Here is an 88,191-nt window from a genome sequence, read left to right as displayed (position 1 = left end):
GAGGTCACGATGTACTGCCGCAGCTCCGGCCCGATCGTCTCCAACAGGTACCGGGCGTGCCCGATCACCGGGAAGTTCCGGAGCAGCGCATGCCTTTTCTGGACAAGGTCGCGGGCAGCCAGAAGCGCCACTGCTGTCGCGGCGGCCGCGCCGATCCTCCGAGCGTGCATGACCGTTCCTCCTCGATGCACGACTCCATCGCCGTTCGGTGAAGTCGTTGTGTGATGTTAAGAGGGCGCGTGGCCAGGCATGCGGTCAGGGGGTTGGTTCACGCTCGGGTCCACGTACTCCCGGTCGGTCACTGCCCGGAGGCGGTCCCTGGGTGGGTGCACCATCGTCCCAGGTAGGCCGTCACCTCCTCGGGGCTTCGGGTCTGAAGGCCGATGTGCAGGTCGGGACGGACAAGTACCAGTGAATTGTCGGGCAGTTGGCGTGAGGGGTGCGTCGGGGACACCGCGCGGACGGTGACCGGCATGGGGCAGGAGGCCAGTGCCGGGGCGGGTGCGGGGCGTTCGCCGACCGAGAGCAGGGTCCAGTGCCGGTAGGAGAGCAGGGCGTGCAGGCTGTGTTCGCCGCCGTCCGCCCAGACCTGCTGGTCGGGCATCCGGTCGCCGCCTCCGGGTGCCGAGAGCGGGCTTCCCCGGTGGTCCAGGTCCAGGTCGGCGAGTCGCCCGCGGATCCGGTCGGTCGCCCATCGGGTGCCCAGTACGTGACGGCCGACCATGCGCATCGCCAGCAAGACCCGCCATGTGCCCGGCGATTCCAGCACGTCACGCCTGGTGCGGCGCATCACCCGCAGGGCGGTGCGCCGTTGCTCGGCGGAGTAGGTGTCCAGCAGCTCGGGCGGGGCCCAGCCGCGTACCACACTGGCCAGTTTCCAGGCCAGGTTGTGCGCACCGCGCAGGCCGGTGTTCAGGCCGCGTCCGCCGATCGGCGCCCACAGGTGCGCGCTGTCCCCGGCCAGCAGGGCCCGTCCGGAGCGCAGCGTGCGGGCGAACCTGTCCTGGAACCGGGCCCGGTTGGTCCACTCCGGCAGTGTCGGTGTGAGCCATACGTCGGAGTCGTGAGCGGCCCGCATCAAGAGCTGCCGCATCTCCTCGACGGTCACCGGGGTGAGTGGTGTCGCGTCCGGTTCGCGGGTGAAGGCGAAGCAGCGGTAGCCGCCTCCGGGGCGGGGCGCGCAGCCGAGCGACAGGTCCTTGTCCAACAGGAGGTAGGTGCGGTCCCCGTGGTACGGCAGCCGCCAGTCCACCTTCGCGTTGATCTGCGCGACCTGGAGGTGGCGCCGCGGGCCGCCGTCGAACGGCACGCCGACGGCCTTGCGCACCAGGCTGTGCGAGCCCTCGCAGCCGACCACCCAGGCACAGCGCAGCGTCCGCGGCCGGCCGTCCGCACAGCGGACCTCGACCTCGGCCGCGTCCTCGGCCACCCGGACCGCCGTCGCCTCGGTCGACCACTCGATCGAGCCGCCCACCTCTCCGAGCCGCTCCGCCAGCAGCCTCTCCACCGCGTCCTGCTCGATCGAGAGCGGGTTGGGCCAGCGGGTGCCGCTCGCGGTCAGGTCGAGGACTCCGACCGTCCGCCCCTGGACGATCAGCTCCGTCGAGTTGAGCGGCACTCCTTCCTCGACGAACCGCTCGGCGCAGCCGAGGTCGGCCAGCACTTCCATGGCCCGGTGCCAGACGATGCCGGCGCGGGCCTCGCGTTTGCCGCTGTCCTGCTTCTCCAGGACCCGTACCCGCAGCCCGTACAGACGCAGTCCGACCGCGAGGGCCAGGCCGGTCGGTCCGGCGCCGACGATCACGACGTCGCAGTCGTTCCGTTCCATCTCACGCTCCCCCGCTCGCGACCTTCTCCAGGTCGCTCACCGCCGCCTGGATCGGTGGGAGGCCGAGCATCCGCCGCTGGGCGTGCCGGGAGCGTGCGGCGACCTCGGGGTCGTTCAGCACCTGCCGGCACACCGCGGCCACCTCGTCCGGCGAGGCGACACGGCGGCCCAGACCCAGTTCCTGCACCCGGTCGGCGTTGGCGGGCTGGTCACCGAAGCCGGGCAGCACGGCCATCGGCACCCCCGCCCCGACCGCCTCCCTGACGCTGTTGTACCCGCCGTGGGTGACGAGGAGTTGGGCGCAGCGCAGCAGCATCGGCTGCGGTACGCGGTCCACGAGGTGCACGTGGCCCGCCGTCTGCGGGCGCTCCACAGGAATGCCGCCGGTCGCCACCACCGCCTGGCAGTCGAGTTCGGCCAGACCGTCGACGACGGCGTCGAGCAGGGCCGGCACGTCCAGCACGTGGGGCGGGACGCTGGGCAGTACGGTCCCGATGGAAGCGAGCACCAGTGGCCGGTCGGCGGGGAGTTCGGCCACCCATGGCGGCAGTACGGCGCCAGGATCGATCTCGGCGGGTTGTCGGTAGCGGTACGACCTGCCGGTCGGGTGGCGGGCGAAGGAGAACTCCGGGGGCATGCAGTCCAGCCGGCCGTGCCGGTGGATGGCGTCGGGGTCGTCCTCGGCCGGTAGTCCGAGTGCGGCTCGCCGCTGGTTGAGCTGCGGTTGCAGGGCCTCGGGGTTCAGGTGGTTGGCTGCTCCCGAGGGTGCGGCCAGGTGCGGCAGCCCGAGTGTCTCCGCCACCAGGTATCCGGTGAACTCGCCGCCGTCCCGCACGACCAGGTCGGGTGCGAACGCGCGGGCCACGGGCAGCAGCGCACGGTAACTGTCGATGAGGTGGGGTCCGGCGAACAGGTCGAACGCGCGGCGTTCGGGCGGTCCTTCGGCCTGCGGCGAGAAGGTGGTGTGCGGATCGGTCAGCAGTGGTTCCCGCCGCACCGGCAGGCTGTCGAACGGCCCGAGCAGATGGGCCGGGGCCGCGACGAGCACCTGGTGGCGCGCTGCCGCGAGCGCCGCGACCAGGGGCAGCACGGCATTCACGTGGGAGGACGATCCGGTGACGGTGACGAGGGCACGCATGGCGACAACTCCTGCCGGTGATCGGTCGGTTCGGTGCGTGGCGGACCGGACTGGCGGACCGGACCGGGGGCACGCGGATGGGAGCGGGGGAACGGCGGCCGGGCCCGCTCACGGATGCGCCCCTTCAGCGGATGGCGGTGGCGGTGGCACGGCGCGGCAGCCCGTGGAGAACGTGCGGTTACGTTCCGGGTATTCGGGCGGGCAGCGCGGCTGCGGCACGGCTGCCGAGGGCGCCTGTGCCGCCGGGCCGACTCGGGCCGGCGATGCGGGCCGGGCCGAACGTCATCGCCGCTCCCCGCGCACGGTGTCCACCAGGGCACCGGGGGCGGCCGGCAACTCGGCGCCGTGCCAGGCGACATGGCCGTCGGGCCGGACCAGGGCGTACGGGCTGGCGTAGAGCGGGGCCCGGGTCAGCGCGAACGGGACCCGGCGAGCGCCGAAGGCGCGTGCCAGTGTGTCGAGTGCGGGCAGGTCGGGGCGGGGGTCGGAGGCGACCAGGTGGAAGCCGTGACCGAACAGGTCCAGGCTGGAGGCCCCGTACCCCAGCCGGACGTGCGGGGCCCGGCCGCCGGCCACGAGGTCTGCGCACCAGTCGTACGCGGTGCGGCCGTCCGGGACGATCACCGGGGAGGCGTAGCGGTAGCCGAAGTGCATGTCCGGCGCCTCGAACTCGCGCCGTACACCGCTGCGTTCGATGGCCCGGGCGAGGCGTGTCCGCGCCGTGGCGCCCTGGGCGGTGTCGAGCAGGATCTCCGTGGGCAGGCGGCGGTCGAGGGTGCGGCGTAGGTTGCCGTCGGCCTCGGTCAGGCTGAGTTCGGCCACGGGGCGGCGCTCCTGCTCGTAGGAGTCGAGCAGCGCGGGACCCGCCCAGCCGGTGAGTTCGGCGGCCAGCTTCCAGCCGAGGTCGGCCGCGTCCGCGATACCGGTGTTCATCCCGAAGCCGCCGGAGGGCGACAGTGTGTGGGCGGCGTCCCCGGCCAGCAGCACCCGGCCGTGGCGATAGCGTTCGGCGACCCGGTGGGTCAGGTGCCAGACGTTGTCCGAGAGCACCTCGACGGGCGTCTTCAGGGCGATCGCCGACCGGATGGCCCGGATGGGGTCGGCCGAGGTGTGGTGGCCGACGGTCAGCCGGTACAGGTCCCTGCCGTTCATCGCCCGCAGCGGGTAGCGCAGGTCCGGGGGCTGGGTCAGGAAGTACACCAGGGCGCCGTCGGGGCCGAGTTGCTCGCGGAGCCGAGGAGCCCGGAAGAGTATGTTGCGGAAGACCCGTGTCGGGCGCCGGGGCGGTGCCGCGATCCGCAGGGCGGTGCGCACACGGGAGGCGGCGCCGTCACAGCCGACGAGGTATCGGGCCCCGACGTCGAGGCGGCTGCCGTCGGCCAGGTCGGTGACGGTGGCCAGGACCTGGTCGTCGTCCTGGACGAAGGACTCCAGTCGGCACTCGCGCCGCAGTACCTCGGGTCCCACCGCCTCGGCGAGGAGCGGGAGCAGCCAGTGCTGCGGGCAGACCTGCTCGGGCTCCGGGGTGTAGGGCAGGGCCGGACGGGTGTCGGTGGTGCCGAAGCCGAGACGATGGATCTCGTGCCCGCCGACCGCTGTCACCCAGGCGATGTCGAGCGAGTGGTCACCGGGCCAGCCGGTCTTGCGAATCCGCTCCGCCAGGCCCCAGCGGCGCATCAGCTCCATGGACCGGGGGCCGACGGTGCCGACTCTGGGATGGCGTACCCGGCCGTCGGTGGTTTCGAGGACCAGGCAGGACACCCCCCGGGAGCGCAGGTCCAGGGCGAGCGCCAGCCCGACCGGCCCGCCACCGATGATCAGTACTTCGGTCTCGTTCACAGTGCCTCCGCGTCCCCGGGGAACCAGTCAGCATGAAGGGCCGTGGACTCCGCTGTGTTCAGGGGCAGTTGCTCACAGTTCGTGGTGCGCGCAAGAGCGGTCACCACATCGCGTCGATCGCGGCGTTCATCGGTCGGGGGGCGGCACAGCCGGCTGGCCGGACTCTCGCAAAAGTACTGCACCACAGGCTGATCCAAGGGCGGACCGGCCTGCCGAACAGTTGCAGGAAGGTGCGACCGGCGCAGTCACCTGATCGTTCACGCCGTCCGCGGCGGCCGAGCGCGCGGGCGCACCGTACCGGGACGCCTGGCTGCCCCGGCGGCGGCGAACCGGCCGGAATCGGCGCGGCCGAGCCGGGGACCGGCTGGGCCGCCTTCGGCCGGACCCGCCCGCCGCCCGGGGCTTCTGCGGGCCCACCGACTCCGGCGAGCGCTCCTCCCGGCACACCGGCAGCCCGCCCGGGGCACCGTCGGCGGTACCGGCGTGGACGTCGCCACGCACTCCCGGCGCGTGCACCGGGCTCAGCCGCGCAGAACCCTCAGCGCCGAGCCGATGACGGCGATGCCCTCGTCGAGCTCGTGCGCGGGGCCCGCCGCGTAGCCGAGGACGAGGCCCGGCGGACCAGGGGTGATCCGGTGCCAGGACAGTGGGTGCGCCTTCACCCCTTGGGCGAGAGCCGCCGCCGCGAGGTCCGTGTCCCGGAGGCCGTCACGGGCACCGCCCGGTGGGTCGCCGAAGGTGACCGTCAGGTGCAGGCCGGCGGCCGCACCGTGGACATGGGCGCCGGGCAGGTGCCTCTCGATCGCGCGCAGCATCGCGTCCCGGCGTCGGCGGTGGCGTTGCCGGACATGGCGCAGGTGCCGTTCCAGCTCACCCGAGTCCATCAGGCGGGCCAGGACGAGCTGGGTCAGGATGCCGTTGCCGAGGTCGGCGTAGCGTTTGGCCGTCACGAGCGCGTCCAGCCGGTTCTGCGGTACGAGCAGCCAGCCCACGCGGAGCGCCGGGGCGAGCAGTTTGGACACACTGCCCGCGTAACACACGCCTTCGGGCACCAGCGAGCGCAGCGCCGGCACCGGCGGCCGGTCGTAGCGGTGTTCGGCGTCGTAGTCGTCCTCGATGACCGTACCGCCGTCGGCCGCCCAGCTCAGCAGCTCGCGACGGCGTTCGCCGTCGAGGACGGCACCGGTCGGGAACTGGTGGGCCGGGGTCAGCAGCACCGCCCGCGCGCCGCCGGCACGCAGCGCCGCGACGTCGAGGCCGGCCGCGTCCACGGGAACGGGCACGATCTCGTGGCCGACGTACTCCAGCTGCTGGCGCGCGCCGAGCGAACCGGGATCCTCGACGGCGATGCGCCGGATTCCGTCCGCCGCGAGGATCTGCCCGAGCAGACCGAGGGCCTGCGCCACGCCCGCGACCACCACGACCTCGTCGGGGTCGGCGCGGATGCCCCGGTTGCGCGCCAGCCAGCCGACGACGGCCGTGCGGAGCGCGGGGGCGCCCCGGGGGTCGCCGTAGCCGAAGTCGGCCGGGGTGGCGCCCGCGAGGACGGCGCGTTCGGCGCGCAGCCAGCTCGTGCGGGGGAATGCGGCGAGGTCGGGGACGCCCGGGGAGAGGTCGATACGGCTCGGCAGGGCGCGCAGTGCGTCGACGACGCCCTCGCGGGCACCCGAGCCGAAGAGCGCGGCCCCCGGCCCCGGCGGAACCGCGCCGCGGGCGCGGTCCTGGTCGCGGGGCATGGCCGTGGCGCGGACGCGGGGTGCGGCGGGCGCCGCCACGACCACCGTGCCCAGCCGGCCGCGGCCCGCGATCTGTCCCGACTCGGCGAGCCGCCGGTACGCCTCGGTGACCACGCCGCGGGTGACACGCAGTTCCTCGGCGAGCACCCGGCTGGCCGGCAGCCGTGCGCCGACCGGCAGCCTGCCGTCGGCGATGGCCGACCGCAGCCGGTCGGCCAGCCAGGCCGTACGCCCGCCGGGCGGCGCCTGGCCGATGTCCAGCTGGAGGAAGTCCGAGCCGACACCCGCCCCGGCGGCCGACGCGGCGTCCGCCGACGCCTCCGCCCCTGCGTTCGTGGCCGGGTGAGAGGTTTTGGACCCCTGTGCCGATGGCACTGTGGACCTGCTCATGACGTCCATTGTGGAGGCAGCCTGGACGCCATGAAGACACCTTCCGCTTCCTTCGCCCAGCTCTTGCCGGGCATGGTGGGGATGGCTCTGGTCGGCAGCAGCGTGACCGTCTCGCACACGCTCGTCGACGCCCCGCTGTTCACCACCCAGGCCGTCCGGTACGCCGCCGCGACCGTGATCCTCCTGGTCATGGCCCGGCTCACCGGTGCGCGCCTGCTCCGGCCGCGCGGCCGCGAGTGGCTGTGGCTGGCCGGGATCGCCGTCACCGGACTGGTCCTGTTCAACGTGGCCGTGGTCCGGGGCGTCGCCCATGCGGAACCCGCGGTGATCGCCGTCGCGGTCGCCTGTGTGCCGGTGGTCCTCGGTGTGGCGGGCCCGTTCCTGGAACGGCGCAGGCCGAGCCGGCAGGTCCTGTGGGCGGCGCCCGTCGTCATGGCGGGCGCGGTGCTGGTCGAGGGCACCGGCCGCACCGATGCCGTCGGAGTGGCCTGGGCGGTCCTGGCCCTGGGCTGCGAGGCCGCGTTCACGCTGTGCGCCGTGCCTGTGCTCCGTCGGCACTCGCCGTGGGGTGTGTCCGTGCACGCGGTATGGCTGGCGGCCGTGATGCTGGCCGCCCTCGGCGCGATGCGGGAAGGGCCGTCGGCCGTGGGCGAGTTGACCGGGTCCCAGTGGGCGGCGGTCGGATATCTGGCGTTGCTGGTGACGGCGGTCGCCTTCGTCCTGTGGTACTCGACGGTCCGCGCCGCGGGTTCCGGGCGAGCCGGGCTGCTCACCGGCATCGCACCGCTCGCCGCGGCCGCCGTCGGCGCCGTCACGGGCAGCGGCACGCCGAGTCCGTCGGTATGGCTGGGCATCGCCGTCCTGATCCTCGGCCTGATCGGCGGCCTGCGCCCACGCGACGTCCCCGCCGAAGAGGCCACTGACCCGAGCCGTTCGGCCACGGCCGGTCCCCCTCCCCCGTCGGCTCGCCGCCGACGGTCAACTTCCGCACGCCGGTGACGACTTCCCGCGGACACGCCGCCGACGGCCGGGGCGCCCACGCGTCGCGTCACGTCGCCGGCCGCGGCGGACAGCCTCAAGCAGGTGACGAACGGTGACGAACGAGGACGCGTGCCGCCGACGACACCCACCGACAGGTCGTACCGATCGGCGACACCGTTACGCCGCCCTGTCCAGCCCTGGACCACGACGGCGCACGACGGTACAGGCCGGGTTCGTCCGCCGACTCGGGACCCGGTGCAGGGCTGACGGCGGACCGGAGGGAGTGGTGGAAGGAGGCGGAGGAGGTCGTCGTGAGCGGTCGGCCGGGTCACTCCCCGGGCGCCCCCAGCAACTCATCCGGGGCCGGGCCCTCAGGGCATGCTCAGGAGCGCGGCAGGCAGAGGCCGGTCATGCCGCCCAGCCGCGCAGCGCGCTGAAGTCGACGGCCCGGTCCGCCTCCCGGTGAATCTGTACGCTCACGCGGTTGACCTCGGTGGGGACGTCACCCAACTCCTCGACGAGGCGGGCGTAGATGGGGGTCTCGCTCAGCATCCAGTTGGCGCCGTCGTGATGGTTCACTGCTGCAACACTCTCCCCGTTGGCTGACAAGGGCAGTCAGTGTACGGGGTGCTCCGAGGCACGTTCCGCGGTGGTGTGTGTCGAGGAGTCGACTCCCCCGGCTCCTGCGGCAGGTCAGTCACCCGGCCGGAATCGGAGCGCCGACCAGGTGTCGTCGATGGCGATCTGTCGCACGGGGCGCACGCCTTGCTCGGACAGGGCGGCCGCCAGGGTGTCGCGGTTCAGATCCGTTCCGAGCCTGCCGCCCTTCGGGTAGGCCACCCAGGCGAGGGCATCGCGCCGGGCGGCGCCGAGCGCGGCCTGCGCCCCCGCCCCGGGAAGGTCGCCGGCGGTGGTGACGAAGGCGAGCACGGCATCGGCGGAGGCCGCGTCACCCGTGGACTCGAACTCCAGCTGGACGTCGTCGGGCTTGCCCAGCACGACGACGCTCTGACCAGGCTTGATTTGCAGCTTGCTCATGACGGACACCCTCCGATCCTGCCATCCGGGGTACGGCGTCGCGCGGCAGGGGTTGGCGTGACACCGGATTCTGGCAGCTGCGCGCGGAGGGCTCCCCGGCATCGGCCGCTCGCGAGCAGGCACGGCTCCGGTCCCCCGGCTCCACACACGGCTGCGGCCGGGGCGTACTCCGACTTCGCCCCCCGAGTCGACCCGTCCACCGCTGAGCCTCGCGGCGCTGTCACGGTGACCACTCGGAAGCGAAGGCGGAAGGGGAACTCCGGACGCGCTGCTGACGTACCGGCTGAAGCCCCTGTGGACGCGGGAAGGAGCGGCACGACCGTGCGGGGGCGGCCGGTGTCAGACCGGTTCGGGTTGCGGTTCCGGTGTGCGCACCGGGGCGGTCTCCGGCTCCCACTGTCTGGTGGTCCGCAGGTAACCGACGATCACAGAACTCATCGCCGCGATGAGCAGCGGTCCGAACAGCCACGGGTGCTCGGCCATCTTCGTGGGCAGATAGCGGTACGACGCCAGGAGCGCGGCGAAGACGGTCGCCCCGTAGGCGACGAGCCTGCTGCCCGTCCGGTCCCAGCCGCGTGCGAACGCGCGCAGGGCCGCCTCGACCGTGAGCGCGAACACCGCGCCGGCGACGAGATCCACGCCGTAGTGGTAGCCGAATCCCAGCGTCGCGCCGAGCGTGGCGACGAGCCAGAAGGTGCCCGCGTATCGCAGAATTCGCGGGCCCTTGCGGGAATGCACGAAAATCGTGGTGGCCCATGCCGTGTGCAGGCTGGGCATGCAGTTGCGCGGGGTGATCTCGTCGAACGGTATGGGGTGCGGGGCGTTGATCGGCGGCGGTGTGTCGGGCCACAGGTTGGCCACCGCCCAGTTCCCGCCCTCGGCGCCGTACGCGAAGACCGGCCCGACCACCGGGAAGAGCATGTAGACGGCCGGCCCGAGGAGACCGATGACCAGAAAGGTCCGCACGAGATGATGGCGCGGGAATCGGCGCTCGGCGGCCACATTCCGCAGCTGGTACATCGCGACGACGACCGCGGCCACCGCGAGCTGGATGTAGACGTAGTCGAGAACGTGGGCACCGATCGGACCGGTGGCCCTGACGATCCGGCCCGCCACCCACGACGGGTTGCCCAGCGCGTGATCGGCGGTCGCCGCGTACTGGTCGAACACCGCCGGGCGGGTCTTCGAGGTGACGAGGAGCCAGGCGTCACCGGTCTTGCGGCCGGCCACCAGCAGCAGTCCCAGGCCGACGCCCTTCAGCAGCAGGACGCGTTCGCGCCCGGTACGGCGTGTGACGGCGATGACCGCATGGCCCAGAATCACCCACAACGCCCCGTTTCCGAAGGGATGTCCGTCGGTGATCCTGACATCGGCCGCCCAGCGCACCACCAGGAGCACGACGTCGATACCGACCGCGACACCGAGCGCGACGAACCGCTGCCGCCAGGTGAGCACCACCATCGTCAACGCCAGACTGGCGTAGAGCAGAAACCCTGATTTCGGCGGGAATATCACCTCTTCCGCCTGGTTGGTGATCGGTCCCGGCAGGCCGTAATGACGCGCGGCGATCTCCAGCGAGACGAGGAACCCGAGTGCCACCGCACCCGCCACGGCCCACAGCATCCCCCGTGGTCGGCGCCGATCAACGAACCTTGTTCTGCTGACTATTCGCGAAAGCACTCGCGATGTTCTGGATATCAATTATCTGGCCGATGTGTGAGTTGTCGATCAATAGGGCACTCGTCGTGCGGGGCGGCATGGCTTTCCGACGAGCGGCCGGCGAAGAGGTCACCTTCGCCGTGAGTTCGATCATGTTATCCGAGCGGTGCGGGTGGATTCCGTGAGCACCGGTTCGCACCACGTTTCCAGCGCTTCGTGCCGGCCGTCGCCCGTGGTGCCCGGCCAGGCGACGTAGCAGTCGGGGCGGAGCAGCAGGGCCGTTTCGAGGCGCGGGGAGGGTCGCGGTGCCGACGTGCGGCGCTCAGCGGCCCGCGTCGAGGGTGCCGGTGGGGTCCAGGAGGACCACGGCGAGGCCGTTCGCGCGGTGCTCGCCGGACGGTTCGGTGCGGCGTTCCAGGACCGGGGGGCGTGCGCCGGCCAGGGACAGCTCGCAGGCGAGCATCAGACCGGTCGGCCCGGCGCCCGCGGCAACGACGCCGATCATGGACAAGTTCCTTGACGGGCAGGGGACATCGGCCCGAGCACCTGCCGGGCTCTCCATCCGCAGTGGCTTGTCAGGGGGTGGGCAGGCCCGCCGTGAGCTGTGCGAGGGCGTCCGCGAGCAACGGCCCGACGGGGACCGGCGGATCGGTGCGGAGATGATGGGCCATGGCGGTGTTCGTCGCGGCCATGACCACGGACGCGACGAGGTGCGGGTACAGGTCCCGCTTCGGGTCGGTGCCGCTGCGGTCGGCGACCGCCGCGGCGATCCCGGCTTCGGCGACGGCCCCGGCGCGCAGCATCTCGCCTCGCAGTGCCGGCTCCGCGAGCATCATGCGCACGCCCGCCGTCCACTGCACGGCGCCGGCGACGGGGTGCTCGGCGGCAGCCGTGTCGGGCGCGAACTGCGCCAGCACCGCGCGGGTGAGGGCGTCCCACAGCGGTTGTCGAACGTGCGAGGCGAGACCCCGGCGGCCTCGGCGATGTCCTCGACCTCGACGTTGTCGAGCCCACGCTCGACGGTCAGCCGCAGCGCAGCCCGACTGAGCGCGGCGCGCGTCTCGGCCTTCTTCCGCTCTCGCAACCCCATGGAACGACGGCAGCGAAAGATGCGCACTACGCAAAGATGCGGGAAGCGCAGGAGTTGGGCGCGGGAGAACGTCCGCATCGTGCGACGGACCGGCGCGTCAACGCCCGCGCGCATCGTTGCCGCGAACGGGCGACGTAGCCCTGCCGTCGGACGGGAAGTCATTTCGCGCGACTGTTCCACGGCCGGACATCAGCAGCGGACCTCCGGTCGCGGGCGGTGTCTCAGGCGGCGGGTCGCGGTCCGACGTACGGGTGTCCGACCAGGCACCCCAGCAGAGAGAGTGGGGAGTGGCACATGCCCGAAGTCACCATTGCCTACCCGACCGGCGCCCCGTGCTGGGTCGATCTGATGGCGAAGGACCAGTTGGCCGCGCTGGACTTCTACTGCGACCTGTTCGGCTGGCAGGGACAGGCGGGGCTGGCCGAGTCCGGCGGATACGCGGTCTGCGAGCTGGGCGGCAAGGCCGTGGCCGGCATCGCCCCGGCCCCTCCCCCGGCCTCGGCCACTGAGGGGGCCTCGGCTCAACGCGCCATGTGGATCAGCTACTTGGCCACCGCCGACGCGGAGGCCACCCAGGACGCGATCACCGCCGCCGGCGGCACCCTGCTCATCCCGGTGATGGACGGCGGCGCGCTCGGCCGGATGCTGCTCGCCCGTGACCCGCAGGGCGCGGTGTTCGGGGTCTGGCAGCCCGGCGAGTTCTCGGGCGCACAGGTGGTCGACGAGTCCGGCGCGCTCGTCTGGAACGAACTGCACACCGACGACGTCCACGCTGCCACGCGCTTCTACCAAGAGGTGTTCGGCACCGGCGTCGAACGGACGCCGGGGACCGACTCGCGCTGGGCCCTCCAGGCCGGCGGGCGGACCGTCGGCGGCGTCACCCTGCTCGCCGACGCCCCGCCGGACACCCCGGCACACTGGCTGACCTACTTCGCCGTCGACGACGTCGACTCCACCGTGGATGCCCTGGTCAAGCGCGACGGCACCGTCCGCACCGCGCCCTTCGACACGGCCGCCGGCCGGATGAGCGTGGTCCGCGACCCGCAGGGCGCCCTGCTGGCCCTGCTCAAGCCGCCCACGCCGTAGCCGACCCGGCGCCGCCTTTATGTCATGTACTGCCCATCGGCTCCGCGGCGACCGGCACCGTCTCGTCGCACACGGCCGGTACGACCGTTGGATTAGGCTGCCTGGCATCGGACGGCACCTGTCGTCACGGAGTGTCCGGGCATCCGGTAGCGCCGGCAGTCGCGTCGAGCGGAGGGCCCAGGGAGATGGCTGTACGCGAGCTTCGTCCGCACCAGCGTGAGGCGGTGGACGCGGTGCTGCGCGCGCTGGAGGTGCCGGCCGGGGCCACGGTGCCGGAGCGCGGGCTCAGGACGCAGGTGGTCATGGCGACCGGGTCCGGCAAGACGCTGGTCGCGGTGCGCGGTGCGGAGGAACTGCGGGCGGGCCGGGTGCTGGTCCTCGTCCCCTCGCTGGACCTGCTGGCGCAGACCGAGGCCGCGTGGCGCGAGGGCGGGCGCAGGGGCCCGGTGATCGGGGTGTCCTCTCTGCGCGGGGACCAGGCGTCCTTCCCCAACACGACGGACGTGGGCGAACTGGTCGCCTGGGTGCGGCCCTTCGAGCATGTGACGGTGTTCGCGACGTACGCCTCGCTGGGGCTGGGCACTCTGGAGCGCGCGCACGCCGCCGGTCTGCCCGGGTGGGACCTCATCGTGGTGGACGAGGCGCACCGTACGTCGGGGCGGCTCGGCAAGCCGTGGGCGGTGGTGCACGACAACACACGCATTCCGGCGTCGCGACGGCTGTACATGACGGCCACGCCCCGGCTGTGGCAGCCCGACGACGAGGGCGAGGCCGTGGGGCAGGGTGTGCCGGGCGAACTGGTGGCCTCGATGGACGACGATCCCGACGGCCCGTTCGGCAGCCGGTGCTTCACCCTGACCCTGTCGACCGCCATCGACCGGGGCATCTGCGCCCCCTACCAGGTGGTGTGCGTCGACGTCACCGACACCCAGCTGCAAGCCGCCCAACTCCTCGGGATGGAGGGCCGTTCCGACGCCGTGCGCGGAGCCCGCCTCGCGGCACTGCAGACCGCGCTGGTGAAGGCCTGCGCCGAGGAGGATTTCCACCGCACCCTCGTCTTCCACCACCTGGTCAAGGAGGCCGAGGCGTTCGCCGCCGGCCTTCCGGACGTCGCCCGCAGACTGCACGCGTCGGAACCGGCGCGGTATCCGGAGCGGGTGTGGGCCGAGTGGCTGTGCGGCGACCACACGCCGCAGCACCGCCGCCGTGTCCTGAGCCGGTTCGCCCACGGCGGGCGTGACGACTGCACGCCCGTCGACAAGAGCTTTCTGGGGTCGGTGAAGGTGCTGGGCGAGGGCGTCGACACCCGCACCTGCGACAGCGTCTACTTCGCCGACGTCCGCGGTTCCCTGCCCGACCTCGTCCAGGCCGTCGGCCGTGCCCTGCGCATGCAGCCGGGGCAGGGCAAGCTCGCCTCCCTCGTCGTCCCCGTCCTCCTCGGCCCCGGGGAGACACCGGACTCCATGCTCACCTCCCGTGCGTACGACGGGCTGGCCAAACTGCTCACCGCGCTGCGGGCCCACGACACCCGCATCGTGGAGCGACTCGCCGAACCACAGGCGCAGAGCCAGGCCCAGGGCGTCCAGAGCCGCACCGCCGCGCAGGACGGCGAGGCCGGCGAGGACGACGGCCCGCTGTCGGCGCCGGCGCGAGCGCTGCTGAGGTTCAGCACGCCTCGCGATCCCGCGCAGCTGTCCGCGTTCATCGACCTGCGGGTCCTCAACCCCGAACACACCCACTGGCGGCGCGGCGTGGAGGCCTCCGTCGTCTACACCCGGCTCCACGGCGATCTGCGCGTGCCGTTCACCTATCGCGTCCCCGACAGCGACGGCCGGGAGGCCGAAGCGGAGTCGGAGCGGTGGCCGGCCCCGCTCGCGCGCTTTCCGCTGGGACAGTGGATCGCCGACGCCCGGCGCTCGCACGCGCGGGGCAACCTGGCCGCCGAACGCGTCCGGCAGCTGGACAAGCTGGGCATGGTCTGGTCGCACTTCGACACCGCGTGGGAGGAAGGCCTGGCAGCGGCCCGGGGGTGGGCCGCCGACAACGGGCACCTCCTGGCTCCGCGGGACGCCACCCACCAGGGCTACAAGGTCGGCATCTGGCTGAAGAACCAGCGGGCCGCCGCACGCAGGGCACGGCAGGACGAGCAACTCGGCGCCGGCGGAGCCCTATTGACATCGACGGCCGGCGCGCTGTCGACGGCACGTCGCGAGCAGCTCGATGACATCGACCCCTCCTGGTGCCCCGCCTGGCCGGTGGAATGGCAACGCTGCTTCCATCTCACCCGCCGGCATCTCGAAGCCGGCGGGGAACTGCCGACCGCTCCCGGCCTGGTCCTGGTGCAGGGCGAAGACCTCGGGCGATGGGTGCGCGCGCAGCGGCTCGGCTTCGACAGGCTGAGCACCGTACAGCAGTGGATGTGCGCACACGTCCTCGGCATCGAGCCCGCCGCCGAGGACGAGAAGCCCGCGCCGCGCCGCACCCACGCCGACCGATGGACCGTCAACTACACCGCCGCCCAGCAGTATTACCGGCGTGAGGGCCACCTCCGCGTACCCAGAAAGCACGAAGAACGCATCGTCCTCGGCTCCGGCCACGCGAGCGAGGACCGGCAGGAGCGTCTCGTCAAACTCGGGGCGTGTATCAGCAACCAACGCAGCAGGGCCGGAACTCTCTCCCCCGAGCAGGTCGATCGGCTGTCCGCCATCGGCATGCGCTGGACGTAGCCGAGGCGTCCGCACGCCCCCCCAGCCCCCGTCGGCCGCGCCGGACCGGAAGACGGGCCGTTGGGCCCCACCCGGCGGCCGGGGCCGGGTCGTTCGGCCCTATCGGGGCCGGGGGGCGGTGTGGCGATCATGTGGCGGCAGCCGGGAAGGGCTCGTCCATGTCCCCCGTCGAAGGCACTTCCCGGCTCGCCGCCGACATGAGCACAGGGGAAGGACGCCGTCCGGTGGACGAGGCACAGATACAGCAGGTGGGAACCGGGAGCCCGAAGGCCGGGGTACCCGTGGCCGGGAAGGCGGCCGGACGGACGGCACGAGCGGCGGGCAGACCGGCGTGGGCGCAGTGGCTGACGACCACCGACCACAAGAGGATCGGGACGATGTACCTGGTCACGGCCTTCGCGTTCTTCATCGTCGGCGGCGTGATGGCCCTGCTGATGCGCGCCGAACTGGCCCGGCCGGGTCTGCAGATCATGTCGAACGAGCAGTTCGACCAGGCGTTCACCATGCACGGCTCGATCATGCTGCTGATGTTCGCGATGCCGCTGTTCACCGGCTTCGCCAACTGGATCATGCCGCTGCAGATCGGCGCCCCGGACGTGGCCTTCCCGCGCCTGAACATGCTCGCCTACTGGCTGTTCCTGTTCGGCTCGTCGATCGCCGCCTTCGGCTTCCTGACGCCCGGCGGGGCCGCGGACTTCGGGTGGTTCCTGTACGCCCCGCTGTCGGACGCCATCCACTCGCCGGGCCTCGGCGCCGACCTGTGGATCATGGGCGTGGCCCTGTCCGGCTTCGGCTCGATCCTCGGTGCGGTCAACTTCATCACCACGATCGTCTGCATGCGGGCGCCGGGCCTCACGATGTTCCGGATGCCGATCTTCACCTGGAACGTGCTGCTGACCGCCGTGCTGGTCCTGATCGTCTTCCCCGTCCTGGCGGCCGCCCTGTTCGCGCTGGAGATGGACCGCAAGTTCGGCGCCCATGTCTTTGACGCCGCCAACGGTGGAGCCCTGCTGTGGCAGCACCTGTTCTGGTTCTTCGGGCATCCCGAGGTGTACATCCTGGCCCTGCCGTTCTTCGGCATCGTCTCCGAGGTGATCCCGGTCTTCGCCCGCAAGCCGATGTTCGGCTACATGGGCCTCATCGGCGCGACCATCGCCATCGCCGGCCTGAGCGTGACCGTATGGGCGCATCACATGTACGTCACCGGCGGCGTTCTCCTCCCGTTCTTCTCCTTCATGACGTTCCTGATCGCCGTGCCGACGGGTGTGAAGTTCTTCAACTGGATCGGCACGATGTGGAAGGGCTCGCTGTCGTTCGAGACACCGATGCTGTGGACCACCGGCTTCCTGATCACGTTCCTCTTCGGCGGCCTGACCGGCGTGATCCTCGCGTCCCCGCCGATGGACTTCCACCTGTCCGACTCGTACTTCGTCGTCGCCCACTTCCACTACACGGTCTTCGGTACGGTCGTGTACGCGATGTTCGCCGGATTCCACTTCTGGTGGCCGAAGATGACCGGCAAGATGCTCGACGAGCGCCTCGGCAGGATCACCTTCTGGACGCTCACGGTCGGCTTCCACACCACCTTCCTGGTCCAGCACTGGCTGGGCGCCGAGGGCATGCCCCGCCGTTACGCCGACTACCTGGCCGCCGACGGCTTCACCGCCCTCAACACCGTCTCCACCATCGGGTCGTTCCTGCTCGGTCTGTCGATCCTGCCGTTCTTCTACAACGTCTGGAAGACAGCGAAGTACGGCAAGCCGGTGGACGTCGACGACCCCTGGGGCTACGGGCGTTCCCTGGAGTGGGCCACCTCCTGCCCTCCCCCGCGGCACAACTTCGTCTCCCTCCCCCGTATCCGCTCCGAGTCCCCGGCCTTCGACCTGCACCACCCGGAGATCGCCGCACTCGAACTCGACGGGTCGGCGAGGTAGACCATGCCGCAGACCGTTCTCGCCCTGGGCGCCACGACCGTGACCGCCTCCGGCTGCGTCTGGTACCTGCCGGCCCTCGCCGACCTGCGTGCGGGGCCCGACCGGCCCGTGTCCCGGCGCAGGGCGGCTGCGGCCTGCGTCAGCGGCTGGAGCACCGGCGGCGTGATCGCCGTCCTGCTGCTCCTGGCCGAGGCGTGGTGGATCCCCTGCGCCGCGGCCGCCGCGGGCATGCTGCTCACGGCCGGCCTGCGGATCGGTGCGGCGGTGGCACGGCGGACCGAGTCGCGCGAATCCGCCCGGCACTGGGGCGAGTTGGGCCCCGTCCGCCCCTCGCCCCCGCCCGACCGCTCCCGGTACGTCGTGGCCGTCCTCTTCGGCACCGGCCTGGTGGCCGCCACCGTGGCCGCGGTCCTCAGGGTGCCGGGTGGTTGACCCGGTCCCGGCCGTGGCCTTTCATGGCGGACATGGCTGAGGGATCACGCAAAGCGGCGGATCCGGTCCTCTTCTTCGCCACACAGGAGGAGTGGGAGCGGTGGCTGGAGGAGCACCACGCGGATGTGCCGGGCATCTGGTTCAAGATTCCCAGGAGCGGCTCCGGGGCCGACGGCGTCGACTACGCGACGGCGCTGGAGTCGGCGCTCTGCTTCGGCTGGATCGACGGGCAGAAGAGGAAGCTGGACGAGCGGCACTGGCTCCAGCGCTTCACTCCGCGGCGCCAGGGCAGTAGGTGGTCGCAGATCAACCGTGCCAAGGCGACCGCTCTGATCGAGCGGGGCCGGATGCGGCCCGCCGGTCTGCGCGAGGTGGAGCGGGCCAGGGCGGACGGCCGCTGGGAGGCCGCGTACGCGGCGCAGAGCAGTGCGACGGTGCCCGACGACCTCCGGGCCGCCCTGGACGCGGTGCCGGCGGCCCGCGCCTTCTTCGCCACTCTGGACAGCCACAACCGGTACGCGATCCTGCACCGGGTCGAGGCCGCCAGGAAGCCGGAGACCAGGGCCGCGCGCATCGCGAAGTTCGTCGCCATGCTGGCCGAGGAGAAGAAGCTCCACCCCTGAGCCTGCCGAGGGCACCGCGCTCGCCGGACGTGTCCTCACCCGGCGACGGGGTCGTCCCAGCGGATCCGGTGGTCGTACTGCCAGGCGGTCCTCTCGGGAGTGGCGAGGCGGGCGAACAGGGGCAGGAGCGCGTCCCGCAACACCCGTCCCACGGGTCCCGCCGCCTTGCCGCTGTTGGTGCGGGCGGCCTGGGCGATGACCCGTTCGACCCGGGCACGGCGGCAGCGCTCGTAGGCGGCGAAGGCCTCGGGGTGGGGCAGGTCCCGCAGCGCACGGGCGAGTTCGACGGCGCTCTCCGCGGCGAGGGAGACGCCCTGGCCGGAGCTGGGCGAGGTGGCGTGGGCGGAGTCGCCCACGAGCACCATGCGGCCGCGGTGCCACTGCGGGACGTGCGGGAGATCCTCCATGGGGCCGGAGGTGATCAGGTCCTCGGGCCGGGTGCGCCGCAGCAGGTCCAGCGCGGGGACGGTGTCGTGGGCGAAGGCCTCGCCCAGCCGGCGCAGCCACTCCTCGTTCGAGGTCTGTCCGGTCTCCTGCCACGTCAGGTAGGGGTGGGGCAGGTTGGCGAACCAGACACCGGTGCCGTCGGCGAAGGTCTGGTAACCGAAGAAAGCCCGTCGGCCGAAGGCCATGTACATGCGGTCGCCGGTGGGTGGCAGCCCGGCGCCGTCGACGCGGGCGCCGAAGCCGAGGAGTCCCGAGTAGCGTGGCCGGGGAGCCGCCGGGTCGATCAGCCGCCGCACGGTGGAGCGCAGGCCGTCCGCACCGATCAGGATGTCGGCCTCCTCACTGGTGGTGCCGTCGGCGAAGACGGCCCGGATGCCGGTGCCGCTCTCGCGGACGTCGACCAGTCGGTGTCCGTGGTGGATCTGGACATCGTGTTCCCGGGCGAGGTCGTAGAGCCGCCGGTACAGGTCGGCGCGCCAGCTGAACTGCATGGGCTGACGGATCTCGGTGATCACCCGGCCCTTGTGGTTCTGGAGCACGATGGCGTTCATCGGGGCGCCTATCCGGTCGAGTCCGACCAGCCCGAGGGCGGCCCGGCCGTTGGGGGCGACGCCCAGGGCGCCGCCGACGCCGTCGGCGGTGCCGGTGTGGGACTCGTGCACGGTGGCCTCGATCCCGGCCCGGCGCAGCGCGAGGGCTGCGACCGGGCCGGCGATGCCGCCGCCCACGACGATCGCGGTGCGGGTGCGGGACATGTCAGCGGGTCCTCTCGCGGGTCGGGTCGTCGACGGTGGGCAGGCCGCCGTCGCGGTGGGCGCGGCGCAGGTCGTTCAGGTAGGTCCGGGAGCACATGGCGGTGAGCTGGGCGGTGCCGCCGCGGCGGATGCGGATCTCGCCGTCGCCGACCGCTCCGGTCAGCAGCAGCCGGGCCGGACCGGTGCCGGCTTCCGCGTCCTTGACCCGGCCGCGGCCCGAGAAGGCGAGGTCCCAGCTGTCCACGGCGACGGCGTCGGGCAGCAGCAGGGTGAGGGCGGCGGAGCTGAGGTCGAGCCGCACGGTGACCGGCTCGTCCCAGCCGATCCGCGGGGAGCGGAGGTCCAGGACGACGGTGGCGCGGCGGGCGCGTACGTCGAACTCGGTGGCCTCGGTCCAGTGTCCGAGGTGCTTCACGGTGGCGTGGTCCGCGTGGATGCGCTCGGCGGACGCGAGCGGGGTCGCTGTCGTCATGCATTGATAGTTGCAGTGAAACTAGTATCACGTCAACTAGTTCATCTGAGATTGGCTCGGGTAGGCTCCGGGCATGCGCAGCTCCCCTCTCGGTCTCACCGTCCTCTCGCTCCTGCACATGCGACCGCTGCACCCGTACGGCATCCAGCGGCTGATCAAGCAGTGGGGGAAGGACCAGGTCGTCAACGTCAGCCAGCGGGCGAGCCTGTACCGGACCATCGACCGGCTGCTCGACGCGGGGCTGATCGCCGTGCGCGAGACCAGCCGGGACCAGCAGTACCCGGAGCGCACGGTCTACGAGGTGACCGACGCGGGCCGCACCGCGACGCGGGAGTGGCTGCGGGAGATGCTGGTCGCATCGCGGGCGGAGTACCCGGAGTTCCCCGCGGCGCTCTCCTTCACCATGATGCTGCTGCCCCAGGAGGTCGAGGCCGACCTGTCCGCGCGCGCCGCCCAAGTACGGGCACATCTGGCCGAGTTGGAATCCGCGGCCGAGGGCGCGCGCGGACTGTCGCTGCCGCGGGTCACGATGCTGGAGGACGAGTACCGCCGGGCCGTCCTGACCGCGGAGCTCGACTGGCTCGACGCGGTCACGGCCGACCTCCGCTCGGGCGCGCTGACCTGGGACTTCGAAACGCTGGCGGCACTGGCCCAGGCCTCGTCCTGAACCGTTCGGCCCGGCCGGCGCCGACGCGTCGCCACACCGGGACCGCACGGGCGTCACGGCGGTCCAGCGTCCGGCGCGAGCCCAACTGCCCGGCACCAGTTGACCCGTGCCGCGCCCCTTACCCCGGGAAACCTCAGATCTACCGCAAACCTTGATCGACACGGTTGCCCGGCCCGCAGCTGTTTGCCAGGGTTTCGCGCACCCCCCACCTCCCCGTCATCGACCCCCTCGCAGGAGGGGCGAATCCGGAGGACCCGTGACGACCCGTCGTACCCTGGTGACCGCCGCGTCAGCGGCTCTGTTCACCCTCCCCCTGCTCCCCCGCACCGCCGCCGCCTCGTCCTCCACCGCGCGGCGGGAGCCGTCGCCCGGTCTTCGGTCACCCGCGAAGCAGGCCGTCGCCGTCGGCAGCGGAGGTGCCGTCTCCAGCGTCAACGCGTATGCCACGCAGGTCGGTATCGACGTGCTGCGGCGTGGCGGCAACGCCGTCGACGCGGCCGTCGCCACCGCCGCCGCGCTCGGTGTCGTCGAGCCCTACTCGGCAGGTGTCGGAGGCGGCGGCTACTTCGTCTACCACGACGCCCGCACCGGTGCGGTCCACACCATCGACGGCCGGGAGACCGGCCCGGCCCGCATGCGGTCCGACTCGTTCACCGACCCCGCCACCGGCAAAGCGATCCCCTTCGACGAGGCCGTCAACTCCGGCCTGTCCGTGGGCGTCCCGGGCACCCCGGCGACCTGGCAGCAGGCCCTCGACGCATGGGGCACCCTCTCCCTGGCCCAGGCGCTGCGCCCGGCGACCCGGATCGCGGACGACGGCTTCGTCGTCAACGACCAGTTCCGGGCCCAGACCCAGATGAACGAGGCCCGGTTCCGCGACTTCACCCCGACCGCCCAGCTGTTCCTGCCGAACGGCCAACTGCCCGTGGTCGGCACCCTCTTCCGCAACCCGGACCTGGCCCGCACCTACCGGGAGCTGGCCCGGTCCGGCGTGGCCGCGATGTACCACGGCGCCATCGGGCGCGACGTGGTGCGCACCGTCCAGCACCCGCCGGTGGCCCAGGGATCCAAGCGCACCGTGCGCCCCGGACTGATGGAGCGCTCGGACCTCGCCGCCTACCGGGCGATCCTGCGGGAGCCGACCCACACGACCTACCACGGCCTGGACGTGTACTCCATGGCACCGTCCTCTTCCGGCGGCACCACGGTCGGCGAGGCGCTGAACATCCTGGAGAACCTCCACCTGTCGCCGGCCGACACGGTGCAGGCGCTGCACGACTACCTGGAGGCCAGCCGGATCGCGTTCGCGGACCGCAACCGCTGGGTGGGCGACCCGGCGTTCTCCGACGTCCCGGCGAGGGAGCTGCTGGCCAAGGAGTTCGCCAAGGACCGCGCCTGCCTGATCCGCCCCACCACGTCGCTGACCAGCCCCATCGCCCCGGGCGACCCGCGCAACCCGACGGGCTGCACCGCACCGGGCAGGGGCAGCCAGGAGCCGTACGAGGGGCCGTCGACCACCCACCTGGTGGCCTCCGACCGCTGGGGCAACGTCGTCTCCTACACGCTCACGATCGAGCAGACCGGCGGTTCGGCCATCACCGTTCCCGGCCGCGGGTTCCTGCTCAACAACGAGCTGACGGACTTCGACTTCACCCCCCTCCAGGAGGGCGTGCCGGACCCGAACCTGCCGGGCCCGGGCAAGCGGCCGCGCAGCAGCATGTCACCGACGATCGTGATGCGCGACGGCAGGCCCGTGATCGCCGTGGGCTCGCCCGGCGGCGCCACCATCATCACCACCGTCCTCCAGACCCTCGTCAACCGCCTCGACCTCGGCATGAGCCTGCCGGAAGCGGTCGCCGCGCCGCGCATCTCGCAGCGCAACCGCACCACGACCGAGGCCGAACCCGCCTTCCTCGACTCCCCCGAGCGCTCCGCCCTGGAAGCCCTCGGTGAACAGTTCGTGCTCGCCCCGCCGGCCTTCACCCCGTCACCCGAGATCGGCGCGGTCGCCGCGCTGGAGTTCGGAGCCCGCGGGAAGGTCACGGCGGTGGCCGAGCCGAAGCGGCGCGGCGGCGGCGCGGCGATGGTGGTCCACCCGACCTCCTGAGTCCTCGTCGGGCCCCCGGTCGGCGTGGCGTCTCGGCTTCGGCGTGCGCGAGCGTTCAGAAGGTGAGGACGGGCTTGATCGTCCTGCCCGCGCTCATGTCCCGCACCGCCTCGTTGATGTCCGTGAACGGATAGGTACTGATGAGACGGTGCAGCGGGAGCCGCCCCTCCTTCACGAGCCGGACGAGGGCGGGGATGAGGGTCTGGGTCTCGCTGTCGCCCAGGGTGAGGCCCACGATCCGCTTGCCCGGCAGCAACCCGTTGACGTCCAAGGCGACTTCGGTGCCGAAGGGCGGAGCGCCGACGACGACCAGGGTGCCGCGGGCCGCGAGCGCGTCGGCTCCCTGGCGCAGTACGGCGACGTTGCCCGTGGTCTCGACGACACCGTCGGCCCCCTGCCCGTCGGTCAGCAGCGCGAGTGCGTCGCCGAGGTCGGTCTCGGCCGCGTTGACGGTGTGGGTGGCACCCAACTCCTCGGCGAGCTTGAGGCGTTCGGTGAAACGATCGACGGCGATGATCCGGGTCGCGGGGGTGAGGGCGGCGGCCATCACCGCGGACAGCCCCACGGCTCCGGCGCCGAGCACGACGAGTGTGCTGCCCGCGCGGGGGGTGAGCACGTTCCACACGGCGCCCACCCCGGTCTGCACACCGCAGCCCAGCGGGGCGACGGAGCTGAGCGGCACGTCGGGGTCGACCTTCACCAGGCTGCGCCGGTCCGCCAACGCGCGTTCGGCGAAGGAGGACTGGCCGAAGAAGTGCCCGCCGAGCGGGATGCCGGCGCGGCTGACGGTGCTGGTGCCGTCGGCGCGCCGGCCGCCGACGAGGTTCAGCGGGAGCCAGGTGGCACAGTACGCGGGGTGCCCCTCGCGGCAGTTGCGGCAGCCCCCGCAGGAGGTGAAGGACAGCAGCACGTGGTCGCCGGGCCCGACGTCGCTCACACCCGGGCCTACGGCCTCGACGACACCGGCTCCCTCGTGGCCGAGGACACCGGGCAGCGGGAACGGCAGGCCGCCGCTCGCCACGCCGAGATCGGTGTGGCACAGTCCGGCGGCGACCATGCGGACGAGGGCCTCGCCGGGCGCCGGGGTGTCGAGTTCGACGTCGGTGAGGGTGAAGGGCGCTCCCCCGGCCTCGACCACGGCGGCACGCGTGGTGGTGGTCATGCGGTGAACTCCTTTGCTCGGGCGATCAGTCGAGCGAGACGACGACGGACTTGACCTTGCTGTAGGAGGCGAGGGCCTCGGGGCCGTACTCGCGGCCGAATCCGGAGTCCTTGACCCCGCCGAAGGGGACGGCGGGGTCGAGCACGGCCCAGTCGTTGATCCAGACGATGCCGGCGTGCAGTTGCTCGGCGACGCGGTGGGCTCGGGCCAGCCGGCTGGTCTGAACACCCGAGGCGAGGCCGTACGGCGTGGAGTTGGCGAGCGCCACCGCCTCGCCCTCGGAGTCGAACGGCTGGACCGTGAGGACGGGGCCGAAGAGCTCCTCCTGGACGACACGGGAGTCGTTGGAGAGGCCGGTGATCACCGTGGGCCGGTAGTAGTAGCCGCCGTTCAGGTCGAGGCGCTCGCCGCCGACGACCACCCTGGCGCCCTCCTTGCGGGCCAGTTCGACGTACTCCTCGACCTTCTTGAGGTGCTTCTCCCCCGCCATCGGTCCGACGACGGTCCTCGGATCGCGCGGGTCCCCGACGGGGACCTGCGCGACCGCCTCGGCAAGGATGCCGACCAGGGTGTCGTGCACCGGCCGGGCGACCAGCAGCCGGGGGCCGGCCATGCAGAACTGGCCGGTGTTGAAGACGAACCCCTTGATGATCGCGCCGACCGCCTTCTCCAGGTCGGCGTCCTCGAAGACGAGGTGGGCCGCGTTGCCGCCGAGTTCCATCATGACGGTCTTGAGTCCCTCGCCCGCGACGCTCGCCACGTGGCGGCCGACCGCGGTGGAGCCGGTGAAGGCGACCTTGTCGATGCCGGGGTGGCGCAGCAGGGCCTCGCCCGCCACCGGGCCCGTGCCGGTGACGACGTTGACCACCCCGTCGGGAACGCCGGCCTCCTGCAGCAGGCGGGCCATGCGGAGGGCGCTGAGCGGGGTCTCCTCGGCGGGCTTGTGCACCACGGTGTTGCCCGCCGCGAGGGCCGGGGCCAGTTTCGAACCGGCCAGGATCAGCGGGAAGTTGAAGGGCGTGATGGCGGCGACGACGCCGAGCGGCTCCCGGCGGGTGTAGGCGAGGGCACTCAGGGGCGTGTCGCGGGTGGCGCCGTCCTGGCTCTGGGCGAGGGAGGCGTAGTACTCGTAGTCGTCGGCCGCGTTCGTCACGTCGACGGCGCCGCACAGGGAGATCGGCTTGCCGACGTCGAGGCTCTCCAGGGCCGTGATCTCCTCGGCGTGTTCCCGGATCAGCTCGCCGACGCGGTGCAGCACGCGACCGCGTTCGCGGCCGCTCATCCGCGGCCACGGTCCGCGGTCGAAGGCGTCCCTGGCCGCGCGTACGGCGGCGTCGACGTCACCGGCACCGGCCTGCGCGACGGTCGTGACGACCTGTCCGGTGGACGGGTCGACGACCTCCATGCGAGCGCCGTCCGTGGCCTCGCGCCACTGGCCGTCGATGAACAGGTGCCCGGGGTCGATGTCGAAGGTGGTCGTCATGGCCTGCTCCCCAGCGTTGATCGCCCGATCGCTGAAATTTCAACCAACAGGATTCCTGTTGGTCTGGAGTCTGGTGAGCGACAGGTTTCCTGTCAATGGTTCGGGACTCGCCTTCGGTGGCTCGCTACCGTTCGAGGGCCCTTGACATGAAACGGCCCACGTTCTATCCAGGCTGTGAGGAACGTGATCCGGAGGTGAGCCGACGATGGAGCGGGGCCGGTTGCCGGACCCGGATTCCGCCCGGCTGCACGGCCTGCTGGAGGAGCGCACGGCCGACCTGCAACGGGTGAAGGCCGAGTACGACAACTACCGCAAGCGGGTGCACCGGGACCGGCTGGCCTTGGGCGATGCCGCCGTGGCCAACGTCCTGCGCACCCTGCTGCCCGCCCTGGACGCCGTCGACCGCGCCTGCGCGCACGAGGCCATGACACCGGGGTTGCGGGACATCGCCGACACCCTGCGAACACAGCTCGGATCCCTGGGAGTCGAGGCCTTCGGCGAGGAGGGCGACGCCTTCGATCCGGCGTGCCACGACGCCCTCACCCATCACGCCTCCCCGGACGCGGACCGGCCGATCTGCACGAAGATCCTGCGCACCGGCTACCGCCACGGCGCCCGACTGCTCCGTCCGGCCACTGTCGAGGTCACCGGGCCGCAGCCACCCGCGGCCAACCCGCTCGGGCCCGATCCAGGGCACCGGCCATTCGGCGCGACAGCGCACGCAGCCTGCCCGAGCCTCACGTGTGCAGGGCCTGATCATCGACGTCAGTGACGGCCTCGGCTGGCGCCAGGGTGTGGAGGCATCGAGCATCGGCGCGGCCCGGCGCAGCCTCACGCCACGGCCTCGCCCTCCCGACCGTCCGTCCTTCGCGGATACGGCGAGCAGGCAGAACGGAGCGGACGGCCCCAGCTCGACGCACGCCACGTGGCTGCCGGGCCGCCACCGCCACGAGGTCCCGTCCGCCGTGACCGCGCGTGCGGAGGCACACGACGCCGGGGACACGGAGGCCGCCGCGCCGCACCCCGCGCAGGGCCCACCACCCGTCCCCTTCGACCGCCCCCCGTTCCCTTCAACCGTCACCCGCCGCACCGCGGCCAGCGGCACACACACGTCCCCGTGTCGCATGGCCACCCGCTCCCACCGGACCTGCCGGACGACCAGCTCATCACCGTCGGCCAGGATGCGTGCCCGGAGTTCGCCGAGACACGGCGCCTCACCCTCCGGTGCGGCGCCCATGAGACCGTCCGTGGCGACCACACCGCCGAGCCATGGACGGCTACTGCCCGTCCTGGAGGTCCGAAGAGGGCCGGGGCCGGTGGGACGGACCAGACGGGCGGCCGGGAGTCACATAGCCGTGGACACGCGTGGACGGCGTATCGGAGAGCTGCGGGGCGAGAGGCCCGGCGGCGGCGAGGGCGGCCTGCGCACCATCCCGGTCACCGCGGCCGGAATCCCCCTCCCGGTGCCCCGGCGGCGAGCCCGCACGGCGGGCCTCGACGGCGAGGAGGACGAACCAGACGGCGACGCTCACGAGGTGGATGCGCTGGGCGATGCCCTGGCCGCCGGGGTGTCCCAGATAAGGGCCTACGGTGGCGATCGCCGATGCCATCGACACCGGCATCAGGTACGGCGCCCACCGGCCCGCGACCTGTCCCGGACGGCCGGGGGCAGCACTGGCCGTGACAGCGCGGTCCGGGACAGGGCGGTCCTGATCAGGACGGCGCACCGCAAGGCCGAACAGCGCCATGGACATGAACAGCGCGCATTCGACCAGACCGCTGGTGGTGGTGTGCTGGAAGTTGTCGGGCGGGCAGCCGTGCTCCACCGACGGCGCGCATCCCATCGGCAGCAGCACGTCCAGGACGGAGCAGCCGCCGAACACCCCGACGGCGCTCCAGCCTGCCAGTGTCAGGCCCCATGGCGCGGAGCGGGCGGCCAGCGCCGCGGCGGCGATCAGTATGGCTGCGCAGGAAAGTTCCACGGTGCCGAACAGCACCCGGTGCGGCTGATCCGCCGCGAAGGTCTCGCTGACATAGGAGCTGGCCTGCGGCAGACCGGTGGTCACAAAGAACTGGAGCAGCCAGTCGTTGTAGAGAACGGCAGCGACGCACAGCAGCGCCGACGCGGCCGTCGAAGCCGCGCCCCGCGCCGGACCCCATGTCACATGAACCAATTCCGTCGAGCTCGCACCGGTGCCGTTGCCGTCCGAAAGTCGTACGGTCATTTCCGTCATTACCGCCCATACGGTACGCGACGGCGCTGCGGACACGAGGGATCGACGTGCGTGGTGAATTCCCGGCACGACCGCCGGTCCGGTCGCCCTCGGCTGGAAGGCGACCGACGACAAGGCCCTGCGCTCGGCGCGACTGCTGCCCCCGGCAGCTCCCGCACGTCCTCGCCGGCCTTCACTCCCGTACTCCTCCCGGAGACCTCCGCCACCGGAACCGGCACCTGGATGTCTCCATCAAGTAGCCGGAACCAGAGCCGAGTTCATCATGCGCGGTCGCCCCGGCAGTCCCAAGTCCGTGGCTGCCGGGGCGATCTCATGAGGAGGTCGGAGTAGGGTCGCGGCATGAGCGACCTCACGGCCCGGGCCATCAGCACCGCGCGACTGGACCTGTTGCCGCTGCGCGTCGAGCACGCCGACGAGATGGCCGAGGTGCTGTCCGATCCGGCCCTGCACACCTTCATCGGCGGTACGCCGGACACCCCGCAGGCCCTGCGCTCGCGCTACCGGCGCCTGACCGCGGGCTCCCCCGACCCGGCCGTCTCCTGGCTGAACTGGGTGATCCTGCTCCGCGACGAGTCCTGTCTCACGGGCACCGTGCAGGCGACGGTCTCCCCCTCCGAGCACGGCCTCACCGCGGAGATCGCCTGGGTGGTGGGCACACTGTGGCAGGGCCGGGGCATCGCCTCCGAAGCGGCCCGGGGACTCGTCGACCTGCTCGGCCGACTGCCGGTGCACACCGTCGTCGCACACATCCACCCCGAACACCGGGCTTCCGCGACGGTGGCCACGACAGCCGGACTCACCCGCACCGACACCTGGCACGACGGCGAGATCCGATGGCAGCGGGACATGCACAGGGCTTGACTCGGCGGACGGCGGACTGCAGGCGAGAGGCGGCCGCCGAAAATCCTCTCGAAACACCGTTCGAGGACATGACATGATGCGCGGCATGACGATCAACCGAAAGGTCCATGCCGCGTAGCCGGCCGGGACAGCTCCGGGCCGGCAACTCCGGCCGCCGGACGCCGAATACGACACCCGTCATCGACGGCTTGTCCTCACGCGCGCTCTCGGAGATCTCTTGTCTTGAGCGCACCCGCAATTATCTGCGCCCAGGAGACGTCAGCTCAGCCGTGCGCCTGTGGCAGGGATACGTCCATCGTCCCGCACGTGAACTGTGGCGGGACCAGGAAGGGGGAAACACGCACTGGGACTGCTGCGACAGTCCTCTCGAAGCCCGCGCTCTGCTCGACACCGTGATGCGGGCCCTGTCACCTCGAAGCGCTCGCGAACTGCGCCGCGTCATCGGCCGGTTCGACGCCGTCTGGAGCCGGGCGTCACCGCCGTACGACGCAGGGGGAGGGTAGAGCCGGAACCGGATCACCGGAAGTAGAGGAGAATGCGCCCGGTGTTGCCCGCGTCGACCTCGCGCCGGATGTACAGCTTCCGGATGTGCTTCTGGTCCAGGAACGCCAGCACGCGGGCCCTGAGCCGCCCGGAACCCTTGCCCGGGATGATCTCCGCGACGGGCTCGCCCGCGTGGTTCGCCTTGAAGAGGAACTGACGCAGCGCCAGTTCGATGTCGCGGTTGTTCCGGAAGATGGGGTGGAGATCGAGCGACATCACAGGGAGCCTCCTGGTGCTGCGGGGCTTGCGCCGACCGCGGGGCGGACCGGACCGCCCTCGCGGTCCCCGGGAAGCCTCCCATGGGCACGTTCGATCCGACCTCCCCCGGCACCCACGGGCCGCCCCCGGAGCACCGCGGACGTCTGTGATCAGTGCCCGGAATCTCGCGTCGGGTCGAGCGTCTCCTGATCCGGCCGGGGTTTCGTCTGCGGCGGGAACAACAGATCCTCGTACGCGTCCAGGGCGAACACGACGAGCATGACCATCACCGGCACAAGCAAGGCCACCACGATCATGACGCCTCCCGGCACAACAGTGATCACGGGATGGGCAACGGATCCGCCTCCAGCTTGCCCCAAACGGGCGAACACGGCATATCGGACCGACGGCGGCGTGAGCCGTTCGGGTGACCCCGCCCCCGGGCGGTTCGACCGCCGGGCTGGTCACCGGCATGTCCCGCGCGCCCTGCGACCGCGCCGTACCAGCTGTTCGCAAAGATCAATGCCGGGCGCACGGAGTCACCGCGCGGGCGGGAAAGATCGTTAAACATCGCCCGCGGCGCATCCGCCGTATCCGCCGACGCGCAGTCGGTGCGAAGCCGGCGCCACGTCGGTGCGAAGTCCACGGGCGATACACCGACGGCCTGCTACCGAAGTCGCGGGGGGAGCGACTTTCGGCTGTCCGCCCCGATCGGAGCGCGCACTTTCGGCGCAGCCGTGCCGACGCCCGGCCGATGCGCGCGGCCACCTCCGCGGGCCACCATCGTGGGCATGAAGAAGGTGCTGGAAGTCGCCGGGTTCATCGCTCTCGTGCAAGGGGTGCTGGGCCTGGTGCAGGAGTTCACCCACTGGCACGTCGGCGTGGTGGGGCGACTGTCGTTCCTCCACGGCTACGAGGCCGTGGTGAGCTTCCTGCTGATCGTGCTGGCCTGCGCGCTCTTCGCCACGGCCGAGCGGCTTCGGCACTGACGGCGCGCGGGGCCGGAACGCCGGCCCGGCCCGGGGCGTCAGGGAGCACCGCCCGGCCTCGGGCCGCGGTAGCCGGGCCGGTAGGAGGCGTCGATGCCGACGTCGTAGCGGACCCGCGGGTTGGTCCTGTTGCCGCGTACGTGGGCGCCCGTGGAGTGGATGGCCGGGCCGATGGCGTGGTCGGTGGCGGCGGCGAAGGTGTTGCCGACGACGGTGACATGGTGTACGTCCTCGAACATCAGGGCCTGCGACGCCTTCAGGGTCTCGCAGTAGTTGCCCCTGATGACGAAGTCGAACGTGTGGCCGTGGCCGTCGCCCTCCCCGTCGTTGGGACCCTCGGCCATCGCGTCCGGCGCCCTGCCCTCGGCCACCTCGGGCGCAAGATAGCGGGGCTTGCCGCGCACCGTGACCGTCGTGGTGTGCGTGCCGGTCCGGGTGACCTCGCTCCACAGGGCCACGCGCGATCCCGAAGTCCGTCAGCCGGGCCACTCCGTCCTTCGTGACCAGGATGTTCTCCGGTGTCACATCGCCGTGCACCAGGCCCTCGTCATGGGACTTCGCCGGCGCGCCGCGATCTGCCGTCGATCGAGCCGGCCTCCTGCGGGGTCAACGGTCCCCGCTCGGCCGTCAGTTGGGCCAGGCTGCGCGAGGGGACGTACTCCATGACGATCCAGCAGGCGTCGCCCTCGGCGGCGTAGTCGAACACGGCCACGACGTTGGGGTGGTGCAGCCGTGTGGCGTACCGCGTCTCCTTCATCAGGCGCTGGGCCGCTCTGGAGTCGTCCGGGCGGGCGCACTTGACCGCCACGCGCCGGTCCAGCAGTTCGTTCCGGGCCTGCCAGACGACGCCCATCCCGCCCCGGCCGATGGGTTCATGCAGCCGATACCGGCCTCCGACCCTGTACCCGGCCTCCGGCGTCACCGGCACCGCCCCGCTCCGTGTCCCCACCGACTGCCCGCAGCGCGACGAGCGTCTCGGCTGGACGGGCGACACCCAGCTGTTCTCCCACACCGGCCTGTACAACGTGGACGCCGTCGCGTTCCTCAGCCACTTCGAGGACATCCTCGTCGACTCCCAGCGGACCTACGGCGCGGACCACGCCCAGTTCACCCATGTCGCGCCCGGCAACCGGTACAACTCGCCGGAACCGGCGAGCGGTTGGTCGGACTGCGGCGTCGTCGTCCCCTGGACGGTGTGGCAGATGTCCGGCGACACCACCGTCATCGACCGCGGCTGGACGGCGATGACGGCGTACACGGACTGGATCCGCGCACTCACCGGGGACGGTTGCACCGGGCAGGGCGCGATCTACGGCGACTGGCTCGCCTTCCAGCAGACCAGCACCCAGCTGATGAGCGACGTCTACTGCGGTTACAGCGCCCGGCTGATGGCGGACATGGCGGCCGCCACCGGCCGTACCGCCGAGGCCCGCGCCTACCAGGACCTCTTCTCGCACATCAAACGGGCCTTCATCACCACGTACCTGAGCACCGAGGGCGGCGTCCTCGGTGCTCTCCGGTCTCGGCGACGCCTCGCCCGTGACCCCGGGCGGCACCACCAGGACGGAGGACAACTCCCGGACGGCGCTGCTGTGGGTGCTCAAGCTCGGCTTCTACGACACCGAGGCCCAGCGCCGCCAACTGGTCACGCTGCTCGCCCCTCCCCACCTCCGACCCGTCCGGTGTCCGTGAGGGCAGGACTCCCGTGTCCCGTGTCCGGGGCGTCCAGTACCTGGGCTTCACGGACGGCACCGCCTCCTACCGGCTGCCCTCCGGACACTACGAGCTGACGGCATCGCACGAATGATCACTCGCGCGCCCGAAGACCGGTCTCGGTCCGCAGGCCTTGTCCGTCAGGGAAAAGTCAGTGGGACCCCGAGCGGTGATCCGGGGCTTCCCCGATGTACGGCGCTCGGCGCGGGACCATGCTGGCTGTATGACGAAGCGTCACCCGTACACACGTCGCCCGGCCCTATGGCTCCGCGCCTTTACCGCCTGCACCGTCGCCGCCCTCTGCGCCCTGACGGCCGCCCTGCCCGCGCAGGCGGCCGTCCCCGCCGGCTCCTCTCCGCCCCCCGTGCGGAAGCCGACGCTGCCGGTCCCCTCCGGCCGGTACGGCGTGGGCGCGGTTCCCCTGCACCTCGTGGACCGCTCACGCCCGGACCCGTGGAAGGCCGGCCGCAAGCACCGGGAACTGATGATCACCGTCTACTACCCCGCGGCCCGGACCAACCACCATCCGCAGGCCCCGTACATGCTGCCCGCGGCCGCCGCGCACTTCGACAGCGTCACCGCGGACGGCCTCCTCGGGCTGCACACCACGGTCGGCCGCACCGACTGGGCCGGCACCGTCACCCATGTGGCGGCGGACGCACCCGTGGCCACCGGACACGGCGGGCGTCTGCCGGTGGTGCTCTACTCCCCCGGTCTCGGCGAACCCCGCACCTGGGGCACCACGTTGGCGGCCGATCTGGCGAGCCACGGCTACGTCGTCGTCTCCATCGACAACACCTACGAGTCACCCGAGGTCCAGTTCCCCGACGGCAGCCTGGCGACGATGTCGCCGCCCCCCGTTTCCCAGGCCGACCCCTTCATCCGCAAGTCGCTGGCCGTCCGTGTCACCGACACCGGCTTCGTCCTGGACCAGCTGCGCCTGCTGGACAGCGGCCGGAACCCCGACGCGGACGGCCGGCGGCTGCCCGCCGGTCTGACCGGGGCACTCGACCTCTCCGAGGTGGGCATGTTCGGCCACTCGCTGGGCGGCACCGCCGCCGCCCAGTCGATGGACTCCGACCACCGGATCTCCGCGGGCATCGACATGGACGGCAACCTCACCAACTACGACGGCACGCTCATGCCGGTCGCCCGGCACGGTCTCGACAGGCCCCTCCTGCTGCTGGGCAAGGACGGCAGGACCGACACCGGGCCTGGCTGGCGGGCGTTTCGCGAACACACTCCGGGCTGGACCCGTCAGCTGACCCTGCTCGGCTCGGAACACGCCTCGTTCACCGACGCGGAGGCGCTCGTACCCCAGCTGCATCTGCGGCGCGCCGACCGGATCGACGACATCGGCACGATCGACCCGGGCACCGCGATACGCACCAACGACGCCTACATCACGGCGTACTTCGACCACTGGCTGCGCGGCCGCTGCGGGAAGCTGCTGGAGGGGCCGTCGGCGCGGTACCCCGACATGATGTTCGTGCGCTGAGGGACGCGTGGCTACCCGGCGTGGCCGTCGGAGCGCCTGCGGTGGAGGGTGAAGTTCTCGAAGACCGACAGCTCGCCGTGCGGCTTGTTCACGTTGTAGTACGTCACATGCATCCGGGTGGTGTCGCCTGCGTGCCGGCCCGGGTCGACGGTGAAGGCCGCGAAGCCGTAGGGGTGTTCCACGTCCCGGACACCCATCCAGACGGCCTGCTCCTTGGTGTAGGCAGAGGTGCGCTTGCCGTTCGCGCCGGCTGTCGCCGACACCGCGGTGATCACTTTGGCGGTCCCGTCGGTGAAGAACTTCTGGTTCGTGGTCCCCGAGACCCCTCCGCCGCCGAGGATCATGTGTACGGTGCCCAGCCCCGTGTCGATGGAGTCGGTGCTCCCGGAGACCGGGCGGGGCGTGAGTGTCTCACTGCCCGTGACGACTCCGCGGACGGCCAGCGAACGCTCGTAGTTGTGTTCGTGACCGCACAGGACCAGGTCCACGCCGTACCGGTCGAACAGGGGACCGTACTTCTGGCGCAGGCCCAGGTCCGCGCCGTTCGCGTCCGAGGAGCTGATCATCACCTGGTGCATGGCGACGACCACCCAGTCGATGTCGCGGGAAGAGCGCGCCGCCTTCAGTTCCCTCTCCAGGAAGGCGAGCTGGCGTCCGCCGGAGTAGCCGCTGATGTAGACGTCGCCGCCGTCCTGGAGGCAGTTGTCGTCGTTCTGGAGCACGATCACCCGCACCGAGCCGACCGTGAACGCATACCAGAGACCCGCGAGTTCCTCGTCGGTCTCGGTGGAAGGGAGGGAGAAGTAGGTCTGGTACGCGCCCAGGCCGAGCGGGCCGTTGGCCTTCTCGATCTCATGGTTTCCGGCGGCCGGCATCCAGGGGCGGAAGCGCGCCGAGCGGGTGTTGTTGGTGAAGAAGTTGTTCCAGGTGCGCACCCGGTCGACATCGAGGTTGGCGTAGCACAGGTCGCCGTTGAGCAGATGGAAGAGCGGTGCGACCTGCTCGATGCCGGTGACGATGTCCTTGGTCGCGGGCGTCGAGTTCGCGTCGAGGGCCGCCGTGCCGTTGGCCGCCCAGGTCACCTGCGGAGCGGACTGGTCGCCGAAACTGGTGAAGGTGAACGGCATGCGTCCGCGAGGCGCGGTGCGGAACGTACCGCTGTCGGGCGTCGTCCCCTCGTGGGTGGCGAGGTAAAGGTAGTCGGTGCCGGGGGTGAGCCGGTTCAGCGAGGCGTGGTGGACGTAGACCGTGCGGCTGGATGTGCCGTCGACGTAACTGACCGTGCGGGCCGCCGCGCTGGACCCGAAGCCGTGTTCCAGCGTGCCGTAGTGGACCACCGGTCTGGTCACCGGCCGGTCGGTGATCCACGACACCGTCATCTGGGTCCGCGGGTCGGCCCCGAACGTCAGGTGGAGTCCCTGGACCGGAGACGCGCCGGACGAGTCCGCGGTGCGGTGCAGAGCCGGGGCGGTGACCGGGGCGGCCTGCGCCGTGCCGGCTCCGAGCAAGGGAGTGACGGCCGCGCCGGCCCCCGCGGTGCCGAGGAGGCTCAGCGCGTGGCGCCGGCTGACCCCCTCGGATGCCTTCGGCGTCCCGTCCGGTGTTTCGGCCTGTGTGGTCATGGAGCCCTCCCTGACGCGCAGTTGAGCTGACGACCACCGCACACTGACGCTCCTCTACGGCGCCCGGGTGAACACCGCATGGCCACGTGGTCATGACGTCCGCCAGGCGGATTCGGATATTCGGATTCAGTAAGGGAATATAGGCCAACGCTCACCTTCCTTCTTGAGCGAGGCACCGGGCGTCCCCGTACTCACAGGTGCGACACAAGGCGAAGCCGGCCGCGATCAGCGTCGGTCGACTGCCCGTCATGAAGGGATACCAACGATGTCCTTCGCGAAGATCACACTGGCCAAGAAGGCCAAGAAGAAGGAATCCGGTGCCGCCAAGGCCAAGCACCACAAGAAGCACCACCACCGCAAGCACAAGAAGGCCGCTGCCAAGTAGCCGCGCATCGCGGAACACGACCCACACAGGCAGACCGTGCCGGGGTCCGCACGCACAGCACATGTGCACGGCGGACCCCGGCACGCCGTCGGACCGGGCAGCGCCCAGGAAGTGTCGGCCATGCACATCGCTGCACCCAGCACCACGCCCGTGGCCGGTCCCGGGGCGGGAGCCACGGCCGATGCCCCGTCACCGTCATCGTCTCCAGCGTCTTCATCGCCCGCACCGTCGTCGTGGCCTTCTTCCGTGTCTTCGGCCCCCTCGCGGATGCGCCACGCCCGAATCTCCCCGCTGGCCGCGTTCCGCACGTTCTGGCCGCTGGTCAGCGTCAACCGTGCGGCCGTACTGGTGTCGGCCGTGCTGCTGGTGGTCGCCGCCGGGTGCGACGCGGGCGCGATCGGCATCGTCGGGGTCCTCACCGACGACGTGCTCACCCCCGGCGACCTCGCCGCCTTCTGGGGGCCCGCCACTCTCTGGCTGGGGCTCGCCGTGGCCGGTGCGGTCGCCTCCGCGGCGGGCGGCTATCTCGCGGGCTGGACCAGCGAGCACTTCCTGCTCGGCCTGCGCGACCGGGTCTTCCAGCATCTCCAAGCGGTCCCACCGGACGCCCTGGACCGCTTCGGCACCGGCGATCTGGTCGCCCGGCTGACCGGCGACATCGAGACCGTCGAGTCGTTGGTGGCCTCCGCGCCGGTCGAGCTGATCACCTCCGCCGCCGGGGCCCTGGTGTTCGCGGTGGCGGCCTTCTGGACAAGCTGGCAGCTGGCTCTGATCACCTTGTCCGCCGCCCCGTTGATCTGGTTCGGCGCCCGGTGGTTCGGCACGTTGATGCGCTCCGCCACCCGCGCCGAACGCGACAGCAACGGCCGCCTGGCCACCCTGCTGGAGGAGAGCCTCGCCAACATGCCCCTGGTGCAGGCCTATGGCCGCCAGCAGGCCGAGCGCGGCAAGGTGCACCGCGAGGGGCGCAACTGGATGCGGGCCGGACTGCGGCAGATCCTGCTGTCGTCGGTGTACGGCCCGATGGGTGAACTGGTCGAGACCGTCAGCGTGCTGGCCGTGATCGGCGCCGGAGCCTGGCAGATCTCCGAACACCAACTGAGCGTCGGAGGCCTGCTCGCCTTCGCCGCCTTCCTCGGCTATCTCCACCCCAAGCTCCAGGAACTCGGCGAAATAGTCGTCAGCGCCTCCTCCGCGACCGCCGCCTGCGAACGCCTCATCGAGGTGCTGCGCACCGGAACGGTCCGCGACGACCCCCCTCGGCCGGAGGCCCCGCCGCTCGCCGAACCGGTGCACGGCGCCGTCACCTTCGAGGACGTCGGCTTCTCCTACCCGGGCAGCGGCCGTCCCGTGCTCAACGGAGTGCGCCTCGACATCGCCCCCGGCCTGCTCGTCGCGGTCACGGGACCGAGCGGCACCGGCAAGTCCACCCTCGGCAAACTGCTGCTGCGCTTCCACGAGCCGTCTCGCGGCCGCATCCTGCTCGACGGCCGGGACATCGCCGGGCTCCCGGTCGACGAGGTGCGCCGACAGATCACCCTGCTTCCGCAGGACAGCATGCTCTTCGACGGCACGGTCCGCGAGAACATCCTCTACGGCCGCCCCGACGCCACCGAGGCCGACATGATCGCCGCGGCCGTCGCGGCCGACGCGCACGGTTTCGTCAGCACGCTGCCAGAGGGTTACGACAGCCCCGCCGGCAAACGCGGCAACAACCTCTCCGGCGGCCAGCGCCGCAGGATCGCCCTCGCTCGGGCCATGCTGCGCACGGCGCCCGTGCTGATCCTCGACGAGCCCACGGCCGGACTCGACGACGACTCCACGGCCCGGATCATGGCGCCGCTGCGCCGCCTCACGGCCGGACGTACGACCTTCCTCATCACCCACGACCTGCGCCTGACGGCCCAGGCCGACCTCGTCCTCCACCTCACGGACGGCACCGTGGCCATGACGACCCCGGGCCTGTCGGCGAGAACGAGCCCGGAGCCAGAGCCCGAGGCCGCCTGAGAACGAGGGGACCGCGGGGGCATCAGGACTCGACCGCCCGCGGAGCCCGGCGAACACCGTGTGTCCGGGCGCCTCTCGGTCACACTCCGATGAAGCTCACGGTTTCCGCCATGTCCGCCCGTCCGGTACGCAGCCGTGGCACGCCTTCCTTCTCGAACCCCACCGAGACACCGCAGAACAGTACGAGCCCGTCGTCGGCTCCGACGGTCCGGTCGACCGTCTTGCGATACATGGTCCACATGACCTGGGGACAGCTGTGCAGCCCTTCCGCCCTCAGCAACAGCATGACCGTCTGCAGGAACATGCCCGCGTCACCCCATTGTCCGGGCCCCATCGTCCGGTCGAGGTAGCAGAACAGCACGACCGGCGCCCCGAACGCCTCCGAGTTCAGCGCAGCGATCTTCTTGGGTCTGTCGGGGTCGTCGCGCTCGATTCCGAGGGCCTTGTACCGCTGGGCGGCGGCAGCGGTGAAACGGTCCAGATAGGGCGAGGTCAGTTCGGCCGGGTACATCGGATACTCCCGCTCGTCACCGGGGTCTCCCGCCAGCGCCCTGGCCGTCGCACGCCTCTTCAGTTCGGCCAGGGGCTCGCCGGCCACGACGTACACATGCCACGGCTGGAGGTTCCCGCTCGACGGAGCCCGCGTCGCCGCGGCCAGCACACGTTCGAGTACCTCTTTGGGCACCGGCTCATCGCTGAACGCCCGCACGGCCCGTCGACTGTCGACGGCCTCATACACATCCACGTCTTCCCGTCCTTCCGCTCGACCGCAACCCGCCCCCACCGTATTCAGCGGCGTCTTCGGCGAATTCGCGGGCACGGCGTCTGTCCACTCGCCCGAGAACGGACGACGACAACGGGGCGACGGGCGGGTGTGGGCGGTAACAGCTTGGCCAACCCCTTTCCGCGCGTTGGCCGCGAGTTCACCATTCACCCCTGATGTGCTCCTCTGTCCTGGGCAGAGAGTAATGGGCGGCCTCGCCCTTTGCCGGGGCCGGGGCCGTCCCTACGGAATCCGCTCTCGCTCAAGAAAGGGCATTCATGCCCGAGTTGACACGCCGTAGACTGCTCGGGTCAGCGGGCGCGCTGGGCGGCGCCGCGGCCCTCTCCCTCCTCCCGCCGAGCGTCCAGAAGGCCGTCGCCTCCGGACCCCCCGCGCACGGCTCGCTGCACGACATCGAACACGTCGTCATGCTGATGCAGGAGAACCGCTCCTTCGACCACTACTTCGGCACGCTCTCGGGTGTCCGCGGCTTCAGCGACCCGCACGCCCTCAGGCTCGGCACCGGCCGCAGCGTCTTCTACCAGCCCGACGCCAAGAACCCGAAGGGCTATCTGCTGCCCTTCCACCTCGACACCCACAAGTCGAGCGCGCAGGCCATCCCGTCCACCAGTCACGCCTGGTCCGTCCAGCACGAGGCGTGGAACAACGGCAAGATGGACCGCTGGCTGCCCGCGCACCGCAAGGCCGACGGCGTCAACGGCCCTTACGTGATGGGCTACTACACGCGCGAGGACATCCCCTTCCAGTTCGCGCTCGCCGAGACCTTCACCATCTGCGACAACTACTACAGCTCGGTGTTCGGCCCCACCTGGCCCAACCGCCTGATGTGGATGACCGGCTCGATCGACCCCGACGGCACCCACGGCGGTCCGGTCATCAGCAACGACGCGCCGACGCCGTACCGCTGGAAGACGTACGCCGAGCGCCTCCAGGCCGCCGGTGTCAGCTGGAAGGTGTACCAGCAGGACGACAACTACGGCTGCAACATGCTCGAACAGTTCGCGGCCTTCCAGAACGCACGGCCCGGCTCGGAGCTGTACGAGCGCGGCGTGCGCAAGCGGCCCGCGGGTACCTTCGAGGACGATGCCCGACACGACCGGCTGCCGGCCGTGTCGTGGATCATGCCCACCAGCTACCAGTCGGAGCACCCCGACTACCTCCCCGCGGCCGGCGCGGACTTCGTCGCCTCGAAGATCGAGGCGATCGCGTCGACCCCGAAGGTGTGGCGCAAGACCGTCTTCATCCTCAACTACGACGAGAACGACGGTCTGTTCGACCACGTGGCCCCGCCGACCCCACCTCGCGGGACCCCGGACGAGTACGTCCACGGCCTGCCGATCGGTGGCGGGTTCCGCGTGCCGGCCATCATCATCTCGCCGTGGACCGTGGGCGGCTGGGTCGCCTCCGAGGCCTTCGACCACACCTCCGCCCTGCGTTTCCTGGAGCGGTTCACCGGGGTGGCGGAGCCGAACATCAGCGCCTGGCGGCGCGCCGCCTTCGGGGACCTCACCACCGCCTTCCGCTTCCGCGACGCCCGCCCCCGCCCGCCCCGGCTCCCCCACGACACCGCCGAGCAGTTGCACAAGGCGAAGGAAGAGGTGGCCACGCTGCCGAGACCGAAGCTTCCCGGAGCCGCCCAGTCCTTCCCCCGCCAGGAGAAGGGCCACCGTCCGCACATCTGAGAACGGCCGGAACACTCAGCCCCTGCCGCCACCAACGGCAGGGGCTGTCCCGCGTTTCACGACGAGGCCGGTGCGCGGACCGCCTGGCGGCGGGTGAGGTGGGTGAGGGTGTTGCCGCCGGGGAAGGCGGTGCGCGCGACGACGTCGAAGACCGTCGGATCGAAGGCACCGTCGAACGCCGGAACCCCGGCGCCCGCGACGACGGGGTAGCTCTTGATCACCAGTTCGTCGATCTCGGGCAGAACGGCGCCGGCGAGCTTGCCGCCGCCGCAGAGCCAGATGTCCAGTCCGGCGCCGTCCTCCCGCTTGAGGTCGCGCACGAGGGCGAGCGGGTCGCCCGGTACGACGGTGACCGCCGGGTCGATGTCGGGCTTGAGGGTGCTCGACACCACGTACTGCCGCAGGTGCGCGTACGGACTGGTGACCCCCGCGTCGAGGGCGGGGCGATAGGCGCCGAGGCCCATGACGATGGTGTCGAAGTGCCGGTTCGGCACGTCGGCGAGGCCGAGCGGGGCGCGAAAGGCGGTCGGGACCGTATCGGGGTACAGCGCGTTGGTCCAGGCCGAGTACGCGGCGGACTGCTGTTCGTCACCTGCGGGGAAGAAGTCGTACTCGCCGCCGGGGCCGGCGATGCGGCCGTCGAGCGAGACGCCCACGTAGTACACGAGCTTGCGCATCTTCAGTAAGTCCATTCGTAGCACTTCCGATGTAGTGCTTTGAATGTAGTACTACAAATGAAGTGGTGTCAAGGGTTCACCAGGGCACCCGCGTGCCGTCCCAGGAGAAGAAGCCGCCGGTCGGCCCGTCGTCCGGCAACAGCGCCAGCCGTACGGCACCCCGTGCGCCCTCCTCCGGATCGCCGCCCCGAGCCCTGGCCCGCGGATTGAGATCGGTGGCCCGGGCTCCGGGGGCGAGCGCGTTGACCTTGAAGGGCTCGCCGAGTGTCTGCGCGTAGAAGACGGTGAGCGCGTTCAGCGCGGCCTTGGAGGAGCGGTATGCGGCGCCGTAGCCGTTGCCCGGGGTGAACTGGGGGTTGGGGCCGGTGCTCCAGGACAGCGATGCGGTGCCGCTGGAGATGTTCACGATGCGCGGCCGGGCCGAGCGGCGCAGGGCGGGAAGGAAGGCGTTGGTGACAGTGACGACGCCGAAGACGTTCGTCTCGTAGGTCTGGCGGAGGTCCGCGAGGCGGGCCTCGGCGGGCGGGTCGAGCGTGACGGCGACACCGGCGTTGTTGACCAGTACGTCCAGCCGGTCGACGCGGGCCGCGGCGCGTGCGATGCCGTCCGCATCGGTGACGTCGAGGACGAGCGGCCGGGCGCCGGAGCCGATCGACGCGGCCGCGGCCTCCCCGCGCCCCGCGTCACGGGAGCCGACGTACACGGTGCAGCCCTCGGCGGCGAGCAGGCGGGCGATGTGGTGGCCGATGCCCTTGTTGGCACCGGTGACGAGTGCTGTGCGATCGTTCATGTCAGCCACGGTTCCCCGGCCGGCACCGTCCTGCCAGGGATCACCTGTACCAGGCAGGACGAGGAGGCAGCGGCATGGCGAGGCAGGAACTGGCCCGCTTCCTGCGGGAACGCCGGGCGGCCCTGAGCGCGCGGGAGGTCGGTCTCCCGGAGGGCGCCCCGCGCCGTACGCCCGGACTGCGCCGGGAGGAGGTCGCGGAACTGGCGCACATGTCGGTCGACTACTACGTCCGGCTCGAACAGGCTCGTGGCCCCCGCCCCTCACCCCGCGTCCTGGACGCGCTCTCCGGCGCACTGCGGCTCGAACCGGCCGAGCGCAGTCATCTGTTCCAGCTCGCGGGCGCGGCCGCACCGCCTGCCGCACGCCTCGTACGTCAGGCGCGGCCGCAGGTGGCACGGCTGCTCGAACGGCTGCCCGCGACCGCGGCGATCGTCACCGACGCCGCCTACGGTGTGGTCGCCTGGAATCCTGCGGCCCGGGCTCTGCTGGGCGACGACCTGGCCCGGCACACGACCAACCTGGCCCGGCGGCGCTTCCTCGGCACGGGGCAGACGTACGAGACCTCCAGCACACGGGAGTTCGGGGCCGTCGCGGTGGCCCGGCTGCGCCGGGCGGCCGAGCGCTACCCGCAGGATCCCCAACTCACCCTTCTGTTGGAGGAGTTGCACGCGCAGAGCACGGAGTTCCGCAGGATCTGGCAGACCCACCCGGTGCATGCGCCGGGCCACCGGGCCAAGACCCTGGACCATCCGGAGCTGGGCAGGCTACAGCTCAACTGCGATGTGCTGCTGGTGCCGGAGGACGACCAGGAGGTGGTCCTGATCACCGGCGCCCCCGGCTCACGCTCGGCCCGCGTCCTGGAGTCCCTGGTACCGCACAACGAGGGTTCCACGTCCGCGCGGTAGGCCTGGACGACGCGCTTGTCCACCCGCTGGCTGTGACGCGGGTACAGGCGCCACCTCTCGCCCCCGACAGGGTCAGGGGGCGTCGCCGACCCAGTCGAAGCGGCACCGGTCGCCGGGGCGCGGGGCGTATATCGCACGCCCGCCCGCGCCGAACCGCCCCAGTTCGGTGGCGAGGGCGACACTGGCGCCCAGGTCGTCCGGCGTCCGGCCGGTGATGTCGAGCAGCAGCCCGTCCAGCGGGCCGCCGACCAGCTCGACGTAGCGCTGTCCCGGGCGTGGGCCCGGGTCGTCGTGGTCCTGGCCGTAGACCCGGCCGCGCAGCAGCTGCTCATCCTCGCTGTCCATACCGGCCAGCCTCGCAGCCACCACTGACAATGCGGGTGCCGTCGTGGCCGATCCACCCGCCGTCGTCGGCCGTCGTCGGCCTGACGAGTGGTCCGTGGCCTGTCGTGGCACGGCTCGGCGGAGTTCCTCGGGGCATCGTCCGGGCCCGACATGCAGGCGAGGCACCTCGGTGAGCGACGCGGGGGCTCACGCCGGGGCGAGGCCCTCGCGCAGGCAGACGACCGTGTCCCGGACGGCTGCGGCACACAGGGCTCTGAGCGTTGCCGCGTGATGGGCGGTCATCAGCCGCTCCAGGCCGTCGAGATCGGTGAAGGTGTGGTCGTCGTGCTCGGGGCTCAGCCGGATCGGGGTGCCCTCGTCGAGGACCCCGGCGTGGAAGTAGCAGTCGAGGACCGGTCCCGTGCCGCCGACGTCGGCACGGTGGTCGATACCGATGAGCCTCGGCACGACGTCCAGTTCGACACCCGTTTCCTCGCGCATCTCCCGGTGTGCCGCCGTGCAGGGATCTTCCCCGTTATCGAGCATTCCGCCCGGCAGCCACCACGTACCGGCACGCGGCTCATCCGGTCCGTAGCGGAGCAGGAGGACCCGGCCTCCGCTGTCACGCACGAGGACGCACGAGGCGATGAGCGCCCGGGGCTGTGTCCTGACCCATTCCTCTCGCGGCAACCACGCCCCGGCGGTCGCGTCCACGGATACGTCACGTGCGGTCATCGGCACCCTCCAAGATCACTCTGCCCCGTCCCACCCGCCCGCACGCCCCGACTCACGGGTGACACACAGAACGTCTGTCGCACCGACCGCAGCCGGCTCGCCGGACCGCCGGGCGGCTACTCCGGCCGCTGCCTGGCCGCGCTGGACGACTGCTTGCGCGGCAGGTTCGGCTGCACCGCCCCGACGACCCTGCTCCGGCGGAACGCCGCGAGGGCCCGCGCGCACCTGTCCCGGACGCCGACGCCGCACGGCGAGCACCGCGACCGCTCAGCCGACGGGCTCGATGCCCTGGCCGAGGGCGGAATGCACGTCACCCTGGCCTGAACGGCAGCCCTCACGGGGTCCGTGTTCAGGCCTTCGGTGCGGTGGTGTGGCGGCTCAGGAAAGTGAAGGCCGCCGGGTACAGGCGCGTCCAGGTGTTGTAGTTGTGGCCTCCGCTCGGCAGCACCATGGTCTGTGTCCGGACCATCGTCGGCGCGGCCTCCTTCACGAACTGCTCGATGTAGTGCGGGGGGCTGAGCCGGTCCTCGGCCGACGTGGCCAGGAACAGGTTCACCACCGCCTTGCTGCGCTTCACCATGTACGTGGGGCTGGTGCGTTCGCGGGAGACCGGGTCCGAGATCACGCTCGTGTCGCCGGTGAGCGGATCGGGATCCAGTGCGGCACCGGAGCCGAAGACCTTCGGGTACGCCAGCGGGAGCCGCGTGGCGCAGAAGCCTCCCGTGGAGAAGCCCATGAGACCCCATCCCTTGGGTCCGGCGATGGTACGGAACTGCTTGCTGATCAGCTCCGGCACGTCACGCGCCATCCACGTGGCGACCTTCCGGTTGGGCTGGTCGGTGCAGTCGGTGTCGACGCCGCCCGGGTCGACCACCGGCATGGCCAGGATGAAGGGGTGCGCGGCGCCCGACTTGACCACGTTCTCGAAGTCCCCCGGCATGCCGCCGTGCTCCAGCCAGGACGCCGGGCTGCCCGGCACGCCGTGCAGCAGCATCACGACCGGGAAGCGCGTGTGACGGTACTGCGGCTGGTTGTACTGGGGCGGCGTCCAGACGATCACCTGTCCGGACAGCTGCGAGTGCTTGCCGCGGAAGTAGGTGTCCAGCACTCCCGTGGCACTGTGGGTGAACTTCGCACGGTCGGCCGGCGGGCCGGGCATGGCGACGGCGGCTCCGTTGTCGTTGCCCAGCAGGTCGTCCCAGGAGGCGTACAGACCGTAGTCGTTGTTGATCCAGGTGGCCATCACCGAGATCGCGGTGAGCTGGCACAGACCGATCATCACCAGCCGTAGTACCCACCGCACCGTGTGGGGCCCTCTGAGCCGTGACCAGAGCACCATGGTGCCGGCCACGCACACGATGGTCGCCACGATCAGCAGGACGAAGAACGACGTCCCGGTCAGGCTCATGGACAATCCCCCCAGCAGGTGAATCTCGGACGGTTGTAGCCGCGCCACGGAATCACAGGTGAGCGCCGTTGATGAAACCGTGACCCGGGCACGGTCGGACGCCGTGGACCAGCATGAAGACCGATTCGCGATCAACTGGTGAGACGTCTGCGGCCGCCCGTGCGTTCCACGCCCGAGCCGGTCTATGGGGCTGTCGCCTGCTTATGAGAGGCAATGGGTACGTCTGCGATGATGTGCCACACCGTGCCGGTCGGACGTTGAGGGGGAGGGGGCGGGGGACGTGTCCGCACAGCGTCGTCGATCGAGGGTGCTGTCCGTGTTGCCCTTCGCGGTCATGGGCGCCGTGGCGCTGGCCGACGTCGCGACCGGACCGTCGCTGGGTTTCCTGCCGCTGGTGGCCGTGGGGCCCGCGTTCGCCCCGCTGGTGGGCGGCTGGCGGCGTACCGCCTGTGTCGGCGTGATCGCGCTGCTGCTGTGCTTCGCGCTGGGCTGGTACGACGACATGACCACGCCACGCCGTGGCTGGATGGTCGTCGGCTCCGTCATCGGCGTCACCCTCGCCGGTCTGGTGGCCGTGTTCCTGCGCCGCGAGCGGGAGGCCGAACTGGACAGCGTCCGGTCGATCGCCGAGGCCGCGCAGCGGGTGCTGCTCAAGCCCGTACCGAAGCTCGCCGGCCGGCTGCGGGCGGCCGTCTCCTACACGTCGGCCGTGGCCGAGGCCCGTATCGGCGGGGATCTGTACGAGGTCGTCGCCGCACCGCAGGGTGTACGGGTGATCGTCGGGGACGTGCAGGGCAAGGGCCTGGAGGCGGTGGAGACCGCGGCGCTGGTCCTCGGCGCGTTCCGCGAGGCGGCCCTCGACGAGGCGGACCTGGTGGAGGTCGGCGGCAGACTGGCCCGCTCCGTCGACCGGCAACTGGACGGCGAGCGGTTCGTCACCGCCATCCTCGCCGAGGTGAGCGCCCACCAGGTCACGTTCCTCAACTTCGGCCATCCGGCCCCGATGCTGGTCCGCGACGACGGCACCCTGGATCTGCCCGAACCGGAGTCCTACGCGCTGCCCCTCGGCCTGGGCGCGCACGGCACCGCCGACCCGCAGCCGTACCGCGCGGCCTTCCTGCCCGGCGACCAACTGCTGCTGTACACCGACGGCATCATCGAGGCCCGCGACCGCGGCGGCCGTTTCTACCCGCTCGCCGAACGCGCCCATCTGCTCAAGGACCACGATCCCGAGACCGCTCTGGAGACCCTTCGCCAGGATCTGCTCCAGCACGTCAGCGGACCTCTCCAGGACGACGCCGCGATGCTGCTGCTGCGCTACCGGTGAACGCCGTCGAGCACCGGCCGACGGCCGTGGCGGCGACCGGTCCGTCCCCCCACATGAGCCAGGTCGGCATCGCCGGGGTGACCGCGCCGTCGGTGATCAGCAGGGCCGCGCAGCCGTAGCGCGAGACGTTCACCACCACGGCGGCATTGCTCGGCGCCGGCAGACACCAGATACAGGGTGCGGCGGCGCCCCCCGCCCCGCGCTCGACGCAGCAGTGCGCCGACCCGCTCGCCGTGTTCCCGTTCCCGCGGTGTCAGAGGAGTTCTCACCACGACCGTGATACTAATACCGGTATAAGTATTGGAACGACGTGCTGCGGGGAGTCACGCACATGGTGGAGATCAAGACCGATGCCGCACTGGACGCGATGCGGGAAGCCGGGCGCGTGGTGGCCCGCGCCCTGGCCGCAGCCCGGGAGGCGGCCGGGGTGGGGGTGTCCCTGCGAGAACTGGACGAAGCGGCCCGGTCGGTCCTGGACGAGGCCGGGGCCGGCTCCCCGTTCCTCGGATACCGGCCGTCCTTCGCCCCCGTGCCCTTCCCTGCCGTGATCTGCACATCCGTCAACGACGCCGTGTCACACGGCATCCCCACCGGCTACCGGCTGCGCGACGGCGACCTGCTGAGCATCGACTGCGGCGCCGAGCTCGACGGCTGGACGGGCGACGCGGCCATCACCTTCACCGTCGGAACGCCACGCCCCGGTGACCTCGATCTGATCGACGCCACCCAGCAGGCCCTCGACGCCGGCATCGCCGCCGCCCAGGTGGGCAGTCGCATCGGCGACATCTCCCACGCCATCGACACCGTCGCCCGCAAGGCGGGCTGCGGCATGCCCGCCGACTTCGGCGGGCACGGCATCGGCCGCCGCATGCACGAAGACCCTCATGTCCCCAACCGCGGCCGCCCCGGCCGGGGCTTCCCCCTCCGCCACGGGCTGGTCCTCGCCATCGAGCCCATGCTCATGGCCGGCGGGCAGAACACCTACCGGACCGACATCGACGGCTGGACCCTGCGGACCACCGACGGCAGCAGGGCCGCCCACATCGAGCACACCGTGGCCATCACCGACCAGGGACCCCGCGTCCTGACCCTGCCCTGACGCCTCCCGGACGCCGCCGTACCCGACTCAAGTGACGGCAGCCGACGGTGTGTTGTACGTCCTGGCCGTGTCGCGACGAGCCGAGGCCGATGTACGGGTTTCTGACCACCCGATCGGCCGGTGCGTCCGGCGCTCCTCACCGTGCTCGCGGCGTCTACGATCCGTGCCCGTGGCAGAGGTACCCGATGAGTTGATCAAACTGGAACGATCCGCCGAGGAAGAGCGCGCGAAGCTCGCCGGGCTCGACGGCGAGGAGTACGAAGCGCAGCTGCGTCGCTGGCGGGAGGCGGCCGAGGCGGTGCAGGCGGCCGTCACCGCGCATGCCGCGGCGACCGGAACCAGCCGGTTCGAGCTGGAGAAGTCCGTGAAGGAGGCTTTGCGGCACGCCCAGGAGGATCCGGCCGTCGAATAGCGGGCACAGCGCCGCTGCCGGGGTTCGTCGCCCTCGGCGCGCGGCCCGAGTGTGGCGACAGCGGCCGGTCGGCAGTCGGCGCATACGGGGGCCAGGCTGGGCATCGCTGCGGAACCCGATCGCCGCCCGCGTCCACCGCCCCCCGTTCACCGTCCGCCGATCCAACGGCATCGGCCCCTCGGCCTGCTGTCGGCACGCGAGAGCCCTCGGCCTCGCCGAAGGGCTCTCGCGCCGTATGTGGGGTGGATGGCACGGTACGTTCCGGTCGGACGGGCTACGCGGTGGGCACCGGTGCCGGGCTCTCGTCCGCCGTGGTGATCGCCTCCCTCTTCACGAGCGCGTCGAGCGCGTAGGCGCCGGGGCCGAGGCAGGCGATCAGCAGGAACGTCCAGCAGAACAGGACGGCCGGCTCACCCCCGTTGACCATCGGGAACAGCGCGTGCGGCTGATGGACGCTGAAGTAGGCGTAGGCCATGGAGCCGGAGCAGACGACGGCCGCCACCCGGGTGAACAGGCCCAGGGACACCAGGACGCCACCCACCAGCTCGATGACCGCTGCCCACCATCCGGGCCACTGGAGGGTGGGCACGGTGCCGCCGCCGTGGGAGCCGCCCAGGACTCCGAACAGGGACGCCGCGCCGTGGCAGGCGAAGAGGAATCCGGTCACCAGCCGAAACACGGCCTGCACGACCGGGCGCGCGGTGCGTAACGTCGTTGCGAGCGAGAAGTTCATGGGGGTCACTCCTCAGTTCGGGGAAACCTGGCGGCGGACTCAAGTTCCCGCATGGACATGACACTCCACATCTAGCGCGGTGTGCGGGTCCGCACCAGCAGCGGGAAGCTCTGGGTTTCCTCTGAGCCGGGCGTGCCTTCCCGGAACGTACGCGCGCCGCGCCGCTACCGCCGGCGCTCCATGACGTCCGCCACCACGCAGCTGACGTTGTCGGGACCGCCGGAACCGTTGGCGAGGGCGATGAGGTCGCGGACGGCCTGGTCGGGCTCCGCCGACTCGGTGAGCACCTGGCGGATCTCGTCGGCCGGTACGACGCTGGACAGACCGTCGGAGCAGAGCAGGTACCGGTCGTCCGGCCGGGCGTCGTACAGACGCATGTCCGGGGTGCCGTCGGCTCCCTGGCCCAGCGCGCGGACCAACAACGACCGCTGGGGGTGGCAGGCGGCCTCCTCCGGGGTGAGACGCCCTTCGTCCACCATCGACTGCACCAGGGTGTGATCGTGGGTGATCTGGAACAGCTGCCCGTCGCGCAGCAGGTAGACCCGCGAGTCGCCGATGTGGACGAGAGCCATCTGCGCTCCGGTCCAGAGCATCGCGGTGAGGGTCGTCCCGGCCGCTTCGACGGAGGAGCCGGTGCCGGCGACCCCCTGCACGGCCTGCCGGGCCCGGTCGACGGCGTCTTCGAGGACGTTGAGGAGGTCGCCGGCCGGAATGCCCTCGGCCTCCAGGCCCTTGAGTGCGTCGACGGCGGCCCTGCTCGCGGGTGCGCCTGTGCGGCCGCAGCCGTCGGCGACGGCGAGCAGGTGTGCGTCGGCGTAGACGGTGTCCTGGTTGCCGTCGCGGACGAGGCCGGCGTCGGAGTGTGCGGCGTACCGGATCTCCAGGGGGTTGGCGGTCACGGCCATGGTGGGCTCCTTCCAGGTCAGATGGTCGATGAGGAACGTGGCAAGGTCCCGTCGTGCGGCGGTGTCGGCCTCCACCCGAGCCCAGAACGCCCGGATCTCCTGGGCCGCCTGGTCCGCCTGGTCCGCCTCCAGCGTGCAGACGCGCTGGATCCGCGCCAGGGGCATGCCCAGCCGCCGGAGCCAGGCGACCAGCCGGGCCCGGCCCAACTGGTCCGGTGCGTACAGGCGGTAGCCGGTCACCGGGTCGACGCGAGCGGGTGCGAGCAGGCCGAGTTCGTCGTAGAGACGCAATGCCTTCGGGGAGAGCCGGGACGCCTTCGCGAACGCCCCGATGGTCAGCCACTCCATGCCCCGCCCCTCCTCGTGCCGGGCACGTCGCCCGGCCCCACCGATGCTGTGGCCTCCCCCAGGGTGAAGGTCAACCGGCCCGCTCCGAACGGACCGCGGCGCACGCACCGATGACGTCGTCGCGCGTGCGGATGACGTCGTTCACATCCGGTAGGCGGCCTGCGCAAGCCCGACGAACGAGTGGGTCAGCGGGTTCGTGTCGCCCTCGTTCGTCGCCACCACGACGCGGCTCGGCGGCATGTCGGCCAGCGGGACCACGGTCAGCTCCGCGGGGAGTCCGTGGCCGAGCGGGGCCATGCCGACCGTGCCGTTCCAGAGCACGGCGTGCAGGCACTCCTGGACGGCGCGCACCACCGGCCCCTGGCGGGATCGGCCACCGTTCCAGTACGTCCGCCACGCCTCGTCCGCGTCCTCCGGGAACCGGAACCAGTGCCGGGCCGCCAGGTCGGCGAGGAACAGCTTCTCGCGTCGGGCCAGTGGGTCGTCGGCGCGGAGCACCGCTCCCACCGGGTCGGCCCGCAGGTCGTGCACGGTCAGACCGGTCTCGTCGAACGGTGCGCGGGTCAGGGCGACGTCGACCAGTCCCGCGCGCAGCCCGCACGTCGGATCGGTCAGGTCGGTCTCGCGGACCCGGATGCCGATGCCCGGGTGCCGGCGCCGGTACGCGGCGGCGAGCCGGGCGGCTCCTCTGTCGGTGCCGTCGCCCAGGATGCCGACGGTGAGCGTCGCGACGCCCGCCGCCGCGGCCACGCGCATGCGTACCTGGTCGGCGTGGCCGAGAAGGGCGCGCGCCTCCTTCAACAGGGTCGTCCCGGCGGGGGTGAGCGCGACTCCTGTCGCGGAGCGGTGCAGCAACGGCGTGCCCAGGCCGGTCTCCAGCTGTCTGATCGCCCTGCTCAGGGGTGGCTGGCTCATGTGCAGCCGGGCGGCGGCCCGGCCGAAGTGGAGTTCCTCGGCGACGGCCACGAAATATCGCAGCGTGCGTAGCTCCATGACCGGTGACGATACCCGTGCGGTATGGCGTGCACCCAGTCGGTCTTGGACGGCCGCGACGCCACGGCGGTGGAATCGCCGTATGACACAGGACAGGGCACAGGACATGGCACAGCACATGACGCGGAACACGGCACAGGGCTCGGCGCGGGACACCGGGCAGGACACGGACCAGAGCCTGCCGGGAGACCTGGCGGGCGTGCACGTCCCCGACCCCGCCGTGCGGGTCGCGGGTGCCCGGGAGATCGCCCCCGACCTGCTGGTGATCCCGAACCAGCGGGCCCAGCTGGTGCCCAACGTCGGTGTCATCGGCGGCACTCGGGCCGTGCTCGTCGTCGAGACCGGTCTGGGCACCGCCAACGCCGAGCGGGTCCTCGCGTTCGCGTCCGAGGTCGCCCGGGGCCGTCGGCTGTACCTGACCACGACGCACTTCCACCCGGAGCACGCGTTCGGCGCGCAGGCCTTCGCCGACCGGGCCACGTATCTCGTCAACCGCGCCCAGGCGGACGACCTCGCGGCGAAGGGACCGGCGTATCTGGAGATGTTCCGGGGTTTCGGCGGGCCGGTCGCCCACCGGCTGGCAGGCATCGGAGTGCCTACTCCGGACGAGGTGTTCGACGGCACGTACGACCTCGACCTCGGTGACCGTGTCGTACGGCTGCGGCCCGCCGGCCGGGGGCACACCAAGGGCGACCAGGTGGTCGAAGTGCCGGACGCCGATGTGCTGTTCACCGGGGATCTCGCCGAGACCGGGCAGTTCGCGATCTTCCCGTGGTTCCCGCCGTACGACACGGACGTCTCCGGTGTCCGCTGGCTGGAGGTGCTGGAGCGGCTGGGCGCCCGCGGAGTCCGGACGGTGGTTCCCGGGCACGGTGAACCCGGCGGCCCGGAGGTCCTGACGGCGGTCCGCGACTATCTGCGCGAGCTGCGTGACGAGACCTGGCGCAGGCGTGACTCGGCGATGGGCGAGGTCGAGATCGTCGCCGAGGTGCGGGCGCTGCTCGTCGAACGGCATCCGGAGTGGGCCGGCCAGGAGTGGATCGAACGGGGCGTCGGGTGTCTGTGCGCCGAGCACCCGTCGCACGAGGTGTCGCACTGACCCTCGACTCACGGCGTGTGAGCGGTACTTGAGCGCGGAGGGCGTGGTCACGTCGGCCGCGCCCCGGCGGGGTGGCCGTGTTCACGGCCGCACGCGGCACCCCCCACCGTGCGCGGCGGCCGGCGCCGGTCCGCCGCACGAGGCCGACCCGGTCGGTGGGTGTGGTGGCGGCGTCGGTCAGCCCGGCGACGGTGGCGCGCCGTCCACGGCGTCACCGTTGCCGGCGACCACGGGCCGGGCGACCGCGGCCGGTGAGCAGGACGCCGTTCCATGGAGGCGTCGGGACCGGTGTGCCGTGTCGGTGACCTGTCGGAGGCTGTCGGTCCGATGTCGGGGGTGCGTCGGCGGCGGCTGACACCTTCGGGGAGACGGCCGGCCGGAACTCACCGGGCGGCGCGATCCCAAGGAGCCATCATGCGGACTCACGTCACGATCATCGGTGCCGGACTCGGCGGCCTCACGCTCGCCCGCGTCCTGCACCTCCACGACATCCCCGCCACGGTCTACGAGGCGGAGCCCTCCCCGGCGGCGCGTGCGCAGGGCGGTCTGCTCGACATCCACGACTACAACGGTCAACTCGCCCTTGAGGAGGCAGACTTGATGGCCGAGTTCCGTGGTCTCATCCTGGCGGGCCGGCAGGCGCTACGGATCCTCGACCCGGACGGGACCGTACTGCTCGACAAAGCCGACGACGGCACGGGCGGACGCCCCGAGGTGCAGCGCGGCGAGCTGCGACAGATCCTGCTCGACTCCCTCCCGGCCGGCACCGTCCGGTGGGGGCGCAAGGTCAGCGCCACCCGGACCCTCGGTGCGGGCCGCCACGAGGTGACCTTCGCCGACGGCACCAGCGTCGTCACCAGCCTGCTGGTCGGCGCGGACGGCGCGTGGTCACGCGTCCGTCCGCTGCTCTCCGCCGCCACACCCCGGTACATCGGCAAGTCGGTCGTCGAGACCTATCTGTTCGACGCCGCCACCCGGCACCCGGCCGCCGCGAAGGCGGTCGGCGGCGGGTCGATGATCGCGGCCACGCAGGGCAGGGACATCTTCGCGCACCGGGAGAAGGACGACACCCTGCACGCCTACGTGGGGCTGTCCGAGCCGCAGGACTGGTTCGCCGCCGTCGATTTCGGCGATGCCGACGCGGCCACCGCGCGGATCGCGGCGGAGTTCGACGGCTGGGCACCCGAGCTCACCGCGCTCATCACCGAGGCCGACAGCGGGCCGGTCCTGCGTCCCCTCTACGCTCTGCCGACCGGGCACCGGTGGGACCGGGTGCCGGGCGTGACGCTGCTCGGTGACGCGGCCCATCTCGCGCCCCCGAACGGCGAAGGCGCCAACCTGGCCATGCTCGACGGCGCCGAACTCGGCAAGGCCCTCGCCGTGCACCCCGACGACATCGAGGCCGCACTCACGGAGTACGAGCAGGCGCTGTTCCCCCGCAGCGTCGAGGCCGCCACCTTCGAAGGCGCCGACGCGCACGGGACCGACTCCGACGACAACAACAACAACGACAACCCGGGCCACGACCTGATCAAGATAATCAACATGCTCACCGAAAAGGGTCGATGAACAAGTTGAGACCGAAGTGTCGCTCTCCTGACCATCAACTCCCGTAACTCCCGGTCCACCACGGCGTCAGCCTGTCGGTAGGCCGACGCCCTCGCGCTCCAACGCGGTGCGCAGCACCGACAGGACCTGCGCGGCTGCCGCCGTCTGAGACTGGCCGAGAGCGCCCCCCAGCAGTTCGGTCAGGCGCTCGGTGAAGGTCTGCTCGGCGGCGTCGGTCAGGCGTGCGCCGTCGTCGGAGAGTGTCAGCAGCGACGAGCGGCGGTCGGCCGGATTCGGCTGCCGGGCGACCCAGCCGTGTCGTTCCAGGCGGTCGATCCCCTTGCTCGTCGCCCCGATTCCGATGGCGAACTCGGCGGCGAGGTCGGCCACCCGCGATCCGGGATGCTCCCGCAGGTAGCGCAGGAACTCGAACTGCGAGGTGACGATCCCGTGTCGCTCGCGCAGCCGGTCGTTGAGCGCGTTGTACAGACGCGTCTCGCAGCGGACCAGGTCGGCGAAGAAGGTCCGGGGGTCGGCGGTGGAGCCGTTTGATTTACATGCCACGGCATATACTGTAGCGGCATCTACTTGTGGCGCGGGAGATCCACCGACGGAAGGGACACCGATGAGCAGGGAACAACGCGCGAGGATCGACGCGATGCTGCGCACACCACGGCCCGAGGGCCCGCAGCCGGTCGAGGAGATCCGGTCGGGGTTCGCGGCGATGATGGCCACGATGATCGTGCCGGACGGCATCCGGACCACGGACGTCGCCCTCGGGTCCCGACGCACCCTGCTGGTCGAGCCCCGGGACGCGGGCCCGCGCGCGAGCACGGGCACGATCCTCTACTTCCACGGCGGCGGCCATGTGTACGGTTCACCCGAGACCGCACTGTCGCTGACGGGGAACCTCGTCGCCAGAACCGGCGTCAGGGCCTTCTCGCCGGACTACCGGCTCGCCCCCGAGCACCCGTTCCCGGCCGCGATCGACGATGCGCTCGCCGCCTACCGCGCGCTGCTCGACGCCGGTGAGGACCCTGCGTCCCTCGCGTTCGCCGGGGACTCCGCCGGCGGCGGCCTCACCGTCACGACGTGCCTCGCGGCCCGCGCCGCCGGACTGCCGCTGCCCGCGGCGATCGTGGCCTTCTCCCCCGGGCTCGACGGCACCCGGAGCGGCGAGAGCATGGACACGAAGGCCGGCCGCGACCCGTTCTTCACACGCGAGGGCCTGGCACACACGGGTGCCATGTACCTCGCGGGTCAGGACCCGCACCAGGAGCTCATCAGCCCCGTGCTCCACGCCGACCTGACAGGTTTCCCGCCGATGCTGCTCCAGGTGGGCACCAACGAGGTGCTGCTGGACGACTCCACGCGCATGGCCGCACGCGCGAGGGAGGCGGGGGTGGACGTGATCCTGGACGTCACCGCCGAAGTGCCGCACGTGTTCCAGGCGTTCGCCGGTGTGCTGGACGAGGCGGACCAGGCACTCGATCGCGCGGCGCTCTTCCTCACCCAGCACCTGGCATAGATCCGTTATGTGCCGAACGGCCACCGGTTCGCTTCCTTCTCTCGGGTGATCATGTCGACGTCGACGGGCCCTACGGTGGGTGCCTTCGTCGCCGTCCCGCACGCCGTTCCGGTCGGCCACTCGCTCGGCGGGATGGTCGCCGTCCGGTACGCGCTGGACCACCCGGAGACCCCCGCCGCCGTCAACCTTGACGGTGACGGATTCGGCCGGCCCGAGCAGTACGTCGGGCTGGACCCCGAGTACGTCACGCAACGACTCGCCGAGGTCCGGGGATTCGCCGCCCAGGCGGCGGGGCGGGTCCTCCCTGCGCGGGACATGGCGGCCGTGCTCGGCGCGCAGAGGGCCGTGGCGGAGGGCCTGGACATCCCCCGCGACCTGTTCGACGAGGGACTGCGCAGGTCGCTCGCCCAACGCGCGGACAGCATGCGGTGGTTGCGACCCGAGGGCGAGTCAGCGCACCAGATGCCGGCGGCCATGGACGAGCTCGACCTGTCCTCCCTCTACCGACGCGCGCAGCCCCGACTGACCCGGGATCTGCGCGAGTTGGCGCGGAAAGGTGGCGGCACTGATCCTCTCGTTCACCGAGCAACGCCATCGGCGCTGATCGGAGCCGTGACCACCGGAAACGAGACGGAACAGGGCGGGCGTGGCGGATGGGTCGGGATCGCGCGGGCCGCGCTGCCGCTGTTCACGACGATGGTGGCATCGGCTGGCGCTCCGGTCGACACGGCCCTGCTCAGGAGTCACGCCACCGCCACGCTCGCCGCCTTCGCGGTCGCCGTCGCCGTCTTCAGCCCGGCCACCGGCACGGTGGCGGGTGCGCTGCGCGGCGTGACGCCGTTCGTCACGCGGCGCCGGGAGGATGCCGACGGCTCCTGCCGGTGGCTCGCGGTCGCCGTCGGCACGGTGGGCGCCCTGGCCGTCGTGTCCGTCCGCTCATGGGGCGGGAAGCCGCGGTGGCGCGGAGCACACTCGACGCACTCGGCCATGCGCGCCGGACCGGCCGGTATCTCGGCGTCCGTCACTCTGTCCGGCCCGGCCACGGCCTGACCGGGGCCGGCGTCGCCATACCGGTCTCCAGCGCGATCGGTGCCGCCGCCAACCAGACGACGCTGCGCCGCGCCACGGTGCCGGCCGGCCGCTCCCTGCGCCCCGGCAGGCCCGACGTCCGACATGTGTGGACGCTGGGCACCGTCGGTATCCCGCTCGCCGGCACCGCCCTCGCCAAGGTCGCGGTCCTGGCCGTGCATACCTTCGCGGCGGCCCGGCCCGGGACGGGACTGACAGCGCGCCACGCCGCGCAGCGCGGGTCGTGCCGCTGTTCACCGAGGACGCCCGCGTGCGGTCGCACATCGCGGATCCGCTCGGGCTCAGGCGCACCGTGCCGAGTTTCGGGGCGACGTTCGCCTGCTACGGCGCCCTCGCCGCCGTCGCCGTCCCGGTCGCGACGCCGGCCTGCATATTTGCGTATCGATGCAACAAGGGGCACACTCATGGAGTCGGGCCCTGTGCGCGTGCCGAGCACGGGCGGGGCACAGCCACATCACGGAACGGAGGCAGCCATGGGTGCAGACCCTCCCAGTCCGCGCTGCCTCCGGGGCATGCGCTGACTTTCTGACGTTCACCGGCCGGGGCCATGACCGCCCCGACGGTTCCACTTACTTACCTGTATTTCCCATGCTGCCTGGGTGACCCCTGTCCTGCCGTCGGTGCGTTGGCCGCGGCCGGGCGTGCCGGCGTGCCCAGAGTGGGGGCGGAGGTCTTCGTGATGTCGATCCGTACGGACAACAGGCCCGCCGAGAGGGCGGAGCGCACACCGCTGGTGGCGCGCCTGCCCGGGCGGCTGTCCCGTCTTTCCTGGGTGGACGCGGCCGTGGCGGCGGCCGTGCTGGTGCTCCTGTACGTGGTGCTGCGCGTGGGGCACGGCACCACCGTCGCCTTCAACACCCACCAGAACGTCCATGTCGACACCGATCCGGCACAGCTGCCGTACGACGCGGCCCGCTCGCTGCTGCGGATGTTCGCCGCGCTCGCGGTGTCGATCGTGTTCACCTTCGGCTACGCCTGTGCCGCCGCCAAGAGCAGGCGGCTGGAGCGGATCCTCGTCCCGGCCCTGGACATCCTCCAGTCGGTGCCGGTGCTGGGCTTCCTCACCGTGGCGGTGACCGGGTTCATCGCCCTGTTCCCCGGCTCGATGCTGGGCCTGGAGTGCGCGTCGATCTTCGCGATCTTCACCTCGCAGGCGTGGAACATGACGTTCGCCTTCTACTCCTCCCTCACCTCCCTGCCGCGTGAACTCGACGAGCTGTCACGGTCGTTCGGGTTCACCCGCTGGATGCGGTTCTGGAAGGTGGAGGTGCCGGCCGGGATGATCGGCCTGGTCTGGAACGGCATGATGAGCTTCGGCGGCGGCTGGTTCTTCCTGGTGGCCTCGGAGGCGATCAGCGTCAACAACCAGCAGTACGCGCTGCCCGGCGTCGGCTCCTACGCCGGTGCCGCCATCACCGACGGCGACCTCGGCAAGGTCGGCTGGGCCATCCTCACCATGGCTGTGATGGTGATCGGCGTGAACTTCCTGTTCTGGCGGCCGCTGACCGCGTGGGCGGAGAAGTTCAAGAACGAGCAGTCCGAGGCGAGCGAGGTGCAGCGGTCCGTCGTACTGGACCTCCTGCGCCGCTCGCACTGGCCGCGGTTGCTCGGCCGGGTGCTGCGCCCGGTGGGACGCGCGCTGAGCACGGCGGGCCGCGTCCTCGGCCGCGACGACCGGCCACTCGTCGTCGGCCGGACCCGGCAGCGCACCGGCGACATCGTCTTCACACTCGTCGCCGGCGGGCTGATCGTGTGGGGTCTGCTCGACCTCGGCCACTACCTCCACGACCGCACCGGCCTCGGCGTGTTCGGCGAGCCGCTGCTGCTCGGCCTCGCCACCCTCGCCCGCGTCCTGGTGCTGGTCGCGCTCGCCACCGTCGTCTGGGTGCCGATCGGCGTGAAGATCGGGTTCTCGCCCCGGCTGACCCGGATCGCCCAGCCGGTCGTGCAGATCCTGGCGTCCTTCCCGGCCAACTTCCTCTTCCCGCTCGCCGTCTGGTTCTTCCTGCGGACCGGCCTGTCCATCAACATCGGCGGCACGCTGCTGATGGCGCTCGGCGCCCAGTGGTACATCCTGTTCAACACCATCGCCGGCGCCATGGCCATCCCCAGCGATCTGCGCGAGGCCATGGACGACCTGGGCGTCACCGGCCGGCAGCGGTGGCGGCGACTGATCATCCCGGGGATCTTCCCGTCCTACGTCACCGGCGGGATCACGGCGTCCGGCGGCGCCTGGAACGCCTCGATCGTCTCCGAGGTCGTCACCTTCGGCGGCACCACCCTCACGGCGACGGGCCTCGGCGCGTACATCGCGCAGGCCACGGAGAGTGGCGACTATCCGCATCTGCTCGCCGGTGTCGCGGTGATGAGCCTGTACGTCGTCGGGCTGAACCGACTGGTGTGGCGCCGCCTGTACCGGCTGGCCGAGACCCGCTACTCCCTCTGAACTTCCCTTCTCTCACAAGCATTTGGAGCACGTCATGGTGCTGAACGTACTGCGCGGCCTGCGCGCCGACCGCCGGGCCCGGGCGGGCCTCGCCCACCTGACCGCCGACACGCCCCGCCGGCCCGCCGACGGCGAGCTGCTGCTGGAGACCTCCGGCCTGACCAAGTCGTACGCCGGTGCCGACGGCGAGCTGCCCGTCCTGTCCGGCATCGACCTCCAGGTCCGCGCGGGCGAGGTCGTCGCCCTGCTCGGCAAGTCGGGCTCCGGCAAGTCCACCCTGCTGCGCTGCCTGGCCGGGCTCGTGCCCGCCAGTTCCGGCACCGTCGCCTACCGGGGCACCCCGCTCACCGGCGCCAATCCGGGTACGGCCATGGTGTTCCAGACCTTCGCGCTGCTGCCCTGGCTGACCGTCCAGCAGAACGTCGAACTGGGCCTGGAGGCCAAGGGAGTTCCGGCCGCCGAGCGTGCCGACGCCGCCCGGCAGGCCATCGACCTGATCGGCCTCGACGGTTTCGAGTCGGCGTACCCAAAAGAGCTTTCCGGCGGTATGCGCCAGCGCGTCGGCTTCGCGCGCGCCCTCGTCGTGGAGCCGGACGTGCTGATGATGGACGAGCCGTTCTCCGCCCTCGACGTGCTGACCGCCGAGAACCTGCGCGGCGAGCTGATGGAGCTGTGGGAGTCCGGCCAGTTCCCGACCCGCGCCATCGTGCTGGTCACCCACAACATCGAGGAGGCCGTGCTGATGGCCGACCGGATCGTCGTCCTGGGCGCCCGCCCGTACGGCACGATCCGCGAGGTCTTCGACGTCGGCCTGGAGCGGCCCCGGGACCGTAACTCGGCCGCCTTCGACGACCTTGTCGACCGCGTCTACCGGACCATGACCGGCCGCCAGAAGGAAGGCCGCGTCCCCGGCCGGCAGGAGGCGGTGGAGCTGGAGAAGCGCACCCCCGCGAACGCCCCGCTGCCGCCGGCCAGTGTCGACGGGCTGTCCGGGCTCGCGGAGCTGGTGCTCGACCGCGGCGGCCGCTGCGACCTCGCCGACCTCGCCGACGAACTCGGCCTGGCGGTGGATGACTTGCTGCCCCAGGTCGACGCGCTCGACCTGCTCGGCTTCACCACGCTCAGCGGGGACGACCTGCTGCTGACCGACACCGGTACGGCGTTCGCGGGCGCCGACGTACAGGAGTCGAAGAAGATCTTCGCCGAGGCCGTGCAGCGCGCCCCACTGGTCACGCTGATCACGCAGAGCCTGCGGAACAACTCGGGCGGCACCCTGCGCGCCGGGTTCTTCCGCGATCTGCTCGCCCACCATTTCACCGCCGAGCAGGTCACCCGCCAGCTGGAGACGGCCACGGACTGGGGCCGCTACGCCGAGCTGTACTCCTACGACGCCGAGCCGCAGGAGTACCACCTCGACGAGAGCGACGACTCACGCCTGGCCGCGACCGGTACGCGGCGGGACTGAGCACGCGCCGCAACCGGCGGCACCGGCGGTCCGCGCGTGAGCGTTCCGTGGGTCAGTGTTCCGTGGCCGTGCGCCGGACCCCGGCCGCGCGTGCGGGGGCACCGCGCTCCTGCGCGACGACCGCCTCCCCAGCGCCGGCCGGCCCGGCCTCCCCCGCGGCCACCGCCTCGTCCGTGACCAGCACCGCGCTCTCCAGCAGCGCCCGCACCTGCGGACCCGTGGCCCGGTAGAAGATGCGCGTGCCCTCGCGCCGCGAGGTCACCAGTCCGGCCGAGCGCAGTTTCGCCAGGTGCTGGGAGGTGGCCGCGACATGCGCCTCGATCAGCTCGGCGAGCCTGCTGACCGGCAGTTCCCGCTCGCTCAGCGCCCAGAGCAGCCGGTAGCGCGAGGGGTCGGCAACCGCCTTGAGCACGGCCACCGATCGCCCGGCCCGCTCCTCGTCCCACGACGCTACTTGCGCTTCCATGCAAGTATGGTAGCCGGTCATGCGCAGGACGTCCGGTGGCGTTCCGGAGCGACACTAGTTGCACATATGTGCAAATATAGAGAAAGCGTCGAGGAGGAGGTGAGCGGCATGGATCCCAGCAGCAGTCCGGGCCCCGACCGGCCCCCCAGTCCCATGTCCCCCGACTCCTCGGGCATCCGGTAGCCCACCCCCCGGCGGTACGGCCGGGCGGACGGCCGCCATGCCCTCGACCTGTCCCGCCGCGGCGGGGCGAGGGGAGGTTCCCATGGCGAACCTGACCACTTTCGACTTCGTTCTCCGGCTCGCCGTCGGCGTCGCCTGTGGTGCTCTGATCGGCGTGGAGCGCCAGTGGCGCGCCCGGATGGCCGGGCTGCGCACCAACGCCCTGGTGGCCGTCGGCGCCACGCTGTTCGTCCTCTACAGCGAGGCCGTCGGCGACCCCGGCAGCCCCACCCGGGTCGCCTCCTACGTCGTCTCCGGCATCGGATTCCTCGGCGGCGGCGTCATCCTGCGCGAGGGCGGTGGCGTGCGCGGCCTCAACACCGCCGCCACGCTGTGGTGTTCGGCGGCGGTCGGCGTGCTCGCCGCCTCCGGCCGGCTGGCGCTGTGCGCGATCGCGACGGCCACCGTCCTCGGCGTGCACGCGTTCCTGCGCCCCGCGGGCCGGCTGATCGACCGCGTGCCGCAGCGCGACCCCGACAACGAGGGCGTACGCGCCACCGTCCACCTGGTCTGCGAGCGCGCCGACGAGACACATGTGCGCGCGCTGCTGTCCCAGGCTCTCGCGGGCGACGGCCTCGCACCCACCGGGCTGCGGGTACGCCGCGACGACGAGGGCGGCACCAGCCTGCGGGCGGCCGTCGCCCTGAACGGCGACCCCGCCCGGGCGCTGGAACAGCTCATCGCCCGGCTCTCCCTGGAACCAGGCGTACGTGACCTGCACTGGCACCTGGACGACACCTCGCTCGACGCGGAGCGGGAGGCGGTGGCATGAGCGACCTCGACGCCCGGCGCGCCCGCCACGCCGTCCGCCGGGCCGCCCGCCAACTGGCCGAGGACGCCCCGCGGTTGACCGCCGGCTCCGCGAGCGCTCTACGGGCGGGCCTCGCCACCCGCACCGCCCGTCTGCGCCGAGCCGCCCTCGCCGCGTGGCTGACGGGCGTACCCGAGCACGTGATCGCCGCCGACGGACATGTGCCCGTGACGGTCGTGCACGCATGGGTGGCGGCGGGACACGCGCCGCGGCACGCTGACGACGGGCGGGGGTGACCAGGACGACGCCGGGGGGACACGTCTCAGGCCCGTGCGCGCACGCACGGCCTACTCCGGTGCGGAACTTCCGCCCGGGGCGAGGGAGCTGACGAGGGCGAGTTCGTGGTCCTGTGTCAGACAGGGCTCGACGGTCACGCGGCCTTCGGGCCCCGCGTACGAGGCCGTCGGGAACGAGGTGACGTCGCGGCGGTCCGCGAGGTCTCCGGTCAGCATGCCGAGCCGGACCTCGGGGCCGCCGTACGCGCTCAGGCGCAGCTCCCACCGTGCCTGACCGCCGGGATGGTGCTCGGCCACGGCGGCGAGGGGGATGCCGATCTCGAAGTCGCCGTACGGATCGACGTAGCACCGCCCGTCGAAGGCCCATGCGTGCCGGCCCCGGAGCCGGGCCCGGAACCGGTAGTGGTGGGCGCGGGCGACGCTGCCGTGGAGCGAGCCGGTCAGCCGGATCGCCGTGTCGCCGGCGGCGATCGACGACACCTCCGCATGGGCCGGTCGGTGCCAGGTGCGCAGGGCCAGGCCGCCGTCCGGTGCCCGGTACGGGATCCACGCGGTGCATCCCGCGTCGGCCGGGCGGCGCGCGGCGGGGTCCAGGAGCCGTGCCGTTTCGACCGGCCCCGCGAGGACCGGGCGCGACTTGTTGCCGCTGACGTGCTGGACGAAGGCGTCCCAGTGTCCTTCGGTGAGGGCACGCGATCCCTTGTCCAGCTTCGCCTCCAAGGACGTTCCGGCCTCCGCCGCCCGGGACTCCAGGCGCACTCTCACCGCCTCGCCCGCCGCCGCTGTGTCCCGCAGGCGCAGGACGAGTTGCCAGGCGTCGGGTGCGAGGGCGGGGTCGGCCGTGTGGAAGGCGAGCGAGCCGTCGGGCAGGACCCGGCAGCCGACCCGGACCGGCGAGCCGAATCCGGCCAGGCCGACCAGTTCCAGCGCACGGCGCCACAGGGGGCGGCCGCTGTCGGTGTCACGGTGTGCCGCGCGCGGCCGTCGGCCGTGCCCGCCGCGGGAGGCGAGTTCCGGCGCGAGGTCGAGGAAGAGGGCGTCGTACTGCGCGGCGATGTGCCGGGGACGGAAGCGTACGGAGGTCCGGCGGGCCGCGGCGGCCATCCGCCGGCGCTCGGCGTCGTTCTCGATCAGGCGGCACACCGCGTCGGCGAGGGCGTCCTCGACGGCTCCCTGCGCCGGGACGAGCAGGCCGTCCTCGCCGTGCGTGATGATCTCGCGGGGCGCGTGGTCGCGGTCGGTGCTCACCACGGGCACCCCGCAGCTCATCGCCGCCAGGAGGGTCGTGCCGGAGGCTTCGGTGCGGTGCGGCACGACGGCGATGGCGCCCTTGGCCCACTCCGGCTCCATGGGCGTGCGCGCGCCCATCAGCAGGACGTTGTCGTGCAGGGCGAGTTCGTCGATACGACGGCGCAGGCGGCCGCGCTCGCGACCGTGGCCGTAGACGCGCAGGGTCCAGTCCGGGTGTACGGCCACGACCTTGGCGAAGGCGTCGAGGAGCCGGTCGTACTGTCCGGCCGGCGTGAGCCGTCCCGCTGCCACCACGGTCCGCGACATCCCGGTCGAGGGTTCCGCACAGGGCTCGGGGATGCAGACGGGGATGGCGGTGAGGCGCGTCGGCGCGGAGGGCAGCGCCCGGCGGTGGGCGCGCGCGTCCGCGGCGGACACGGTCACGTAGGCGTCGAGCAGGGGTACGGCCGCGTCGAGGTCGTCCCTGAGCGCGTCCGGGCGGAGGTCGCGGGCGGCGTGTTCCTGGCCGATGCGCAGCTGGTCGGGGCGGCCGTGCTCGGCCAGGAAGCAGGTCAGGTACGGGCCGGTCGCGATCACCACGTCGGCGTCGCTGTCCTGCAGGTGGGCCGCGAGCCTCGCCTCGCCGAGTCCGGTGGGCGGCGTCGGGCCGTCGTGCACCGTGTCGTGGGGGCACACGGTGCCCGGGGTCCGCTGCTCGGCGGCGGTGCCCGCATAGTGCCGGGAGGTGGGCCGCAGGTCCACCAGGGCGCGTATCCGCACGCGGGGCGGCGGTGCCGGGCGGGGGTGGTCGGCGGTGCGGTGGCAGGAGACGATCTCCACGTCGTGCCGGTCGGCGAGGGCGCCGGCGAGGTTGATCGTGGCGCGGACCGTGCCACTGGTGCGGTAGGCGTCGTAGAGCAGGAAAGTGATCTTCATGGGTCTCTTCGTGGCGGGTTCAGCCGAACATTCCGGCGATCGCTGTCGCGGCGCGGTGGGTGAGGGCGGCGTACAGGTCGGGCCGGAGCACTCCCAGGACCGCGGCCGACGCCACGATGATCAGGAAGACGGCCTCCTTTCCGCCGCCGAGCTGTCCCCTCACCGGGCGTCCGCCGCCGGCGCCTCTGTGCTGTGCGTCATGCGTCCAGCCTGGGACCGGACCCGGCCCGTGCGGTATCCGTCGCCCGGCCGGGCCGCCCCCGCCGGGCGGCGGGAGGACACCCCCCGATCGGCTGGTTCCGCCCACCGGGGCAACCCTGGTGGCGGCCGGGCCCTCTTAAGGTCGTAGGCGTACGGACAGGCCGGACAGGAGCGGGACGGGGTGCATGTGATCCGGGTCGTGGTGGTGGACGACGAGGCCCTCGTCCGCTCCGGCTTCCAGCTCATCCTGAACGCCGCCGACGACATCGAGGTGGTCGCGACGGCCGGCGGCGCCGACGCCGTGGCCCGGGTCCGCGACGCGCGTCCGGACGTCGTCCTGCTGGACATCCGCATGCCGGACGTCGACGGACTCACCGTGCTGCGCGAGGTGCGGGGGCTCCCGGACGGGCCCGTGGTGGCGATGCTGACGACGTTCGACACCGACGAGTACGTGCTCGCGGCGCTGCGTCACGGGGCGGCCGGCTTCCTGCTCAAGGACACCGAGCCGGAACAGCTGGCCCAGATGGTGCGCACGCTCGCCGCGGGCGGCATCGTCATGTCCCCCAAGGCGTCCCGTGCCCTGCTGCTCGGCCACCCCGGTGCCGAGGCGGTGAACGCCGAGGAGGCCGAGGAGTCGGCCCGGGTGGAGCGGCTGACCGCACGCGAACGCGATGTGCTGACGCTGGTCGCGGAGGGGCTGTCGAACGCCGACATAGGGACGCGTCTGCATCTGAGCGCCGGCACGGTGAAGGATCACCTGAGCGCGATCTTCGCCAAGCTGCGCGTGACCGGCCGTATCCAGGCCGCGCTCATCGCCCAGCGCGCCCGGCTCCTGGACGAACGGCGCAGGCCGAGGGCAGAGCGGTGACCCGGCCGGTGAGCGGCCGCCGGACCGGCTGGGCACGGGTTCCGGCGCCCCTGCGGGACGCCGGGCTCGTCGCCGTGGCGGCCGGGGACGCCTGGCTCGCGGTCTCGGACAGCTCGTGGACCGAGGTGGGTCTCGCCGCCCTGGCCTGTGCCGCCCTCGCGCTGCGCCGCTACGTCCCGCTCGTCGTCGTCCTGCTCACGGTGCCGGCCGCGGTGGTCGGGGACCTCGTCGTGGCCCCGCTCGCGGCCCTGTTCGCCCTCGCCGAACGGAGGCGCGACCGCCGCCTGTTGGGAGCGTGCGCCGTGCTGATGGCGGCGGCCTCCGCCGCGCCCTGGCCCTGGCACGACCCGGACTCGCGCGACCGCACCTGGACGCTGATCCAGTTCGTCTACACCCTCGCGGGCACCGCCGCGCCCGTACTGTTCGGTCAACTGGTGCAGGCGCGGCGGGACTTGTCCCAGCGCCTGGCCGAGATCGAGGAGGCCAGGGAGCACGAGCGGGCCCTGCACGCCCAGGCCGTGCTCGCCCGGGAACGCGCCCAGCTGGCCCGGGAGATGCACGACGTCGTCTCGCACCAGGTGAGCCTGATCGCCGTCCAGGCCGGTGCGCTTCAGGTCGGGTCCAGGGACACGGAAGCCCGGGAGGCCGCCCGCACCATCCGTTCGCTGAGCGTCTCCACGCTGGACGAACTGAGGAACATGGTCACCCTGCTGCGCGCCTCCGGTGGCCGCGCCACCGAGCTGACACCGCAGCCCACGCTGGCCGACATCCGCAAGCTGGTCGCGACGAGCGGCATCGACGCGGAGCTGACCGGTGTGCTGCCCGACACGGTCAGCACACCCGCCCAGCGGGCGATCTACCGCACCGTGCAGGAAGCCCTGACGAACGTGCGCAAGCACGCTCCTGGAGCCGGGGCGACCGTGAAGCTCTGGTGCGAGGGCGACGACGTCGGTGTCACCGTCACCAACAGCCGCCCCACCCGCCCGTCCCTGCCCCTGCCCGGCTCGCGGCAGGGCCTGGTCGGGCTGCGGGAGCGCGCCGAGATCCTGCACGGCACGTTCTCCGCCGGCCCGACCCCGGACGGCGGCTACGGGGTCCGTGTCCGGATCCCGGCCCAGACCACGTGACGTCGTCGCCGGCAGCACGTGCTCGACGGGCTCAGGACAGGGGCAGTCGCATGAGCGTCAGGTCGAGCCAGCGGCCGAACTTGGTGCCGACCTCCGGGAGCGTGCCGGCGACCTGGAACCCGAAGCGTTCGTGCAGCCGGATCGAGGGGGTGTTCCCGGCTTCGATTCCGGCGATCATCACGTGATGGCCGGCCTCGCGCGCGGCCGTGATGAGGGCGGTCAGCAGCGCGGATCCGATGCCGAGCCCGTGCCGGTCCTCGCGGACGTAGACCGAGTTCTCCACCGTGTGCCGGTAGCCGTCCAGCTCCCGCCAGGGGCCGTAGGCCGCGAACCCGGCGACCTCGCCGCCGACCTCGGCGACGAACGCCGAGCCGCGCTCCAGATGGGCGGCGAGCCAGGTGACCGCCTGCTCCGGTGTCTGCGGGGTCCGGGTCCACAGGGCCGTCGAGTGCTCGATCGCGTGGTTGCGGATCGCGCGGATGGCCGCCACGTCGTCGGGCCGGGCGGGGCGCACCGGCACGGCCGCCGCGCTTCTTGCGTATATTGAAGCCATGTCCAACATAGTAGAACCTCTGGTGGGGCAGATCGCGGCCCGCGTCCGCACCGAGCGGGAACGCCGCCGCTGGACGCTGGCCCAGCTCGCCGACGCCTCCGGCGTGTCCCAAGCGATGATCAGCCGGATCGAGCGCGCGGAGAGCAGCCCCACGGCGGTCGTCCTGGGCAAGCTGTCCGCGGCCTTCCAGCTCAGCGTCGCCTCCCTGCTCGCCCTCGCCGAGGGGGCGCCGGAGGACACCGCGCGCGAGACCGCCGAGGGCGCGACGGGCGTGCGGAGGCCCGCGGACACGGCCGAGTGGCGCGACCCCGCGACCGGATACCGGCGCCGCCAGATCACCGGTCCGCGCTTCCCGGCGGAGATCGCCGAGATCCGGCTGCCGGCCGGCGCGCGCGTGCCGTATCCGGCCGCCGCCTTCGCCTTCGTACGCCAGGTCGTCTGGGTCCTCGACGGCCGGCTGACCTTCCATGACGGCGACACGGTCCATGAGCTGGAGGCGGGCGACACCATCGAGCTGGGTGAGCCCGCCGAGCGCGTCTTCGCCAACACCTCGGACTCCGAGTGCCGTTACGCCGTCGTCCTGACCCGCGGCACCACGCCGTGACCGGGCCGCTCCCCCGCGGCGGCACGCTCCTGCTGGCCGCCGCAGCCGGTACGGCGATCGCGAACAACTACGCCATCCAGCCCGAACTCACCTCCGTGGCATCCGACTTGGGCGTGCCGCTCGCCGTGATCGGACTGGTGCCGACCGCCGCGCTCACCGGCTGCATGACCGGGTTCGCCCTCCTGCTGCCCCTCACCGACCGCCTCGCCCCCAACCGCCTGGTCGGCATCCAGCTGACCGCGCTGGCCGCCGCCCTCGCCCTGGCCGCGGCGGCACCCGGCGCGGGCGTGCTCCTCGCCGCCTATCTGCTCATCGGCGCGGCCGCGAGCGTCGCTGCGCAGGCCAGCAGCATCGCGGGCCGGCACGCGCCAACAGGACGCCGAGGAGCGGGAGTTGCCACGGTGGCTGCCGGCATGTCGGCCGGTATCCTGCTCAGCCGGCTGGCGGGCGGGGCGCTCGGCGGAGCCATCGGGTGGCGGCGGATGCTCCTCGTCTTCGCCGTGCTCGCGCTGCTCGGCGCCATCGCCGCCGCCACGCTGCTGCCGCGGCGGCGGCCGCATGCCGAGCGCGGTTACCGGGCCGCGCTCGCCTCGCTCCCGCCGCTGCTGCGCCGGTTCCCCGAACTGCGCCGCGCGGTGGCCACCGGCGGGCTGTGGTACTTCGCCTTCAACCTGATCTGGGTCACGCTCGCCCTCGCGCTCGCCCAGCCGCCCCACTCCCTCGGCCCGGCCGCCATCGGCCTGTACAGCCTGGCCGGGCTGCTCGGCTTCGCGGCGCTCCCGCTGACCGGCCGCCTCACCGACCGGTACGCCCCGGGCACGGTGATCGTCGCGAGCATGCTGGCCGCGGCGGCGGGCACCGCGCTGCTCGCCAGCGGGCTCGGCAACCCGCTGGTCACCGCCCTCGCACTCGCGGTCTTCGACGCCGGATGCTTCGCCGCGCAGGCCGCCAACCAGAGCCGGATCATCGCCCTCGCCCCCGACCGGGCGGGCAGCCTCAGCAGCGTCTACCTCGTGCTGTACTTCACCAGCGGCGCCGTCGGCACCGCCGTCGCCGCGCCGCTCCTCGACGCCCTCGGCTGGCGCGGGATCAGCCTCACCGCCCTCGCCGCGCTCCTCGTCGCGGCCGCCGTCGGCAGCCGGTCACTCAGGGTTCCAGCACACGGTCCGGACCCAGCGGGACCTCGTGCAGCAGGAGCCGGCTCCTCAACTCCCGTACGCCGAAGTCGGCTTTGAGCCGGTCGATGACCGTCTCGAACTCGCGGGCGTCGGTGCAGGCCACGCGCAGCTGGTAGTCGTAGTCCCCGGTCAGCCGCATCGCGCCGACGACCTGCGGCACGTCGGGCAGCTGCTCCTCGAAGGCCGTGCGGTCCACGCCCTCGCGCAGCCGGATGTCGCTGAGCAGTTCCATCCCGCGCCCGAACGCCGCCAGGTTCAGTTCGGCGCGGTATCCGCGCACGACACCGGCCGCCTGGAGCCGGCGTACGCGGTCGGCGACGGTGTTGGCCGACAGGCGGACCTGACGCCCCAGCTCCTGGTAGGTGGCGCGGCCGTCGGTGAGGAGGATCGTGAGGATCTGCCGGTCGATGCGGTCCATGGCGCCATGCTACAAATACTCGGCGGGAGCTGGATGCGCCGAGATATTCACGGCGTCATCCCGCATATCGCCGAGAAGTCCGAGCCAAAGTCGGCGCTTCCGGTGCCAGGCTCGCGGGCATGGAGATACTGCTGCTCCGCACCGCCCTCGCCCCCTCCCTCGTCCTCCTCGTCTCCGTCGTCGCCCGGCGTTCGGGCCCGCGCCGCGGCGGGCTCCTGCTGGGCGCGCCCACGACGTCCGGGCCGTTCCTGCTGCTCATCTGGCTCAGCGGCGGAAGCGCGGCGGCGGCACATGCGGCACGCGGCAACGTCGCTGCGCAGCTCGTCGTCGCGGCCTTCTGCCTCGCCTACGGCCGGCTCGCCCCCTTCCTGCGCCCGGCGCGCACCCTGACGGCGGCTGTGTCCTGCGCGGCCGCGGCGGGCCTGATCGCCGCGCTGTGCACCGACGTCTGGCTGACGGCTGCATCGGCCCTCGCCCTGGCTTTCGCCGGACTGCGGGCCTGGCCCGCCCCGGCCCCGGCGCATCGGCCCCAACGCGCGGCCCGGAGCTGGGAGATACCGGTGCGGATGGCGGTGTCCGCCACGACCGTGCTGCTCGCCGTGCACGCCGCGGCCGCGCTCGGCTCGTTCGCCGGCGGCATCCTCGCCGCGCTCCCCGTGCTGCTGGCCGTGATGGCCCCCTCGACCCATCGCGCGACCGGCGCACAGGCCGCGGCGGCGATGATGCGCGCCGCCCTGACCGTCACACCGGCCACCCTCGCCTTCCTGCTGACGGCCTATACGGCGTTCGCCGCCTCCGTGACGACGCGGTAGAGGATGTCCGTGGCACACGGAACGCCGCACAGAACCCGCGGGGACGCCACCGGGGACGAGGAGCACACGACACGCATGGACATCAGGCAGCTGGAGTACTTCCTGGCGATCGTCGATCGCGGGGGCTTCAACCGCGCGGCCTCGGCCCTCTACGTGTCGCAGCCCTCGCTGTCCCAGGCCGTGCGCACGCTGGAGCGTGATCTCGGCTCCCAGCTCTTCCATCGCATCGGGCGCCGGGCGGTCCTCACCGAGGCGGGAAAGGCACTGATCGAGCCTGCCCGGGAGGCCGTGCGCGGCCTGGAGACGGCACGCGCGAGCGTCGCGGCCGTGCAGGAACTGCGGGAGGGACGACTGGACGTGGCCTCGATGCCGTCCCAGGCGGTGGAGCCGCTCACCACCCTGGTGCGGGACTTCAGCCGGCGGTACCCCGGCGTGTCGGTCGCGGTGAAGGCGGCGTTCACCACGCGCGAGGTCATCGACCTGGTGCGTACGGGTGCCGTGGAGCTGGGACTGCTGGCGTCCGCCGGCCCGGTCCGCGGCACGGAGGCCGTCGTCGCGCACGCGCTGGGGAGTCAGCGTTTCGTGCTGGTGGTGCCGGGCGACGGTCCGTTCGCGGGCCGGACGGCGGTGCAGTGCCATGAACTGGCCGGACAGCGACTGATCGTCGGTCAGCCGGGGACCGGGATGCGCGCCTACGTCGACGGGCTGCGCGCGCGGGGCATCGACGTCGCGGTCGCCGCCGAGACCGAGCACCGGGTGGCGCTGCTGCCCCTGGTGCTGGCCGGGGTCGGGCTCGCCGTGGTCACGGATTCCTGGCGGGACGTCGCCCGGGCCCTCGGTGCCCGCGTCCTGGACATCGAGCCGCGCACGACGCTGGACGTCGCCCTCGTCAGCCGCCGGGGGATCCTGTCCCCCGCGGCCGCCGCGTTCGTCACGACGGCCACCCGCGACGCCGGCAGCTGATAGGTCCGGCCTATAAGGCAGATCCGCAGCGCGTCTTGGACGCCCGGCGAACCGCCCTGCTGCAATCGACGGCATGACGAACCACCGCATAGCCCTGATCCCCGGCGACGGCATCGGCACCGAGGTGCTGCCCGCCGCACGGCAGGTTCTCGACGTCGTGAGCCGGCGCCACGGCTTCGGCCTGTCGTACACGTCGTACGACGACTGGTCCTGCGAGCGCTATCTGCGCGAGGGCGCCATGATGCCCGCCGACGGCATCGACCGGTTGCGCGACAAGGACGCGATCCTGCTGGGCGCGGTGGGCCACCCGGGGGTGCCCGACCATGTGTCGCTGTGGGGCCTGTTGATCCCGATCCGTCGCGCCTTCCGGCAGTACGTCAGTCTCCGGCCCGTCCGCGTCTTCGAGGGCGTGTGCAGCCCGGTGCGCGGCGCGCGGGCGGGCGAGGTCGATGTCGTCGTCGTGCGCGAGAACGTGGAAGGCGAGTACAGCGAGGCCGGTGGCCGTCTCAACCGTGGGTTTCCCGAGGAAATGGCCGTCCAGGAAGCCGTGTTCACCCGGACCGGTGTCACCCGCGTCGTGGACTTCGCCTTCGCGCTGGCCGCGCGGCGCGGCGGCCGGCTGACCTCGGCGACCAAGTCGAACGGCATCGTGCACACCATGCCGTTCTGGGACGAGCTGGTCGCCGAGCGGGCCGCCCGGTTCCCTCAGGTCGCCTGGGACCAGGAGCACATCGACGCGCTCGCGGCCAAGTTCGTCCTGGAACCCGCCCGCTTCGACGTCGTGGTCGCCTCCAACCTCTTCGGTGACATCCTCAGCGATCTCGCGGCCGCGGTCGCCGGTTCGGTCGGCATCGCCCCGGCGGCCAACCTCAACCCCGAGCGGGAGTTCCCGTCGATGTTCGAGCCGGTGCACGGTTCCGCTCCCGACATCGCGGGCCGGGGCATCGCCAATCCGCTGGGCGCGATCTGGTCGGCGGCCATGATGCTCGACCATCTGGGCCACCCCGCCGCGGCCGAGCACATCACGGACGCGATGGCCTCGCTCCTGGCCAGGACCGACGTCCGCACCCATGACCTGGGGGGTACGGCGACCACCGCCGAGTTCACCGACAGGCTGCTCCGACTCCTCTGAACCCGCCGGGCCCCGGCAGCACGGCCGTACGCCCCGGTTACTGTGACGGACCGGCATCGGCGGTGAGGTGATCCATGGCGCACGGACAGGACGGGGAGCGGCGGACCGGCGGTCGTCCGCGGGAGCTGTCCGCCGGCGCGGCGGCGCTCGCCGCCCGGTGCGAGCCACGGGTGAACGCGCTCGCCCGGCGCATGGCCCGCGAGGTGTTCGGGCAACTGCGCGGCTACCCCGAACTGCCCGCCGAGGTGAAGGACGTGGAGATCGCCGCGACGGCCCGGCACGGCATGCGGCTGTTCCTGCGCGGGGCCACCGGCCGGCCGGGGCCGGACGCGCTGGAGTACTTCCAGGAGCGCGCGGCCCGGCGCGCCGAGGAGGGGATGCCGCTGCACCTCCTGCTGCGCACGTACACGCTGGGCGGGCAGGAACTGTTCCGGGCGCTGCGGGAGACCGCTCGTCCCGATGAGCGGGACGCCCTGGCCGAACTCGCCGAAGCGCTGTTCGCCTCGATCGACCGGGTCGTGGGCGCCGTCGCCGAGAGCTATCTCGACGAGCGGACCGCCCTCGCCGCCGAACGCCACGAGCGGCGTCACGCACGGGCCCGCGCCCTGCTGGAGGGCCGCCCGCCCGCCGGCGCATCCACGACGGACGGGCCCGCGCTGGTGCTGTGCCTGCGCTTCCCCGATTCGCCGCCCACCGGCGGCAGTCCGGGCTCCCCGGTGACGGTACGGCGGCTGGTGCGGCGCGTCCAGGCGGTGCTGGACCGGGTCTTCGGCACGGACGTACCCGCCCTGCTCGGCGCCGACGGAGGGCACGCGGTCGTACCGGGAGGCGCCGAACCACCCACCCAGACAACGGAGTTGCTGCGCGAGGCGGCGGGAGCGGGGGTGCGGCTGGCCGTGGCCGGGGCGGCCGGGACCGCTGACATACCCCGTGCGGCGCGGCTGGCCGCGGAGGTGGTGCGGGTCGCGGCCGCGTGCGGCCGGCCGCCCGGGCTGCACCGGCTCGACGACGTCCTGCTGGAGTACCACCTGTCCCGGCCCAGCGAGGGCAGCGACCGGATCGCCGCCCTGCTCGACCCGCTGGCCGGCCGGCCCGAACTGGCCGAGACCCTGCGCACACATCTGGAGGAGCGCCAGGACCGCCGGGCCATGGCCCGCCGGCTGAACCTGCACCCGAACTCCGTCGACCACCGGCTGGCCCGCATCCAGGAGTTGACCGGGGTCCGCCTCGCCGGCCCGAGGGACACCGCGCTGCTCCTCGCGGCCCTGCTGCTGCGCGAGACGGACCCCGGCGTCACGGGGTGACGATCGCGAAGTCCGGGTCCGGTGCGTCCAGCAGCGATCCGAAGGTGATCAGGGCCCCGGCATCGCCGTCGAGGTCCACCGCTCCGCCCGCGATCTCCTCGGCGAAGGTCGTCGCCCCGACCAGCACGGCGTCGAGAGTGGTACGGGCCAGCCGCAGTACGGCGGTGGGCTGCTCACCCTGCGGGGCGTCGCCGGGCATCGGGGTGAGCGCGCCGCGGGACAGCAGGAGCGTCCACTTCTCGCCGGTGTCGGTGAACTCCCAGCGCAGCAGCAGCCGTCCGGCCTCGGCCGCGCGGGGGCCGTTGACGCGTACGGCCATGGAGCGGAAGACCTGCTCGGCCGTCAGGGCGGCCAGGACGTCCGGGGCGGCGCGGGTCGGTGTGCCGAGGATGCCGCCGCGCAGTTCGGCCGCGCCCGTCAGGAAGAAGTTGCGCCAGGGTCCGCACTCCGCGCCCTGGCCGAGCCGCTCGAACGTGTCGGCCTGCAGAGCGCGGGCCTCGGTGTGCCCGGGATCGGCGAACAGGACATGGTTCAGCACCTCCGCGACCCACCGCAGATCACCGTCTTCGTGCGACGTCCTCGCCTTGGCGACCACGCTGTCCGCGCCGCCCATGAACTCCACGTACCGGCGCGCGGCCTCGGTGGGCGGATGCTGCCACAGGTGCGCCGGGTTGCCGTCGAACCAGCCCATGTAACGCTGGTACACCGCCTTGGCGTTGTGGCTGAGGGAGCCGTAGTAGCCGCGGACGTGCCAGGCCCGTTCGAGGGCCGGCGGGAAGCGCAACTGCTCGGCGATCTCCGCGCCCGTGTATCCGGCGTTGATCATCCGCACGCACTGGTCGTGCAGATAGGCGTACGCGTCCCGCTGCTCCTCCAGGAACCGCACGACGCGGTCCTGGCCCCAGGTCGGCCAGTGGTGGGAGGCGAAGACGACGTCCGTGTCCGCGGCGAACAGCCGTATCGTCTCCGTCAGATACCTGGCCCAGGCGCTGGGATCGCGGACGAGGGCCCCGCGCAGGGTGAGCACGTTGTGCAGGGTGTGGCAGGCGTTCTCGGCGGCGCACAGCACCCGCAGGTCCGGGAAGTGGAGGTTCATCTCGGCGGGGGCTTCGGTGCCGGGCGTGAGCTGGAAGACGATCCGCACCCCGTCGACGGTCTCGGTCTGTCCGGTGGCGGTGACGTCGACCGTGGGCGCGATCAGGCCGACGCTGCCGGTCGAGGTCGTCAGCCCGAGCCCGCAACCGATCTGGCCGGCCGGTCCCTTGGGCAGCGCGGCCCCGTACATGTAGGCCGCCCGGCGGGCCATCGCCGTACCCGTGAAGACGTTCTCGCCGGCCGCGTGCTCCAGGAACCCGGCGGGTGCGATGACGGGCACCCGGCCGGCGGCCACGTCGGCCGGACCGACGACCCCGCGCACGCCGCCGAAGTGGTCGACGTGGGAGTGGGTATAGATCACGCCGGTCACGGGGCGCTCGCCGCGGTGTGCGCGGTACAGGGCGAGCGCGGCCGCGGCGACCTCGGCGCTGATCAACGGGTCGATCACGACGACTCCGCGCTCGCCCTCCGCGAAGGTGACGTTCGACAGGTCCAGGCCGCGCACCTGGTAGATGCCGGGCACGACCTCGTACAGCCCCTGGCGGGCAACGAGCCGGCTCTGCCGCCACAGCGCGGGGTGCGCGGTCGGCGGGCAGTCGGCCGCCAGGAAGTCGTAGGCGTCCGCGTCCCACACCACCCCGCCTCGCGCGTCCCGCACCACACAGGGCTCCAGCCGGGCGATCAACCCCCGGTCCGCGTCGGTGAAGTCCTGCTCGTCGTCCCAGGCCGGGGTGGTCTCCCCGGGCTGCTGCTCGCTGCCGGTCATGGTGACCGATCGTGCCAATCCCCGGTCGCCCGCGCCTGATGACGGGTCACAGAGCGGTCGGTGACCCGTCACAGCGGCAGTCCAAGAGGCGGGGGGCTTTGTCCATGGACGCGCTCCCGGCCGGTGGGTGAGGGTCGCCGCATGACCGATTCGGGCCGCACGGCCGGCCGGGGGCGGATGCCGGCCGGGCTCGTCGCGCCGGCACTCGGCGGTTTCGGCATCGGGCCCACCGAGTTCCTGATCGCCGGGCTGCTGCCGCAGATCGCGTCGGGTTTCGCGGTGTCCGAGGCGACGGCGGGCCGGCTGATCTCCGGGTACGCGCTGAGTGTCGCGGTCGGCGCGATCGCACTCATCGCGGCCACGGCCCGGCTGCCCCGCAAGAACGTCCTGGTCGGCCTGGTGGCGTTGTTCGGCTACACGGCGCCGTTGTACGTCGGCGCCGGCATCGCCCTGGCCTCCGTCCTCGTCATGGCCGTTGCCGCACACGACGCCAGGTCCGCCCGGTAGGCGCCGGGGCCATCAGGGTGTTTCCAGGTGGTGTCGGGAGGCGGGCGTGGGCCCGCTTGGCCATGCTGGGCCGAAAGTGGCACTCTCCCTCCCCGCGACAAGGAGCACGGTATGGCCTCGGACTCGGTCGAACGCTTCATGGCGGCCCTGGATCCGGAACACCGGGACACGGTCGGCGCCAGGCCCCGCCAGGAACAGGAGCAGCTGGCGGCGGCCTGGGAACGGGAACTGGAAGCGGACGACGAGCTGGACACCCTCGACGAACTGTCCCCGCCCGCGGCGGAGGCCGAGGCCGCCCGCCGTGTGCTGGAGCGAGAGGCCGGCTAGCGAACGGCGGGCGTCCCCCGCAACAGGTGCTCCAGCGTGGTGGCCGGGTGGCCGGTCAGGTCCTGGACGGCGGTGGTCACCCCGGCGAGGGAGCCGTCGGCGATCGCCGTGTAGGTGGAGACCCAGGCGTCGAGTTGCCAGTCGGGAGCGTCGTACACCGCGCGGGAGGCGTAGGCCTCCTCGACGGTCTCGGGGACGTACGAGACCGGGCGGCCGGTGACCGCCGTGATCGTCGCCGCCACCTCGGTGAGGGTGAGCGCCTCGGGACCGGTCAGTTCGTAGGCACGACCGGTGTGCGGGCCCGGATCGCGCAGGACCGCGACGGCCGCGTCCGCGATGTCGTCCTGCACGACCACGGCGGCCCGGCCGTCACCGGCGGGGCCGCGCAGCGCGCCGTCCTCGCCCACCAGGCCGGGCATGAAGTCGGCGTAGAGGTTGTCGCGCAGGAAGGTGAAGGGCACGCCGCTGGCGCGGATGTGCTGCTCGGTGTGCCAGTGGTCGCGGGCCAGGGTGAAGGTCGCGTCGGGTGCGGCACCGTAGAAGGAGATGTAGACCAGGTGGGCGACGCCCGCCTCGGCCGCCGCGTCGACGAAGGTGCGGTGCTGCGCGACGCGGTCCGGGGATTCCGAGGCGGAGACCATCAGCACACGGTCGGTGCCGCGCAGGGCGCGGACGAGGGCGTCGTGGTCGCCGTAGGCCCCGGGTACGGCGGTCGCGCCGGGCAGTTCCGGTGCGCGGGCCGGGGTACGGCACAGGAGGGTCTGCGGGGTGCCGGCGGCGGCCAGGCGGCGGGCGATGCGTCCGCCCAGCCGGCCGGTGGCGCCGGTGACGGCGTAGGTGGCCTCGACCTCGGCCTCGGCAGGAGCCATCGTCGTTCTCCTCGGTGCGGTCCCGGATGTGCTGCTGTGTGTCTGTCGGCACAGTAGTCGCCCGGTGCGCCCGCTCCCGCCCTGTGCCCCGCCGACCGCGGCGCGGATACGGCGCTCACGTCAGGTCCGCCGTGTCGACGGGCAGCTCGGCCGGGCGCCACTCCGGCATGCCGTCATTGAGCCGGATCGCGCACCGGCCTCGGTCGGTCAGCAGGCGGACCACGTCGTGAGCGAGGACGCAGTGCTCGCCGCGGCAGTTGACGACGATCTCGGCGTCCTGGGGCAACTCGGCGATGCAGTCGGCCAGTTCACCGACCGGGATGGAGAGCGCGCCGGGGATGTGTCCGACCCGGTGCTCCTCCGCCGGGCGCACATCGAGCACGCCGCCCAGGGCGACGCGCGCGTGCAGTTCCTCACGGGTGACCTCCGTGGCGCCGTCGTCGCCGAGAGATGCGCACGCCCTCTCGGCGCGTGGCGGTCCGCTCACCCACCCTGCGCGAGTGAACCGGACCCAGTTCTCCCGCAGCCCGAGCCGCAGGGGCTCGCCCGGCACCGACAGCACCGGCCTGTCCGCCGCCTTCGCCCGCACCTCCTGGCGGGACCGCTCCCTGCGCGGCGCCAGCCAGGTCGGCCTGGTCAACAACTTCCTCGCCCTCGGCACGTACCGCTTCTGGCGCGACATCGGCTACGCCGCCGGCGCCCTGATCGCCGGGCTGCTGGATCACGGAGCACCGCCGGACCGCCCGAGCGCGTCGGCGGCCAGCCGGTAGCGGAGTTCGGGCACGCACACCCCGTCGTACTCGTCGGTCTGGACGGCGCCGTCGGCGACGTATCCGGCCCGTGCGTAGAAACGGCGTGCCGGGGTGTTGCCGGTGAGGACCCAGAGCACCATCTGGTCGAAGCCGTGCGAGCGGGCGTGTGCGTGCACGGCCCGGAGCAGCGTGCGGCCGATGCCCGAGCCGATGAGCGAAGGCTGCACGTACAGGGCGTAGAGCTCACCGGTGGCCGCAGTGGTGTCGGCGTCACGGCAGGGTCCCAGGCAGGCCCAGCCCGACACACGCCCGTCGGTGTCGACCGCGACCAGGTCGGTGCGGCCGTTCCCCGGCTGTATGACGCGCTCCCGGTGTCGCCGCGCGTCCGCCTCGACCGTCATCCGGTCGAGGCAGGACCGGGGCACGATCCCGGCGTACGCGGTCCTCCAGCCGGTCACCCGTATCGCCGCCACGGCCTCGACGTCGGCTTCCGTCATCGCTCGTACAGTCACCATCCCGGCACGCTACGGGACCTGCCCCCGCGACCACCCCGGAATTGCCGCGCCGCTCCCGCCCGGACGGCGAGCGCGGCGGAAATGTGTTGCCGCGCTGTCAACCCGGACGCCATGCTCGCGCCCATGACCGATCCGGACGAAGCCCCGCTCCGCGCCACCCTTGCCCTCCCCGTCGGCGTGCGCGACCTGACACCCGGGGATCTGCCCGCCTGCACCTGGTCGGGCTCGGCCACCCATCTGCGCCAGGTGGAGCGGGAGTTGACGCGGGCGGCGGCGGGCGAGGTGGACTACCTGGCGGTGTGCACCCCGGCGGATCTGCCCGTGGCGATCGGCGGCGTCGACTACCGGGTGCGCGCGGGCGCCGGGACCATCTGGCAGCTCGCCGTGCTGCCGGCGCTCCAGTCCCGCGGACTGGGCACGCTGCTGATCCGGGCCGCCGAGCGACGCATCGTCGGCCGTGGGCTGCGTACGGCGGAACTCGCCGTGGAGGAGGACAACCCGCGGGCCCGCGCCCTGTACGAGCGCCTGGGCTACGTCGCGTACGGCCGTGAGCCGGATGCCTGGGACGAGGAGGGCCCGGACGGGTCGCTCCGCCGGTACGAGACGATGTGCGTCCTCATGCGCAAGGAACTCTGAGGCCCCTGCCCGGCACAGCCGGGCGGTGTCCGGCACACGGGCTCGTCCGACCGGAGCGGCCGCAGCGTGACTTACCGGGCGTCGTGCCCGGGGAAGAGGGTCGCGGCCACATGCTGGGTGTCGGCGTATTCGACCACAGAGGTGATCTGGCCGTCGTGGACGGTGTAGATGCCGAGGCAGCGGTTGTCGTACGTCCCGCCGTACACGGTCCTGGCCTTGGAGGTCCATTCGGCCACCACGCGGTCGCCCTCGGCGATCGTGCTGATCAGCTCGATCTCCAGGGTGCCCGGCACCAGGACCGGTCCCATGCCGCCGAGGAACTCCCCGATGATCCGGTCCCGTCCGTGCCACACCTTGGAGATGGGCAGGTCGCCCGGGTAGTGCCAGGTGGCGTCCTCGGCGAAGCTGTCGTGGATGACGTCCGCGTCGCCGTCGCGGACGGCCTCGACGTAGCGGATGACCACGGCCCTGGGGTCGGTGCCGGTCGTCATGGTCGTACTCCTTCGGTGGTTCGTGAACTGGCTGCTGAAAGAGGTCGGTTGGGCTGTGGTGTTCAGGACAGCGTGAGGACGGCCTTGCCGCGGATGCGGCGGTCGCGCAGGTCGGTGAGAGTGGTCGCGGTGTCGGCCCAGTCCGTGACGCGGCCGATCTCCGGGTGCAGCCGCCCCTCGGCGGTCAGCCGGACCAGCGCGGCCAGGTCGTCGTCGAGGCGGGTGTCCGCGTCGAGGTAGTGGAAGTGACGCAGGACGGCCGATTCGGGACCGTCGAAGAAGTCGAAGAAGTCGAGCGTCGCCGGCCTGCGCCCGGCCTGCCCGAACCAGACGAGGGTGCCGCGCCGGGCGAGCCGGGCCAGAGCGGTGGCGAGGGCCTGCCCGCCGGTCGACTCCAGCACGATGTCGTACGGGCCCCGGGCGTCGGCGACGTCGTGGACGATGTCGGCGGCGCCGAGTGCGGCCAGCCGGGCGCCGCGCTCCGCGTCCCGGGTCACGGCGGTGACCTGGGCCCCGGCGGCGGCCGCCAGCTCGGTGACGTAGTGGCCCACGCCCCCGGACGCGCCGGTCAGCAGGATCCGGCGGCCCACGACGGGGCCGGCCGCGCGCAGCAGCCGCAGCGCGGTGAGCCCCGCGAGGGGCAGGGCCGCGCCCTGAACGGTGCCGACCCGGTCGGGCAGTTCGGCCAGGGCGTTGGTCGGCACCGCCACGTACTCGGCCCAGCCGCCCGACATGGGGTGGCCGACGACCCGGGTGATCCCGCTCGGCCCGCTGCCGTCGGCGGCCGGCTGCACCACCAGCCCCGCGATGTCCTTGCCGGGGCGGTCACCGGGGCGGGGCTTTTCCAGCTTGAAGGTCTCACCGCGGTTCACGGAGAACGCCTCGACCCTCACCAGCGCCTCGTCGGGGCGCGGTGTGGGCTCGGCGACGTCGGCGAGCACGACGGGCTCGGCGGGGTCTCCGGTCGGCACAAAGGCTTTCATCGGTGTCGTCCTCCTCGGTGGCCTGCAGCACCATCGGCCGGTGCGGCGGTGGGTGCGGCCTCGGGAACCATCTGACCGGTCCGGGCACCGGAGCGGCCAACAACCGGACCCACCGGGCGACAACGCCGCGTTGTCGCCTATGGTCAGCGGCATGGATCTCGACCTCGCCCTGGTCCGCGCCTTCGTCACCACCGCCGGGACGCTGCACTTCGGGCGCGCCGCCGAGGAACTGGGCACCAGCCAGCAGGCGTTGTCCAAGCGCGTGGCCCGGCTGGAGGAGCTGCTCGGTGTGCGGCTCTTCGAGCGCCAGGGCGGAGTCCGGCTCAGCGAGGCGGGCGGGCGGTTCCTGCCGGGCGCGCGCGAGGCGCTCGCGGCCGGCGAGCGCGCCGTCGCGGCCGTGACCGGCGCGGGAGCGGCCGTACGGATCGACATCTGGGGGCATCTGTACGCGCCGATGCGCACCGTCGCCGCCGCCGTCCGGGCGGACGGCCCGGTGCGGTGGGAGCCGGGTCCGGGACGTGACTGGCCGTCGGTCGCCCGGGCCCTGCTGCGCGGTGACACGGACCTCGGCTTCGGCCGCGTGCATCCGCTGCCCGGGGGACGGGACGCGGGACTGACCCAGCGGCTGGTACGGCTGGAGCCCGTCGACGTGGTGCTCGGCCCGTCCCATCCACTGGCCGGCGCCGACGCGCTGCGCCCCGTCGACCTGCGCGACAGCGCGCTGTGGAGCCCGGCCGAACTGAGCCGCCTGGACTTCCTGTGCCGTTTCGCCGACGAGTTCCGCATCACGCGCCGGCACGACGGCCCCAACCTGGGCCTCGATCACCTCCTCCAGCACGTCCGCGCCGATTGCGAGGGCTTCACCCTCTTCCCCGCCGACGCGCCGCTGCCGGACCACTCGGGACTGCGCGCCATCCCGCTGGTCGATCCGACCCCGCTGTACGCGTGGTCGCTGGCCTGGCACGACGCCTACCGTCACCCGCTGCTCGACACCCTGCTGCGGGGCTTCGCCGAAACCGGCCGCGCCCGCCGCTGGCTGGAGTACGCCCCGGGACGCGACTGGCTCCCCGACGTCGACCACGCGAAACTGGCGGCGCGTTAGCCGGTCGGCAACTCACGGCTCACGGCGCACAGTTCACGGCTCACGGCGCCTCGGGAGACTGCGGGAGCAGCGGCAGGGCGTGCAGGGCCACCGAGAGTTCCGCGACCGCGCGGGGGTCCTGGAGGGAGCGGCCGGTCAACTCCTCCAGGCGGCGCAGCCGGTAGCGGACGGTGTTGCGGTGGCAGTAGAGCTGCCGCGCCGCGTCGGCCGCCGAGCCCCCGGCCGCGTACCACTGCTCCAGGGTCGCCAGCAGTCTGCCGCGTTCCTCGTCGGGCAGGGCCAGCACACGCGCGAAGACGGTCCGTGCGATCCGGGTGGCCTCGTCCACGGACGCGGCCACCATCAGGGCGACCGGGCTGTCGTCGAACCGTACGACGCCCCCGGCCTCCCGCGGTACCCGGGCCAGCGCGAGGCGGGCCATCCGCAGGGCCCTGGGGGTGTCCCGCAGGGCGCGGTACGCGGGACTGACGCCCACCCGGGCCGCGGCGACACCGCCGAGGACGCGCAGGGCGGCCTCGTCGGCGTCCGGGCCGCGCACGGCCATGATGCCGACCTGGAGGTCGGGCAGCAGCCGCCAGGCGGAACGGATCCGCTCCGCGAGCAGCCGGGGCTCGATGCCGGGCAGCGCCTCATGGCCCGGCACGGGTACACCGGCCGCCACGACCACGAAGGGGCCCTCGGCCGGCAGGCCGAGCGCGTCGGCGGCTTCCCAGAGTGTGGTGCGGTCGGTCAGCATGCCCGTGAACAGGGCCTCGACCAGCACGGAGCGCTCGCGGTCGCGTTGCAGCAGCAGTTCCGCGGCCGTTTCGCGGTAGGCGTCGCTGGCCGCCGCCGCGAGGCCCTCGTTCACCCACCACGCCGCGAGGGCCACGAGGATATCGGTGGTGACGGCGTCCGCGGCCCGGGCGGCGGACGCCAGCTCGGACCACAGGAACTCCGAGCCGACCCGGTAGGCGTGCAGCAACTCCCCCAGCGGTGCTCCCTCGCGCGCCGCTCTGCGGCCCGTCTCCTGCGCCGGCTCCATGCCGGCCGCACAGCCGTGGGCGAGCTGCCCGAAGACCAGCTCGGTGTTGCGCCGGCAACTGGCGGTCAGCTCCTCGAAGGCGACGGGACCTTCGCCGCCGTAGTAGCCGACCTCGGCGCGGATACGGCGGGCCATGCGGGCGCCCAGCTCGTGCGCGCGGCCGAGCAGCGCGGCCGCGACGGGGGCGGTCTCGGCGGGTGGTGGCGGTGTGCGGCTCATGACCGGCAGGTTACAAACGGGCGTCGGCGTGCGCGAAGGCGATGTGCGCGGGGACAACGGGGCCGTCGTGCCGCTGTGCGCGGGCACATGGTCCGCGGGGCGGGGGGCTACGACGATGTCCGCAACGTTACCGGCCGGTACCGGAGTTGTGCTTCCGTCGTCCCGTCTCCCCAGGAGCAACCGTGCCCAGAGCCGCATCGCCGAACACGCACCGCAGCCATCACGCACCGCGCACGACAGCCGCCGAGGACCCGCACACCGCACGGGCCGCCCGCGGCGCGAAGGCGCTCGTGCGCTGGACGTCCGCCCTCGCCGGTGGCGTACTCCTCGCGACCGCCTCCACCACCACCGCCCTCGCCGCGCCCTCGACGGACGGCGCCTACGTGGCGCTCGGGGACTCGTACGCCGCCGGCGCCGGCATCCCCGCCCAGTCCGCGGGCCTGTGCATGCGCTCCGACCACGACTACGGCCGGCTCGTCGCCGCGTCCCTGGGCCCGAGCACGTACCGGGACGTGACCTGCGCGGGCGCGAAGGTCAGTGCGCTCACCACGGCGCAGACGGACGCCGGAGCCGTGGTCAACGGCCCCCAACTGGACGCCGTCACGCGGGACACCGCCCTGGTCACGCTCACCGTCGCGGGCGACAACCTCGGCACGTCGGACTTCGGCTTCGGGGACGTCGCCGCCACCTGCTCCGCCCTGTCCGTGACCGACCCGCTCGGCACCCCCTGCCGCGACCACTACAAGAACACCCTCGAAGAGCGTGTGGACGCCGCGGCGGCGCAGCTCGGCAGCGCCCTGGGGCTGATCCGTGCGCGGGCCCCGCGGGCCAGGGTGCTGGTCGTCGGCTATCCGGCGGTGCTGCCCGACGACCCCGCGGAGTGTCTCGGCAGGTTGCCGATGACGACCGGGGACATCGCGTTCCTGCGGTCCGTGCTGGGCGGTCTCGACGACACGGTCGCGGCCACCGCCCGGGCCGGCGGCGCCACGTACGTGGACACGCTCAGCCCGACCCGGGGCCACGACAGCTGTTCCGCCACGCCCTGGATCGAGGGACTGATCCCCGCCTCGCCCACCCTGCCGCTGCACCCGAACGCCACCGGGGAACGCGCGATGGCGGACGCCGTCCTGGGCGCGCTCGGCGCCTGATCCGGCTGTACGGCCGACGTCACTTCTCCCGGTGCTGGCCCCGGATCCTCGCGGCCACCTCGTTCTGTTCCGTCTCCCACCAGGGGCGCACCCGCTCGGCCTCGGGAGACGGGGCCCGGTGGGCGTGCTCCGCGGCGGGGGCGGGCACGACGGCGGGGGTGAGTTCCGCGTCCAGGCGGCGGTCCAGGGCGGCGTTCTGGACCCGTTCCGCGCGCGCCCACTGGTAGAGGAGGGCCAGCAGGAAGGGCAGGGCGACCAGCTCGGCGATGCTCAGCATCGCGCCGCCGCCGATCTGCTGGTCGTGCTGGACGTCCGGGGACCAGGTCGGCGCGTGGTGCAGGTACCAGGCGCCCGCGATCAGCGTGCCGTGCGTCATCACCACCACGCCCGGGATCGCGTCGACGATGCCGTCCAGGAAGACCAGGGCGGCCCGGACCGGGTGGGTGCACCAGCGGGGCAGCGTCTGCTCGTGGGTCAGCATCGGTACGACGAAGAGGCAGCCGGCCACGAGCAGGTGGAGGTACATCAGCTCGTGCAGCCAGCCCACGCGCAGGGCGGTGGCGAAGTACGGCGTGAAGTACACCGTCAGTTCCGTGGCGAGCACGAGGGCGGTGCTGATGAAGGGGAAGGTGAGCACGCGCACCAGGCGGCCCGACATCGCCCGGCGCACCCGCCCGGCGGCGCCCTCCGGCAGGGCCTCGACGGCGAGCCGCAGGGGGTCGCCGAGGGCGAGGCCGAGCGGGGCGACGAGGTCCAGCAGCACGTTCTGCACGGCGGCCGGCCAGAACAGCACATGGTCGTAGACGGCCAGCGCGGACATCGTGGCCACCACCAGCGCGCCCAGGCCGAGCAGCGCGAACGCGGCCACGCGGACCGGTGGCCAGGGCTCGCCCCGCGCACGCAGTCGCGCGAGGCCCCAGCCGTAGAGCGCGCCCAGGGCGATGACCAGCAGCAGGGCGGGGATGTCCAGCTGCCAGGTGGACAGCAGACGTCCTGTGGTCAGCTCGGGGAGCTGGCCGGCCGACAGTGCGGTCGACGCGTGGCCATCCATGCGGAACGTCCTCCTTTGGCTCGGTACGAGGGCCTCGGCGCCGAAGAGTCCGGCTCGGGTCCACCACGGGACGGTAGTCCCCGGCGGCCCGCGGCCCGGCATCGGGGTGCGGCACGCCGGGGTGAACGGCGTGGATCAGGCGAGACCGAACCAGCCCAGGACCGTCTGGACGAGGAGGATCGTCGACATGGCGGCGACGCCCACGACCACGGCGGTGGCGGCGACGCGGTAGCGCGGACCGTTGGCGGCCGGGCCGAGGACCGAGCGGCGGTTGGTCAGCACCAGGAGGTAGACCAGGACGATCGGGCTGATCAGTCCCTGGAGGACCTGGGTGCCGATCAGCAGCTGGATGACGTCGACCGGGGTCATCGCGACCACCGCGCCCAGCACGATCTGGGCGGTGAACAGACCGAGGAAGAGCGGGGCGTCCCGGAAGCTGCGGGAGACGGAGCGCTCCACGCCGGCGGCCTCTCCTATGGCGTAGCTCGCCGACAGCGGGACGACGGCGCCGGCCAGGGCGGAGGCGCCGAGCAGACCGAGCGCGAACAGCAGCTCGGCGTTGCGGCCCGCGACCGGCTTGAGTGCCTCGGCGGCCTGGGCGGCCGAGTCCAGCGGGCCGGTGCCGCCGATGGCGGAGGCGGTGGCGATGATGATGGTCAGGCTGATGACGCAGGCGAAGACGGCGCCCAGGATGGCGTCAGCGCGGATCAGCGGGTAGTCCGCGGGCTTGGCGCCCCGGTCGACGACGCCCGCGGCGGCGTAGAACTGCATGTACGGGCTGACCGTCGTGCCGATCAGGGCGACCGCCAGCAGGATGAAGGCCTTGTTCGGCTCCATGTGCGGCACGACGAGGTGGTGGCCGACCGCGCCCCAGTCGGGGTGGCCGAGGATCATGGCGACCGGGTAGGCGAAGAAGGCCAGCGACATGATCAGGAAGATGCGTTCGGCCCAGTGGTAGGAGCCGAACAGCACCAGCGCCCACAGCAGGACCGCGGCCGGCGGGATGACCGCCCACTTGGGGACGCCGAGGAGTTCGAAGGCGGCGCCGATGCCGGCGAACTCGCTCACCACCAGGCCGGTGTTGGCGAGCAGCAGGCAGAAGACGGCGAGCGCGGTCAGGCGGAGGCTGAACTGCTCGCGGATCAGGGCGCCGAGGCCCTTGCCCGTGTAGGCGCCGAGGCGGACGGCCATCTCCTGCACCATCACCAGCGCGACGGTGACGAGCACCATGAAGAACAGGGTGCCGTAGGTGAACTGGGAGCCCGCCGAGGCGTAGGTGGCGATGCCGGCGGCGTCGTTGCCCGCGTTCGCGGCGACCAGTCCGGGTCCGGCAACCGCCGCGATCATGGTGATGCGCCGCCAGCCGGTCCGGCGCGCGGGCGCTGTGGCCTGCGGTGCCGCGGTGGCGGTGTCGAGGTCGCGGGTCACTGCAGGAACCTCCGGAAGTGCAGCCGCCCGCGTTCGGGCAGCATCGCGTCGAGCAGGTCGTCGGCCAGGATCCGGCCGAGCGGGCGGTCGCTGTCGTCGACCACCAGGAGTGAGGAGGCGCGGGCCGCGACCAGGTGGTCGGCGGCCTCGGCCAGGGAGGTGTCGGCGCGGACGGTGTCCGGCGGGCCGAACTGGGCTCGCCAGGTGACGAGGTCGGTTATGGGGGTGGTGTCCTCGGCCACCGCCAGGTCGAACAGCGGGAGGTCGCACAGCAGCCGGTCCGTGCCGTCCACCACGGCGATCGCGTCGATCTCGGTCCGGTGCTCGTGCTGCTCGGCCAGCCGGCCGCGCACCTCGGCGACGGTCTCGTCCGGCCGGGCGGTGATCAGCAGCGTGGTCATGGCACCGCCCGCCGTGCCCTCCCGGTGCGTGAGCAGCCGGCGCAGTTCGGCCGCCTCGTCCTTGGGCATCCGGGTCAGCAGGGCCTCGCGCTCCTCGCGGGTGAGGTCGCGCAGGGCGTCGGTGGCCTCGTCGGGCTCCATCTCGTCGACCAGGCGGGCGGCGTGTTCCGGCTGGGCCTCACGCAGCAGGTTCTGCAGCTCGGCGGGTTCCATCTCCTCCAGCGCGTCGGCGGCCTGCTCCGGTTCCAGCCAGCCGAGCAGCTGCTGGCGTTCGGCGCGGCCGAGGTCTTCGAGGATGTCGGCGAGGTCGGCCGGGCGCAGCCGGTGCAGGGCGGCCCGGGAGGCGCGCAGCCGGACCTCGGGCGGACCCTCGGTGGCCTGCTCGGCGAAGGGGGCTATGGCCTGCCAGTCCAGCACCCGCTCCGGGGTGGGGCGGGCCTGCCAGCGGCGCGGGCCGAGCCGGCGCAGCAGGGTGGGCAGCGAGACGTCCACACCGACGAGGACGACCTGGTCGACCAGGGGCGCGAGATACAGGTCGGCGGCGCGGGTGACCTGGACGCCGTCGACGTCGACGAGCTGATGGTCGAGCACGTCCTTGGCGAGCAGCGCCTCGCCGGGACGGCGGACGAAGTCGCGCAGGTCGACGCGGGCGGTGCGCAGCCGTACGTGCCCGGCGTGCACCTTGCCGAGGGCGTCGGCGGGCACGAAGGTGTGGCGCCGGCCGATGCGCAGGATGAGCCCGGTGACCGGCGGGTAGGAGTCGGTGCCGTAGAGCCGGGCGACGACGTCGACGATGCGGCCGACCTCGTCGCCGGACTGGTTGGTGGCCGGTCCGCCGATCAGCCCCGCGAGGGAGACCAGCGAGGTACGGACCGCCTTGGACGTGGTGGCACGGCGCTCCAGGATGACCCGGCGGTCGCGCAGGCGGGCCGAGGTGGACATGAGCAGAGTGTGGGCAGCCAAGATGAACACCCCCTTGCCCCGGTGTGACGGGGCTACGGGCGGCCCGTGGCAGCGCACGACTCCCCCGCACCCGGGCACCGGGCACGCCGGGCGCATACCGGCGCACGGCCTGCCGGCCGGGTGAACCGGTCGGGGGTCAGGGAAGAAGAGGCAGCTGCGGGCCGCGGAAGGACGGCGCGGACAACACGAAGAAGGGCCGACTATGGCCCGGACTACTGTCCATGTCGCCTCCTCCCGGTCACGGCCGCGCTGAGAGTGTCGCGGTCCTGTGGCGGAGGGCAGCCGGAGCCGGCTCGGCCCGGCACACCCCTTCTCGTCAGAGCTTTGGCACTCCACGGCGTGATCCCCGTACGGGGAAGCCACTTGGGGTCACCCCTTGGGCCGGGGAGACCTGTCCTGATCCGGAGCGTCTCTCGACGGGTGGGATCAGTGGCCTGTGTCCGTGAAGACGCCTCACCGAACGAGGTGCCTTTCGTTTGTCCGCACCAACGATACGCGGGCCGCAACCCTCCTTCCGCACCCATGACCGGCCCTTGACCTGCACACTACGGAACGGAAACCGGCGTCAGTACACATCCCGCACATACCGCTTGTCGGCGCCCAGCTGTTTCACGTAGGCGGCGGCCTCGGCCTCGGCCAGGCCGCCGTGCGCGACGGCGATCTCGCGCAGCACCCGGTCGACGTCCTTGGCCATGCGGGAGGCGTCGCCGCAGACGTAGAAGTGGGCGCCGTCCTGGAGCCAGGACCACAACAGCGGGCCGTGTTCGCGCATCCGGTCCTGGACGTAGACCTTGGCGCGCTGGTCCCGCGAGAAGGCGGTGTCGAGGCGGGTGAGCGTGCCCTCGGCGAGGAACCCGGTCAGCTCCTGCTCGTAGTAGAAGTCCGTCGCCCGGTGCTGCTCGCCGAAGAACAG

87 protein-coding genes, 4 pseudogenes and 1 riboswitch (1 of these 92 running past the window's edge) are annotated in these 88,191 nt (G+C 72.3%); of the genes and pseudogenes, 43 read left to right on the top strand and 48 right to left on the bottom strand.

The window, feature by feature from the left end:
• The 5 genes and pseudogenes from ACFC8N_RS32415 to ACFC8N_RS32395 form a co-directional block, all read right to left on the bottom strand.
• A pseudogene (locus tag ACFC8N_RS32415) lies at positions 1 to 170 on the bottom strand (FMN-binding glutamate synthase family protein); the annotation flags it as partial.
• A gap of 128 nt (positions 171 to 298) precedes the next feature.
• Positions 299 to 1,828, bottom strand: a complete 1,530-nt coding sequence (locus ACFC8N_RS32410; RefSeq protein ID WP_376292006.1) for an FAD-dependent monooxygenase — start codon at positions 1,826 to 1,828, stop codon at positions 299 to 301.
• A 1-nt stretch (position 1,829) separates the two neighbouring features.
• Positions 1,830 to 2,966, bottom strand: coding sequence for a glycosyltransferase (locus tag ACFC8N_RS32405; RefSeq protein WP_376292003.1), 1,137 nt, complete (start codon positions 2,964 to 2,966; stop codon positions 1,830 to 1,832).
• Between the two features lie 282 nt (positions 2,967 to 3,248).
• Entirely contained in the window at positions 3,249 to 4,805 is a 1,557-nt protein-coding gene (locus ACFC8N_RS32400) for an FAD-dependent monooxygenase (protein WP_376292000.1), read from the bottom strand.
• A 521-nt stretch (positions 4,806 to 5,326) separates the two neighbouring features.
• On the bottom strand, positions 5,327 to 6,940 hold the full coding sequence (locus tag ACFC8N_RS32395) for a PLP-dependent aminotransferase family protein (protein WP_376291997.1): 1,614 nt from the start codon (positions 6,938 to 6,940) through the stop codon (positions 5,327 to 5,329).
• Positions 6,941 to 6,961: 21 nt separating this feature from the next.
• Here ACFC8N_RS32395 and ACFC8N_RS32390 point away from each other — a divergent pair, with 21 nt between their 5' ends.
• A complete protein-coding gene (locus tag ACFC8N_RS32390; RefSeq protein ID WP_376291994.1) occupies positions 6,962 to 7,930 on the top strand; it encodes a DMT family transporter in 969 nt (322 codons plus the stop codon).
• Positions 7,931 to 8,320: 390 nt separating this feature from the next.
• Here the strand turns inward: ACFC8N_RS32390 and ACFC8N_RS32385 are convergent, their stop codons facing one another.
• The 7 genes and pseudogenes from ACFC8N_RS32385 to ACFC8N_RS32355 all read right to left on the bottom strand — a co-directional run bounded on the left by ACFC8N_RS32385 (position 8,321) and on the right by ACFC8N_RS32355 (position 11,699).
• Entirely contained in the window at positions 8,321 to 8,491 is a 171-nt protein-coding gene (locus tag ACFC8N_RS32385) for a hypothetical protein (protein ID WP_356031619.1), read from the bottom strand.
• A gap of 114 nt (positions 8,492 to 8,605) precedes the next feature.
• Complete coding sequence (locus tag ACFC8N_RS32380; RefSeq protein ID WP_356031592.1) at positions 8,606 to 8,950, bottom strand: hypothetical protein; 345 nt, start codon at positions 8,948 to 8,950, stop codon at positions 8,606 to 8,608.
• A gap of 339 nt (positions 8,951 to 9,289) precedes the next feature.
• The gene (locus ACFC8N_RS32375) at positions 9,290 to 10,573 is read right to left on the bottom strand and encodes a phosphatase PAP2 family protein (protein WP_376291990.1); all 1,284 of its coding nucleotides are present in this window, start codon (positions 10,571 to 10,573) and stop codon (positions 9,290 to 9,292) included.
• A gap of 186 nt (positions 10,574 to 10,759) precedes the next feature.
• Positions 10,760 to 10,936 (bottom strand): annotated as a pseudogene (locus ACFC8N_RS32370) (hypothetical protein); the annotation flags it as partial.
• Positions 10,932 to 11,072, bottom strand: a complete 141-nt coding sequence (locus ACFC8N_RS32365) for a hypothetical protein (protein ID WP_376292028.1) — start codon at positions 11,070 to 11,072, stop codon at positions 10,932 to 10,934. The pseudogene ACFC8N_RS32370 and the gene ACFC8N_RS32365, both read right to left, overlap by 5 nt.
• 112 nt (positions 11,073 to 11,184) lie before the next feature.
• Positions 11,185 to 11,526 (bottom strand): hypothetical protein, encoded by a 342-nt coding sequence (locus ACFC8N_RS32360; RefSeq protein WP_376291987.1) that lies wholly within the window; start codon positions 11,524 to 11,526, stop codon positions 11,185 to 11,187.
• Entirely contained in the window at positions 11,442 to 11,699 is a 258-nt protein-coding gene (locus ACFC8N_RS32355) for a TetR/AcrR family transcriptional regulator (protein WP_376291985.1), read from the bottom strand. The genes ACFC8N_RS32360 and ACFC8N_RS32355 overlap by 85 nt, the downstream gene beginning before the upstream one ends.
• A 294-nt stretch (positions 11,700 to 11,993) precedes the next feature.
• On the opposite strand from ACFC8N_RS32355, the gene ACFC8N_RS32350 reads away from it, so the two are divergent.
• The 5 genes from ACFC8N_RS32350 to ACFC8N_RS32330 all read left to right on the top strand — a co-directional run bounded on the left by ACFC8N_RS32350 (position 11,994) and on the right by ACFC8N_RS32330 (position 18,500).
• Positions 11,994 to 12,785 (top strand): VOC family protein, encoded by a 792-nt coding sequence (locus ACFC8N_RS32350; RefSeq protein WP_362817994.1) that lies wholly within the window; start codon positions 11,994 to 11,996, stop codon positions 12,783 to 12,785.
• Between the two features lie 185 nt (positions 12,786 to 12,970).
• The gene (locus tag ACFC8N_RS32345; RefSeq protein WP_376291982.1) at positions 12,971 to 15,511 is read left to right on the top strand and encodes a Helicase associated domain protein; all 2,541 of its coding nucleotides are present in this window, start codon (positions 12,971 to 12,973) and stop codon (positions 15,509 to 15,511) included.
• 197 nt (positions 15,512 to 15,708) lie between these two features.
• Positions 15,709 to 17,445, top strand: a complete 1,737-nt coding sequence (gene ctaD, locus ACFC8N_RS32340) for a cytochrome c oxidase subunit I (protein ID WP_376292025.1) — start codon at positions 15,709 to 15,711, stop codon at positions 17,443 to 17,445.
• 3 nt (positions 17,446 to 17,448) lie between these two features.
• Positions 17,449 to 17,877 (top strand): hypothetical protein, encoded by a 429-nt coding sequence (locus ACFC8N_RS32335; protein ID WP_376291979.1) that lies wholly within the window; start codon positions 17,449 to 17,451, stop codon positions 17,875 to 17,877.
• 32 nt (positions 17,878 to 17,909) lie between these two features.
• Positions 17,910 to 18,500 carry a YdeI family protein gene (locus ACFC8N_RS32330; protein WP_376291977.1) on the top strand — a complete coding sequence of 197 codons (591 nt, stop codon included), beginning with the start codon at positions 17,910 to 17,912 and terminating at the stop codon, positions 18,498 to 18,500.
• 35 nt (positions 18,501 to 18,535) lie between these two features.
• On the opposite strand, the gene ACFC8N_RS32325 is transcribed toward ACFC8N_RS32330, so the two are convergent.
• Entirely contained in the window at positions 18,536 to 19,702 is a 1,167-nt protein-coding gene (locus ACFC8N_RS32325; protein WP_356031578.1) for an NAD(P)/FAD-dependent oxidoreductase, read from the bottom strand.
• 1 nt (position 19,703) lies between these two features.
• Positions 19,704 to 20,174, bottom strand: coding sequence for a hypothetical protein (locus ACFC8N_RS32320; RefSeq protein WP_376291974.1), 471 nt, complete (start codon positions 20,172 to 20,174; stop codon positions 19,704 to 19,706).
• 73 nt (positions 20,175 to 20,247) lie between these two features.
• Here ACFC8N_RS32320 and ACFC8N_RS32315 point away from each other — a divergent pair, with 73 nt between their 5' ends.
• Both ACFC8N_RS32315 and ggt read left to right on the top strand, forming a co-directional pair.
• Positions 20,248 to 20,841: a PadR family transcriptional regulator gene (locus tag ACFC8N_RS32315; RefSeq protein WP_356031575.1), complete on the top strand. Its 594-nt coding sequence runs from the start codon at positions 20,248 to 20,250 to the stop codon at positions 20,839 to 20,841.
• Between the two features lie 256 nt (positions 20,842 to 21,097).
• Complete coding sequence (gene ggt / locus ACFC8N_RS32310) at positions 21,098 to 22,948, top strand: gamma-glutamyltransferase (protein WP_376291971.1); 1,851 nt, start codon at positions 21,098 to 21,100, stop codon at positions 22,946 to 22,948.
• A 55-nt stretch (positions 22,949 to 23,003) separates the two neighbouring features.
• On the opposite strand, the gene ACFC8N_RS32305 is transcribed toward ggt, so the two are convergent.
• Positions 23,004 to 24,110: an NAD(P)-dependent alcohol dehydrogenase gene (locus ACFC8N_RS32305; protein ID WP_376291968.1), complete on the bottom strand. Its 1,107-nt coding sequence runs from the start codon at positions 24,108 to 24,110 to the stop codon at positions 23,004 to 23,006.
• A 25-nt stretch (positions 24,111 to 24,135) separates the two neighbouring features.
• The gene (locus ACFC8N_RS32300) at positions 24,136 to 25,593 is read right to left on the bottom strand and encodes an aldehyde dehydrogenase family protein (RefSeq protein ID WP_376291965.1); all 1,458 of its coding nucleotides are present in this window, start codon (positions 25,591 to 25,593) and stop codon (positions 24,136 to 24,138) included.
• 220 nt (positions 25,594 to 25,813) lie between these two features.
• On the opposite strand from ACFC8N_RS32300, the gene grpE reads away from it, so the two are divergent.
• Positions 25,814 to 26,365 (top strand): nucleotide exchange factor GrpE, encoded by a 552-nt coding sequence (gene grpE / locus ACFC8N_RS32295; RefSeq protein ID WP_376291963.1) that lies wholly within the window; start codon positions 25,814 to 25,816, stop codon positions 26,363 to 26,365.
• Between the two features lie 505 nt (positions 26,366 to 26,870).
• On the opposite strand, the gene ACFC8N_RS32290 is transcribed toward grpE, so the two are convergent.
• Complete coding sequence (locus tag ACFC8N_RS32290) at positions 26,871 to 27,818, bottom strand: DUF998 domain-containing protein (protein WP_376291960.1); 948 nt, start codon at positions 27,816 to 27,818, stop codon at positions 26,871 to 26,873.
• A gap of 348 nt (positions 27,819 to 28,166) precedes the next feature.
• Here ACFC8N_RS32290 and ACFC8N_RS32285 point away from each other — a divergent pair, with 348 nt between their 5' ends.
• Positions 28,167 to 28,688: a GNAT family N-acetyltransferase gene (locus tag ACFC8N_RS32285; protein ID WP_376291957.1), complete on the top strand. Its 522-nt coding sequence runs from the start codon at positions 28,167 to 28,169 to the stop codon at positions 28,686 to 28,688.
• 516 nt (positions 28,689 to 29,204) lie between these two features.
• Here the strand turns inward: ACFC8N_RS32285 and ACFC8N_RS32280 are convergent.
• Together ACFC8N_RS32280 and ACFC8N_RS32275 are read right to left on the bottom strand one after the other, a co-directional pair.
• The gene (locus ACFC8N_RS32280; protein WP_356031563.1) at positions 29,205 to 29,447 is read right to left on the bottom strand and encodes a Smr/MutS family protein; all 243 of its coding nucleotides are present in this window, start codon (positions 29,445 to 29,447) and stop codon (positions 29,205 to 29,207) included.
• A 152-nt stretch (positions 29,448 to 29,599) separates the two neighbouring features.
• Positions 29,600 to 29,746, bottom strand: coding sequence for a hypothetical protein (locus ACFC8N_RS32275; RefSeq protein WP_362817975.1), 147 nt, complete (start codon positions 29,744 to 29,746; stop codon positions 29,600 to 29,602).
• A 474-nt stretch (positions 29,747 to 30,220) separates the two neighbouring features.
• Between ACFC8N_RS32275 and ACFC8N_RS32270 the strand changes: the two genes are divergently transcribed.
• Positions 30,221 to 30,418, top strand: coding sequence for a hypothetical protein (locus tag ACFC8N_RS32270; RefSeq protein ID WP_356031559.1), 198 nt, complete (start codon positions 30,221 to 30,223; stop codon positions 30,416 to 30,418).
• Positions 30,419 to 30,456: 38 nt separating this feature from the next.
• Here ACFC8N_RS32270 and ACFC8N_RS32265 read toward each other — a convergent pair whose 3' ends face one another.
• The gene (locus tag ACFC8N_RS32265; protein WP_376291954.1) at positions 30,457 to 30,876 is read right to left on the bottom strand and encodes a hypothetical protein; all 420 of its coding nucleotides are present in this window, start codon (positions 30,874 to 30,876) and stop codon (positions 30,457 to 30,459) included.
• 89 nt (positions 30,877 to 30,965) lie between these two features.
• On the bottom strand, positions 30,966 to 31,271 hold the full coding sequence (locus ACFC8N_RS32260; protein ID WP_376291952.1) for a protein kinase: 306 nt from the start codon (positions 31,269 to 31,271) through the stop codon (positions 30,966 to 30,968).
• A gap of 82 nt (positions 31,272 to 31,353) precedes the next feature.
• Here ACFC8N_RS32260 and ACFC8N_RS32255 point away from each other — a divergent pair.
• Together ACFC8N_RS32255 and ACFC8N_RS32250 are read left to right on the top strand one after the other, a co-directional pair.
• A pseudogene (locus ACFC8N_RS32255) lies at positions 31,354 to 32,077 on the top strand (alpha-L-rhamnosidase); the annotation flags it as partial.
• A gap of 277 nt (positions 32,078 to 32,354) precedes the next feature.
• A complete protein-coding gene (locus ACFC8N_RS32250; RefSeq protein WP_376291949.1) occupies positions 32,355 to 33,629 on the top strand; it encodes an alpha/beta hydrolase family protein in 1,275 nt (424 codons plus the stop codon).
• Positions 33,630 to 33,640: 11 nt separating this feature from the next.
• Here the strand turns inward: ACFC8N_RS32250 and ACFC8N_RS32245 are convergent, their stop codons facing one another.
• Entirely contained in the window at positions 33,641 to 35,251 is a 1,611-nt protein-coding gene (locus ACFC8N_RS32245) for a purple acid phosphatase family protein (protein WP_376291948.1), read from the bottom strand.
• A 631-nt stretch (positions 35,252 to 35,882) separates the two neighbouring features.
• Between ACFC8N_RS32245 and ACFC8N_RS32240 the strand changes: the two genes are divergently transcribed.
• Entirely contained in the window at positions 35,883 to 37,643 is a 1,761-nt protein-coding gene (locus ACFC8N_RS32240) for an ABC transporter ATP-binding protein (RefSeq protein ID WP_376291946.1), read from the top strand.
• Between the two features lie 79 nt (positions 37,644 to 37,722).
• On the opposite strand, the gene ACFC8N_RS32235 is transcribed toward ACFC8N_RS32240, so the two are convergent.
• Positions 37,723 to 38,388 carry a nitroreductase gene (locus ACFC8N_RS32235; protein ID WP_376292023.1) on the bottom strand — a complete coding sequence of 222 codons (666 nt, stop codon included), beginning with the start codon at positions 38,386 to 38,388 and terminating at the stop codon, positions 37,723 to 37,725.
• 296 nt (positions 38,389 to 38,684) lie between these two features.
• On the opposite strand from ACFC8N_RS32235, the gene ACFC8N_RS32230 reads away from it, so the two are divergent.
• Positions 38,685 to 40,109, top strand: coding sequence for an alkaline phosphatase family protein (locus ACFC8N_RS32230; RefSeq protein WP_376291944.1), 1,425 nt, complete (start codon positions 38,685 to 38,687; stop codon positions 40,107 to 40,109).
• Between the two features lie 56 nt (positions 40,110 to 40,165).
• On the opposite strand, the gene ACFC8N_RS32225 is transcribed toward ACFC8N_RS32230, so the two are convergent.
• Both ACFC8N_RS32225 and ACFC8N_RS32220 read right to left on the bottom strand, forming a co-directional pair.
• Positions 40,166 to 40,786 (bottom strand): dihydrofolate reductase family protein, encoded by a 621-nt coding sequence (locus tag ACFC8N_RS32225; RefSeq protein ID WP_362817962.1) that lies wholly within the window; start codon positions 40,784 to 40,786, stop codon positions 40,166 to 40,168.
• Between the two features lie 76 nt (positions 40,787 to 40,862).
• The gene (locus tag ACFC8N_RS32220) at positions 40,863 to 41,576 is read right to left on the bottom strand and encodes an SDR family NAD(P)-dependent oxidoreductase (protein ID WP_376291941.1); all 714 of its coding nucleotides are present in this window, start codon (positions 41,574 to 41,576) and stop codon (positions 40,863 to 40,865) included.
• 74 nt (positions 41,577 to 41,650) lie between these two features.
• Here ACFC8N_RS32220 and ACFC8N_RS32215 point away from each other — a divergent pair, with 74 nt between their 5' ends.
• A complete protein-coding gene (locus tag ACFC8N_RS32215) occupies positions 41,651 to 42,481 on the top strand; it encodes a helix-turn-helix transcriptional regulator (protein ID WP_376291938.1) in 831 nt (276 codons plus the stop codon).
• Positions 42,482 to 42,553: 72 nt separating this feature from the next.
• Here ACFC8N_RS32215 and ACFC8N_RS32210 read toward each other — a convergent pair whose 3' ends face one another.
• Both ACFC8N_RS32210 and ACFC8N_RS32205 read right to left on the bottom strand, forming a co-directional pair.
• The gene (locus ACFC8N_RS32210; protein ID WP_356031536.1) at positions 42,554 to 42,826 is read right to left on the bottom strand and encodes a hypothetical protein; all 273 of its coding nucleotides are present in this window, start codon (positions 42,824 to 42,826) and stop codon (positions 42,554 to 42,556) included.
• Positions 42,827 to 43,012: 186 nt separating this feature from the next.
• Positions 43,013 to 43,540: an NUDIX hydrolase gene (locus tag ACFC8N_RS32205; RefSeq protein WP_376291936.1), complete on the bottom strand. Its 528-nt coding sequence runs from the start codon at positions 43,538 to 43,540 to the stop codon at positions 43,013 to 43,015.
• A 153-nt stretch (positions 43,541 to 43,693) separates the two neighbouring features.
• On the opposite strand from ACFC8N_RS32205, the gene ACFC8N_RS32200 reads away from it, so the two are divergent.
• Positions 43,694 to 43,864 carry a hypothetical protein gene (locus tag ACFC8N_RS32200; protein WP_376291934.1) on the top strand — a complete coding sequence of 57 codons (171 nt, stop codon included), beginning with the start codon at positions 43,694 to 43,696 and terminating at the stop codon, positions 43,862 to 43,864.
• Positions 43,865 to 43,889: 25 nt separating this feature from the next.
• Here the strand turns inward: ACFC8N_RS32200 and ACFC8N_RS32195 are convergent, their stop codons facing one another.
• Entirely contained in the window at positions 43,890 to 44,948 is a 1,059-nt protein-coding gene (locus ACFC8N_RS32195) for an alpha/beta hydrolase-fold protein (protein ID WP_356031532.1), read from the bottom strand.
• 334 nt (positions 44,949 to 45,282) lie between these two features.
• Between ACFC8N_RS32195 and ACFC8N_RS32190 the strand changes: the two genes are divergently transcribed.
• The 4 genes from ACFC8N_RS32190 to ACFC8N_RS32175 all read left to right on the top strand — a co-directional run bounded on the left by ACFC8N_RS32190 (position 45,283) and on the right by ACFC8N_RS32175 (position 47,786).
• A complete protein-coding gene (locus ACFC8N_RS32190) occupies positions 45,283 to 46,275 on the top strand; it encodes a SpoIIE family protein phosphatase (RefSeq protein WP_376292021.1) in 993 nt (330 codons plus the stop codon).
• Positions 46,272 to 46,394, top strand: a complete 123-nt coding sequence (locus tag ACFC8N_RS32185; protein WP_376291931.1) for a hypothetical protein — start codon at positions 46,272 to 46,274, stop codon at positions 46,392 to 46,394. The genes ACFC8N_RS32190 and ACFC8N_RS32185 overlap by 4 nt, the downstream gene beginning before the upstream one ends.
• Before the next feature lie 212 nt (positions 46,395 to 46,606).
• On the top strand, positions 46,607 to 47,374 hold the full coding sequence (map, locus tag ACFC8N_RS32180; RefSeq protein ID WP_356031530.1) for a type I methionyl aminopeptidase: 768 nt from the start codon (positions 46,607 to 46,609) through the stop codon (positions 47,372 to 47,374).
• Positions 47,375 to 47,543: 169 nt separating this feature from the next.
• On the top strand, positions 47,544 to 47,786 hold the full coding sequence (locus ACFC8N_RS32175) for a hypothetical protein (protein WP_356031528.1): 243 nt from the start codon (positions 47,544 to 47,546) through the stop codon (positions 47,784 to 47,786).
• A gap of 274 nt (positions 47,787 to 48,060) precedes the next feature.
• Here ACFC8N_RS32175 and ACFC8N_RS32170 read toward each other — a convergent pair whose 3' ends face one another.
• The 3 genes from ACFC8N_RS32170 to ACFC8N_RS32160 form a co-directional block, all read right to left on the bottom strand.
• On the bottom strand, positions 48,061 to 48,519 hold the full coding sequence (locus tag ACFC8N_RS32170; protein WP_376291929.1) for a DoxX family protein: 459 nt from the start codon (positions 48,517 to 48,519) through the stop codon (positions 48,061 to 48,063).
• 164 nt (positions 48,520 to 48,683) lie between these two features.
• Positions 48,684 to 49,772, bottom strand: coding sequence for a MerR family transcriptional regulator (locus ACFC8N_RS32165; RefSeq protein WP_376291927.1), 1,089 nt, complete (start codon positions 49,770 to 49,772; stop codon positions 48,684 to 48,686).
• A 141-nt stretch (positions 49,773 to 49,913) separates the two neighbouring features.
• Positions 49,914 to 50,765 (bottom strand): LysR family transcriptional regulator, encoded by an 852-nt coding sequence (locus tag ACFC8N_RS32160; protein WP_362817947.1) that lies wholly within the window; start codon positions 50,763 to 50,765, stop codon positions 49,914 to 49,916.
• Between the two features lie 82 nt (positions 50,766 to 50,847).
• Between ACFC8N_RS32160 and ACFC8N_RS32155 the strand changes: the two genes are divergently transcribed.
• Both ACFC8N_RS32155 and ACFC8N_RS32150 read left to right on the top strand, forming a co-directional pair.
• On the top strand, positions 50,848 to 51,864 hold the full coding sequence (locus ACFC8N_RS32155; protein ID WP_376291925.1) for an MBL fold metallo-hydrolase: 1,017 nt from the start codon (positions 50,848 to 50,850) through the stop codon (positions 51,862 to 51,864).
• Positions 51,865 to 52,278: 414 nt separating this feature from the next.
• Positions 52,279 to 53,433 carry an FAD-dependent oxidoreductase gene (locus ACFC8N_RS32150; protein ID WP_376291922.1) on the top strand — a complete coding sequence of 385 codons (1,155 nt, stop codon included), beginning with the start codon at positions 52,279 to 52,281 and terminating at the stop codon, positions 53,431 to 53,433.
• A gap of 66 nt (positions 53,434 to 53,499) precedes the next feature.
• On the opposite strand, the gene ACFC8N_RS32145 is transcribed toward ACFC8N_RS32150, so the two are convergent.
• Positions 53,500 to 53,976 carry a MarR family winged helix-turn-helix transcriptional regulator gene (locus ACFC8N_RS32145; protein WP_376291920.1) on the bottom strand — a complete coding sequence of 159 codons (477 nt, stop codon included), beginning with the start codon at positions 53,974 to 53,976 and terminating at the stop codon, positions 53,500 to 53,502.
• Positions 53,977 to 54,037: 61 nt separating this feature from the next.
• On the opposite strand from ACFC8N_RS32145, the gene ACFC8N_RS32140 reads away from it, so the two are divergent.
• From ACFC8N_RS32140 to ACFC8N_RS32125, 4 genes are all read left to right on the top strand, one after another.
• The gene (locus ACFC8N_RS32140) at positions 54,038 to 54,940 is read left to right on the top strand and encodes an alpha/beta hydrolase (RefSeq protein ID WP_376291918.1); all 903 of its coding nucleotides are present in this window, start codon (positions 54,038 to 54,040) and stop codon (positions 54,938 to 54,940) included.
• Positions 54,941 to 54,991: 51 nt separating this feature from the next.
• Positions 54,992 to 55,990: an alpha/beta fold hydrolase gene (locus ACFC8N_RS32135; protein ID WP_376291915.1), complete on the top strand. Its 999-nt coding sequence runs from the start codon at positions 54,992 to 54,994 to the stop codon at positions 55,988 to 55,990.
• 718 nt (positions 55,991 to 56,708) lie between these two features.
• Positions 56,709 to 58,475, top strand: a complete 1,767-nt coding sequence (locus ACFC8N_RS32130; protein WP_376291913.1) for an ABC transporter permease — start codon at positions 56,709 to 56,711, stop codon at positions 58,473 to 58,475.
• Between the two features lie 34 nt (positions 58,476 to 58,509).
• The gene (locus ACFC8N_RS32125) at positions 58,510 to 59,940 is read left to right on the top strand and encodes a nitrate/sulfonate/bicarbonate ABC transporter ATP-binding protein (protein ID WP_376291910.1); all 1,431 of its coding nucleotides are present in this window, start codon (positions 58,510 to 58,512) and stop codon (positions 59,938 to 59,940) included.
• Between the two features lie 52 nt (positions 59,941 to 59,992).
• Here ACFC8N_RS32125 and ACFC8N_RS32120 read toward each other — a convergent pair whose 3' ends face one another.
• The gene (locus tag ACFC8N_RS32120) at positions 59,993 to 60,406 is read right to left on the bottom strand and encodes a metalloregulator ArsR/SmtB family transcription factor (protein WP_356031497.1); all 414 of its coding nucleotides are present in this window, start codon (positions 60,404 to 60,406) and stop codon (positions 59,993 to 59,995) included.
• A gap of 265 nt (positions 60,407 to 60,671) precedes the next feature.
• Here ACFC8N_RS32120 and ACFC8N_RS32115 point away from each other — a divergent pair, with 265 nt between their 5' ends.
• Together ACFC8N_RS32115 and ACFC8N_RS32110 are read left to right on the top strand one after the other, a co-directional pair.
• Positions 60,672 to 61,400: an MgtC/SapB family protein gene (locus tag ACFC8N_RS32115; RefSeq protein ID WP_356031495.1), complete on the top strand. Its 729-nt coding sequence runs from the start codon at positions 60,672 to 60,674 to the stop codon at positions 61,398 to 61,400.
• Positions 61,397 to 61,675 carry a hypothetical protein gene (locus tag ACFC8N_RS32110; RefSeq protein ID WP_356031492.1) on the top strand — a complete coding sequence of 93 codons (279 nt, stop codon included), beginning with the start codon at positions 61,397 to 61,399 and terminating at the stop codon, positions 61,673 to 61,675. The genes ACFC8N_RS32115 and ACFC8N_RS32110 overlap by 4 nt, the downstream gene beginning before the upstream one ends.
• A gap of 51 nt (positions 61,676 to 61,726) precedes the next feature.
• Here the strand turns inward: ACFC8N_RS32110 and ACFC8N_RS32105 are convergent, their stop codons facing one another.
• A complete protein-coding gene (locus ACFC8N_RS32105; protein ID WP_376291906.1) occupies positions 61,727 to 63,841 on the bottom strand; it encodes a glycosyltransferase in 2,115 nt (704 codons plus the stop codon).
• 19 nt (positions 63,842 to 63,860) lie between these two features.
• Positions 63,861 to 64,004 (bottom strand): hypothetical protein, encoded by a 144-nt coding sequence (locus tag ACFC8N_RS32100; protein WP_356031487.1) that lies wholly within the window; start codon positions 64,002 to 64,004, stop codon positions 63,861 to 63,863.
• A 225-nt stretch (positions 64,005 to 64,229) separates the two neighbouring features.
• Between ACFC8N_RS32100 and ACFC8N_RS32095 the strand changes: the two genes are divergently transcribed.
• Both ACFC8N_RS32095 and ACFC8N_RS32090 read left to right on the top strand, forming a co-directional pair.
• Positions 64,230 to 64,910, top strand: a complete 681-nt coding sequence (locus ACFC8N_RS32095; protein ID WP_356031604.1) for a response regulator transcription factor — start codon at positions 64,230 to 64,232, stop codon at positions 64,908 to 64,910.
• The gene (locus ACFC8N_RS32090) at positions 64,907 to 66,037 is read left to right on the top strand and encodes a sensor histidine kinase (RefSeq protein ID WP_376291904.1); all 1,131 of its coding nucleotides are present in this window, start codon (positions 64,907 to 64,909) and stop codon (positions 66,035 to 66,037) included. Before ACFC8N_RS32095 ends, ACFC8N_RS32090 begins: the two co-directional genes overlap by 4 nt.
• Positions 66,038 to 66,068: 31 nt before the next feature.
• Here the strand turns inward: ACFC8N_RS32090 and ACFC8N_RS32085 are convergent, their stop codons facing one another.
• The gene (locus ACFC8N_RS32085; protein ID WP_356031482.1) at positions 66,069 to 66,590 is read right to left on the bottom strand and encodes an N-acetyltransferase family protein; all 522 of its coding nucleotides are present in this window, start codon (positions 66,588 to 66,590) and stop codon (positions 66,069 to 66,071) included.
• Here ACFC8N_RS32085 and ACFC8N_RS32080 point away from each other — a divergent pair.
• Positions 66,589 to 67,194 carry an XRE family transcriptional regulator gene (locus ACFC8N_RS32080; protein WP_356031480.1) on the top strand — a complete coding sequence of 202 codons (606 nt, stop codon included), beginning with the start codon at positions 66,589 to 66,591 and terminating at the stop codon, positions 67,192 to 67,194. The two genes, ACFC8N_RS32085 and ACFC8N_RS32080, sit on opposite strands and share 2 nt — an antisense overlap.
• Entirely contained in the window at positions 67,191 to 68,429 is a 1,239-nt protein-coding gene (locus ACFC8N_RS32075; protein ID WP_376291901.1) for an MFS transporter, read from the top strand. Before ACFC8N_RS32080 ends, ACFC8N_RS32075 begins: the two co-directional genes overlap by 4 nt.
• On the opposite strand, the gene ACFC8N_RS32070 is transcribed toward ACFC8N_RS32075, so the two are convergent.
• A complete protein-coding gene (locus ACFC8N_RS32070; protein ID WP_362817917.1) occupies positions 68,341 to 68,790 on the bottom strand; it encodes an Lrp/AsnC family transcriptional regulator in 450 nt (149 codons plus the stop codon). The two genes, ACFC8N_RS32075 and ACFC8N_RS32070, sit on opposite strands and share 89 nt — an antisense overlap.
• 119 nt (positions 68,791 to 68,909) lie before the next feature.
• Here ACFC8N_RS32070 and ACFC8N_RS32065 point away from each other — a divergent pair, with 119 nt between their 5' ends.
• The 4 genes from ACFC8N_RS32065 (at position 68,910) to ACFC8N_RS32050 (ending at position 73,001) form a co-directional block, all read left to right on the top strand.
• Positions 68,910 to 69,602 (top strand): hypothetical protein, encoded by a 693-nt coding sequence (locus ACFC8N_RS32065; protein ID WP_376291898.1) that lies wholly within the window; start codon positions 68,910 to 68,912, stop codon positions 69,600 to 69,602.
• A 75-nt stretch (positions 69,603 to 69,677) separates the two neighbouring features.
• The gene (locus tag ACFC8N_RS32060; protein WP_376291896.1) at positions 69,678 to 70,565 is read left to right on the top strand and encodes a LysR family transcriptional regulator; all 888 of its coding nucleotides are present in this window, start codon (positions 69,678 to 69,680) and stop codon (positions 70,563 to 70,565) included.
• Between the two features lie 73 nt (positions 70,566 to 70,638).
• Entirely contained in the window at positions 70,639 to 71,697 is a 1,059-nt protein-coding gene (locus ACFC8N_RS32055; RefSeq protein ID WP_376291893.1) for a tartrate dehydrogenase, read from the top strand.
• 74 nt (positions 71,698 to 71,771) lie between these two features.
• On the top strand, positions 71,772 to 73,001 hold the full coding sequence (locus tag ACFC8N_RS32050; RefSeq protein WP_376291890.1) for a PucR family transcriptional regulator: 1,230 nt from the start codon (positions 71,772 to 71,774) through the stop codon (positions 72,999 to 73,001).
• On the opposite strand, the gene ACFC8N_RS32045 is transcribed toward ACFC8N_RS32050, so the two are convergent.
• Complete coding sequence (locus tag ACFC8N_RS32045; protein ID WP_376291887.1) at positions 72,991 to 74,862, bottom strand: alkyl/aryl-sulfatase; 1,872 nt, start codon at positions 74,860 to 74,862, stop codon at positions 72,991 to 72,993. The two genes, ACFC8N_RS32050 and ACFC8N_RS32045, sit on opposite strands and share 11 nt — an antisense overlap.
• 177 nt (positions 74,863 to 75,039) lie before the next feature.
• Here ACFC8N_RS32045 and ACFC8N_RS32040 point away from each other — a divergent pair.
• A pseudogene (locus ACFC8N_RS32040) lies at positions 75,040 to 75,273 on the top strand (MFS transporter); the annotation flags it as partial.
• A 207-nt stretch (positions 75,274 to 75,480) separates the two neighbouring features.
• Positions 75,481 to 75,696: a hypothetical protein gene (locus ACFC8N_RS32035; protein WP_071371873.1), complete on the top strand. Its 216-nt coding sequence runs from the start codon at positions 75,481 to 75,483 to the stop codon at positions 75,694 to 75,696.
• Here the strand turns inward: ACFC8N_RS32035 and ACFC8N_RS32030 are convergent.
• Both ACFC8N_RS32030 and ACFC8N_RS32025 read right to left on the bottom strand, forming a co-directional pair.
• A complete protein-coding gene (locus ACFC8N_RS32030) occupies positions 75,693 to 76,565 on the bottom strand; it encodes an SDR family oxidoreductase (RefSeq protein WP_376291884.1) in 873 nt (290 codons plus the stop codon). The two genes, ACFC8N_RS32035 and ACFC8N_RS32030, sit on opposite strands and share 4 nt — an antisense overlap.
• 115 nt (positions 76,566 to 76,680) lie before the next feature.
• Positions 76,681 to 77,052, bottom strand: coding sequence for a rhodanese-like domain-containing protein (locus tag ACFC8N_RS32025; RefSeq protein ID WP_376291882.1), 372 nt, complete (start codon positions 77,050 to 77,052; stop codon positions 76,681 to 76,683).
• 13 nt (positions 77,053 to 77,065) lie between these two features.
• Between ACFC8N_RS32025 and ACFC8N_RS32020 the strand changes: the two genes are divergently transcribed.
• On the top strand, positions 77,066 to 77,335 hold the full coding sequence (locus tag ACFC8N_RS32020; protein ID WP_376291879.1) for a hypothetical protein: 270 nt from the start codon (positions 77,066 to 77,068) through the stop codon (positions 77,333 to 77,335).
• On the opposite strand, the gene ACFC8N_RS32015 is transcribed toward ACFC8N_RS32020, so the two are convergent.
• A complete protein-coding gene (locus ACFC8N_RS32015) occupies positions 77,287 to 77,832 on the bottom strand; it encodes a GNAT family N-acetyltransferase (protein ID WP_376291877.1) in 546 nt (181 codons plus the stop codon). The genes ACFC8N_RS32020 and ACFC8N_RS32015 overlap by 49 nt on opposite strands.
• A gap of 123 nt (positions 77,833 to 77,955) precedes the next feature.
• Here ACFC8N_RS32015 and ACFC8N_RS32010 point away from each other — a divergent pair, with 123 nt between their 5' ends.
• Complete coding sequence (locus tag ACFC8N_RS32010; RefSeq protein ID WP_356031451.1) at positions 77,956 to 78,468, top strand: GNAT family N-acetyltransferase; 513 nt, start codon at positions 77,956 to 77,958, stop codon at positions 78,466 to 78,468.
• Positions 78,469 to 78,539: 71 nt separating this feature from the next.
• Here the strand turns inward: ACFC8N_RS32010 and ACFC8N_RS32005 are convergent, their stop codons facing one another.
• Both ACFC8N_RS32005 and ACFC8N_RS32000 read right to left on the bottom strand, forming a co-directional pair.
• Positions 78,540 to 78,959: a nuclear transport factor 2 family protein gene (locus ACFC8N_RS32005; RefSeq protein ID WP_376291875.1), complete on the bottom strand. Its 420-nt coding sequence runs from the start codon at positions 78,957 to 78,959 to the stop codon at positions 78,540 to 78,542.
• 62 nt (positions 78,960 to 79,021) lie between these two features.
• Positions 79,022 to 79,942 carry a zinc-binding dehydrogenase gene (locus ACFC8N_RS32000; RefSeq protein WP_362817898.1) on the bottom strand — a complete coding sequence of 307 codons (921 nt, stop codon included), beginning with the start codon at positions 79,940 to 79,942 and terminating at the stop codon, positions 79,022 to 79,024.
• A 151-nt stretch (positions 79,943 to 80,093) separates the two neighbouring features.
• On the opposite strand from ACFC8N_RS32000, the gene ACFC8N_RS31995 reads away from it, so the two are divergent.
• Positions 80,094 to 81,044, top strand: coding sequence for a LysR family transcriptional regulator (locus tag ACFC8N_RS31995; RefSeq protein ID WP_356031443.1), 951 nt, complete (start codon positions 80,094 to 80,096; stop codon positions 81,042 to 81,044).
• A 40-nt stretch (positions 81,045 to 81,084) separates the two neighbouring features.
• On the opposite strand, the gene ACFC8N_RS31990 is transcribed toward ACFC8N_RS31995, so the two are convergent.
• The gene (locus ACFC8N_RS31990) at positions 81,085 to 82,287 is read right to left on the bottom strand and encodes a PucR family transcriptional regulator (RefSeq protein ID WP_376291873.1); all 1,203 of its coding nucleotides are present in this window, start codon (positions 82,285 to 82,287) and stop codon (positions 81,085 to 81,087) included.
• A gap of 182 nt (positions 82,288 to 82,469) precedes the next feature.
• Here ACFC8N_RS31990 and ACFC8N_RS31985 point away from each other — a divergent pair, with 182 nt between their 5' ends.
• Positions 82,470 to 83,435, top strand: coding sequence for an SGNH/GDSL hydrolase family protein (locus tag ACFC8N_RS31985; protein WP_376291870.1), 966 nt, complete (start codon positions 82,470 to 82,472; stop codon positions 83,433 to 83,435).
• Positions 83,436 to 83,454: 19 nt separating this feature from the next.
• On the opposite strand, the gene ACFC8N_RS31980 is transcribed toward ACFC8N_RS31985, so the two are convergent.
• The 4 genes from ACFC8N_RS31980 to ACFC8N_RS31965 all read right to left on the bottom strand — a co-directional run.
• On the bottom strand, positions 83,455 to 84,486 hold the full coding sequence (locus ACFC8N_RS31980) for a cytochrome c oxidase assembly protein (RefSeq protein WP_356031435.1): 1,032 nt from the start codon (positions 84,484 to 84,486) through the stop codon (positions 83,455 to 83,457).
• Between the two features lie 135 nt (positions 84,487 to 84,621).
• Positions 84,622 to 85,914, bottom strand: a complete 1,293-nt coding sequence (locus ACFC8N_RS31975; RefSeq protein WP_356031433.1) for a divalent metal cation transporter — start codon at positions 85,912 to 85,914, stop codon at positions 84,622 to 84,624.
• Complete coding sequence (locus ACFC8N_RS31970; RefSeq protein ID WP_356031430.1) at positions 85,911 to 87,257, bottom strand: magnesium transporter MgtE N-terminal domain-containing protein; 1,347 nt, start codon at positions 87,255 to 87,257, stop codon at positions 85,911 to 85,913. The genes ACFC8N_RS31975 and ACFC8N_RS31970 overlap by 4 nt, the downstream gene beginning before the upstream one ends.
• Positions 87,258 to 87,578: 321 nt before the next feature.
• A riboswitch (M-box (ykoK) riboswitch) is annotated at positions 87,579 to 87,750 on the bottom strand.
• A 93-nt stretch (positions 87,751 to 87,843) separates the two neighbouring features.
• On the bottom strand, positions 87,844 to 88,191 hold the end of the coding sequence (locus tag ACFC8N_RS31965) for a molybdopterin-dependent oxidoreductase (RefSeq protein ID WP_376291867.1). Its footprint extends 3,750 nt past the window's final position; only the last 348 of its 4,098 coding nucleotides appear in the window; the start codon falls outside the window, past its right edge — the gene reads right to left on this strand; its stop codon occupies positions 87,844 to 87,846.

This window comes from Streptomyces sp. NPDC055966 (genome assembly GCF_042269865.1).
GTDB lineage: Bacteria > Actinomycetota > Actinomycetes > Streptomycetales > Streptomycetaceae > Streptomyces.
The sequence above is the reverse complement of the archived record's forward strand: the minus strand, read 5'-3'. Positions and strand labels throughout refer to the sequence as shown.

What these genes read in the sequence shown, in the direction of transcription:
- ACFC8N_RS32350 (WP_362817994.1), top strand. Translation starts at nt 11,994, where the DNA reads ATGCCCGAAGTCACCATTGCCTACCCGACCGGCGCCCCGTGCTGGGTC.
- ACFC8N_RS32130 (WP_376291913.1), top strand. Translation starts at nt 56,709, where the DNA reads ATGTCGATCCGTACGGACAACAGGCCCGCCGAGAGGGCGGAGCGCACA.
- ACFC8N_RS32270 (WP_356031559.1), top strand. Translation starts at nt 30,221, where the DNA reads ATGAAGAAGGTGCTGGAAGTCGCCGGGTTCATCGCTCTCGTGCAAGGG.
- map (WP_356031530.1), top strand. Translation starts at nt 46,607, where the DNA reads ATGGTGGAGATCAAGACCGATGCCGCACTGGACGCGATGCGGGAAGCC.
- ACFC8N_RS32005 (WP_376291875.1), bottom strand. Translation starts at nt 78,959, where the DNA reads ATGACGACCGGCACCGACCCCAGGGCCGTGGTCATCCGCTACGTCGAG.
- ACFC8N_RS32305 (WP_376291968.1), bottom strand. Translation starts at nt 24,110, where the DNA reads ATGACCACCACCACGCGTGCCGCCGTGGTCGAGGCCGGGGGAGCGCCC.
- ACFC8N_RS32380 (WP_356031592.1), bottom strand. Translation starts at nt 8,950, where the DNA reads ATGAGCAAGCTGCAAATCAAGCCTGGTCAGAGCGTCGTCGTGCTGGGC.
- ACFC8N_RS32110 (WP_356031492.1), top strand. Translation starts at nt 61,397, where the DNA reads ATGAGCGACCTCGACGCCCGGCGCGCCCGCCACGCCGTCCGCCGGGCC.
- ACFC8N_RS32325 (WP_356031578.1), bottom strand. Translation starts at nt 19,702, where the DNA reads ATGTCCCGCACCCGCACCGCGATCGTCGTGGGCGGCGGCATCGCCGGC.
- ACFC8N_RS32070 (WP_362817917.1), bottom strand. Translation starts at nt 68,790, where the DNA reads ATGGACCGCATCGACCGGCAGATCCTCACGATCCTCCTCACCGACGGC.
- ACFC8N_RS32215 (WP_376291938.1), top strand. Translation starts at nt 41,651, where the DNA reads ATGGCGAGGCAGGAACTGGCCCGCTTCCTGCGGGAACGCCGGGCGGCC.
- ACFC8N_RS32365 (WP_376292028.1), bottom strand. Translation starts at nt 11,072, where the DNA reads ATGCTCGCCTGCGAGCTGTCCCTGGCCGGCGCACGCCCCCCGGTCCTG.
- ACFC8N_RS32260 (WP_376291952.1), bottom strand. Translation starts at nt 31,271, where the DNA reads ATGGGCGTCGTCTGGCAGGCCCGGAACGAACTGCTGGACCGGCGCGTG.
- ACFC8N_RS32060 (WP_376291896.1), top strand. Translation starts at nt 69,678, where the DNA reads ATGGACATCAGGCAGCTGGAGTACTTCCTGGCGATCGTCGATCGCGGG.
- ACFC8N_RS32355 (WP_376291985.1), bottom strand. Translation starts at nt 11,699, where the DNA reads ATGGGGTTGCGAGAGCGGAAGAAGGCCGAGACGCGCGCCGCGCTCAGT.
- ACFC8N_RS32250 (WP_376291949.1), top strand. Translation starts at nt 32,355, where the DNA reads ATGACGAAGCGTCACCCGTACACACGTCGCCCGGCCCTATGGCTCCGC.
- ACFC8N_RS32275 (WP_362817975.1), bottom strand. Translation starts at nt 29,746, where the DNA reads ATGATCGTGGTGGCCTTGCTTGTGCCGGTGATGGTCATGCTCGTCGTG.
- ACFC8N_RS32160 (WP_362817947.1), bottom strand. Translation starts at nt 50,765, where the DNA reads ATGGAGCTACGCACGCTGCGATATTTCGTGGCCGTCGCCGAGGAACTC.
- ACFC8N_RS32230 (WP_376291944.1), top strand. Translation starts at nt 38,685, where the DNA reads ATGCCCGAGTTGACACGCCGTAGACTGCTCGGGTCAGCGGGCGCGCTG.
- ACFC8N_RS32015 (WP_376291877.1), bottom strand. Translation starts at nt 77,832, where the DNA reads ATGGTGACTGTACGAGCGATGACGGAAGCCGACGTCGAGGCCGTGGCG.
- ACFC8N_RS32155 (WP_376291925.1), top strand. Translation starts at nt 50,848, where the DNA reads ATGACACAGGACAGGGCACAGGACATGGCACAGCACATGACGCGGAAC.
- ACFC8N_RS32335 (WP_376291979.1), top strand. Translation starts at nt 17,449, where the DNA reads ATGCCGCAGACCGTTCTCGCCCTGGGCGCCACGACCGTGACCGCCTCC.
- ACFC8N_RS32390 (WP_376291994.1), top strand. Translation starts at nt 6,962, where the DNA reads ATGAAGACACCTTCCGCTTCCTTCGCCCAGCTCTTGCCGGGCATGGTG.
- ACFC8N_RS31980 (WP_356031435.1), bottom strand. Translation starts at nt 84,486, where the DNA reads ATGGATGGCCACGCGTCGACCGCACTGTCGGCCGGCCAGCTCCCCGAG.
- ACFC8N_RS32320 (WP_376291974.1), bottom strand. Translation starts at nt 20,174, where the DNA reads ATGACGACAGCGACCCCGCTCGCGTCCGCCGAGCGCATCCACGCGGAC.
- ACFC8N_RS32050 (WP_376291890.1), top strand. Translation starts at nt 71,772, where the DNA reads ATGGCGCACGGACAGGACGGGGAGCGGCGGACCGGCGGTCGTCCGCGG.
- ACFC8N_RS32010 (WP_356031451.1), top strand. Translation starts at nt 77,956, where the DNA reads ATGACCGATCCGGACGAAGCCCCGCTCCGCGCCACCCTTGCCCTCCCC.
- ACFC8N_RS32225 (WP_362817962.1), bottom strand. Translation starts at nt 40,786, where the DNA reads ATGCGCAAGCTCGTGTACTACGTGGGCGTCTCGCTCGACGGCCGCATC.
- ACFC8N_RS32065 (WP_376291898.1), top strand. Translation starts at nt 68,910, where the DNA reads ATGGAGATACTGCTGCTCCGCACCGCCCTCGCCCCCTCCCTCGTCCTC.
- ACFC8N_RS32080 (WP_356031480.1), top strand. Translation starts at nt 66,589, where the DNA reads ATGTCCAACATAGTAGAACCTCTGGTGGGGCAGATCGCGGCCCGCGTC.
- ACFC8N_RS32120 (WP_356031497.1), bottom strand. Translation starts at nt 60,406, where the DNA reads ATGGAAGCGCAAGTAGCGTCGTGGGACGAGGAGCGGGCCGGGCGATCG.
- ACFC8N_RS32405 (WP_376292003.1), bottom strand. Translation starts at nt 2,966, where the DNA reads ATGCGTGCCCTCGTCACCGTCACCGGATCGTCCTCCCACGTGAATGCC.
- ACFC8N_RS32170 (WP_376291929.1), bottom strand. Translation starts at nt 48,519, where the DNA reads ATGAACTTCTCGCTCGCAACGACGTTACGCACCGCGCGCCCGGTCGTG.
- ACFC8N_RS32280 (WP_356031563.1), bottom strand. Translation starts at nt 29,447, where the DNA reads ATGTCGCTCGATCTCCACCCCATCTTCCGGAACAACCGCGACATCGAA.
- ACFC8N_RS32375 (WP_376291990.1), bottom strand. Translation starts at nt 10,573, where the DNA reads ATGCTGTGGGCCGTGGCGGGTGCGGTGGCACTCGGGTTCCTCGTCTCG.
- ACFC8N_RS32115 (WP_356031495.1), top strand. Translation starts at nt 60,672, where the DNA reads ATGGCGAACCTGACCACTTTCGACTTCGTTCTCCGGCTCGCCGTCGGC.
- ACFC8N_RS32035 (WP_071371873.1), top strand. Translation starts at nt 75,481, where the DNA reads ATGGCCTCGGACTCGGTCGAACGCTTCATGGCGGCCCTGGATCCGGAA.
- ACFC8N_RS31990 (WP_376291873.1), bottom strand. Translation starts at nt 82,287, where the DNA reads ATGAGCCGCACACCGCCACCACCCGCCGAGACCGCCCCCGTCGCGGCC.
- ACFC8N_RS32205 (WP_376291936.1), bottom strand. Translation starts at nt 43,540, where the DNA reads ATGACCGCACGTGACGTATCCGTGGACGCGACCGCCGGGGCGTGGTTG.
- ACFC8N_RS32410 (WP_376292006.1), bottom strand. Translation starts at nt 1,828, where the DNA reads ATGGAACGGAACGACTGCGACGTCGTGATCGTCGGCGCCGGACCGACC.
- ctaD (WP_376292025.1), top strand. Translation starts at nt 15,709, where the DNA reads ATGAGCACAGGGGAAGGACGCCGTCCGGTGGACGAGGCACAGATACAG.
- ACFC8N_RS32150 (WP_376291922.1), top strand. Translation starts at nt 52,279, where the DNA reads ATGCGGACTCACGTCACGATCATCGGTGCCGGACTCGGCGGCCTCACG.
- ACFC8N_RS32030 (WP_376291884.1), bottom strand. Translation starts at nt 76,565, where the DNA reads ATGGCTCCTGCCGAGGCCGAGGTCGAGGCCACCTACGCCGTCACCGGC.
- ACFC8N_RS32165 (WP_376291927.1), bottom strand. Translation starts at nt 49,772, where the DNA reads ATGGAGTGGCTGACCATCGGGGCGTTCGCGAAGGCGTCCCGGCTCTCC.
- ACFC8N_RS32285 (WP_376291957.1), top strand. Translation starts at nt 28,167, where the DNA reads ATGAGCGACCTCACGGCCCGGGCCATCAGCACCGCGCGACTGGACCTG.
- ACFC8N_RS32135 (WP_376291915.1), top strand. Translation starts at nt 54,992, where the DNA reads ATGTCGACGTCGACGGGCCCTACGGTGGGTGCCTTCGTCGCCGTCCCG.
- ACFC8N_RS32140 (WP_376291918.1), top strand. Translation starts at nt 54,038, where the DNA reads ATGAGCAGGGAACAACGCGCGAGGATCGACGCGATGCTGCGCACACCA.
- ACFC8N_RS32220 (WP_376291941.1), bottom strand. Translation starts at nt 41,576, where the DNA reads ATGAACGATCGCACAGCACTCGTCACCGGTGCCAACAAGGGCATCGGC.
- ACFC8N_RS31995 (WP_356031443.1), top strand. Translation starts at nt 80,094, where the DNA reads ATGGATCTCGACCTCGCCCTGGTCCGCGCCTTCGTCACCACCGCCGGG.
- ACFC8N_RS32300 (WP_376291965.1), bottom strand. Translation starts at nt 25,593, where the DNA reads ATGACGACCACCTTCGACATCGACCCCGGGCACCTGTTCATCGACGGC.
- ACFC8N_RS32195 (WP_356031532.1), bottom strand. Translation starts at nt 44,948, where the DNA reads ATGAGCCTGACCGGGACGTCGTTCTTCGTCCTGCTGATCGTGGCGACC.
- ACFC8N_RS32190 (WP_376292021.1), top strand. Translation starts at nt 45,283, where the DNA reads ATGGGCGCCGTGGCGCTGGCCGACGTCGCGACCGGACCGTCGCTGGGT.
- ACFC8N_RS32000 (WP_362817898.1), bottom strand. Translation starts at nt 79,942, where the DNA reads ATGAAAGCCTTTGTGCCGACCGGAGACCCCGCCGAGCCCGTCGTGCTC.
- ACFC8N_RS32105 (WP_376291906.1), bottom strand. Translation starts at nt 63,841, where the DNA reads ATGAAGATCACTTTCCTGCTCTACGACGCCTACCGCACCAGTGGCACG.
- ACFC8N_RS32045 (WP_376291887.1), bottom strand. Translation starts at nt 74,862, where the DNA reads ATGACCGGCAGCGAGCAGCAGCCCGGGGAGACCACCCCGGCCTGGGAC.
- ACFC8N_RS32245 (WP_376291948.1), bottom strand. Translation starts at nt 35,251, where the DNA reads ATGACCACACAGGCCGAAACACCGGACGGGACGCCGAAGGCATCCGAG.
- ACFC8N_RS32055 (WP_376291893.1), top strand. Translation starts at nt 70,639, where the DNA reads ATGACGAACCACCGCATAGCCCTGATCCCCGGCGACGGCATCGGCACC.
- ACFC8N_RS32395 (WP_376291997.1), bottom strand. Translation starts at nt 6,940, where the DNA reads ATGGACGTCATGAGCAGGTCCACAGTGCCATCGGCACAGGGGTCCAAA.
- ACFC8N_RS32345 (WP_376291982.1), top strand. Translation starts at nt 12,971, where the DNA reads ATGGCTGTACGCGAGCTTCGTCCGCACCAGCGTGAGGCGGTGGACGCG.
- ACFC8N_RS31970 (WP_356031430.1), bottom strand. Translation starts at nt 87,257, where the DNA reads ATGTCCACCTCGGCCCGCCTGCGCGACCGCCGGGTCATCCTGGAGCGC.
- ACFC8N_RS32125 (WP_376291910.1), top strand. Translation starts at nt 58,510, where the DNA reads ATGGTGCTGAACGTACTGCGCGGCCTGCGCGCCGACCGCCGGGCCCGG.
- ACFC8N_RS32085 (WP_356031482.1), bottom strand. Translation starts at nt 66,590, where the DNA reads ATGGCTTCAATATACGCAAGAAGCGCGGCGGCCGTGCCGGTGCGCCCC.
- ACFC8N_RS32210 (WP_356031536.1), bottom strand. Translation starts at nt 42,826, where the DNA reads ATGGACAGCGAGGATGAGCAGCTGCTGCGCGGCCGGGTCTACGGCCAG.
- ACFC8N_RS32290 (WP_376291960.1), bottom strand. Translation starts at nt 27,818, where the DNA reads ATGACCGTACGACTTTCGGACGGCAACGGCACCGGTGCGAGCTCGACG.
- ACFC8N_RS32315 (WP_356031575.1), top strand. Translation starts at nt 20,248, where the DNA reads ATGCGCAGCTCCCCTCTCGGTCTCACCGTCCTCTCGCTCCTGCACATG.
- ACFC8N_RS32330 (WP_376291977.1), top strand. Translation starts at nt 17,910, where the DNA reads ATGGCTGAGGGATCACGCAAAGCGGCGGATCCGGTCCTCTTCTTCGCC.